Annotated in this window: 81 protein-coding genes (1 of these 81 only partly in view); 32 read left to right on the forward strand and 49 right to left on the reverse strand. The window is 71.2% G+C overall.

Going from position 1 to position 100,245, the window contains the following annotated elements; genetic code table 11:
• The 18 genes from VF584_23725 to VF584_23810 all read right to left on the reverse strand — a co-directional run.
• Positions 1 to 325 carry the 5' portion of a molybdenum cofactor biosynthesis protein MoaE gene (locus tag VF584_23725; protein ID HEX8213205.1) on the reverse strand. 113 nt of this gene lie to the left of the window's left edge, so only the first 325 of its 438 coding nucleotides appear in the window; its start codon is at positions 323 to 325; its stop codon lies beyond the left edge, outside the window.
• 1 nt (position 326) lies between these two features.
• On the reverse strand, positions 327 to 572 hold the full coding sequence (gene moaD / locus VF584_23730) for a molybdopterin converting factor subunit 1 (protein HEX8213206.1): 246 nt from the start codon (positions 570 to 572) through the stop codon (positions 327 to 329).
• 395 nt (positions 573 to 967) lie between these two features.
• Complete coding sequence (locus tag VF584_23735) at positions 968 to 1,273, reverse strand: hypothetical protein (protein HEX8213207.1); 306 nt, start codon at positions 1,271 to 1,273, stop codon at positions 968 to 970.
• Positions 1,274 to 1,330: 57 nt separating this feature from the next.
• On the reverse strand, positions 1,331 to 1,516 hold the full coding sequence (locus tag VF584_23740; protein ID HEX8213208.1) for a hypothetical protein: 186 nt from the start codon (positions 1,514 to 1,516) through the stop codon (positions 1,331 to 1,333).
• A gap of 180 nt (positions 1,517 to 1,696) precedes the next feature.
• Complete coding sequence (locus VF584_23745; protein ID HEX8213209.1) at positions 1,697 to 1,993, reverse strand: HU family DNA-binding protein; 297 nt, start codon at positions 1,991 to 1,993, stop codon at positions 1,697 to 1,699.
• Between the two features lie 317 nt (positions 1,994 to 2,310).
• Positions 2,311 to 3,435 carry a glutamine-hydrolyzing carbamoyl-phosphate synthase small subunit gene (carA, locus tag VF584_23750; protein ID HEX8213210.1) on the reverse strand — a complete coding sequence of 375 codons (1,125 nt, stop codon included), beginning with the start codon at positions 3,433 to 3,435 and terminating at the stop codon, positions 2,311 to 2,313.
• A gap of 232 nt (positions 3,436 to 3,667) precedes the next feature.
• Entirely contained in the window at positions 3,668 to 5,443 is a 1,776-nt protein-coding gene (locus VF584_23755; protein HEX8213211.1) for a methyl-accepting chemotaxis protein, read from the reverse strand.
• A 115-nt stretch (positions 5,444 to 5,558) separates the two neighbouring features.
• Positions 5,559 to 6,539 (reverse strand): glycosyltransferase family 2 protein, encoded by a 981-nt coding sequence (locus tag VF584_23760; GenBank protein HEX8213212.1) that lies wholly within the window; start codon positions 6,537 to 6,539, stop codon positions 5,559 to 5,561.
• A gap of 50 nt (positions 6,540 to 6,589) precedes the next feature.
• Positions 6,590 to 7,624 carry a sulfite oxidase gene (locus VF584_23765; GenBank protein HEX8213213.1) on the reverse strand — a complete coding sequence of 345 codons (1,035 nt, stop codon included), beginning with the start codon at positions 7,622 to 7,624 and terminating at the stop codon, positions 6,590 to 6,592.
• On the reverse strand, positions 7,614 to 9,494 hold the full coding sequence (gene cysC, locus VF584_23770) for an adenylyl-sulfate kinase (GenBank protein ID HEX8213214.1): 1,881 nt from the start codon (positions 9,492 to 9,494) through the stop codon (positions 7,614 to 7,616). Before cysC ends, VF584_23765 begins: the two co-directional genes overlap by 11 nt.
• 36 nt (positions 9,495 to 9,530) lie before the next feature.
• Positions 9,531 to 10,484 carry a sulfate adenylyltransferase subunit CysD gene (cysD, locus tag VF584_23775; protein ID HEX8213215.1) on the reverse strand — a complete coding sequence of 318 codons (954 nt, stop codon included), beginning with the start codon at positions 10,482 to 10,484 and terminating at the stop codon, positions 9,531 to 9,533.
• A gap of 118 nt (positions 10,485 to 10,602) precedes the next feature.
• The gene (locus tag VF584_23780) at positions 10,603 to 11,520 is read right to left on the reverse strand and encodes a putative capsular polysaccharide synthesis family protein (GenBank protein HEX8213216.1); all 918 of its coding nucleotides are present in this window, start codon (positions 11,518 to 11,520) and stop codon (positions 10,603 to 10,605) included.
• Between the two features lie 162 nt (positions 11,521 to 11,682).
• Positions 11,683 to 12,633, reverse strand: a complete 951-nt coding sequence (locus VF584_23785) for a putative capsular polysaccharide synthesis family protein (GenBank protein HEX8213217.1) — start codon at positions 12,631 to 12,633, stop codon at positions 11,683 to 11,685.
• A complete protein-coding gene (locus VF584_23790; GenBank protein ID HEX8213218.1) occupies positions 12,630 to 13,544 on the reverse strand; it encodes a putative capsular polysaccharide synthesis family protein in 915 nt (304 codons plus the stop codon). The genes VF584_23785 and VF584_23790 overlap by 4 nt, the downstream gene beginning before the upstream one ends.
• A 22-nt stretch (positions 13,545 to 13,566) precedes the next feature.
• Positions 13,567 to 14,925 (reverse strand): ABC transporter ATP-binding protein, encoded by a 1,359-nt coding sequence (locus VF584_23795; GenBank protein HEX8213219.1) that lies wholly within the window; start codon positions 14,923 to 14,925, stop codon positions 13,567 to 13,569.
• A gap of 12 nt (positions 14,926 to 14,937) precedes the next feature.
• Positions 14,938 to 15,768 carry an ABC transporter permease gene (locus VF584_23800; protein ID HEX8213220.1) on the reverse strand — a complete coding sequence of 277 codons (831 nt, stop codon included), beginning with the start codon at positions 15,766 to 15,768 and terminating at the stop codon, positions 14,938 to 14,940.
• Positions 15,752 to 17,176 carry a glycosyltransferase family 4 protein gene (locus VF584_23805; protein ID HEX8213221.1) on the reverse strand — a complete coding sequence of 475 codons (1,425 nt, stop codon included), beginning with the start codon at positions 17,174 to 17,176 and terminating at the stop codon, positions 15,752 to 15,754. Before VF584_23805 ends, VF584_23800 begins: the two co-directional genes overlap by 17 nt.
• Positions 17,177 to 17,348: 172 nt before the next feature.
• Positions 17,349 to 18,743 carry a glycosyltransferase gene (locus tag VF584_23810; GenBank protein ID HEX8213222.1) on the reverse strand — a complete coding sequence of 465 codons (1,395 nt, stop codon included), beginning with the start codon at positions 18,741 to 18,743 and terminating at the stop codon, positions 17,349 to 17,351.
• Between the two features lie 196 nt (positions 18,744 to 18,939).
• Here VF584_23810 and VF584_23815 point away from each other — a divergent pair, with 196 nt between their 5' ends.
• Positions 18,940 to 19,563, forward strand: a complete 624-nt coding sequence (locus VF584_23815) for a ribonuclease H (protein HEX8213223.1) — start codon at positions 18,940 to 18,942, stop codon at positions 19,561 to 19,563.
• A gap of 85 nt (positions 19,564 to 19,648) precedes the next feature.
• Here VF584_23815 and VF584_23820 read toward each other — a convergent pair whose 3' ends face one another.
• The 11 genes from VF584_23820 to VF584_23870 form a co-directional block, all read right to left on the reverse strand.
• Positions 19,649 to 19,843, reverse strand: coding sequence for a hypothetical protein (locus VF584_23820; GenBank protein ID HEX8213224.1), 195 nt, complete (start codon positions 19,841 to 19,843; stop codon positions 19,649 to 19,651).
• A 187-nt stretch (positions 19,844 to 20,030) separates the two neighbouring features.
• Positions 20,031 to 20,462 (reverse strand): type II toxin-antitoxin system VapC family toxin, encoded by a 432-nt coding sequence (locus VF584_23825; protein ID HEX8213225.1) that lies wholly within the window; start codon positions 20,460 to 20,462, stop codon positions 20,031 to 20,033.
• On the reverse strand, positions 20,459 to 20,707 hold the full coding sequence (locus VF584_23830; protein ID HEX8213226.1) for a hypothetical protein: 249 nt from the start codon (positions 20,705 to 20,707) through the stop codon (positions 20,459 to 20,461). The genes VF584_23825 and VF584_23830 overlap by 4 nt, the downstream gene beginning before the upstream one ends.
• Positions 20,708 to 20,828: 121 nt before the next feature.
• Entirely contained in the window at positions 20,829 to 21,506 is a 678-nt protein-coding gene (gene lipB / locus VF584_23835; protein HEX8213227.1) for a lipoyl(octanoyl) transferase LipB, read from the reverse strand.
• 228 nt (positions 21,507 to 21,734) lie between these two features.
• Entirely contained in the window at positions 21,735 to 22,427 is a 693-nt protein-coding gene (locus tag VF584_23840; protein ID HEX8213228.1) for a Bax inhibitor-1 family protein, read from the reverse strand.
• Positions 22,428 to 22,585: 158 nt separating this feature from the next.
• Positions 22,586 to 24,046, reverse strand: a complete 1,461-nt coding sequence (locus VF584_23845) for a dihydrolipoamide acetyltransferase family protein (protein HEX8213229.1) — start codon at positions 24,044 to 24,046, stop codon at positions 22,586 to 22,588.
• 107 nt (positions 24,047 to 24,153) lie between these two features.
• Positions 24,154 to 25,188 carry an alpha-ketoacid dehydrogenase subunit beta gene (locus VF584_23850; GenBank protein ID HEX8213230.1) on the reverse strand — a complete coding sequence of 345 codons (1,035 nt, stop codon included), beginning with the start codon at positions 25,186 to 25,188 and terminating at the stop codon, positions 24,154 to 24,156.
• Between the two features lie 8 nt (positions 25,189 to 25,196).
• Positions 25,197 to 26,273, reverse strand: a complete 1,077-nt coding sequence (locus VF584_23855; GenBank protein ID HEX8213231.1) for a thiamine pyrophosphate-dependent dehydrogenase E1 component subunit alpha — start codon at positions 26,271 to 26,273, stop codon at positions 25,197 to 25,199.
• A 237-nt stretch (positions 26,274 to 26,510) separates the two neighbouring features.
• Complete coding sequence (mrdA, locus tag VF584_23860) at positions 26,511 to 28,412, reverse strand: penicillin-binding protein 2 (protein ID HEX8213232.1); 1,902 nt, start codon at positions 28,410 to 28,412, stop codon at positions 26,511 to 26,513.
• Positions 28,409 to 29,281: a nucleotidyltransferase domain-containing protein gene (locus VF584_23865; protein HEX8213233.1), complete on the reverse strand. Its 873-nt coding sequence runs from the start codon at positions 29,279 to 29,281 to the stop codon at positions 28,409 to 28,411. The genes mrdA and VF584_23865 overlap by 4 nt, the downstream gene beginning before the upstream one ends.
• Before the next feature lie 443 nt (positions 29,282 to 29,724).
• Entirely contained in the window at positions 29,725 to 30,384 is a 660-nt protein-coding gene (locus tag VF584_23870; GenBank protein ID HEX8213234.1) for a hypothetical protein, read from the reverse strand.
• Positions 30,385 to 30,415: 31 nt separating this feature from the next.
• Here VF584_23870 and VF584_23875 point away from each other — a divergent pair, with 31 nt between their 5' ends.
• Positions 30,416 to 31,339, forward strand: coding sequence for an NAD-dependent protein deacetylase (locus tag VF584_23875; protein HEX8213235.1), 924 nt, complete (start codon positions 30,416 to 30,418; stop codon positions 31,337 to 31,339).
• A 23-nt stretch (positions 31,340 to 31,362) separates the two neighbouring features.
• Here VF584_23875 and VF584_23880 read toward each other — a convergent pair whose 3' ends face one another.
• The 5 genes from VF584_23880 to VF584_23900 all read right to left on the reverse strand — a co-directional run bounded on the left by VF584_23880 (position 31,363) and on the right by VF584_23900 (position 36,857).
• Positions 31,363 to 31,602 (reverse strand): hypothetical protein, encoded by a 240-nt coding sequence (locus VF584_23880; protein HEX8213236.1) that lies wholly within the window; start codon positions 31,600 to 31,602, stop codon positions 31,363 to 31,365.
• A gap of 73 nt (positions 31,603 to 31,675) precedes the next feature.
• On the reverse strand, positions 31,676 to 33,034 hold the full coding sequence (locus VF584_23885; GenBank protein ID HEX8213237.1) for a S8 family serine peptidase: 1,359 nt from the start codon (positions 33,032 to 33,034) through the stop codon (positions 31,676 to 31,678).
• Between the two features lie 411 nt (positions 33,035 to 33,445).
• Positions 33,446 to 34,891: an amidase family protein gene (locus VF584_23890; protein ID HEX8213238.1), complete on the reverse strand. Its 1,446-nt coding sequence runs from the start codon at positions 34,889 to 34,891 to the stop codon at positions 33,446 to 33,448.
• Positions 34,891 to 36,195 carry an AarF/ABC1/UbiB kinase family protein gene (locus VF584_23895; GenBank protein ID HEX8213239.1) on the reverse strand — a complete coding sequence of 435 codons (1,305 nt, stop codon included), beginning with the start codon at positions 36,193 to 36,195 and terminating at the stop codon, positions 34,891 to 34,893. The genes VF584_23890 and VF584_23895 overlap by 1 nt, the downstream gene beginning before the upstream one ends.
• Positions 36,195 to 36,857: a TetR family transcriptional regulator gene (locus VF584_23900; GenBank protein HEX8213240.1), complete on the reverse strand. Its 663-nt coding sequence runs from the start codon at positions 36,855 to 36,857 to the stop codon at positions 36,195 to 36,197. Before VF584_23900 ends, VF584_23895 begins: the two co-directional genes overlap by 1 nt.
• Positions 36,858 to 37,349: 492 nt before the next feature.
• Here VF584_23900 and VF584_23905 point away from each other — a divergent pair, with 492 nt between their 5' ends.
• From VF584_23905 to VF584_23915, 3 genes are all read left to right on the forward strand, one after another.
• Positions 37,350 to 38,009, forward strand: coding sequence for a YceH family protein (locus VF584_23905; GenBank protein HEX8213241.1), 660 nt, complete (start codon positions 37,350 to 37,352; stop codon positions 38,007 to 38,009).
• A gap of 241 nt (positions 38,010 to 38,250) precedes the next feature.
• Positions 38,251 to 39,057, forward strand: a complete 807-nt coding sequence (locus tag VF584_23910) for a hypothetical protein (GenBank protein ID HEX8213242.1) — start codon at positions 38,251 to 38,253, stop codon at positions 39,055 to 39,057.
• Entirely contained in the window at positions 38,963 to 41,341 is a 2,379-nt protein-coding gene (locus VF584_23915) for a CHAT domain-containing protein (protein HEX8213243.1), read from the forward strand. Before VF584_23910 ends, VF584_23915 begins: the two co-directional genes overlap by 95 nt.
• Positions 41,342 to 41,450: 109 nt before the next feature.
• Here VF584_23915 and VF584_23920 read toward each other — a convergent pair whose 3' ends face one another.
• Together VF584_23920 and VF584_23925 are read right to left on the reverse strand one after the other, a co-directional pair.
• A complete protein-coding gene (locus VF584_23920; GenBank protein HEX8213244.1) occupies positions 41,451 to 42,416 on the reverse strand; it encodes a hypothetical protein in 966 nt (321 codons plus the stop codon).
• A 46-nt stretch (positions 42,417 to 42,462) separates the two neighbouring features.
• On the reverse strand, positions 42,463 to 43,245 hold the full coding sequence (locus tag VF584_23925) for a sigma-70 family RNA polymerase sigma factor (protein ID HEX8213245.1): 783 nt from the start codon (positions 43,243 to 43,245) through the stop codon (positions 42,463 to 42,465).
• A gap of 155 nt (positions 43,246 to 43,400) precedes the next feature.
• Between VF584_23925 and VF584_23930 the strand changes: the two genes are divergently transcribed.
• From VF584_23930 to VF584_23985, 12 genes are all read left to right on the forward strand, one after another.
• Positions 43,401 to 44,294 carry a hypothetical protein gene (locus VF584_23930; protein HEX8213246.1) on the forward strand — a complete coding sequence of 298 codons (894 nt, stop codon included), beginning with the start codon at positions 43,401 to 43,403 and terminating at the stop codon, positions 44,292 to 44,294.
• Positions 44,295 to 44,357: 63 nt separating this feature from the next.
• Positions 44,358 to 45,215 (forward strand): caspase family protein, encoded by an 858-nt coding sequence (locus VF584_23935; GenBank protein ID HEX8213247.1) that lies wholly within the window; start codon positions 44,358 to 44,360, stop codon positions 45,213 to 45,215.
• A 23-nt stretch (positions 45,216 to 45,238) separates the two neighbouring features.
• Positions 45,239 to 45,898 carry a hypothetical protein gene (locus VF584_23940; GenBank protein HEX8213248.1) on the forward strand — a complete coding sequence of 220 codons (660 nt, stop codon included), beginning with the start codon at positions 45,239 to 45,241 and terminating at the stop codon, positions 45,896 to 45,898.
• Between the two features lie 296 nt (positions 45,899 to 46,194).
• The gene (locus VF584_23945; protein ID HEX8213249.1) at positions 46,195 to 47,481 is read left to right on the forward strand and encodes a hypothetical protein; all 1,287 of its coding nucleotides are present in this window, start codon (positions 46,195 to 46,197) and stop codon (positions 47,479 to 47,481) included.
• 55 nt (positions 47,482 to 47,536) lie between these two features.
• Positions 47,537 to 48,067: a hypothetical protein gene (locus VF584_23950; protein HEX8213250.1), complete on the forward strand. Its 531-nt coding sequence runs from the start codon at positions 47,537 to 47,539 to the stop codon at positions 48,065 to 48,067.
• Position 48,068: 1 nt separating this feature from the next.
• Complete coding sequence (locus tag VF584_23955) at positions 48,069 to 49,631, forward strand: hypothetical protein (GenBank protein HEX8213251.1); 1,563 nt, start codon at positions 48,069 to 48,071, stop codon at positions 49,629 to 49,631.
• 1 nt (position 49,632) lies between these two features.
• Positions 49,633 to 53,037: a hypothetical protein gene (locus VF584_23960; GenBank protein HEX8213252.1), complete on the forward strand. Its 3,405-nt coding sequence runs from the start codon at positions 49,633 to 49,635 to the stop codon at positions 53,035 to 53,037.
• On the forward strand, positions 53,034 to 53,843 hold the full coding sequence (locus VF584_23965) for a hypothetical protein (GenBank protein ID HEX8213253.1): 810 nt from the start codon (positions 53,034 to 53,036) through the stop codon (positions 53,841 to 53,843). Before VF584_23960 ends, VF584_23965 begins: the two co-directional genes overlap by 4 nt.
• Positions 53,840 to 55,630: a hypothetical protein gene (locus tag VF584_23970; GenBank protein HEX8213254.1), complete on the forward strand. Its 1,791-nt coding sequence runs from the start codon at positions 53,840 to 53,842 to the stop codon at positions 55,628 to 55,630. Before VF584_23965 ends, VF584_23970 begins: the two co-directional genes overlap by 4 nt.
• Positions 55,631 to 55,636: 6 nt before the next feature.
• Complete coding sequence (locus VF584_23975; protein HEX8213255.1) at positions 55,637 to 56,299, forward strand: OmpA family protein; 663 nt, start codon at positions 55,637 to 55,639, stop codon at positions 56,297 to 56,299.
• On the forward strand, positions 56,296 to 58,365 hold the full coding sequence (locus tag VF584_23980) for a hypothetical protein (protein ID HEX8213256.1): 2,070 nt from the start codon (positions 56,296 to 56,298) through the stop codon (positions 58,363 to 58,365). Before VF584_23975 ends, VF584_23980 begins: the two co-directional genes overlap by 4 nt.
• Positions 58,366 to 58,387: 22 nt before the next feature.
• Entirely contained in the window at positions 58,388 to 58,579 is a 192-nt protein-coding gene (locus tag VF584_23985) for a hypothetical protein (GenBank protein ID HEX8213257.1), read from the forward strand.
• Positions 58,580 to 58,678: 99 nt separating this feature from the next.
• Here VF584_23985 and VF584_23990 read toward each other — a convergent pair whose 3' ends face one another.
• The 4 genes from VF584_23990 to VF584_24005 are packed head-to-tail and all read right to left on the reverse strand — an operon-like array spanning position 58,679 to position 64,770.
• The gene (locus VF584_23990; protein ID HEX8213258.1) at positions 58,679 to 60,385 is read right to left on the reverse strand and encodes a methyltransferase; all 1,707 of its coding nucleotides are present in this window, start codon (positions 60,383 to 60,385) and stop codon (positions 58,679 to 58,681) included.
• Between the two features lie 43 nt (positions 60,386 to 60,428).
• Entirely contained in the window at positions 60,429 to 61,883 is a 1,455-nt protein-coding gene (locus VF584_23995; GenBank protein ID HEX8213259.1) for a tyrosine-protein phosphatase, read from the reverse strand.
• On the reverse strand, positions 61,880 to 62,422 hold the full coding sequence (locus VF584_24000; protein HEX8213260.1) for a hypothetical protein: 543 nt from the start codon (positions 62,420 to 62,422) through the stop codon (positions 61,880 to 61,882). Before VF584_24000 ends, VF584_23995 begins: the two co-directional genes overlap by 4 nt.
• Positions 62,419 to 64,770 carry a glycosyltransferase gene (locus tag VF584_24005; GenBank protein ID HEX8213261.1) on the reverse strand — a complete coding sequence of 784 codons (2,352 nt, stop codon included), beginning with the start codon at positions 64,768 to 64,770 and terminating at the stop codon, positions 62,419 to 62,421. The genes VF584_24000 and VF584_24005 overlap by 4 nt, the downstream gene beginning before the upstream one ends.
• An 80-nt stretch (positions 64,771 to 64,850) precedes the next feature.
• Here VF584_24005 and VF584_24010 point away from each other — a divergent pair, with 80 nt between their 5' ends.
• Together VF584_24010 and VF584_24015 are read left to right on the forward strand one after the other, a co-directional pair.
• Entirely contained in the window at positions 64,851 to 66,296 is a 1,446-nt protein-coding gene (locus VF584_24010) for an amino acid permease (protein ID HEX8213262.1), read from the forward strand.
• A complete protein-coding gene (locus tag VF584_24015) occupies positions 66,293 to 67,378 on the forward strand; it encodes a pyridoxal phosphate-dependent aminotransferase (protein ID HEX8213263.1) in 1,086 nt (361 codons plus the stop codon). The genes VF584_24010 and VF584_24015 overlap by 4 nt, the downstream gene beginning before the upstream one ends.
• A gap of 27 nt (positions 67,379 to 67,405) precedes the next feature.
• Here the strand turns inward: VF584_24015 and VF584_24020 are convergent, their stop codons facing one another.
• Entirely contained in the window at positions 67,406 to 67,804 is a 399-nt protein-coding gene (locus VF584_24020) for a type II toxin-antitoxin system VapC family toxin (protein HEX8213264.1), read from the reverse strand.
• The gene (locus tag VF584_24025; protein HEX8213265.1) at positions 67,804 to 68,037 is read right to left on the reverse strand and encodes an AbrB/MazE/SpoVT family DNA-binding domain-containing protein; all 234 of its coding nucleotides are present in this window, start codon (positions 68,035 to 68,037) and stop codon (positions 67,804 to 67,806) included. Before VF584_24025 ends, VF584_24020 begins: the two co-directional genes overlap by 1 nt.
• Positions 68,038 to 68,465: 428 nt before the next feature.
• On the opposite strand from VF584_24025, the gene VF584_24030 reads away from it, so the two are divergent.
• The 4 genes from VF584_24030 (at position 68,466) to VF584_24045 (ending at position 81,165) form a co-directional block, all read left to right on the forward strand.
• On the forward strand, positions 68,466 to 72,512 hold the full coding sequence (locus tag VF584_24030) for a hypothetical protein (protein HEX8213266.1): 4,047 nt from the start codon (positions 68,466 to 68,468) through the stop codon (positions 72,510 to 72,512).
• A gap of 189 nt (positions 72,513 to 72,701) precedes the next feature.
• The gene (locus VF584_24035; protein HEX8213267.1) at positions 72,702 to 78,443 is read left to right on the forward strand and encodes an MG2 domain-containing protein; all 5,742 of its coding nucleotides are present in this window, start codon (positions 72,702 to 72,704) and stop codon (positions 78,441 to 78,443) included.
• Positions 78,444 to 78,475: 32 nt separating this feature from the next.
• Positions 78,476 to 80,704 (forward strand): penicillin-binding protein 1C, encoded by a 2,229-nt coding sequence (gene pbpC, locus VF584_24040; protein HEX8213268.1) that lies wholly within the window; start codon positions 78,476 to 78,478, stop codon positions 80,702 to 80,704.
• Positions 80,701 to 81,165 (forward strand): hypothetical protein, encoded by a 465-nt coding sequence (locus tag VF584_24045; GenBank protein HEX8213269.1) that lies wholly within the window; start codon positions 80,701 to 80,703, stop codon positions 81,163 to 81,165. The genes pbpC and VF584_24045 overlap by 4 nt, the downstream gene beginning before the upstream one ends.
• Positions 81,166 to 81,424: 259 nt before the next feature.
• Here the strand turns inward: VF584_24045 and VF584_24050 are convergent, their stop codons facing one another.
• From VF584_24050 to VF584_24060, 3 genes are all read right to left on the reverse strand, one after another.
• Positions 81,425 to 82,540, reverse strand: coding sequence for a tryptophan 7-halogenase (locus VF584_24050; protein HEX8213270.1), 1,116 nt, complete (start codon positions 82,538 to 82,540; stop codon positions 81,425 to 81,427).
• Positions 82,537 to 84,618 carry a LodA/GoxA family CTQ-dependent oxidase gene (locus tag VF584_24055; protein HEX8213271.1) on the reverse strand — a complete coding sequence of 694 codons (2,082 nt, stop codon included), beginning with the start codon at positions 84,616 to 84,618 and terminating at the stop codon, positions 82,537 to 82,539. The genes VF584_24050 and VF584_24055 overlap by 4 nt, the downstream gene beginning before the upstream one ends.
• 342 nt (positions 84,619 to 84,960) lie before the next feature.
• A complete protein-coding gene (locus VF584_24060; protein ID HEX8213272.1) occupies positions 84,961 to 85,404 on the reverse strand; it encodes a hypothetical protein in 444 nt (147 codons plus the stop codon).
• An 865-nt stretch (positions 85,405 to 86,269) separates the two neighbouring features.
• On the opposite strand from VF584_24060, the gene VF584_24065 reads away from it, so the two are divergent.
• Together VF584_24065 and VF584_24070 are read left to right on the forward strand one after the other, a co-directional pair.
• Positions 86,270 to 87,238 carry a hypothetical protein gene (locus VF584_24065; protein ID HEX8213273.1) on the forward strand — a complete coding sequence of 323 codons (969 nt, stop codon included), beginning with the start codon at positions 86,270 to 86,272 and terminating at the stop codon, positions 87,236 to 87,238.
• A gap of 58 nt (positions 87,239 to 87,296) precedes the next feature.
• A complete protein-coding gene (locus VF584_24070) occupies positions 87,297 to 88,295 on the forward strand; it encodes a hypothetical protein (protein ID HEX8213274.1) in 999 nt (332 codons plus the stop codon).
• 60 nt (positions 88,296 to 88,355) lie between these two features.
• Here VF584_24070 and queG read toward each other — a convergent pair whose 3' ends face one another.
• The gene (gene queG / locus VF584_24075; protein HEX8213275.1) at positions 88,356 to 89,510 is read right to left on the reverse strand and encodes a tRNA epoxyqueuosine(34) reductase QueG; all 1,155 of its coding nucleotides are present in this window, start codon (positions 89,508 to 89,510) and stop codon (positions 88,356 to 88,358) included.
• A gap of 101 nt (positions 89,511 to 89,611) precedes the next feature.
• Here queG and VF584_24080 point away from each other — a divergent pair, with 101 nt between their 5' ends.
• From VF584_24080 to VF584_24110, 7 genes are all read left to right on the forward strand, one after another.
• Complete coding sequence (locus VF584_24080) at positions 89,612 to 90,010, forward strand: GxxExxY protein (protein HEX8213276.1); 399 nt, start codon at positions 89,612 to 89,614, stop codon at positions 90,008 to 90,010.
• Between the two features lie 111 nt (positions 90,011 to 90,121).
• Positions 90,122 to 91,267, forward strand: coding sequence for an aminotransferase class V-fold PLP-dependent enzyme (locus tag VF584_24085; protein ID HEX8213277.1), 1,146 nt, complete (start codon positions 90,122 to 90,124; stop codon positions 91,265 to 91,267).
• 215 nt (positions 91,268 to 91,482) lie between these two features.
• The gene (locus VF584_24090; GenBank protein HEX8213278.1) at positions 91,483 to 92,004 is read left to right on the forward strand and encodes a hypothetical protein; all 522 of its coding nucleotides are present in this window, start codon (positions 91,483 to 91,485) and stop codon (positions 92,002 to 92,004) included.
• Between the two features lie 32 nt (positions 92,005 to 92,036).
• Entirely contained in the window at positions 92,037 to 92,522 is a 486-nt protein-coding gene (locus tag VF584_24095) for a hypothetical protein (GenBank protein ID HEX8213279.1), read from the forward strand.
• 34 nt (positions 92,523 to 92,556) lie between these two features.
• Positions 92,557 to 93,408: a hypothetical protein gene (locus VF584_24100; GenBank protein HEX8213280.1), complete on the forward strand. Its 852-nt coding sequence runs from the start codon at positions 92,557 to 92,559 to the stop codon at positions 93,406 to 93,408.
• A complete protein-coding gene (locus VF584_24105) occupies positions 93,408 to 93,989 on the forward strand; it encodes a hypothetical protein (GenBank protein ID HEX8213281.1) in 582 nt (193 codons plus the stop codon). Before VF584_24100 ends, VF584_24105 begins: the two co-directional genes overlap by 1 nt.
• 16 nt (positions 93,990 to 94,005) lie before the next feature.
• Positions 94,006 to 96,579, forward strand: coding sequence for a hypothetical protein (locus tag VF584_24110; GenBank protein ID HEX8213282.1), 2,574 nt, complete (start codon positions 94,006 to 94,008; stop codon positions 96,577 to 96,579).
• Between the two features lie 343 nt (positions 96,580 to 96,922).
• On the opposite strand, the gene VF584_24115 is transcribed toward VF584_24110, so the two are convergent.
• From VF584_24115 to VF584_24125, 3 genes are all read right to left on the reverse strand, one after another.
• Positions 96,923 to 97,375, reverse strand: a complete 453-nt coding sequence (locus VF584_24115) for an MOSC domain-containing protein (GenBank protein ID HEX8213283.1) — start codon at positions 97,373 to 97,375, stop codon at positions 96,923 to 96,925.
• Positions 97,372 to 97,941, reverse strand: coding sequence for an HD domain-containing protein (locus VF584_24120; protein HEX8213284.1), 570 nt, complete (start codon positions 97,939 to 97,941; stop codon positions 97,372 to 97,374). Before VF584_24120 ends, VF584_24115 begins: the two co-directional genes overlap by 4 nt.
• A gap of 87 nt (positions 97,942 to 98,028) precedes the next feature.
• A complete protein-coding gene (locus tag VF584_24125; protein ID HEX8213285.1) occupies positions 98,029 to 99,960 on the reverse strand; it encodes a carboxypeptidase regulatory-like domain-containing protein in 1,932 nt (643 codons plus the stop codon).
• Between the last annotated feature and the right edge of the window lie 285 nt (positions 99,961 to 100,245).

Raw genomic sequence — 100,245 nt, forward strand, 5'->3', positions numbered from 1 at the left:
CCTCGTACGCCTCCCCCCGGTGCGGCGCCGCCACGGCGATGGCGATGCTCGCCTCCCCCACCTCCAGCAGCCCCACGCGGTGGACGACCCGGATGTCGCCCGTCCCCCACCGCTCGCGCGCCTCGTCGGCGATGCGGAGGAGCTCGCGCTCGGCCATCGCCTCGTAGGCGTGGTACTCGAGCTGGGTCACGGCGCGCCCGTCGTTCTCGTTGCGCACCACGCCCCAGAAGAGGAGCGCCGCCCCGTCCTCGGGGGAGAGCGTATCGGCGAGGATGCGTGCGGCGTCGAGCGGCTCGGCGACCACGGCGGCGTAGCTTGCCCCCACGTCAGCCCCCCGCCACCGGCGGAATGAGCGCCACCTCGTCGCCATCGCGGAGCGCAGTGGCGGCGGGCGCGTAGTCCATGTTCACGGCCACCACCGGCGATTCTGGGAGCGACGAGAGCGCGGTGCCCCCCGCGCGCAGCTGCCGCACCAGGTCCACGACGCGCGCGCCCGCCGGCAGCTCCACCGCGAGCTCGTCCGTCCCCGCGAGGTCGCGGTACGTGGCGAAGAAGAGGGTGCGAACGATCATCCAGGCTCCGCCGCGGGGAGGGTGCATGCGTGGGACGTACGGGGTACACCGCGGAGGCGGCGGAGTTCGGAAAGCCGGGAATGGGGAAATGGGGAATGGCGAATGGGGCGAGCTTCCCTCAGTCAATGTCATCCTGAGAAAGCCGCCGGACGGGTGTGGAGCGTCACACGCCGTACTCCTGCGGCGAGCGAGGGATCTAGCCGGATAGGCGAGAGGACCGCGGGTAACTACGAGCCTCTCGGAAAGCGCAGTAGATCCTTCGCCTCGCGCCATGGTTCACAGCCCGGGCGAGGACGGAGAAGCGCTTCGCTCAGGATGACAAATGGCTCGGCTCTCCGCCATTCCCCATTCCCCATTCCCCATTCCCCATTCCCCATTCCCCATTCCCCACCGGATTACCCGGCCCCGGACGCCCCTGGCCCGGGCACGTTCTGCCGGACCTCCTCGGGAGGGGCGATGGTGATGAGGAACTGCGAGACCTCGTGGTGCAGGCGCGAGGTGGAGGCGCGCACCATCGTGCGCCCCTCCTGTGTCCCTATGCCGACCGCCACGTCGCCCGCTTCGGTGTTGAAGGTGATGTGCGTGGGGCCCTCGTCGGCCGTGAAGCCGCCGTAGGGCGAGAAGCGCATGTTGAAGAACTCGCGCGCCCGGTCGATCACTTCCGCCGGGGAAAGGTCGGTCAGCACTTCCTGAATCAGCATACGATCTCCGGTCCGGGTTCAGCGGGCCGACCGGGCAGGAGGTGTGCCAGAGGCGTGCTACCGCTCGTCCCGCCCCCGCCCGCGCCACACCTCGTCCTCGTCGTGGCGCATGGGGCGCTCGGCCGGACCGTCCGCCTCGGTGTAGCCACGGCGGGTGTCGTAGGCGGTCTCGTACGGACCTAAAGAGCGCGCGGAGTGGGAGCGCGGGGCGCGTGCGTCGCGCGGGTCGAACGACTGCGGCATGGCGGGAAGCTCCAGTGGAGGACACCCGCCGGGGCACGCAAGAAAAACGCCCGCCCCGGGTCTCGGGGCGGGCGGTCGCACTGCGCCGGGCGATCAGGAAGTGCTAAGTGCTAAGTCCTAAGTCCTAAGTCCTAAGTCCTCGCAATTCAGCACTTAGCACTTGGCACTTAGCACTTCCGTTCAAACCTCCAGCACCTTCTCCTCCACCAGGGCGCGGAGCTCCTTCGACGGCTTGAACACCGGCACGGCGCGCGGCGGCACCTCCACCGGGTCGCCGGTGCGCGGGTTGCGCGCCAGACGGCTCTTGCGCTCACGGACCTTGAAGGTGCCGAACCCTCGGATCTCGATGTTCTGGTGATCCGCCATGGCGTCCTTGATGGAGTTCAGGAACGAATCCACCACCACCGCGCAGTCGCGCTTCGTGATGCCGGGGCCGATCGTGTCGGCGACCTTCTGTACCAGATCCGCCTTGGTCATGAAACTTCCTCCTGGGGGGGTTGATGCTGGGGCAGTGCCCCGGGTCGATGCGCGCGGCGCAACTCGAGGGATAGGAGCCGCGGGGCCCTCCTTCGGGATGGAGGAGCCTCCCGAAGAACTGCTTCGTGCACGCGACGGCCGGAAATGATTCGCACCGCTGATTCACCCGTTTTCAGGGCGAAAAAACCGGGTTAGGCAAACGTTGGATCGTTGCGGCCGGAGGGGGCGGAGCGGGCGCGTTGCGGGCGAAGACGGCCTAAGGGGGTGTGGGACGGCTATTTAGAACGACCGAAGGATAATCCGCCGCCCGCGTGCCGTCAAGCGTCTCCGGCCGCGAGGTTGCGCCGGCGCTCCATCTCATCCACAAAGCGGTCAAAGAGATAGACGGAGTCGTGCGGCCCCGGCGCCGCCTCCGGGTGGTACTGCACCGAGAAAACGGGCTGCTCCGTGTGCTCCACGCCCTCCACGGTGCCGTCGTTCAGGTTGACGTGGGTCACGCGCAGTCCCGGCGCGCCGGGAACCCCGCTCTCGTCCCCCTGCACCGCGAAGCCGTGGTTCTGCGAGGTGATCTCCACCGCCCCGTCGCTCACGCGGCGCACGGGGTGGTTGCCGCCCCTGTGGCCGTACAGGAGCTTGTAAGTAGTCGCCCCAAAGGCGCGAGAGATGAGCTGGTGCCCCAGGCAGATCCCGAACACCGGCGTGTCGCGCGCGCCCAGCTCGCGGATGGAGTCGAGGGCGTGGGGCACCGCCTCCGGGTCGCCGGGGCCGTTGGAGACGAAGAGCCCGTCCGCCCCGGCCGCCACGATCTCCTCCACCGGCGTGTGCGAGGGGATCACCGTCACCTCGCAGCCGCGCTCGGCCAGGAGCTGCAGGGAGTTGCTCTTGACCCCGAAGTCGTACGCCAGCACCCGGAAGCGCCGCTCCCCCGCGGGGGTCACGGTGTAGCGCTCGTGCGTGGAAACCTCGTCCGCCAGGTCCAATCCCTCCATGGAGGGCTGGGCGAGGATGCGCTCCAGCAGCGCGTCGCCCGCCCCGTCCGCGGGCGCGATGGCGGCGCGCATCGACCCGCGCGAGCGGATGTGGCGGGTGAGGGCGCGCGTGTCGACGCCCTGGATCGCCACCACGCCGCTGCGTTCGAGGTAGTCGTGGAGCGGCTCGGTCGCGCGCCAGTTGCTGTGCATCGGCGGCGCCTCGTGGAGGATGAAGCCGGCCACCTGCGGCCGCGCCGACTCCTCGTCCGCCGGGTTGACGCCGTAGTTGCCGATCAGCGGGTAGGTCATCGCCACCAGCTGGCCGGTGTACGACGGGTCGGTGAGGACCTCCTGGTACCCGGTCATGGAGGTGTTGAACACCACCTCGCCGAACGCCGTCCCCCCGGCTCCGTACGACTCGCCGGCGAATACGCGTCCATCCTCCAGCATGAGCACGGCAGGTGCGGCCAACGGGTCTCTCCGTCCAAGTGCAATGTAGAGCGGTAGATGCGGGGCGGGAATCTATGGGGGTGGGAGGGTGTGTCAAGGAGTGCGTTAGTGCGTTAGTGCGGAAAAGACGAACGGCGGTTTCACACAGAGACACAGAGGGTACGGAAAGAACGGCAGGAGGGGTTCTTCTGTGGCTTGCAGTTCCCTCCGTGTTCTCTGTGTGATGCTTTTTTCTTTTCAACCACTCACGCACTTAGAGGCGGTTCGTCACCTGGAAGTACCGCACGCGCTCCTGCAGAGCCTCCGCCTGGGCCGAGAGCTCCTGGGCGGTCGCGGCGAGTTCCTCGGTGGCCGCGGCGTTGGATTGAGCGACCTGGTCGACCTGCTCCATCGCGCGGTTGATCTGGCCCAGGCTCGCGGTCTGCTCGTCCGATGCGTCCGCGACTCTCTGCATCTGCTCCGTCGTGAGGCGGATGGTGGGCACCAGCGCCACGATCAGCCCGCTCGACCGTTCCACGGTCTGGATGCTGCCTGCCGCCAGTACCCTGATCTCCTGCGCGGATTGCTGAGCACGCACGGCAAGCTTCCTCACCTCGTCCGCCACGACCGCGAACCCACGCCCCTGCTCCCCCGCACGAGCAGCCTCGATGGCAGCGTTCAGGGCGAGCATGTTCGTCTGCTCGGCGATCTCCTCGACGATGCTTACCCGCTGTGTGATCTCGTGCATCGCCGCTACGGACTCCTGCACCGCCTGGCCGACTGCCGCCGCCTCTTCGGCTGCGCGCATGGCGTTGCGCTCCACCGCCCTGCTCTCCGCGGCGTTCCGGCTCACGGTGGCCCCGATCTCATCGAGGCTGGCCGTCGTCTCCTGCGCGGCCGCCGCCTGGTCGCCCGCGCCCTCGGCCAGCGATTGAGCCGTGAGAGTCATCTGGCCCGAGGCGCCCGAAAGCACTTCCGCCCCCGCCCGGACGTCGGCGATCACGGCCGCGAGCCGCTCCACCATCGAAGTGAGCGCGGCGCTGAGTGCATCCTCGCCGGACCGCCGCGGCACCGTCACCGTCAGGTCGCCCGCGGCGATCCGCTCCGCGATGCGCGCCATCTCGCGCTCGGACTCCACGACTTCGGCCAGCGCGGCGCTCAGCCGGTCCCGTGTGGACCGCGGCGTCACCCGAACCGACAGGTCCCCAGCGGCAACACGCGCCGCGACACGCGCGATCTCGCGCTCCGACTCCACCGTCGTCTGCATCGCGCTTGCGAGCCGGCCGATCTCGTCTCGCCGTTCGCGGTCCTGCCCCACGTCCACATCCAGATCGCCCCGCGCAAGCTGCTCGGCCACCCCGACGAGGCGCGTGATCGGTACGGTTACCTGGCGCTCCATCTCCCGCGCGATCGCGACGACCGCCATGCCGAGCAGGAGAAGGGAAGCGAGTGTCACCGCCCAGGAAACCCAGGCCGCGATCCGCGCACGGCGAGAGAGAGCTTGGGTATCCGACTCGTGCCTTTCCTCCAGGATGCCGAGCGGATCCCTGAGGCGCTCCAATCTCACGTCGAGCTCAGGAAGCCGTCCGGCAGCCGCGGCGAGCTGGCCCCCGCGTGCCAGGGCCGCGATGTCGTCGCCGGTGATCTGCAGCGAGTCCCGCGTCCGGCCGGCGATCTCCAGGAGCTCGCCACTCCCATCGAGCACCTGGGGGAGACCCCGGTACGTGTTCAGGCGCTCACGCGTCTGGGTGACGTTCTCGGCGTAAGTGGCCAGCCAGCGGCTACGCGCCGCCGCGTCGGGCGCCCCGACTGCCTTGTGCAGCGCGAGCACCACCTGATGCGCATCTCGGTCCACGTTGAGCACGAGACCGAGTCCAGGCAGCTCCTGACGAGAGACCCGCTGTGCGATCCCCCGCTCCGACGCGGCGCTCCACGTGACGGCAGCCAACGCGAGCGCAGCGACCGCACACAGCGCCGCGAGGCCGCTGACCAGCTTGCGGCGGAACGACCAGTGGCGAAGGCCCTCGGTGGAAGTACGGAGTACGGACATGATTCAAAGAGGGCCGGAAGCGGATGGACCCTACGGAGAACGGTCAGGGTGGAATCGGCCGGTGGGCATCGAAGGCCGAATTTCACAAATATATCGCGCTCACGCACTCACGCACTCAAAAGTACCCCAGCGCCACCATCAGCCTGTGCGCCACGTCGTCCACCAGGCGGTGGCGGTAGGTGGCGGGGCGGAGGGCGTAGCGGAGCCGGCGGACCGGGGTCCGGCGGCTGGCGAGGAAGCGGTCCAGGGCGGCAAGGCGCACCGCGTCCAGCGCGCCGCCGTAGAGGGCGCGGAACTCCTCCGCCTGCACAAAGAGCGGCGACATCCCGCGGCGCTTCTGGAAGGCGCGGACGCGCGACCAAAGGCCGCGCGGCATTCCCACCGTGTTGCGGGGGTGCTGGCGGTAGAGGAGGCTCGGCTCGGGGTCGAAGTGGATCGCGCCGAAGGCGGAGACCACCAGGTACGCCCAGTGGTCGTGCATCAGCGCACCCCGCGGCGTGCCCCGCGTGAGGAGCTCCCACGCCGCGTGGTTGAACATCATGGTGCACCCGGAGACCTGGTTCTCCACCAGGGCGTTGCGGAAATCCAGCGCCCGCACGGTCCTCCGCGGCTTGCTGATCGGCTCCAGGTGGACGTCCACCGGGGTGAGCGCGGAGCAGTAGAGCGCGGGGACCGCCGGGTCGGCGCGCGACAGGTACTCGACCGCCCTGGCCACCTTGCCCGGCAGCCACACGTCGTCCTGGTCGCAGTACGCAAAGAAGTCGGCGCCGGGCTCGGCGTCGTTGAGCGCGCGAAAGAAGCTCTCCGGCACCCCTAGGTGCGCCCCGCGCTCCACCGTGGCGGGCCGGCGGCGGGCGTACTCGTCCAGAATCGCCAGCGTGCCGTCGGTGGAGCCGTCGTCGCGCACGCGCAGGTGGAAGTCCTGCAGGCTCTGCGCGTCCAGGCTCTCCAGCAGCTCGGGGAGGAACTCCGCGCCGTTGTAGGTGGAGAGGAGGATCTGCACTCGCGCCTGCCGCGGCGGCGCGGCGGGGAGCGGCTCCGTCGCGGGAGTGCCGGCGGACGAGGGTGTGCGGACTGCGGTGGAGCGGTGATGCATCGGGACGGTCCCACTCCTGATTTCGCGAAAAGTGCAGCGTGTCTGGCAGATCAGCGCGCTTCGACGACGACCGGGCGTGCCCCGTTCGCGCCGTAACCCAGGCGGTTCCAGCGCGGGGCGTCCGGCTGCACGTTCCCCGCCGCGTCGTGGGCGCGGACGCGCAACGTGTGGCGCCCCGGCGCGCGGCTCGCCCACTCGTACTCCCACCGCTGCCACAGGTAGCCGCCGGAGGCCGGGTGCACCCGCGCATCCTCCCAGGCGTCGCCCCCGTCCACCGCCACCTGCACGCGGACGACCGGCCCCGTGCCTGACCAGGCCCAGCCGGCCACCGTCACCGGTCCCGTGCCGAGCACTTCCCCGCCCCGCGGCTCGGTGACGACGGCTTTCACCGCCATCTGCGCGACCGGCACGATGGGGTCGCCTGCGCCGTAGTCCATCACGTAGCGGTCGCGCTGGAACCAGCCGGCAAAGGGCTCGGTGAGCACGGAGATGCGCGACACCCACTTGACGCTCGCCATCCCGTACCAGCCGGGAACCACCAGCCGCAACGGCGCGCCGTGCTCGGGCGGCAGGGCTTCGCCGTTCATCTCCCAGGCCAGCAGCGTGTCCGCGTGCAGCGCCTTCTCCAGCGGCAGCGAGCGGGCGAAGCGGATCTGGTTGCCACCCGCGACTCCCTCGTCGGCCGCCTCCACCAGCACCTCCAGGGCCCCGGGCGCCATGCCGGCATGGGCGAGGACGTCCGCAAGGGAGACGCCGCCCCACTCCGCCGTCGCCACCGCGCCGCCGCCCCACAGCTCGCCCGCCGGGAGCGGCGCGAGGGTCAGGCGGTCGTTCCCCGCGCACTCGAGAGTCACGCCCACCGTACGGCGGGGGAGGCGGGCCAGCTCGTCCATCCCCAGATCGAGCGGCTCCCCCACGGCGCCGTCCACGCGGATGCGGTGGGTGCGCGCGTGCAGATCCGGAAAGGGGAAGTTGCTGCGGACGTAGTGCAGCCCCGCGGGGGTGATCTCCGCGGCGAGCGCGTCCAGGGGCGTCTCGGCGCAGAGCGGCGACGGCCGGACGACGACGCGCGGCTCACCGCCCATGGGTCTCTCCCAGGACGCCGCGCTCGCGCAGGAGCTGCAGCAGCCGCGCGGCCGATGCTTCGGCGCTCTCGCGGTCGGTGCGCAGGACCAGCTCGGGACTCTCCGGCGCCTCGTACGGCGACGACACCCCCGTCAGCTCGGGGATCTCGCCCCGCTCGGCGCGCGCGTAGAGGCCCTTGGGATCGCGGCGGCGGCACTCGTCCAGGTCGCACTCCACGTGCACCTCCAGGAACGACCCTTCGGGAAGCATGGCGCGCACCCGGTCGCGGTCGGCGCGAAAGGGGGAGACCAGCGAGCAGAGGACGATGGAGCCCTGCTGGAAGAAGAGGCTCGCCACCTCGCCCACGCGCCGCACGTTCTCGCGCCGGTCCTCGGCGCTGAAGCCGAGGTCGCCGGTGAGCCCGTGCCGGAGCTGGTCGCCGTCCAGGAGCATCGTGGAGCACCCCATGCCGAACAGGTCGCGCTCCAGCGCGCGGGCTGCGGTGGTCTTCCCCGCCCCGGGAAGGCCCGTCAGCCAGACCACCGCGGCGCGGTGCCCGTTGCGGCGCTCGCGCTCCGCGCGGGAGATGTTCCACCCCTCCCAGGCCACGTTGGGCGAAGCCTCCGTCCGCTCCTCTTCCGCCGAGCGCACCCCGGCGCGGATCATCCCCGCGCCCACGGTGGCGTGGGTGAAGGGGTCGATCAGGACGAAGCTTCCCGTCTCGCGGTTGATGCGGTACGGGTCGAAGCAGAGGGGCGACGCCGTGGTGATCTCCACCCGCCCGATGTCGTTGGTCCCCAGCGCGTCCACCCGCTCGCGGTGCAGCGTGTCCACGTCGATGCGGTAGACCAGCTTCGTGACGCGCGCGCGCACGGTGCGCGTGGTGTGGCGCAGAAGGTAGGGGACGGCGGTGTCCAGCGGGGCGTCGCCCATCCAGCAGATCGTGGCGTCGCACTCGGTGGCGACGGTGGGGTGGTTCATGCGCCGCACCAGCATGTCGCCGCGCCCGGCGTCGACCTCGTCCTCCAGCGTCACCACCACGGAGTCGCCCGCGCCGGCCTCGGCCACGGGCCCGTCAAAGGTGCCCACGGAGCGCACGCGGGAACGGGTGCCGGCGGGGAGGATGGATACCTCCTCGCCCGGCGAGATCGTGCCGGACGCCACGCGCCCCGCCAGCCCGCGGCCGCCGGAGCGCACCACGTACTGGATGGGGAAGCGGAAGTCGATCCGGTTCCGCCCCGCGCCCACGTGCGCGTTCTCCAGCTGGTGGAGGAGGGTGGGGCCGTCGTACCAGGGGGCGCGATCGCTGGGCACCGCCACGTTGTCGCCGTGCAGCGCGGACACCGGAACGAAGGAGAGGCTCCCGATCTCCAGCCGCTGCGCGAAGTCGCGGTACTCCGCCACGATCGCGTCGAACGTCCCCGCGTCCCAGTCCACCGTGTCCATCTTGTTGACGGCCACCACCACGTGCGGGATGCCCAGCAGCGACGCGATGAAGCCGTGCCGCCGCGACTGCGGCAGAACCCCGCGCCCCGCGTCCACCAGCACCACCGCCAGGTCCGCGGTGGAGGCGCCGGTGACCATGTTGCGGGTGTACTGCACGTGGCCGGGGGTGTCCGCGATGATGAACTTGCGGCGCGGCGTGGCGAAGTAGCGGTACGCGACGTCGATGGTGATCCCCTGCTCCCGCTCGGCGCGCAGGCCGTCGGTGAGGAGCGAGAGGTCCACTCCGCCGCCGCCGCGCCGCCGGGTGGCGCGCTCCACGGCCTCGAGCTGGTCTTCGGGCACCGACCCGGTGTCCAGCAGGAGCCGCCCGATTAGGGTGCTCTTGCCGTCGTCCACGCTCCCCGCCGTGGTCAGGCGCAGGAGCTCCGTCTCAGTATCGTTCATGGCCGGCCGGCAGCGCGGGGCGTATGGGTGCGGGACTCAGAAGTACCCCTGGCGCTTGCGGTCTTCGAGGGCCGCTTCGGAGCGGTGGTCGTCCGCGCGCCCGCCCCGCTCTCCCACGCGCAGCCCCGCGATCTCGGCGATCACCTCGTCCACGGTGGATGCGGCGGATTCCATGGCGCCGGTGCATGTGGCGTCCCCTACGGTGCGGAAGCGCACCTGCCGCTCCTCGAAGCGCTCCCCCGGCAGCAGCGGCACCCACGGCGTGCGCGCGAGAAGCTGCCCGCTGCGCGCCACCACCTCGCGCCGGTGGGCGAAGTAGAGCGAGGGAAGCTCGATCCGCTCGCGCGCAATGTACCGCCAGATGTCCATCTCGGTCCAGTTGCTGAGCGGAAAGACGCGGAAGTGCTCCCCCGGGTGCCGGTGCGCGTTGAACAGGCTCCAGATCTCCGGGCGCTGGTACTGCGGGTTCCACTGCCCGAAGCGGTCGCGGTGGGAGAAGAAGCGTTCCTTGGCCCGCGCCTTCTCCTCGTCGCGCCGCGCGCCGCCCAGCGCCGCGTCCGCCTTCAGCTCGGCGATGGCGTCCAGCAGCGTGACGCTCTGCAGCGAGTTGCGGCTGGCCCCCGGCCCCGTCTCGTCCACGCAGCGGCCGCGGTCGATGGAGTCCTGCACGGTGCGGACGATCAGCTCCACCCCCGTTTCGCGCGCCAGCAGGTCGCGGAACTCCAGCGCCTCCGGGAAGTTGTGACCCGTGTCCACGTGCAGGAGGGGGAACGGAATGGGGCCGGGCCAGAACGCCTTCCGCGCCAGCCGCACCAGAACCGTGGAGTCCTTGCCGCCGGAGAAGAGGAGGACGGGGCGCTCGAACTCGGCGGCCGCCTCGCGCAGCACGTAGACGGCCTCGGACTCCAGCGCGTCCAGGTGGCTGGGGCGGTGAAGGCGCGGCACGTCCGCGGCGGGCGCGAGCGCTTCGGCTTCCGGGGCGGGTGTCATGCGTCCTCTCGGCGGGGCGGGTGGGGAGCGGCGGGGTGCACTGCGCCCACGACCCAACGTCGCCAATCCGGGGGGCTGGAGCAACCCCCCGCGGCCGTTTCCCCGGCGCGGTGCGGCTTCACGGTGCAGGCTCGCTCCACCGCTCCTTGAAGCCGCGGATCTCGTCCGGCGAATAGAAGTGGCGCGTGTAGCGGGCCGAGTACACCGTGTCCAGCACCGGGGCCGGAACCCGGATCTTCGCCTTGGCCTCGCGGTAGCTGCCGCGATAGGCGTGCTGCTCGCCGGAGTTGGCGTGCGGGATGGCGGCGGCGCGCACGCGGAGCCCGTAGAAGGCGCTCATCGCCTCGGGAAGCCGGGCGAAGCTCTCCTGCCGGATCAGCAGGAGGCGCGCCTCTTCCCCCTCGTAGATCTGCCAGCCGCGCGCCTGGTCGAAAGGCTCGGCGAAGATGTCGATCCCCATGGTCGCCTTCACGTTCGCGTCGAACCAGGCGTCGAGCTCCCACCAGCGGGCGCCGCCCATCAGTCCGTCCCGGGTCGGTTTTTCCGCCAGGAGCCGCCCCAGCGCGCCCTCCATGCTGGTGGGCTCGGCGTTCTTGCGCGAGCGGAAGAATGCTCCCGACAGGCGCCGCCCCACCGGTTCGCGCGTGGACGAGATCACGTGGACTTTGCGGGGCGGAATGCAGCCGGCCGCGGGCGCGCTGCCCCGCAGGTGCCGGTACACCGCCCAGCGCTCGTTCACCTGCCCGCGCTCGAACGCGGCGGTGGCCAGAAAGCTGCGCGTTCTCCGGTCGCGGTCCCACGATTCCCTGGAGCGCTGCAGGCCGAGCTGGTGGTTCGTCCCGCGGATCTCCGCCCGCATCCCCAGGTTCTGGATGAACTCCAGCAGGGTGAAGGTGCCGGTCTTGGGGATGGTGTGCACCAGGTGCAGGTCGTCCAGAATCGGCTCCCTTCCAACCCGGTCCGCCAGCCGCTGCAGCCCTTCGGCCAGCGCGCCGCGAATGCCGGCTGCCGGCGTCCCGATCGGTTCGGTCATCATCTCATACCGTTCCTCACCAATCCGTGTGCATTCGAGGAAATGGTCTCACGCGAAGGCGCAAAGGCGCAAAGAAAGTGTTTCCGTGTCTTTCTTCGCGTCTTCGCGCCTTTGCGTGACATCTTGATCCTTTTGAGAATGCACAGAACTTCTGTCGAAATCGTATCAGGCACTGCGCCCGCTCCACCGTGCTTTGAACCCCGCGATCTCGGCGGGCGTGTAGAAGTGCCGCACCAGCTCCGTCGAATAGATGCGGTCCAGGAGCGGCTCGGGGAGCCGGATCTTGCCGCGGACGCCGAGGTACTGCTCGTGGTAGGGGAAGCTGCCGCTGTCGTTCTCCCGCACCGTCGGCACGCTGGCCGCGGGGAGCCCGTAGAACTCGCCGACGGCTTCCTGGATGCGCCCCATGCTTTCCTGACGGATGATCAGCAACCGCGCATCGCGTCCTTCGTAGACTTGCCAGCCCCGCTCCCGGTCGAAGGGAGTGCGAAACACGCTGAACCCCATACGGTCCCCCAGCTCGCGGTGGATCCACGCGTCGTGCTCCCACCACTCGCCGCCCTCCAGCCAGGGATAGACGATGTGAAGCTCGCCGGTGAGGTAGCGTGTCACCTTTTCCACCGTGAGCGAGGCGGGATCCAGCACCTCGGGGTAGCGTTGCGCGGAGTAGAAGAGCGCGGAGATCCACTGCGCCACCGGCTCGCGCACCGCGCTCATCACGCGGATCTTGCGCGGGGGCCTGCCTCCGGCGACGGCGGCGCGGGCCATGAGGCGGCGATGAAGCAGCACCCGCTCCCACGTCTTGCCGTCCGACTCGTTCATCCGCACCAGCTCCCACTTGGGGAAGGGGCACTCCTCCCACCCCGGCAGCTCGGGACCGCACACCGAGTGCGCCTTGTGGAACGCGCCTTCCACGGGGAGCTGCCGCAGAACGTTCCACAGGGTGTTGGAGCCCACCCGGTTCGGCGAGAGCACCAGGTGAAGGTCCTCGATCATCGGCGGCCGCGCCTCGTCTGGGCCGGAGAGAACGCGGATTCCGGCGCGCGCGGCGCGGAGGACCAGCCCCCGCGGCACCCGGCGCGCCCGGCGTGCGGCACGGCGCACAAGGCTCATCATCGCTCCTCCCAGCGGCGTCTGAACGCCTGCAATTCGGTATCGGAATAGAAGTGGCGCGCGTAGCGGGCCGAGTACACCGTGTCCAGGAGCGATGCCGGCACGCGCATCTTCTCCCGGGCCTCGCGGTAGCTGCCGCGATAGGCGTGATGCTCGCCGGCGTTGGCGTGCGGAATGGCGGCGGGCGCCGGGAGCCCGTAGAAGGCGCTCACCGCCTCCGGGAGGCTGGCGAAGCTCTCCTGCCGGATCAGCAGGAGCCGCGCGTCTTCGCCCTCGTAGATCTGCCACCCGCGCTCCCGGTCGAACGGCTCGGCGAAGACGTCGATCCCCAGCGTCTCCTTCACGTTCCGGTCGAACCAGGCGTCGAGCTCCCACCAGCGGGCGCCGCTCAGCCACCCCGACTCCAGCGGCTTCCGCTCCATGAGCCGCGCCAGAGCCGACCTTGCGTCCATGGGCTCCCGGTTCTCGCGCGCGCTGAAGAACGCTCCCGACAGGCGCTGGCTCACCGGCTCGCGCGTGGCGGAGATCACGTGGACCTTGCGGGGCGGAACGCAGCCGGCCGCGGGGGCCCTCCGCCGCAGGTGGTGGTGGATCGCCCAGCGCTCGTTCACCCGGCCGCGCTCCCACGCCGCGTTCACCATGAAGGCGCGCGCACGCGGGTCGCGCTCCCAGCTTTCCGCCGGGCGGCGCGAGCAGAGCTGGTGGTTTGTGCCGCGGACGTCCGCCGTCAGCCCCAGGCTCTGGACGAGCTCCAGCAGCGTGTAGGTGCCGGTCTTGGGGATGGTGAGGACCAGGTGCAGGTCCTCCAGCATCGGCTCGCCCCTCGCCAGCGCGGCCAGGCGCCGCAGCCGCTCTGCCAGGGCGCCGCGGACTCGGACCGTGGCGGGCCGCCGCGCGTCGCTCGATTCGATCATCTTCTCGGGTTCATCAGGGCAGTCACTCCCGCCCCGGGTACGCGGCAGCGCGCCCGTCCGGGGACGGGCGCTCGCCGGGTGTGGCCGCACTGGTCTCCGGCGGCTGGAAGCGGGTGGTCCACGGCACCGAGGGCCGCACTACGCCCGCCAGCGGCTCGGGGAAGCCGCCGGCGGGCACGGGCCCCTCCAGGACCTCGAAGCCCACCCCTTCGCTCGGGTGCAGCTCGACAATTCTTCCGGACTCCGGCCCCGCGCCGCCCGGGCGGGCCCACAAACGCGCGCCCACCCGCAGCCGTCCGGGTGCCAGGAGGTGGGGCGGGAGCCAGGCGGTGGAGCGGTACGTGCCGGATTGGCGCGTCCGGCCGCGCCAATCCGCGCCGTCTTCCGCCACGAAGAAGGCGGACGTCCCCGTATCGTCGTGGAACCAGAGCGCCGCCACCACCTCCGCGCCGCCCGCCGGCACGTCGTAGGTGATCTCGATGCCCACCGTGGAGCCCACCCCCGCCACCGCGGCCGTCCGCCCGTCCTCGCCGCACACGCGCAGCCCGCCGATCCGCACCGGTGCCGAGCCATCGATGCGTGGCGCCGAGCGGTGCGGGGTGCGCGGCTCCGGGGCACCCAGCCCGCGCCGGCCTCGTCCGCGGGCAGAAGAGGGATCGGGGCGGCGCAGGTGGTAGGCGTTGAGCGCCTCCTCCACCGTCCCCTCCGCCACCACGATGCCGCCGTCCAGGGTGATGGCGCGCTGGCAGCACGCCGCCACCGTGGAAGCGCGGTGCGAGACGAGCAGGAGCGCGGTCCCGCGGTCCCGGATGTCGGCGAGCCGGCGGCGGCACCGCTGCTGGAAATGGTGGTCCCCGCCAGCGAGCGCCTCGTCCACGATCAGGATCTCCGACTCCAGGTGGAGCACGGTGGACAGCGCCAGCCGCGTGCGCATCCCGCTGGAATAGCTCCGGATGGGGAGGTCGATCGAGTCCTCCAGCTCCGCGAAGGCGACGATCTCGTCGAAGCGGCGCCGGATCTCGGCCCGACCGGCACGCATGGTGGCACCCTTGCCGTAGACGTTCTCGCGCCCCGTCCACTCCGCGTTGAAACCGGCCTGCAGCTCCAGGAGCGCCGCGAGCCGCCCGCGGAGCTGGAAGCGTCCGGTGGTCGGCCGCGTCACGCGCGCCAGGATCTTGAGAAGGGTGCTCTTCCCCGCGCCGTTGTGCCCCAGGATCCCCAGCGACTCGCCGGGCATCACCGTGAAGCCGACGCCGCGCAGCGCCCAACGCGGCTCCGGGCGCGGCTGCGTCCCCGCGAGCCGGGCGATCCAGCCGCCGGGCGTCGCCGGGCTGGGGTACACCTTGCCCAGATCCTCCACCTGGATGGCCGGCTCAGACACGCTCGGCGCTCCTCACAGGCGGTCCGCGAACTCGTCTTCCATCCAGCGGAAGATCGAGAACCCCACCGTAAAGATCGCGACCGCGGCCAGCGCCGGGTAGGCGAGCTCGCCCAGGGCGGCCGGCTGGCCCAGCATCGCGGCGCGGAACGCCTCCAGTATCCCCACCATGGGGTTGAGTCGGTACCATCCCCGCCACTCCACCGGGACCAGCGAAGCCGGGTAGATGACGGGCGACAGGAACATCCAGAGCTGCATGACCGCGGGAACCCCCGCGCCCACCTGCCGGAAGCGCACGTTCGCGGCGGCCGCCGCCATCGCGAGCCCAGTCACCAGCACGAGCGCCACCGCGAGCGCGGGCACGGCCAGCCAGATCCCCCGCCCCGGCAGCCGGCCCGAGACGGCGAGCACCGCCAGCACCACGCCCAGCCCCAGCGCGAAATCGATCAGCCGCCCCGCGATCGCCGAAAGGGGAAGCAGGAGCCGCGGAAAGTACACCCGGGTCACCAGGCTGCTCTGCGCCACCACACTCCCGGCGCTCGCGGTGAGCGCGCCCCGCACAAAGATCCAGAACGTCAGCCCGACGAGGACGAAGAGGCGGTACGGCACCCCGTCTGCGCCGATGCGGCCGATGCGCCCGAAGACGGCCGCGAACACCACCATTCCGGCGAGCGGCTGCAGCACCAGCCACGCGAACGCCAGCACGCTGCGCCGGTAGCGCAGCCGCAGGTCGCGGCGCAGGAAGGTGAGCCACAGCCCGCGCCACTCCCACAGCTCGCGAATGCACGCCCGATCCGGCAGGGTGATCGCCGGGCGGGGCTGGGCCGCGTCAACCGAGACCAGCATGTGCCTCGCTCGTTTGGCCGGGGATCGCGGGCCCCTCTCGGGCCGCCGCCAGCTCGCCGTAGATCGCCTCCAGCCGTGAGACGTGCGCCGCCACGGAGAGCGGCGGCCGGGTGCGCGCGGCGAGGTTGCGCAGCAGCGTCCGGTTCTCCACCAGCCGCCGGATCGCCGAAGCCAGCCCCGAGCTGTTGCCGGGTGCGAAGAGGAGACCGTTGACCTCGTGCCGCACGATCTCGGCGATCCCCTCCACGTCCGAGCCGATCACCGGGCACCCCACCGCGAACGCCTCGTACACCACCAGCGGCGTGTTCTCCGGCCAGACCGAGGGCACCACCAGCGCGTCCATGGAGGCGAGCACGCGCCGCACCTCGCGGTTGGCGAACGGCGGGCAGAGCCGGATGCGCGGGTCGATCTCGGCCTGCGCCTGGATGCGCGCGTAGTAGGCCTGGGACGCCGCGTTCGACCCGGGCTCCCCGTGGATGCTCAGCTCCACCGGGAGCCCCGGCGGGAGCAGCCGGAGCGCATCCACCGCCACGTCCACACCCTTGTGCTCGGCCACGCTGCCGATGAAGCCCAGCCGCAGCACGCGCTCTCTTCCCCGCTCCGCCGGCTGCGCATCGCCGGCCACGTCGATCCCGTAGGGCAGATACGACACCCGCTCCGCGTCGATCCCGCCCTCCACCAGCTTCCTCTCCATCAGCCGCGATGGGGCGAGCACCCGGTCGATCCGGTTCAGCTCCCGCCGCAGAAAGGGCTGCCGCGCCACCAGCGCCCTCGTTTCCGCGACGAACCTCCGCCCCGCACCTAGGCGCGAGCTGGTGGCGGCCTTCACCCCCAGCCCGATCATCCAGTTCGGCGCCCGCGCCACGATGCCGGGCAGCGAAACGGGGTGGCTGTCGACGTTCGCCGCGACGTGCCGGATGCAGTTGATCCCCGACTCATCAGGCCCGGCGCACAGCTCGTTGCCGCCCAGCCGCAGCTGGCTATACGGGCACACCGGCCAGAAGTCCGTCGCCGTGAACACCGTGGGGATCCCGCGCTCCACGCACGGCCCGATCAGCGCCGCCGAGAGGCGCGCCATGTGGGCGAAGTGCACCACGTCCGGCTCCACCTCCTCCAGCAGCCGGTCGAAGGCGCGCGCGAAGAGGTGGTTGTCGTAGGCGAGCTCCGTCACCACGCTCTGGTCGCCCATGGGGTCCGGCGAGTGGCGGAAGCGCTCCACCCGCAGCCCGTCGTACGTGTAACGGTCGAAGCGCTCCTCGTCGCGCAGCGGGCGCGGATCGGGGTAGCCGGTCACCACCACCACCTCGTGGCCACGCCCCTGGAGCTCCCTGGCGATGCCGAGTGCGATTACCTCCGTGCCGGAAGAGTAGTCGGGGAGGAACTGGTGGACGGTGACGATGATCTTCATACGCGGGGACGGACGGGTCGGGCGCGGGCGCGGGAAAATCCGCGAAAACGCCCGTCTTGCGCAGGCATCATCGCAGGTCGGGGCCGTCCGTGTCAACCGCCGGACCAGCGCTCCTTCGACCCCTTTCCCGATCCTGCCCCGCGCCGCCGGTGTCGTTGACGATGGCCCGTCGTCAGGCAACCGCGGAGGCCTCACGCGCCGCGATCAGCTCCTGGTAGATCTCCAACAGACGCGAAACGTGCGCGGGCACCGAGAGCGGAGGCTTCGTGCGAGAGGCGAGGGTGCGCAGGAGGCCCCGGTTCTCCGCCAGCCGCCGGATCGCGGCCGCAAGCGCCGAGCTGTCCCCGGCGGCGAAGAGGAGCCCGTTGACCTCGTGCCCCACGATCTCGGCGATCCCCTCCACCTCGGAGCCGATCACCGGGCACCCCGCGGCAAAGGCCTCGTACACTACCAGCGGCGTGTTCTCGTGCCAGAGCGAGGGCACCACCAGGGCGTCCATCGTCGCGAGCACCCCCCGCACCTCGTGGTTCGGAAAGGCGGGGAGGAGCCGGATGCGCGGATCCCTTTTGGCCATCGCCTGGATGCGCGCGTAATAAGCCTGGTAGGCGGGGTGCGACCCGGGTGCGCCGTGGATGCTCAGCTCTACCGGCAGACCGGCGGGCAGCAGCCGCAGCGCCTTCATCGCCACCTCCACACCCTTGTGCTCGGCCACGCTGCCGATGAAGCCCAGCCGCAGCACGCGCTCCCTTCCCCGCTCCGCTCCGCGCTCGCCGCCCGCCGCGTCGATCCCGTACGGAAGGAACGACACCCGCCCGGCTTCGATCCCGCCCTCCACCAGCTTTCTCTCCATCAGCCGAGACGGGGCGAGCACCCGGTCGATCCGGTTCAGCTCGCGCCGCAGGAACTGCTGCCGCCCCACCAGCGCCCTCACCTCGGTAAAGAACTTCGGTGCCGCCACGGGGAGCCGCGGGCTCGTGGCGGCGCGCACGCCCAGCCCCACCAGCCAGTCCGGAGCGCGCGACACGGCGGCGGGGATGGAAACGGGGTGGGCGGTGAGATTCTCCGCGAAGTGGCGGATGCAGTTGAGGGCCGACTCGTCCGGCCCGGCGCACAACTCGTTGCCGCCCAGCCGCAGCTGGCTGTACGGGCACACGGACCAGAAGTCCGTCGCCGTGAACACCGTGGGGATGCCGCGCTCCACGCACGGCCCGATCAGCGCCGCGGAGAGGCGGGCCAGGTGGACGAAGTGCACCACGTCCGGCTCCACCTCGGCCAGCAGCCGGTCGAAGGCGCGCGCGAAGAGGTGGTTGTCGTAGGCGAGCTCCGTCACCACCTGCTGGTCGCCCATGGCGTCCGGCGAGTGGCGGAAGCGCTCCACCCGCAGGCCATCGTACGTGTAGCGGTCGAAGCGCTCCTCGTCGCGCAGAGGGCGCGGGTCGGGGTAGCCGGTGACCACCACCACCTCGTGGCCACGCCCCTGGAGCTCCCTGGCGATGCCGAGTGCGATTACCTCCGTGCCGGCGGAGTATTCCGGAAGGAACTGGTGGACGGTGACGATGATCTTCATGCGCCGAGACGACGGGTCGGACGCGGGGAAATCCGCGAAAACGCCCGTCTTGCACAGGGATCATCGCAGGTTGGGGGCGCCCGTGTCAATCTCCCGGAGCAGGAATCGCGGGTTGCGCGGGCGCGTGCGGCGCTGTCTTGTTAGGCAGACGTGCAGCCCCGCCGGGCTCCGCACCCGCACCCTCACCAGGCCCATCTTGAGCGTCCCCAGCCCCTCCCAGAGCCAGCCTCTGATCCACATCTACGCCGACGAATCGTGCCTGGGCAACCAGTTCAAGGACAGGGCACGCCCCGGCGGCGCCGCGGGGCTGGTGGAGTTCTTCCACCCCGAGCGCGGCTGGGTGCGGCGCGACTTCTGGCTTTCGGAGCCGGACACCACCAACAACCGGATGGCGATCCGCAGCGCGATCCTCCCGCTGGCGGCACTCAAGGCCGCGTCGCGCGTGGTGTTCACCACCGACAGCCGCTACCTGGTGGACGGGATGACGCAGTGGGTGCACGGGTGGGCCGCCCGCGGCTGGACGCGCAAGACGGGGGAGATCGAGAACCTTGAGCAGTGGAAGGAGCTGCTGCGCACGGCGGGGCGCCACAAGATCATGTGGCGATGGGTGAAGGGCCACGCCGGCCATCCGCAGAACGAGTACGCGAACGACCTCGCCATCCGCGCCGCCACCAAGCAGCTCAACAGCGGCGGCCTGGTGGAATCCGGCTTCGACGACTGGATCGCGAAGCAGCAGGAGCGCGACAAGTTCCTCGACTTCTTCGCCATCCCCCCCGACGAGGTCGGCTTCAAGCCCGCGCGCGCCTTGCCGCGGGGTTGACTGGATCAGATGGGTTGCAGACACACTGAGGGCACGGACGCGAGAACGCTCCGTGCCTGATGGTTCTATCCGTCTCCGTATTGCTCTACGACTCCGCCGCCTCACGCACCCGAACGTCGAGCTCTGCGCGAGTCTCCCGTTCGGAGCGGTCGAGCGACTCGTGCGCCCGGCGGTCCGTCTCGGGGATCTCGGCCCGCATCTCTCGCAGCGAGTCGAGCCACTCGCGCAACTTGGCGTCGCTTGCGCTCTCGTAGATAGGAGGGTCGAGCAACAGCGGCATCGTCAACTCTCCATCGAACGGCGTGGGCTGCGTGGCAACTCGCTCTCGTCGATCTCGCCCCGTGTTGATCCCTTCGTCGATTAATTGCGGAGTGAGTGGCTTGCCGTCGTGCCGCTTCACGAAATCACGGACGCGGTCGAGCTTGGAACTCTCGCTTCGCACAGAGTGCGTTGACAGCTTCGGATTGTCACCTTCCGTTCCAATGACCCGGGGCGGCTCTGTCATCTCGCGAACTCCTGAATGGACACCGCCAAACCCGGAAACGCCGCGAGCCCTTTTGGTCGTTGGTGACGAGCGGCACGCGCGCGGCCTGCGCGAGCACGACGAACTCGCAGTCGTAGGGCGAGCACCCCGATGTGATCGCGAGATCCAGCACCGCCCGGAAGTGCGGGCGCTGCGTAGTCCGGACGAGAGCCTCCGCCTTTACATATGCCTCGTCCGCCATGACAGCGGAAATCGCCGTCCTGCGCACCGAGAGCCACAGCACGTTCAGGAACTCACCCTGCCATTGGGGCGGCGCATACCAGTCCGCATCTCGTCCGAGAACGCGCTGCGCATCTTCGGTCAGAGGGCCCGCGATGAGTTGGTAGGCGATCAGGTTCGTGTCGGCTACGATCACCCGGCCCGCCCCGAGACGGCTTCCTCGATCAGCTCGTCGGTCAACGGTATCAGCGTGCCCTTTTCGCGGAACTCTCGAATTCGCTCGATGTAGCCTTCGATGTCCCCAAGGTGGGGGCGCTTGACCGAGAGGCGCCGGACGGTGGCGGTGAGCTCGAACGCCACCATCCGGCGCTCCTCGTCGGACAGGGAACGATACGTACAGCACAGCTCGTCAGGGACGTTCTCGATCAGCAGGGCGGCCATCTCTCCTCGTGGGTGCAGGTTGCCTGATGCACCCTAATCACCCTTGAGCATCCCGTCAAGCGGGACGGCCCCAAGTGCGCGCACTATGCGCCAGCGGCCGTCCCCACACGGACTTAGCGCGTCAGTCAGGGTGCGCTACCGCTCCGAAAATCCGCTCGAAGCTGCGCACTGCTGCGGCCTCGACCTCGGGCATTGAGACGGCGCGGCCGAGCTCGCCGGAGATGGAGCCGACGCCGTGCGCGCGGATGCCGCAGGGGACGATGGTGCCGAAGAAGGAGAGGTCCGTGCTGACGTTCAGGGCGAAGCCGTGGCTCGTGATCCAGCCGGAGGAGACGCGCACGCCGATGGCCGCCAGCTTCCGGTCCTCCACCCACACGCCCGTCAGCCCCTCCTTGCGCCCGCCCGTCAGACCGAACTCGGCGAGGACGCCGATCAGCGCCTCCTCCAGGTCGCGAAGGTAGCGGTGCAGGTCGCAGCGGTCCGGCTTCAGGTCCAGGATCGGATAGCCGACGAGCTGGCCGGGGCCGTGGTAGGTCACGTCCCCGCCCCGCCCCGTCTCGAACAACTCGATCCCCCGCTCCGCGCGCTCCTCCGGCGACACGAGAACGTGCTCGTCGTGCGAGCCGCTGCCGAGCGTGATGACGTGCGGATGCTCCAGCAGCAGGAGCGTGTCCGGAATCTCGCCCGCGCGCCGCTTTGCCACCAGCTCCGCCTGCAGGGCCAGCGCATCGGCGTACGAGACGGTGCCAAGGCGGCGTACTTCCAGCACGCGCACCGTGCCGGTCGTCAGATCCTGCATATGGAAAGTCACCTGTCAGAAAGGTCGGTGCAAAGCCCACAACGAGAAAAGCATCACACAGAGACGCAGAGGGAAAGGCAAGGGCACAGAGAACCCCCACGATTTGTTCTTTCAGTTTCCTCTGTGGCTCTGTGTGAGGCCCATCTGTTCTCCTTCTACGATAGAAGAAACGAAGAAGCGGGGCCCCGGGCAACCCCGGGGCCCCGCTCCATCGCGCCGAAAGCGCGCCTACCGCCGCGACATGAAGATGCGCAGCACGTACCAGAAGAGGAGCGCGACCGATGCGAAGAGCGCGAGCGCGGCGGACACGTAGCGGTCTTCCGGGTAGCTGTTCATCACCTTGGACGTCTCGTACAGGATGGCGAGGCCCGCGAAGACCACCATCGCCACCGAGAAGAAGGTGCCGAGCTCGAAGCCGAAGATCACGCCGCACACGATCAGCACCAGCGCCGACACACCCATCCAGCGCAGCGCGCTGCCCAGGAAGGTGAAGTCCTTGCCGCTGTACATGGCCACCAGCGTCAGCCCCGCGAAGCCCACGAGCGTCGCCACGACCGCGCTGCTGATGGCGCCCGGTGCGGAGACCTCGGCGAGCACCAGGAGCGGGACGAAGAAGACGGCTTCCGCCACCACGTAGCCGGCGAGCGCCGCGTACTGCCCCGCCTTCGACTCCGAGCGCGCGGCCATCCCGCTGAACAGCCACCCGGCCACCATCAGGCCGCCGATCACGAGCAGCCAGCTCACCCCGAGCATCGCCTGCGCCATCGGGTAGGCGAGGCCCATCTGGAAGAAGAACGTCTCCACCGCCGCGAAGCCGAGGATGGCGACGAGGAGGTGCTGGTAGGTGCGCGCGATGAAGGCGGAGCGCCGCGTGGCGTCGAGCCCGGATACCGCGGGGAACGGCGTGGTGAAATCGTTCATCTGGATGGATCTCTCACGGAAGGATCTCGGGAGCCGGGCTCCGGCGGGAGCCCGGCGGCGGGTGCCCAAGGATAAACGCGACCGGCGCGGCGCACAAGCGAAAAGGGAGGCCGGCGCACCCCGCGCCGGCCTCCCGCTCATCCATCCACGGGAGCCGCTCAGCCGTTCTCGCTGGCGCTCTCCATCAGCTCCTTGACGCGGGCGAGGAACTGGTCGCCGTCCGCGCCGTTGACCAGGCGGTGGTCGTAGCCCAGCGAGATGAAGCCGCGCTTGCGGGCCACGATGGCGTGGCTGCCGAACTCGTCCGTCACCACCGCCGGGCGCATCTCCACGCCGCCGACGCCCATGATGGCGACCTGCGGCTGGCTGATGATGGGGAAGCCGATGGTGGTGCCAAAGATCCCCGGGTTGGTGATGGTGAAGGTGCCGCCCTGGATCTCTTCCGGCTTGAGCTGGCGGTTGCGCGCGCGCGTCGCCAGGTCGTTGATGCGGCGCGCGAGCCCTACCAGCGACAGGTCGTCCGCGCCGCGCACCACGGGCACGATCAGCCCGTTTTCAATGGCCACCGCAATCCCCACGTTCACGTCGGCGCGGTAGATCACGTCCGTGCCGCTGATGGTGGCGTTGAGCTTGGGATGCTCGCGCAGCGCCTGCGCCACCGCCTTTGCGATGAAGTGCGTGTAGGTGACCTTGACCCCCGCCTCGGCCCAGGCGCGCTTGGACTTGGCGCGCACCTGGTCGATGCGCGAGTAGTCCACCTCGAAGTACGAGTGCACGTGCGGCGAGATGCGCCGCGAGAGCACCATGTTCTGCGCGATGATCTGCGTGATGCGGCTCATCGGCTCCACGCGGTCGTTGGGCCCCGCCGTGACGGCCGGGTGCTCCACGCGCGTGTAGAACTCGTCCCAGCCGAAGCCCTCGCCGTCCTGGCGCGGGGCGGCGGGGCGCTTGGCGGGCGGCTGCTGCGCGGCGCCCGCGGTGGCCGGCTGCGCACTGGGCACGGCGGCTGGGGCCGACGCCTTCTCCTCCACGTAGCGGAGGATGTCGTCCTTGGTGACGCGCCCCGCGCGGCCGGTGCCGGGGACGGCGCTGACCTCCACCCCATGCTCCGCGGCAATCTTACGGACGAGCGGCGTGCTCCTGCGGCGCAGGCGTTCCTCCGCCGTCTCAGGCCCGCCGTCGTGGGCGGGCGCCATCGGCGCCGGGTCCTCGGACGGCGAGCGGCCGTCCGCGGGAGCCCCCGCGCCGCCGCCCGTCTCCGGCTGACCCACGGATGACTCGGGGAGGGTGGTGGCCGTCTCACCCGGCACTGTGGCCGCCGGCTCGCCCGCCGCGGCGGGGGCGGGGGCCGAAGCGGCGGCGCCGGCGGCCGCGTTCACGTCCGTCTCGATGTACGCGACGATCGTCCCCACCTCCACCGTCTGGCCTTCCTGCACCACGACCTCGGTGAGGATGCCGGCGGCGGGGGACGGGATCTCGGCGTCCACCTTGTCGGTGGCGATCTCCATGATGGGCTCGTCGCGCTCCACCTTGTCGCCCACCTTCTTGAGCCACACCGACACGGTGCCCTCCGCGATGGATTCGCCCATCTGGGGCATCGGGACTTCGATACGGGCCATGGTATGCTTCCGTCTGCGGTGCAGGTTTGAAAGTGCTGAGTGCTTGAGTGCTAAGTGCTAAGTGCAGAAATGCATGTTACTTAGGACTTAGCACTTAGCACTTAGGACTAGTAGTTCGCCAGGTGCCGCGCCGCCTTCACGATGTCCTCCGTCTGCGGGAGGAAGTAGTCCTCCAGCGGCGGGGAGTACGGGATGGGGGCGTCGAGGGCGGTGACGCGCAGGATGGGCGCGTCGAGCCACTCGAAGGCCTTCTCGTTCACCCGCATCGCGATCTCGCCGGCGATGCCGCCGGTGCGGGTGTCCTCGTGCACCACCAGGAGCCGGTTCGTCTTCTTGACCGACTCCAGGATCGCGTCCTCGTCCAGCGGCAGGAGGGTGCGCAGGTCGATGATCTCCACCGACAGGCCGTCCTCCTTTTCCAGGATCTCGGCCGCTTCCTCGCTCTTGTGCACCATCGCCGCGTAGGTGACGATGGTGAGATCCTTGCCCTCGCGGTGCGTGCGCGCCTTGCCGATGGGGACGATGTAGTCCTCCGCCGGGAGCACCTCGCGAAGCTGCGGGCGCCGGTACAGCCACTTGTGCTCGAAGAAGAGCACCGGGTCGTCGTCGCGGATCGCGGCCTTGATGAGGCCCTTGGCGTCGCGCGCGGTCGACGGGTACACGATCTTGAGCCCGGGCGTGTGGAAGAACGCCGCTTCCGGGTTCTGCGAGTGGAACGGGCCCCCGCGCACGTATCCGCCGGACGGGCCGCGGATGACGATGGGCTGCGGGCCGGAGCCCCGGTAGCGCGACGTGGCCACGTAGTTGGTGATCATGTCGTACGCGCACGAGATGAAGTCGATGAACTGCATCTCGATCACCGGGCGCATCCCCATGTGCGCCGCGCCGGCCGCCGCCCCCGTGAAGCCGATCTCGGAGATGGGGGTGTCGATCACGCGCGGGGCGCCGAAGTACTGCTGCATCCCCTCGGTGACCTTGAAGGCGCCGCCGTACGCCCCGATGTCCTCGCCCATCAGGAAGACGCGCTCGTCGCGCTCCATCTCTTCCCAGATCCCCTCGCGGATCGCCTCCAGCAACGTGACGGGCTTGCCCTGCTCGGACATGCGAACCGCTTCCGGCTTCTCGTTGACCACGGTCGACATCGAAGTGCTCAGGCCTGGGTGGGGTCGGCGGGGGTGTGGCGCGTCCAGGGGGCACGCACCGGCCCATCCGCGTACACGTCGGTCAGCGCCTCCTCCGGCTCCGGGAGGGGCGACGTCTCGGCTTCGGCGATGGTGGCGTCCAGCTCCGCGTCGATCCGCTCGTCGATGGCGCGCAGCTCGTCGGCGGAGGCCCACTCATTCTCCTTCAGGGTGACGATGAAGCGGTCGATCGGGTCGTTGCTCGCCGCCCAGCGGTCGATCTCCGCCGGGTCCACGTAGCTCTGGTTGTCGTGCTGCGCGTGCCCCTTGCGGCGGTACGTCATCACCTCGATGAGCGTGACCCCCTCGCCGGCGCGGGCGCGGTCCACGGCGCGTTTCGCGGCGCCGTAGACGGCCAGCATGTCGTTGCCGTCCACCTTCTCCGCCGCCACGCCGTACCCGGGCGCCTTGTCCACGAACGACTTGGCGGCGGTCTGCAGGCGGGTGGGGGTGGTGTAGGCCCACTGGTTGTTCTCCACGATCACCACCAGCGGGCAGCGCTGCACGGCCGCGAAGTTGATCCCCTCGTGGAAGGCGCCGGTGGAGGTGGCGCCGTCGCCGATGTAGACCATCCCCACCCGGTCCTGGCCGCGCTGCTTGAAGGTGAGCGTAACCCCCGCCATTACCGGCACCAGGTCACCCAGCGGCGAGATCTGGCCGATGAAGCCGCGCTGGTAGTCGGTGAAGTGGATGTTCAGCTCCTTGCCGCGCGCCGGCGAGTCGCCCTTGGCCATGTACTGCCGCACCACCTCGGCCGGCGTGGCGCCCACCGTGATCATGGAGCCCAGGTTGCGGATCAGCGGCGACAGCATGTCGCCCGTGCCATCCGTGCGGCGCCGCAGCGCGTACGCGCTCGCCACCGACTCCCCCTCCTGCCCCAGCGAGCGGAAGAGCCCCCCCACCACCTTGCTCTGCCGGAAGAGGTTCTCGAGCTTCTCCTCCAACGAGCGGGTGAGCCTCACCAGCCGGTACATCTCCAAGAGCTGCTCGCGCGTGAGCCCGTGCGGGATCGCGGCGGCGGGAGGTGACTTGGTCTTGCTAGCCATGAATGCCGAAGTTCCAACAGCGCGTTTCACACAGACACCGCGGAGAAGAACGGAAAGCCGCAGAGAACCTCTCCTGCCGTTCTTCCTCTGTGTCTCTGTGTCTTTTGTGTGAGCCCGCTGTTCAAGAATGCAGGCCGAAGCACGACAACTTGGCGCGCGCCCCCCGGCCGCGTCAACCCAACGCGAAGCGGCGGAAGCCGGGGCCTCCGCCGCTCGTTTTGCCCGCGAGCGCCCCCGTCAGCCGGGAGTAGTCGTCGCGGTGGGCTGCGGCTTCGGGGTGCCCCCCGGAGGCGTCAGCGTGCGCCCGTTCGGATCAAACTTCCACACCCGCCCGGCGCGGATCCGCTCGCCCCAGGTGGGGATCGGGTCGAAGGGGTGGCCGTGCTTCCGGTCCAGGTAGAAGTTGGCCACCTTGGCCGCCAGCGGCGCCGCCGCGTCGCCGTGCAGGCCGAACTCCACGATGGTCGCCACCACGATCTCAGGCTCCTTTCCGGGCACGCCCGCGAAGCCCACGAACCAGCCGTGGTCCGGGTTCGGCTTGTTCTGCGCCGTCCCCGTCTTGCCGTACAGCTTGTAGCGCTCCAGCGAGCTCTGCACCGCCGTGCCATCCTCCTCCGTCACCAGCTGCAGCCCGCTCCAGATGGCCTCCAGCCCCTTGGTGTCCAGCCGCAGGTCGATGGACTGGCGCTTGGAGTTCTCCTCGTTGACCACCAGGTGCGGGGCGATCCCGGTGCCGTTCCCCGCCATCGCGGCGTAGAACTGCGCCATGTTGATGACCGTCTGCGAGTTGGCGCCCTGGCCGATGGCGAAGCTCATGATCTCCGACGGCGCCACGTGCCCCTGCCGCCTGCGCAGCGCGGCCACGTTGCGCGGGAAGATGGACCTCACCTCGGCCGGGATGTCGATCCCGGTCTTGCGGTTGAAGCCCATCCGCGTCCCCTCCGCCAGCAGCGTCTCCAGCCCCATGCGGATGCCGAGCTGGTAAAAGTAAACGTTGCAGCTCTTCTCGATGGCGTGCGCCAGGTCCAGGTTGCCGTGGCCGCGCGCGTAGTGGCAGCGCGCGTAGCGGCCCATGTACGCCATGCCGCCCGTGCACGAGATGGGCATGTGCGTCGTCCCCGTCACCAGCCCGCGCTGCACGCCCATGACCGCCGTCGCCAGCTTCCAGGTGGAGGCGGGCGGGTAGATGGCGGTGATGGCGCGGTTGAGGAGCGGCTTGCGCGGGTCGGTGTTCAGCTCCCGCCACAGCACCGGCGGAATGCGCCCGACGAAGGAGTTGGGGTCGAAGGTCGGGTTGCTGTACAGCGCCAGGATCTCGCCGGTGGAGGGCACCATCGCCACCACCGAGCCGTTCATGGTGTCCGGGAAGATCTCGTGCACGTACTGCTGCAGCGCCAGGTCGATGGTCAGCTTGAGCTGCCCGCCCGGCTTGGGCGCCAGCGCGCCGACGGACGAGGTCGGGTTGACGACGCGCCCCTTGGCGTCCACCTCCACGTAGCGCGCGCCGTCCTCGCCGGTAAGCTGAAGCTCGTACTGCTTCTCCATCCCCGCCTGGCCGATCAGCCTCCCCTGGCGGTAGCCGGCCTCCTTGTACTCGGGAAGCTCCAGCTGCTCCTTGGTGATCTCGGTCACGTAGCCGATCATGTGGCCGATGGCCGGGCCCGCCGGGTAGTAGCGCTGCGGCCGCTCCACAACCAGGAGGTTGGGGAACGCGGCGCGGCGCTCCTCGATGGCCGCGGCCTGCGAGTAGGTGGCGCGGTTGGTGATCTCCAGCAGGTCGTGCGGTCGCCCGTTGCGCTTCCGCATCATCTCCTCGACGTCCGCCTCCGCGAGCCCCAGAAAGGGCATCAGGTCGCGGAGCGTGGTGCGGATGACGCTGGAGTCGCCCGGGAGCACGGCTACGGAGTAGGCGGTCAGGCTGGTGGCCACCACCTCGCCGTTGCGGTCCACGATGGTGCCGCGCGGCGCGGGGATCACGATGGGCCGCAGCCGGTTCTCCTCCGCGCGGATGGCGAACTGCTTTCCGCTCACCACCTGCGTCTGGAAGAACGCGGTGAGCAGGACGCTCAGCACAAAGGTTACGGTGAACACGGCCGACAGCGTACGCTGCTGGCGCCCGTCCGTCTGGATGAGCTTCATGGTTGCACTCGGGGTGATCGAGGTGCCGTCTGCCCCGCTCCGGATGCTGCGCGGGAGGGGCGGTCCGGCGGGTGATACACCGGATGATTCCGCAAGCTTCGCGCCCGCTCCGCCAGCCTGCCGCGGCAGCGGATGACCTCGCCCCGCAGCCGCTCCACCGCCGCGAACGCCGCGCCGAAGCCACCCGGCGGCGGCGGCACGGGCGCGTCCTCCTCGTGCCCCGGCGGCCCCCACGCCTTCGCCGCCCAGCGCAGCACCGGATCGCGCGACGGAATGCGGCGCACCGCATCCCCGCGGCGCGGGCGCGTCTCGCCATGCAGGAGCAGCAGCGCGGTGCACAGCCGCACCACGTCGTCGCGCACCCGCCGCGCCGCGCCCTCCACGTCGCCGGCGCGCAGGAGCGCGGGGGCTTCGGCGCCGCCCTCGGCCACGCGGTCCAGGAGGCACGCGGTGCACCAGGCGGCGTCTTCGGGGGTGAACGGAAGGTGGAGCGGCGCGCCGCCTTCCGGCCAGAGCGGGATGCCGTCGTCCAGCGCATCCACCAGCATCGGCGTGCGGCGCCCGCGCTCCAGGTCCGGCAGCGACACGGACCACACCGTCACCGGCACCCCGCTCCGCTCCGCCACCTCCTCCGCGATGTCCTCCGCCTCGCCCGCCTGCGGCTCCCGGTCCGGCGGCAGCCGCCGGAAGACGAGCAGCAGATCGATGTCCGAATCCGGCCGCGCCTCCCTTCTCGCCCGCGACCCGAAGAGAAAGACGCGCCACAGCTCCGCATCCACCTCCGCCCGTACGCGCCGCACCACCTCCAGCGCCGCGGCCTGCTGGCGCGGCGTCAGGAATGCGCGGATGTCCGGGTAGGAGGGTGTCATTGCGGGGGTGGGTGGGGCAAGAGGTGGGCCTTTGAGACGGGGCCTGGTGGCGGCGAGTAAACTCGCGGCAACAACAGCACAAAGTCCGCCTTCGCGGACTCGGCGAGAAGATTGGTGGCGGGGGCGCGATTCATCGCGCCCGCCCTCTCCCCCACCTCGACCGCCGCCCTTCGCACCGCCACCCGTAGGGGCGGACCTGCGTGTCTGCCCTCCCCCGCCCCGCCTCGGCCCCGCCGGTCACCCCACGTTGGGGTGCGATTTCATCGCCTCCGGCGCGCCCCCCGCCGTTCGACCCGATCTGTAGGGGCGCGATTCATCGCGCCCGTGTCCGGCGTTGCTCCGTCGCAGATCAAACACGCCGAACCCTCGTAGGGGCAGCCCCACGTGGCTGCCCGTGTCCCGTGCTGCACCGCAATCCGCCATGGGAACCGATGACGGCTCGTTCACTCCGCGCCGGGCGCGGGTGCAGCGCGCCGTTTGGACAGCAGCCAGCGGTAGACGCGCTCCTCGCGGTAGGCGGAGGCGGCGGAGCCTACGTGGTCCTCGCCGCGGTCGGTGAAGTAGCGGTTGCCGTCGAGGACCGCGCCTGCTTCCTGAAGGGCGAGGCGGCGGAGGAAGCCCTGCTTTCCGTAGCGCCCTACCTCGCCAAAGGAGAGCCAGACCGGCAAGCCCGGGTCGGCGGGCGGAATGCGGGTGGGATCGACGGCCCAGAGCGCCGCCCAGAATTCGCGCTGCGCCAGCCCCAGATCGAATACCCCGTTCCCGCCGAAGCTGAAGCCGGTGAGGTAGCTCCGCTCCGGATCGCCGCCGTGGCGCTCGTGCACGTTGCGGACGATGCGCTGCACGGCGCCGGCGTGCCGGTGCCAGAGGTCGCCGCGCGCGGGGAGCTGCGGCGCGACGACCAGGAACTCGCCGACTACACCTGGAGCACCGTCCGGGCGGAGCGGACCGTGCGCCGTCACCCCCCGGCGGATGTCAGCCGGCGGGCCTTCGTCGTAGCCGTGCAGGAAGCAGAGCACGGGCCGAACTTCCGTCCCCGCGGGCGCGGAGAGCAGGTAGGGGAGCGGCGCGTCGCTCACGAGCTGCGAATCGGGTCGGGTCATCTCCTCTCGCTCCGGCGTTGGGGAACGCAGGATGGTACGCGGAACGGCGGCGCTCCGCGAGAGTACCGATGGCATCACCCTCACGCGCATCGCTGTGGAAGCTGAATCGATGATCGTCACCTCGCATATACCCGAGCTGGAACCCGTGCTCGGCCTGCTCCGCGGCCGGCGCGTCGTGGTGCTGGCGGGGGCGGGGTGCAGCACCGAGTCCGGCATCCCCGACTACCGCAGCCCGGAGAACATCCTGCGCACCCGCACCCCCATCCAGTACCAGGAGTTCGTGCGCAGCGAGGCGGCGCGCGTGCGCTACTGGGCGCGCAGCACGGCCGGCTGGGCACGCATCGCCTCAGCGCGGCCGAACGCGGCGCACCACGCGCTCGCGCGGCTGGAGGAGGGCGGCGTCGTGCGCGGGATCATCACCCAGAACGTCGACGGGCTCCACCAGGCGGCCGGCAGCCGGCGCGTCGTGGAACTGCACGGCTCGCTCGCGTGGGTGCGCTGCCTGGCGTGCGGCCGCACCACCCCGCGCGACGAGCACCAGGAGCGGCTTCGGTCGCTGAACGAGGAGTGGATGGACCGCCTGCGCGGCGTCGAGGTGGCGCCGGACGGCGACGCGGAGCTCCCCGCATCGGTGGTGGAGAGCTTCCAGGTGCCCGCCTGCGAAGGGTGCGACGGCGTGGTGAAGCCGGACGTCGTCTTCTTTGGCGAGAACGTCCCCGCGGAGCGCGTGCAGGACGCATGGAGCCTTTTCGAAGAGGCCGACGTCCTGCTGGTGGCGGGTTCGTCGCTCACCGTCTACTCCGGCCGGCGCTTCATCTACCGAGCCGAGAAGGAAGGCGTCCCCATCGCCATCATCAACATCGGCCCCACCCGCGCCGACGACCTCGCGGCAGCCAAGGTGGAGGGGCGGCTCGGGAGCGTTCTTCCCGGCATCGCGGCCGCGCTCACGCCCTGATCGCACCCTCTACACGCCAGTGGCTACCAGGTGAGGGACGCGCCCGGCGGGCCGACATCGGCCTGCGGAGTGCGGGAGACGTCGCTCACCCCAGGGAGGTGCTTCACGTTCTCCGCTACGTCGTCGCTCGCGGAGCCGACGATGGACTGGAACTCGGCGATGACTTCACCGACTTCAAAGCCGCGCTCTTTGAGCTCGTTCGCGATCTCCTCGATTGGGTGATCGCCGTGCGTGGTGACAGTCCACGACTTGCGCTGAGACATGGTAGCCTTTGAGACGAGGGACCGGCCGGGGTACGCTCTCCGGCCGGTCACCGTTGTTGCAAGAGTCAGGCTCCTAAGGCGCCTGCACCAGCCCCGCACCCACACGGGACGCCGGGAGGGGGAGACGCCGGGCGGTGTCCTGCAGCCTCTGCCACAGCGCCCTGCCGCGGAGGCTGGCGGAGCTCTGCGCCCACAGCGCGGCGCACCCGGCCACGTGAGGCGTGGCCATGCTGGTGCCGCTGATGGTACGGTACCGGGCCGGCCGCAGCCATGTCGAAAAGACATCCCCTCCCGGCCCCGCGATGTCGATCTTCCCGAAGTTGGAGAACGAGGAAGGGCGGAGGTTGGAGTCGAGGGATGCCACCGACATGATGGTAGGCGAGTTGGCCGGCGCGCCCGTCGCCTGCGATGCGTTCCCGGCCGCCGCGATGATCAGCAGCCCGTTGTTCAGCGCAGCCTGCCCGGCATTCGTGTACGACGGGTGAGGTCCGCCCTGCCCGCCCAGCGACATCGAGATCACCTCGCATCGGTTTGCGACCGCCCAACGCATCCCCAACAAAACGCTTCCGTCAACGCTCATACCCGCGTTGCTCAATACCTTGCCGATGGCGATGTTGGCTCGATAGGCGATGCCGTAACGGGGAGTGGTCCCTGCGGGAGCCTGCGGGCCGCACGCCGTCCCCGTGCAGTGCGTACCGTGACCGTTGAGGTCTTGGACCGGCTGCCCTACGAATTGCTCCGCCAGCACCGGACGTCCAGCGAAGTCCGGGTGGCCGAGGTCCAGGCCGGTGTCGAGCACCGCCACCCGGATCCCCGCTCCGTTGCGCGTGCTGGGCGGGACCTTGCAGGCGATCAGCCCCCAGGTCGCACCCACCACGAGCGCATCCTCCTCCGGGAATTCGGCGCGCCGCGCCCTGACTTCTCCGAGGTCTGCGGCGATCGTCTCGGCCGCGCGCAGAAACCCGCGGAGGTACTCGTTCGGCGAGGCGCTCTCGAGGCCCGCGAAGCCGCGCAGGTACTCGGCCGGGGTGTTCGCCGCGAATACGAAGTGCTCGGGGTCGATTGACTCGACCGGACTGTCGACCGGCGTCTCTGCCATGACGGCCTGCATCCCCATCTGCCGTTCCACCGCCCCCTCCCCACCCATGATCGCGACGCCGATCTCCGGCAGGACGACGGTGTCCGCGTCGCCCGCGGCCTCGAGTGTGTCATCGTCACCGAAGTCGCGTGCGTCGGCGACACGCATGCCCTGCGCACCGAAAGACCGGATGCCTTCCTCGACTGCACCCTCCTTGAAGGTCACCAGGTATCGGCCCGTCTCCATGCTGTCGTCGCCGCGCTCCAACGCCGCGAGCAACATCGCTTCTACCGGAGAAGAAACGCCCTGCACCGAACCGACGTTGGTGGAACGGCTCCTGGGTCTCTGTACCATGATTGCCTCCCGTGCGGAGAGATGACGGTGATGTGTGCGGGTTGACGGGCCTGCGGGTGCGGCACTGCGGCCCAGTCAGACTAGATGGACATTGGCCGCAGTTTTTCCCCCGCGACGCACTCTCGCAGTACGCCGACGACCTCGCCGTGGCCAAGGTGGAGGGGAGGCTCGGAAGCGTACTTCCCGGCATCGCGGCCGCACTGGTTCCGTAGCGCCTGGGAGGTTTTCGATCGCGCTTCCCCTGGATCGCCCGGCCTGGCGGCGATGCTCACCGCGGCGCAGGACTTCTGATCAAAATGTCACGCAAAGACGCGAAGGAAAGACACGGTACCCCTTTTTTTGCGCCTTCGCGTCTTCGCGTGAAACCATTTTCTCCAATGCACGCGGATTCGTGAGAAAAGGGGTCATGCGCTAGAGCGTGGATGGGGCTCGGAAGCCGCCGAGTGCCCGTTCCACATCCGCGGCAGCATCGAGAAGCCCCATGTCGTGCCAGCGGCGGCCGACCATTTGGAAACCCACCGGCATCCCCTCTTCGTCCAGGCCGGCGGGGATGGAGACGACGGGCGCGCCCAGCACCCCGATGGCGCAGCAGTGCGCGCCGTTCGCGATGGAGTACGCAACCCTGCGCCCGTTGACGCGGATCGGTGCGCCGATGCGGCGGTGGGTGAACGCGGCGGTCGCGGCGGCGGGAAAGAGCCACCCGTCGTACGACGAGAGGAACGCCTCCGCGGCGCCGATCAGGCGGTCGCGCCGCTCCAGCGCCTTCGCATATCCGCGCATCCCGCCGCCGAGCCCGGCGACGTAGCCGCGGCTCCACGCGCTCCGGCCGTAGCGCGGCCCGAGCACGGCGCGCCACAGCATCCGGAGCGGCGCGGGCATGGCGCCGCCGACCTCCGCACCCAGGATGCGGCCCCACACGTCCAGCGCCTCCGCGAAGTCGAAGCCCGGCGGGTCGCGCTCGTCCAGCGTGTGCCCCGCCTCGCGCAGCCGTGCGGCGGCGCGTTCGATGACGCGCCGCGCGCCGTCGTCGAGCGGGAACGGGCCGAAGCTCAGCGCGAACCGCCGCGGCGCTCCATCCACGACCGGAGGCGGAGGCGGCGGAGGGGGTACCTCCCAGTCATGCCCATCCGGGCCTTCGATCAGCGGCAGCACGAGCCGCAGGTCGGCGACGCAGCGGGCGATCGGGCCGTAGCAGACGATGCGGCGAAAGGGGCGCAGCATCCCGGGAATCCCGGAGTGCCCCGTCTCCGGCACGCGGTTCTCCGTCGGCTTGAGCGCGAACACGCCGCAGAAGTGGGCGGGTACGCGGATCGACCCCGCTGCGTCGCTCCCGACGTCGAGCGGCGAGAGGCCCGCCGCCACCGCCGCCGCCGCGCCGCCGGAGCTGCCGCCCGGGGTGCGCGCGAGGTCCCACGGGTTGGAGGTGCGGCCGAAGAAAGGGCTGACGCATTGCCAGTCGTGCGCGCCCTCGGGGACGTTGGTGTGCCCCAGCACGATGGCGCCCGCCGCGACGAGGCGCTCGACCACGGCGGCGTTGCGCGCCGGCACGTTCCGCCCGCTCAGGCGGTGGCCGTAGGTGGTGCGCAGGCCGGCGACGTCGAAGGTGTCCTTGATGGTGACCGGCAGGCCGTGGAGCGCCCCCCACGATTCGCCACGGCCGAGCGCGGCATCCGCTTCGCGCGCACGAAGCCGCGCCCGCTCCGCGTCGAGCGAGACCACCGCGTTCAGCCGCCCGTTGAGTCGCGCGATCCGCTCCAGGTGCGCGGCGATGGCGACCCGCGAGCTGAGCTTGCCGGCCGCGATCTCCGCCGCGAGCCGGTGCGCGGGGAGGAGGCAGAGATCCTCGGGCGCCTCCATCAGCCGTCGAGGTAGCGGCGGACGATGCGGCTGGTGTGGACTCGCGCGCCCAGCCGGTGCAGCGTCTGGTACAGCCCGGCCTCCGCGCGCGCCAGGAAGATGTACTCCGGGAGCGCGCCCTTCGCCCGTGTCAGGCGCAGCGAGTGGGTCGTGTAGTCGCGCAGGAAGCCGGGATCGGAGAAGTCGAACGGCTCGTCGTCCCGCTCGATCTGCGGCGGGTACACGCGGCCGTAGAAGCGCTCCGCGAACTGCACCAGCGCCCGCGTGGTCGCCGCGCCGATGCGCTTGCCGTACAGCGAGTAGCGCTCGTCCAGGAGGCGGCGGAAGTCCTCGGAATCGCGCGGGCCGGGATACAAGAAGATCTTGCGGAGGTTCTCCACGAACTTCGGCGGGACGTACTTGACGCACCCGAAGTCGACCAGCCCGATCGATCCGTCGGCGCGGAAGAGGTAGTTTCCCCAGTGCGGATCGGCGTGGAAGGCCTGCATGTGGAGGAGTTGGAAGTAGTACAGCTCCAGCAGGCTGGCGCCGATGCGGTCGCGCAGCTCCTGGGGCGGATCCCTGGCCAGGAGGTCGTCAAGGTGCTCGCCGTCGAGGCGCGACATCGTCAGCACGCGCCCGCTGGAATACTCGCGGTGCACCACCGGCACGCCCACGAAGCCGAGCGGCTCCAGCCCGGTCCGAAAGAAGCCGATGTTCTCCGCCTCGCGCACGTAATCCGTCTCGGCGACGATCTGCGTCTGCAGCTCGTCCAGCAGCTCCCGGGTGACGTACCGCGAAAGCTGGGCGGGGAGTGCGATGGTGCGCAGCAGCTTGAAGTCGCTGGCGATGGCGTCGGCGATCCCCGGGTACTGGATCTTGACGGCCACGTCGTCGCCTTCCAGCGTGACCGCGCGGTGCACCTGGCCGAGCGACGCGGCCGCAAAGGGTTTCGGGTCGAACTTCGCGAACAGCTGCTCCGGGTTGCTTCCCATGCTGGTGCGGAACTGCGCCCGCACCAGCGAGGGGTGCATCCCGGGCGCCTCCATCTGCAGCCGGCCCAGCTCCTCGATCATCTCCTCGGGGAGCAGGTCCGTCTGCAGGCTCAGCATCTGGCCCAGCTTCATCGCCGGCCCGCGCAGCGCCAGGAGCCCGCCGGTCACCTGCCGCGCCGCCTGCGCATGGGTCGCGCGCAGCTTGTCGTTGCGCGCCTCCTCGCCCAGAAAGAGCCGCTGCACCATGTAGCCGATGTAGCTGCCGCTCACCCCTGCGCTCATCGCGGCCATGCGCAGCGCCCGTTTGGCCGCGCCGTCGTCGGTGGGCATCAGAGCCCGCCTTCGCGCAGGAACGTGGTTCCGAATCGCAGCGAGCGGTCCAGGAAGGCGAGGGTGTTCTGCTTGCCGGCGGAGGCGTCGTGGAGCCAGTAGAGGAGGACGCCCAGGTAGAAGATCCAGAACGCCTGCGGCGCGATCCAGCTCAGCTCGCGCGCGCGGCGCTTGGGGAGCGACTCCTCGATCAGGTCCTGCACGAAGTCCAGGTAGCGCGCCCGCAGCTCCAGCGCGCGCGGGCTCAGCGCCAGCCTGGACGACGGCCGCAGCGCGCGCACGAACGCCGCGCCGATGAAGCCTTCGTATGGCGCCAGGAACTCGATCTGGCTGTGGATCAGCGCAAAAAGCTTCTCCTCCAGCTTCGCGCCTCGGAGCGACTCGTCGGCGCGTACGGCGGCGATGGCGTGGTCCACTTCCGCTTCGAAGAAGTGGAGCGCGATGTCGTCCTTGGTCTCGAAGTAGTTGAACACCGTCCCCTCAGCGACTCCGGCGCGCGTGGCGATCTCGCGCGTCGTCGTCGCCTCGAAGCCCTTGCTCTCGAAGAGCTGCAGCGCCGCAGTCACGATGCTCTCGCGAGTCGCCTCCTTGTTGCGCGCGCGCCGACCAGGTGTCCTGGGCGCGGCCTTCTTCTTCGCCGCGGGAGTGCGGGGTTCCGCCATCGTGCCCGTCCTGTTGCGGGAGACGCGCACAAAATATGAGTGCGCTCACAAATGATTATGAGTGCACTCATGTTTTGTCAAGGAAGCTCGACTGGAGGCGGTCGTCGGCCGTTGTTGCGAAAGCGGAATTCGTGTGGGGCGGCGGCCTCGTGCGGTTTGGGATGATGGGTTCGGCGAGCGGGCAGGACACGGGCAGCCACGTGGGGCGGCCCCTACGGGTTGGGGTGCGGCGGGCGGGGGTTGGGGTGGGGCGAGGGCGGGCAGCCACGCGGGGCGGCCCCTACGGATTTGGGTGCGGCGGGCGGGGGTTGGGGTGGGGGCGAGGGAGGGCGCGATGAATCGCGCCCCTACAAAGGATTTGGAGGCGCATCCGGATGGCGGTCCGAGGGTGGTAGAGGCGCGGTGTAGTACATGCGTGGCTGCTCCAGCGAGGGGAGCGGCGACGATTGCGCCCGTGGTCCCCGACGATCTTTCGGATACAGGAGCCCGATCGTGCAGCCCCCGCTCACCGACGTCGAAGTGCGTATCCTCGGGTCGCTCCTGGAGAAGGAGGTCACGACGCCGGACAACTATCCGTTGTCGCTGAACGCGCTGCTGGCGGCGTGCAACCAGACGACCAGCCGTGAGCCGATCATGCGGCTCGACGAGGACGCGGTGGTTCCGGCGACGGTGGCGCTCCGGCGGCGCGGGCTGCTGCGGCAGATCCAGCCGGCGGGCTCGCGGGTGACCAAGTACGAGCACCTGCTGCGGGAGGAGATGGAGCTCGGCAGGCGGGAGCTGGCGGTGCTGGGCGTGCTCATCCTCCGCGGGGCGCAGACGCCGGGCGAGCTGTACGCGCGCACCGCACGGCTGGAGCCGTTCGCGGACCTCGCCGACCTGGAGGGGGTGCTGGAGTCGCTGATCGCCCGCGAGCCGGAGCCGCTCGCCGCCCGGCTCCCCCGGCGCGCGGGGCAGAAGGAGGTCCGCTTTGCGCACCTGCTGAGCGGCGACCCGCCGGCCGACACGACCCCCGACGAGCCGCCCGTTCCCACCCGGCGCGCCGCCGTGGAGGACGACCGGGTGGCGGCGCTGGAGCGGACGGTGGAGGAGCTGCGGGCGGAGGTCGCGGAGCTGCGCGCTCAGCTCGAAGCGTTCCGCGCACAGTTCCAGTAGCCGGGCTCCGCCAGGCGCGCATCTCACTCCCACATTCCCATAACTGACGCAATACGATGGCGTACGGGAGCTTACGCAGCGCCGCTGTTGACTACGCTGGCGTAGTGTGAGACAATTCCCGGCTGGCCGGCGGGCGCGAACCCGCCGTTCCCCACCTCTCGTCCATCGCCAGGCCGTCGTTTACCGGATCGGTGACGTACAGATGCCTCAGTCCCTAACGCGCCTACTGTCGAACGTACGGTTGAAGCGCTGGCACCTTGTGGTGCTGGGCGTCACGGTCGTCCTTGGGGCGGTGGTGGTGGAGGCTCGTGGAGGGCTCTCGCGCGGCCCAGTGCTGGGCGAGCTCGCGGCCGCCCGGCCCGCACGCGCCAGCTCGCCGCTCTTTTCCATCCCGGTCGAATACCGCCCTTGCTCCGTGCTGCGGGCGGAAGCGGGCGAAACGGTGCCCCGCGAGTCGTGCGGGGCGGACGCGGGCCGGCTGGGCGGCTTCGAGGCGATGGCCGTCGCGGGGGAAAGCTCCGATCCGGACTCGCTCCAGGCCTCGGCGCTCCTGGCCCTCATCGGTGAAGACGAGACGGAGCAGGCGGCCGACGCGGCGATCACCCGGCTGGCGAAGGCGCTGCGGCTCACCAGCCGGAGGGTGTCGGTGCTGGTCGACCTCTCGGGCGCGCACCTCGTCCGCGCGCAGCGCACCCAGAACCCGCGCGACCTGCTGGAAGGGCTGAACTATGCCCTGGAGGCCGTCGAGGCCGAGCCCCGGAACCGCGCCGCGCGCTTCAACGCCGCGCTCGCGCTGCAGACGCTCGGGCTGGACGAGCAGGCCGAGATCGCCTGGACGGAGTACCTGCGCATCGACGAAGGGCCGATGGGCGGACGAGGCGCGGGAGCGGCGCGGCTCCCTCGAACACCGTCCGATTCCCGAGGCGCCGCGCCCCGGCGCTCCCGAGGCGGAGGTGCGCGCGTTCGCCGCTGCGCACCCGCAGGAGGCGCGCCTTTACGGGTGGGACTCGGTGCTGGGCGACTGGGGCCGCGCGTACGAATCCAGTGACGCGGCGCGCGCCGCGCGGCTTCTAGAGCTGGCGGAGCGGCTGGGGAAGGCGCTGGAGGCGCGCCGTGGAGACGCCTCGCTCGACCACGCCGTGCGCGCGATCCGCGCGACCGGCGGAGACCCCGCAGCCACGCGCGCACTCGCCCGCGCACACCGGGCGTACGCGGCGGGGCAGCGCCTGTATCAGGGCGCCGAGCACGCCGCCGCGCGAGACTCGTTCGCCAGTATCGTGAACGCGCGGCCGCCGTCGCCCGTGCTCGCGCTCTCCGCGGAGGTGTTCCGGGGCGCCGGAGAGGTGTACGCGCGCAGATACGGCAGGGCCGATTCCGTGTTCACGGAGATCCTCCCCCGCATAGATCCCGTCCGGTATCCCGCCCTGGCCGCGCGCGCACTGTGGATGCGCGCGACGGGACTGCTCCGCGGTGGCCATCCAACCCGCGCGCGTGCCCCCTTTCAGGCCTCCGCCCGGCTGTTCGAGAGCGCGGGAGAAAGGGAGTTCATGGGAGCGATGTGGGCGATGGAAGGCGAAGCCGCCTACCGCAATCGCGACACGCTCGCCGCCTACGGCTCCATGCACCGGGGGCTGGCGGCCCTGCGCGGCTACCGCTCGTCCGTGTGGCTGCACAACGCGCTGTTCACGCTGGCGAACTGCGCCGCCACAGACCAGCTGCACCGCGCCGCGTCCGTCATCCAGGACGAGGACTTCGCCGTGGCCATGCGGGACCGCCGCCGGCCGGCGGTCGTGGAGGCCCTCCTCGGACGGGCCCGCATCCGCTCGGTACAGCGACGGTCGCCGGAGGCGGCACGCGACCTGGAGCTCGCCGCGTCTTTCGTCGCGGAGCTCCCCGCCGGGGCGGCGCGCATGTGGCTCGCGGGAACGGTGCACTTCTCCCGCCCGCTGGTGACGCCCGGCACGGCCTCGATGGCGGAGATGGACTCCGCGGTGGCGTTCTTCAGGCAGGGGAGCAACACGGCATGGTTCCTCCCCGCCCTCTTTCAGCGAGCCGACGCGCGGCTCGCGCGGGGAGAGCTGGCGGGCGCCACGGACGATCTGCGCGCGGCCACGGCCCACATCCGCGGCCTCTCGCAGAGCCTGGACGCTCCGCTGCGTGCCGCGGCGATGGAGCAGGCGCGCAGCCGGTTCGACCAGCTGGCGATGCTGCAGCTGCGCGCGGGCGACACCATCGCCGCGCTGCAGGCGGTGGAGCGCGGGCGCGTCTCGTTCGCGCCGGGCTACGCGGCATCCGCGGTGGGGGACGGCCCTCCCGCGGCCCCGCGAGGGCATGTGGCGGTGGAGTACGCCCTGATCGGCGACACGCTGCTCACCTGGACGGTGCGCGGAAGCGACGTGCGCCTGCTGCGCCAGACGGTCCGGCGCAGCCACGTCCTCGCCACCATCGAGCGGAGCGTAGGCGCGCTGGAGTCGCCCGCGCGAGCGGCGCTCGCCCGGCCGGACCTTGCGCGTCTTTACCAGCTGCTGGTGCGGCCCGTGGAGGAACGACTCCAGCCGGCCGGGACGCCGCTCGTGATCGTGGTGGACGGCGAGATCGCGGGCGTCCCCTTCAGCGCACTCGTGGACGAAAGGCGCAACCGCTACCTGGTGCAGGACTATCCGACGCGCTTCGCGGGTACCCTGGCCGAAGCGGCGCGGCCCGCACCGCCCTCCAACCGATCGGCACCCGCGCTGCTCGTGGCCGACCCCGCCTTCGACGCAGCGCAGTACCCCACGTTCGACAGGCTTCACGGCGCCCGTGCGGAGGCGGACTCGCTCCGCGCGCTGTACCGGGCCAACGTGGTGCTGCAGGGCCCGGCCGCAACGCGCGACGCCCTGCGCGACCGCGCGCCGGGGGCAGGCGTCATCCACTACGCCGGCCACGCGGTGTTCGACGACGCGCGGCCTGAGCGGTCGGCGCTGGTGCTGGCGGGGGCGGACACTACCGGGCGCCTGACCGCGGAGGCCGTGAACGCGCTCCAGCTCCGCGGTGTGCGCCTGGTGGTGCTGGCGGCGTGCCGCACGGTTCGCGCGCGTGAGGGGCGCTCGGGCGGGCTGGCGGGATTCTCAGGCGCGCTGATGGCGGCGGGCGCGGGCGGCGTGGTGGGGAGCCTGTGGGACGCGAACGACCGGCTGACGCAGCCGCTGATGCTGGCCTTCCATCGCGCGTACCGCCGCTCGGGCGATCCGGCCGCGGCGCTGCGCGAGGCCCAGCTCGAGATGCTCCGCTCGCCCGATCCCGAGCGGCGCTCCCCCGCGGCCTGGGCGGGGTTCCGGTACATCGGCGGCTGAGGCACGAAAAAGCATCACACAGAGACGCAGAGGGGCAAGGAGAGAACGGAAGAGGGGGTTTCCGTGGCTCTCCGTTGCCTCCGTGTTCTCTGTGTGATGCTTTTCGGTGTTACTCGGTCGCGAGCTCGCGGGCCAGCGCGTCGAGCGCGGGGGCGAGTGCCTCCCAGCGCGGCGGATTGGCGGAGAGCTGAAGGCGCACCTGCTTCAGCGCCGCGTCGGCCGAGGGATCCGCCTGGGTGAGGCGGCCGGCCCGGTCGAGCATCCGCCGTGTAGAGCGGTCGCGGAAGAAGGCGGCGTCCTGGCGCGCGGCGGCGAGGCCGGCGGCCTCGGTCCAGGCGCCCAGCCGCAGCGCGTCCCGGTCCAGCCGCTTCTCGATCCGCTTCGTGGCCTCACCAATTAGCGGACGCAGGTGCTCGGGGCTCCCTCCAGCGCTGTCGGCGATCTCGAGGAGCGCACCGGCGCGTCCTCCCTGCGGATCGAAGCGGGCGCCGAGCTGGGCGGCGAGCACGCGCGTGGCGGCGGCGTCACGCGCCTGCACCGCCACCGAGAGGTCCACCAGCATCGCGCCGGCACGCGCGGAGGCCGCCCGTCGCGCGCCGGGCGTAAGTGCGCGGCCCGGGTCGTCTCCGCGCGCGGAGGTCCACGGGCGCCGCTCGGTCCACCCCGCGGGGAGGCCCTGACCGCCATGCTCCAGGCGCGCGGCCAGGCGCACCGGCTCGCCGGCGGCGCGGTTCTGCAGCGCGCGGCCGCTGAACAGCGCGATCCCCGCCAGCACCGCCGCCATCGCCAGCCACTGCAGGACGGGCGCGCGCCGGCGGACTTCGCGATTGGGCTCGGAGCGGCGCGCGTCCAGCGGAATCACCGCCGGCTCGTGAACGCCCTGGACCTCCGCGGATGCAGCCGCGGCGGCGTCCTCCTCTTCCAGCTGGCGCAGGATGGCCGCAGCGCCTACGGCGACCGCGCGGTCCTCGTCGCTCTCGGCGAGGTGGACCAGCATCTCTTCCCGGCGGCGCGCGTCCATACGTCCGTCCAGGAAGGCGGCTACCCGCTTGTTCTCGCTCTCGTGATCGCTCACCGGCAACCTCCTGCCAGGGGCTCTCGACGCCCGCGGTTTCGCGTGCTCATGATTCGTCATCGTCATTAAGGAGGCCACGCACATCGTCCTGGCGCAACCCGGCGCTCTCCAGGAGCTCGAGAAGACGGGCGAGCAGGCGCGGTGCGCGACGGTACAGCGGTTTCTGATCCAGGCGCAGGGTACGCGCCACGTCTGCCAGGGTGTTCCCATCGGCGTAGCGCAGCTTCACGATCATCCGCTCTTCCGGATCGAGCTGCCGCATGGCCGCGTCCAGAGCACCCACGATCTCCGCGCGCCGGCTGTCGACTTCGGCGTCCATCACCCGGTCGTCCGCCCGCGAGTCATCCTTCCCTTCCAGCCCGGTCGCCGGCTCCTGAACCTCGGGACGCAACGGCGCGCGTACTGGTAACTGGCCGAAAAGGCGCGCAAGCTCGGCATCGGAAAGCGTGGTGCGCCCCTCCGTGCGCAGCTTCTCCCCCGCCTGCAGCAGCGTGAACCCTTCCCGGTGCACGAGCCTCTCCAGCTCGTCCGCGGGCGGCCCTAGCCGCTGGGCAGCCACCGAACCGCGCCAGCGTCCCCCCAGCTCGCGCTGGAAGTTGACCAGAAGGCGCATGATCACGGTCGAAAGGTATGTCTTGAACTCGGAGCCTCCGTCGAAGCGGCGCACGATACCATAGTCGTCCTCGATCAGCGCCATTCTCACCCGGGCGGCGAAGTCTTCGGCATCGGCGCCGTGGATGCCCTTTTTGACGCAGGCGATCGCGGCGGCCCTGTCGATGAAGGGCAGATGCTCCAGGAAGAGCGCCTCGGCGGCCTCGCGGTCAAGCATCTGCGGCCTTTTCTGCGCTGGAGCGCGGGCCGCCGGCGAAGCGGCGGGTGGGAATCGCGGGGGGCGCGTCCGACGAATGGGTGGCACCCGGAAGACAGCCGGGGCCCGTGGCAGGCGGAACGGAACGACCACCCACAGACGGGGCCGCAACGACGATGGCGTTCACTCTACGAATCACCTTCTCGGGACTCTGCCTCTTCGTGCCCGAGCGCGCCGCAGGCGGAAGCGCCGGGCGCATGCACGTGCTGATGCCCGGCATGTCCGGCCACGGCCACCACGGCGAGGACCGGCACGTGGCGGCGCTGGCGTACGACACCGGGCACCTGGCGCCCGGCGGCACCCCCACCGGCCTCACCGCCATGGCCCCGCTCACCGGCCGGCAGCTGATTCCCGTGGCCGGCGAGACGGCCAACCTGGCGCTGTGCGGCCACATCCCGGACCTGGGCGAGATCACCGGGCAGCAGGTAGATCCCGACCACCTGGGCGCCGACACGTCGAACAAGCTGGCGGCGCGCGTCACGCTGGGCGCGGGGCAGATCACGCGGGTATCGCCCGGTGTGTGCTGGGAGTGGCGCCCGGGCGAGCTCCGCCCGATCGCGAACCGCGTGGAGTGGGAGATCGCCGACGTGGAGGGAGAGCAGCTCACGCTGGTGTCGGAGCTCATCGGCGGAGGGAGCGGGCAGAAGGCGCTGGGGACCTTGTTCCCCATGAACGGCCGGGTGAATCTGATCGTGTATCACGAGCCCCCGCAAGACCTGCCGCCCGAGCCGCTCCCCGTGGAGCACCAGCCGGTGCCCCCGCGCGGCTTCACGCCGCCGCACTTCGCCGCCTTCTACGGCCTCTTCAGCGGCCCGGTGCCCACCCTGCTCCCGAGGTACCGGGGACCGGCGAGCGAGGCGCCGCCGCTCGCCAACGCGTGCGCGACCATTCCCCCCGAGATGGGCGGGCTTCCGTTCACCTGCCTGGTCGCCGGCTCGGGCGGCGGCGACGGCGGCGGGGGCGACGATGGCGCGGGGGGCGGAGGCACCGGGGGCAGCGGGGGGGACTGATTCGCACGACAACATGGCGCCGCCGCACCCGCGGCGGCGCCCGTACCCACGCCGGAGACAGGCATGGCACGTGGCATAGCGATCCACATCGGAGTGAACCAGCCAGCCTCGAACCGCCAGTGCCGGCTGTCGCAGAGCGAAGACAACGCGTGGAAGATGGCGGAGCTCTCGCATCAGGCGGGGTATCGCGCCATCCACCTGCTGTGCGGCGAGGAAGCCACCCGCGAGGCCGTCCACGGCCTCCTCTCGGCGGCCGCCAATGCGCTGAAGCCCGACGACACCCTCTTCGTCTCCTTCTCCGGCCACGGCTCGCAGGTGGGCGACGCGAACCGCGATGAGCGGGACGGATTGGACGAGACGTGGTGCCTGTACGACGCCGACCTCGTCGACGACGAGCTCATGGACGTATGGAGGGCGGCGAAGGCCGGAAGGCGCGTACTGGTGGTGAGCGAGAGCTGCTTCGCGGGCGGGATGCGCTACGCCGACGGCGCGGTGGCCGAGCATTCCGCGCCATCACGCCCTCCTGTATACCGCTCCGGCGGCCCGGTGATGCGGGGGGTGAAGCAGTACGCGCAGGAGGTGCCGTCGTCGTGCATCTCGCGGGCGCCGCTCGACGCGGAAGGCATTGAGGCCAGCGTGCTGTTGATGGCCGGCGCCGGCGAAGGGCAGAGGGCGCGCGAGGGGCTCTACCTCCGCCACCTGCTGAAGCTCTGGAACGGTGGAGCGTTCCGCGGAAGCTTCTGCGAGCTGCACCGGCAGCTTTGCGAGACCGTGCGCCACGAGAACCCCGCGCAGGAGCCGCAGATCATCATGCTGGGCAACGCCGACCCCGACTTCCCGCTGCAGACGGCGTTTCACCTGGACGTCCCGGCGATGCGCACCGGCGGAGCCCCGGTGATGCGGGGCGGGACGCGCGGCTGATACGGTTCACCGGGAAGACACCGATGCAAGAAAACGTCGAAGCGCTGTTCCTGGCGTCGGACCCGTTCCGCGAGGGCGCGTCGCTGCGGCTCCACACGGAGGTGCGCGGGGTCGAGCGCGCCATCCGCAGGGGCCGCGCGCGCGACCGGGTGAAGCTGGTGCCCTGCTTCGCGCCGCGCACCCGCGACCTCCAGGAGGCGCTGCTGCTGCACGACCCCCGGATCGTGCACTTCGCCGGACCTGGCGACGGGCGCGGCGTCATCTACCTGGCCGACGCGTACGGGCGGCGGGGCGTCGTGGAGAAGGAGGCGCTGGCGAAGCTGTTCGGAATATTGAGCGAGTGGATCAAGGTCGTGATCCTGAACGGATACCCCACGCTTCCCGTCGTCGAGGCCCTCAGCGACGTCGTGGACTACGCCATCGGGATGGACCAGCCCCTCAGCGACGCATCCGCGATCGTCTTCGCCGAGGCGTTCTACGGCGCGTTGGGGATGGGAAAGACGGTGCAGGCGTCGTTCGAGCTCGCCGCCAGCCGGCTGGAGAGCGAGGCGCACGCCGCGTCCGCGATCCCCGTGCTGCGCATCCGCACCGGCGTGGACCCGACGGTGCCGCTCGTCGCGCTCGCCGGCTCCCCTGCCTCGCCGGAGACCGCAAGGCGATGGAGCCGCCCGGCGGCACGCTGAACGTCCCCGCATCCGTCTCTCTCTGAACGCCCGCCCCCCCCACATACACAACGACTTGAATCGGCAGCAGAGCACCGGCAGGCCGCGTGATTCTGCTGCCGCTGTTCTGCACGTCCGGCACTCACGATCTCGAGCGATTCGTCTTACGCCACTCCGAACGATCCATGGTGCGGGGAAAACGCGGAGACGGTGCCGACAAAGGATCTCGGCGGGGCGCAGCGAAACGCCGCATCACGCCGGATTATCCCAGGTATCGCTCTACACGTGGCGTAATGGTGAACGTGCTTTCGCTGAGAATGCAATCCAGCTCGCGCCTGACTCACGCGCTCCTCGTCTCGGTGGTGGGGCTGGGCGCGTGCGAACCTCCGGCCGATCGCGAGGCGGTCACGCAGGAAGTGGTTCGCGGCTGGGTGGAGGCGCAGGACAGCGCCGCGTGGGGAATGGGTGCGCTGGCGCATCCCGTGGCCGTCTACGCGGACCGCAGCCGCAGCATGCGCGGCTTCCTCGATCCGGCGTACCCCACGCGCGTCGACTACCGCTCGGTGATCGACGGGCTGCAGGCACGCCTGGGCCCTCGCCGCGTGTACGGGTTCGGGAGCAGCGTCCGCCTGGAGCCGAACGCGGGGATCGACGTGCTCGGAAACCGCGACTTCTACGGCGATCGCGACACCGAGATGGAGGATGCGCTGGACAGCATCGCCCGCGACACGCTGCTCGCCTGGAGCCACGTGGTGATCGGCGACGCGCGGCGCAGCAATCCCGATTTTGCCCACCGCCAGTTCGTGAGGATGCGCGAGCTCGCGCTGCGGTGGGGCCAGGCGCGCGGGACCTTTTTCGTGGCGGTGTCGCGCGCGCCGTTCCGTCCCGTGCAGGGAGACCCGTCCGGCTGCCACGCGGCCTCGGCGGGCGGGCAGGGCCGGTCCGCGCACCAGTGCCCGCTCTACGCCTTCGTCTTCGCGGCGCCGGGGGATGGAGTCCGGATCGCGGCCGCGCTTGCCGGCCTATTCGAGCACGTGTGGGGCCATCCGCTCCCCACCGCTCCGCTCGCCGCGGTCGAGCTGCTCCCGGACGGGGCAGCTCGGGAGGAGGGCGTGGAATACGATGCCGCCTGGCTCTCCGGCGCCGCGACCGTCCCCAAGCTCGAAGCGGCGTCACCCGCCACCCGCCCCTTCCGCGCGAAGCTGGTGCCGGCCGACGGTGCCGCTCCGGCGGGGAGGCTGCTCGACCGCCTCCTCGCCGGGGCGCGCCTGGAGCTGTTCGCCCGGCCGGTGACGGCGGATTCCGCCGCCTCGCCGTGGAGGCGCCAGGGCGGCACGGGTGCCGTGCGCGCCACAGCGGGAGGGATCGACGTGTTCAGCCCGGGCGGCGACGACTGCGTCTCCGCCGGCGAGGGCGAGCCCTGCGGCACCCTGTACCGCATCGAAGCGCGCGCACCCGGCGCCCCCCCGTGGCTCGCCGACTTCGAGGCGCGCGAGGCGGCCGACGCGGAACGCACCTTCGGACTGGGGCGGCTGTTCGAGCCGTTTCTCCCGCTCGCGGCCACCGCGCCGCCGCTGGCCAGGAGCTACCTGCTCGTCCGTTGACCGAGGCCGCCGCACCGTGCGGGCCGGCATCCACTTTCATCCGCCATGAGATCCCATGCTGCTCTGGCTCCTTCACCTCTGGGCACTGCCGCCGGTGGGCGCGCGCCTCGACTGCCCGCCGCCACGCGCGGGCGATCCGGCCGACCCAGGCGGGCTCTACAACGCGGCCGAGATCGCGGCGCGCTGGCAGCTGATGGCGGCCGTCTCCATCGCGCTGCTCGTGGCGCTCCTGCTGGGCTGCTACCTGATCCCGCGCGCGAGCCTCAACCGCGGCTTCGTGCTGCGCTGGTGGGGGGGCTGCGGCCTCGCGGGCGTGCTGTGCCTCTTCGTGCCGCTCGTGGTGGGGCGGTTCGCGCCCGTGCACGCGCGCGCCGGCAGCTGCAGCACGCGCCCCGCGGGGTTCCCGGTCGAGATCCCGTTCGATCTGCTCTTCCCCCGCATGGTGGCGGGGCTGTTCTGGGGTGCACTCGCCTTCGCCGCCGTCTCGCTGCTCGCCACGCGGCTCCTGGGCCGCTGGCCGGGCACGGGCGGCTTCTTTCACTACCGCGGCTGCCCGTGGCCGCGGTGGAACCCGGGACAGAGGTAAGATGAGCGCAAACCTTCTCTCCCCCGAATACCGCCAGCGGACGCTGGTGTACCTGGCGCTGGGCGGCAGCGGCGCCCGCGCGCTGGAGCCGCTGCTGCACCTCTGCGCGCTTGGGCTGGGGCCGGCGCAGCTCCGGGTTCTGCTGGTGGACCCCGACCAGGGGAACGCCGCCATCACCCGCGTGGGCCGCGTGCTGGACCAGTACCGCGAGGCGCGCGAGCGGCTGGCCGACGCCGGCGCCGCGACCGGCTTCTTTCGCACCGAGGTGGTGGACGCGCTCCCCGAGTCGCGCGTCTGGTCGCCCATCGCGGACGACGGCTACATGCCGGACACCCGCTTCGCCGCGGGAGTCGACCGGCAGGTGATGGACGCCGACGCGCCCGAGCTGGGCGTGCTGTTCGACCTGCTCAACTCCCGCCGCGTGCGGGAGATGGACCTGTCGATGGGGTTCCGCGGCGTGCCCTCGGTGGGAACCGTGTTCATGAACCGCCTGCGCGATCAGGCCTTCTTCGCGCAGCTCCTGTCGCAGTACCACGGAGCCGCGGGCGCCACCGTGTTCTTTGCGGCGGGCTCCGTGTTCGGCGGCACCGGCGCGGCGGCGCTCCCCGTCGTGGGCCGCGCGCTGCGCGACGGGGTGCAGCAGCGGCCCGGCGCGTCGGCCATCCGCGGCGCGGCGCGCGCCAGGCTGGGCGCGGCGCTCCTCCTCCCCTACTTCACTCTCCCCACCCCGGGCGGCGCCCCGGCCGACGGCGGGCCGCGGCCGGAGAACGCGCTCTTTGCGCACAACGCGGCGGGCGCGCTCCCCACGTACCTGGACCGCGCGCGCGACCCCGGCTACGGCGCCTACTACCTGGTGGGCGACGGCGTCCCGCGCGAGCAGTCGCGCAATGAGCTGGGCGGCGAGGCGCAGGCCAACGCGCCACACTACGTGGAGCTGTTCGCCGCGCTGGCCGCGCTCGACTTCACCGCGCGCGGAGGCGAGGAGCGTGAGGACCGGCTCCCTATCTACCGCGCGACGGGCGTGGGGAGCGAAGAGCCCGGCTGGGGCGACCTCCCGGTGGACCGCGGGACGCGGCGCGCGCTCAAGGGGGCGCTGGTAGCCCTGCACACCTATCTCACCTTCTTTCGCCCCGACGGCGGCTCGCCGCCCGACCTGGCGGCGCAGCTTCACGGCGTGACCTGGGCGGAGCTCCTGCGCCTGCCGCCCGCCACCTGGTCCGATCGCTCGGACGCGCTGGACGCCGTGGGGCAGAGCTGGATCAGCACCTGGGAGTGGCTCCGCGAGCTGCGGCGCTCCACCCCGGCGCTGCGCCTGGCCGCCGCCACCGAGGACCAGCCCAGCCGGGTCCCTACCCACGCACTGATCGAGGGCTTCGGCCGCGGCGGCGAGCGGGGGCGGCGCTCCGATGACGTGTTCAACGTCTTCCGCGCCTGGAACACCGAGGCCGCGCGCCGCAGGAACGGCGGGTTCGGCGCCTTCATGGAGGTGCTGCGCGCCGGAAGCGAGCGTTTTTCCGAAGACCGTTTCCCCGAAGCCGAACAGCCCGGCCAGGAGGAGGACTGAGATGGCCACACCTTCACGCGCCCGCCGGCTTCTGCCGCGATTCCGCCCGCAGACCAACGTTCCCGACCTTCCGCCCGGCCGCTGGAGCGTGGTGGAAGGTCCCGCCGAGCTGGGCAAGCTGGAGGTGCCCCGCGACGACGACGGCGGCGCCTTCCGCACGCGCGTCCAGTCCGTCCCCAGCCCGTGGGCGCGGCTCTACCTCTTTCGCGACGCCATGCTCGACCCCCACCACCCGGCCCGCGCGCTGGTGGAGAACGAGCTGCTGGACGCGCTGCAGCTGGCATGGGCCTGCGGGCCCCAGATGCTGGGGCTGGAGACGACCCGGGTGCGCGTACCGGAGCTGGTGGAGAGCGACGTGACGGCGCGGGTGCGCGACTACGCGTCGGCGCTGGTGGACCTGGCGCCGCGCACGGCGCAGCACGAGACGCGCGAGGCAAGCGCGCTCCCCGTGATCACCCTCGCCACGGTGGCGGGCCGGCCGGTATTCGCGTCGTCGCCCTACACCGTGCTGTTCACGGCCGAAGACGCCGCCCACGAAGACTATCCCGACCTCTTCCGCTACGCGGCGGGGACGCCGGCCCGCCCCCTGCGCGACCGCGAGTTCTCGTTCCAGCGCTACGTGGCCACGGTGGTGCTCCCCCAGCTCCGGAACCTCCGCCCCGCCCCCTCGGAGCACGTGGACGAGGACGCCGTCCGCCGCGGGGTGGCCAAGTGGCTGGCCGACGCGGTGGACGACGCGCGGCGGGCCGCCGGGCACCGGCAGGGTGAGCTGGCCGCCCCACAGGAGCTCGACGCGCAGCTCCGCAAGCTGTCGCTGCGCCATGCCGGCGAGCACGCCTTCGCCGGAGTCACCCTTTACACCGCGACGCCGGACAACCTCCCGAGCCGCTGGACCCTGCGCGCCACCACCGGCCCCGAGCCGCGCCCCCTGGTACTGGTTCCCGGCACCTTTGACGGCATCTACGGCGAAGGGGTGGGCCGGGTGGATCTCCCCTCCGGGCTGGAGCGGACCCGCGACCGCGAGATCCTTCCCGGCACGTCGCGCCGGCAGCGCTGGGTGCTTCCCGAGACGGACTGGCTGGCCGACGCGCTGGTGATCCTCAGCTATCCGCTGGACTCGCAGGGCGCGTACGGGCACGAGTGCTACCACGCCGACCCCTCGGTGGCCCAGGGGCCGTTCGCGCAGCCGCAGATCGCCCTTCCGCTCAAGCCCGACTTCTTCCGCTGGTTCCAGCCCGCGGAGGTGGAGCGCTGGCTGCGCATCGACGTGCCGCGCCCCGGCGAGGTGCGCGTGACGCTCACCATCCCCGTGGGGAGCGAGCACCCGGAGGAGATCCGGATCACCCGGCGCTACACCGGCGCCCAGATCCGCGAGGAACAGGGAGCGCCGCAGGTGGTGGTGTGGCCCGCCTTCAAGGCCGACGACTGGCCGCACTACGCGGTGTTCCGCCTGGACCCCGCCGCGGGGCCGATCCACCCTTCGGCCACGCTGCGGCTGACGGCGTTCGCGGACGGCGCGGAGCTCCCCGCCGCGGGGCACGTGCAGCGGTCCGGCGAGGCATCCACCTACGCCTTCGAACGCGCCCCCACCGTGCTGGCCTTCGAGGCAGACCGCGGGCCGGGCCTACCGCCGCAGGGGCTGGGCGTGCTCCTTCCCCGCTACCGGGCGGCCACCGCGCCCTCCGCCGACCGCTGGACGGTGGGGGTGGACTTCGGCACCTCCAACACGGTACTGGCCATACGCAAGGACGGCGTGCCGGACCCGGCGGTGCTCCACCACGACAAGCTCCTCCTGGCCGTCACGCGGGCGGAGGGCGATCTGCCCTTCTACGCCGACTCGTTCTTCTTCCCGGAAAAGATCGCGCCCGAGCCGTTCAACAGCGCGGTTGTGCACGTGACCGGGATCCCGTCGTACACCGACGCGGGCCGCGAGCCGGTGGCGCTGCGGGTGAACGTACCCTTCGCCGGGTGGGTGAAGGACGACGGGCGCAACCGCGTGGCCGACGACCTGAAGTGGTCCACCAGCGAGCGGGAGGAGTTCCTGGCCTCCGTGTTCCTCCGCAACGTGGCGGCGCTTGCCCTGGCCAGCGCCCGCGAGGCGGGGGTGAGGCCGGAGAACGTCACCTTTTCGTACGCCTACCCGCGCGCCTTCGAGGCCGACCGGCTGAGCGACCTGCAGGCCCGCTGGCGCGGGGTGCTGGGCGCCTCCGGCGACGGCGAGGCGGACGCACCCGGCCGCCCCCGGCTGGCCCGCGCCGTGGACGAAGGGCAGAGCGCCCTGCAGTACTTCGTGGGCCGCGGGGCCGTGACGGTGGCCGGCGACGCGTCCGTGATCATGGACGTGGGCGGGGGCACCACGGACCTGGCCGTGTACGCGCGCGGAACGGCGCTGGTGCTCGACTCGCTGCGCTGGGGCGGGCGCGACCTGGTGAGCTCGCGCGTGCGCCACGGCGACGCCACGGGCTTCACCAACCCCTTCGTGCGCGCGTTCGCCGCCTGGGCCAAGGCGAACGGGCTTCCCGAGTCGCAGCTGGAACCGCTGCGCAAGTTCGAGAACGAGGGGCACGACGCCCTGGCGCTGGGCTACCTGCTGCGCACCCCCTGGTACCGCGCCGACGGCGCGCTCCGCTTCCGCGAGACTCCCGCGTACGGCGCCTTCCGCGGCGCGGTGCTCTACTTCTTCGCGGCCGCCTTCCACCACACCGGGCTGCTGCTGCGCGCCCTCGACGCCACGCACCCCGACCTGCGGCTGGACGCCGTGGTGCTGGCGGGGAACGGGAGCCGCTTCCTGGAGTGGCTGCAGCGCGAGTGGGGCGACACCGTGTCCAACCCCTTTCGCGAGGTGCTGCTGTCGGTGCTGGCCTCCGCGCGCGGGGTGCCGCAGTCGAAGGCGCCGCGCGTGGTGCCGAGCCGCGCGCCCAAGCACGAGGTTGCGCTGGGGCTGGTGGCGGGAGTCGACGCCACGAAGCTCACGCTGGCCGCCGAGGCTCAGCGCTCCGTGGTGGGCGAGTCCGTGACCATCGAGCGTGCCGGCGGCGACGCGGTGCGCTACGCCGCCACGTCGCGCATCGCGCCGCACCTCAAGGCCACCGGCGACACCATCAGCGGCATACGTTGGGAGAGCGGCCCCATGGAGATCGACCGCTTTCACGCCACGCTCGCGGCGGCCGCGCGGGAGCGGCTGGTGGGGGTGGGCGGACCCTGGGCCGCCTTCCCCGATCACCTGGAGGAGGCGCTGCTGGGGATGGGTGCCGAGGGGATTCAGCAGGCCGCGCGGGCGCGGCTGGATAAGCTGCTGCGAGAGACGCACGGCCTTCCCGGCTCGCTGTTCATGGTGGAGGCCGGGGCGGTGCTGGAGCATCTGATGGACGCGTTCGTCGCCGCCTACGCGCGAGGTGAGGGATGAGCACTCTCCTCTGGATCGTGGCGGGCGTGGCCGTCCTCGCGGGGGCGCTGCTGCTGGCTCGTGCGTGGGTCATGCGGGGCGGTTCGCGCGCCGTCGAGCACGTGCCGCCGCCGAGCCCCGCAATGCGGATGGTGAACCGCGCGGGTGCGACGGACGCGGTCACCGTGCGCTTGGACCGCGACGACCTCAGGTCGATCCGCGAAGAAATCCGCGAGCTGCACGTGATCCGCGACGACATTCAGCGAGTCGCGGACCTGCTCCAGCAGGGCCTTTCCGGAGCGCTCGCGGCCGAGCAGCCGCGCGTGAGCCCGCCACGCCCGGAGGCGACGGGCGGACCGGCGCGCGACGCATACCGTAACCCGGTCCGGGACGCCGGGCGGGACCCGTCGCCCGTCTACGGCGCCGAATGGCAGGATGATGCGCGCCACCTGGGTCTGCGCGCCGGGCGCGATGAGCTCACCTGGGGGAACGATCCCGCCCCCACTTCCTTCGATTCCGGCGTGACCGCGCCGGCCGCCGCGCCCCCCTATGAGCCCTCGTCCGCGGCGGTGCCTGTGGAGGCCAAGAACGACGCGGTAACTTCCAGCGAACGCTACCCGCCCGAAGCGTGGCTGGAGCGCAGGGCCGGAGTGGTCGAAGTGTGGTTGAACCCACGGGTGCCGCTCAGCGACGCCGCGCTGCAGCGCTGGAGCACCTTTTTCGACTGGGAGCGCCGTGATCCGGCTGCCAGGTACCAGGCCACGCGCCCGGCGACGGTGACGTCGTCCGGCAGCCTGGTGAGCAAGGGCGCCGCGAGGCCGCTATGACCGAGACGATCTCCGCCCCGCCTCCCGACACCACCGCCGCGCCACCGCTCCCCGCCGCGCCCAAGACGCTCGGGCGGCTGGCCCTGCCACCGCGCGGGAACCAGTCGGCCGCGGTGTACGCGCGGCTCGGCGCCATCTTCTACGTCGTCGCCAGCGCGACCCTCTTTCGCGCGCTGCTCGCGAGCGACGAGGGGTCCAGGATGGCGGCGGTGCTCGAGCTGCTGGGTCTCGGCAAGGAGCCCAACTACGCCCTCACCGGCATGATCCTCCTGAGCTTCCTGCTGGTGCTGGCCGCCTGGCGGAGCGTGCGCCAGGACCGGGCCGAGATGGCCCACGAGGAAGAGGACGTGGAGTGGGTCAACCTGCACGGGCGCGAGGGGCTTGGGCTGGTGTTCGCCCCCGCGGCGCGGCGCGAATCGCTCTTCCGCGGCGGCGAGCGCGAGTACACCGCCGAGGCGGGCGGACAGGTGGAGACGCTGATCGACGACCGCGTGCGGCGCATCCTGGAAAAGGCCCGCGACCCGTACCTCCGCGTCTCGCCCGACGAGCTGCGCGGGATCGCGGAGACGCGCACGGCACGGTATGGCGTGTTCGCCCGCTATGCCTCGTCGCTCCTCCTCCTCCTGGCCGTGCTGGGCACATTCGCCGGCGTCAAGACGGCGCTCCCCGGGCTGATCGACGCGGTGTCGCAGACGGGCGGGGCGCAGCCGGGCGGCGCCGACATCGCCGCGCCGCTGCGCGCGGTGGCCGACGCCTTCGGCGGCAACGCCCTGGCGCTGGTGGGCGCCATCGCGGTGGGGCTGATGGCGCAGGGGCTGGCCACCGGGCGGCGGAACCTGCTGGAGCGGCTTGAGCTGGTGTCCACCGAGTTCCTGTACGGTGGCCTGCACGGCGGCGGGTCGGTCGATCCGCTCACCGAAGCCGTGCGCGAGCTGCGCGAGACCGCGTCATCCGTCCGCGATACGGGGCGCGCCATAGAGGGGCTCGAATCGGGGATGAACGGGCTGTCGGAGAGCTTCTACGAAGCGTTCGAGCGGCTGAACGAGCGGCTGGTGGAGCTGACCGCGCAGCAGGACGAGGCGCTGCACGAGAAGACCGGGAGCGAGCTGCGCGAGCTGCAGCGCCGCGTAGGCGACCTCGCCGGGACGGTGGAAGGTGTCGCCCGGGCCTACCACGGGATCGTGGACACGGTGGAGGAGCGCTCGCGCGCCTCGGAGCACGGCATCGAGTTGATGCGGCAGAGCGCCGTCACGCTGCACGAGGCGCTCGGCTCGCTGGGCGGGTACCAGGCCGGCGCCGAGCGCACGGCCGCCGGGGTCCAGCAGACGATCGCGGCGCTGCGGGACGGCAGCGAAGCCGTGGTCGCGCGCATGGAGGCCGTCGCCGAAGCGGTGGGCCGCGCGCAGCCCGCCATCGACACTGTCGAGCAGGTGCTGCAGCAGGTGGCCGAACGCGTCACCGGCGTGGACGAGCGCGCCGCCGCCTCGTGGGCCCAGGCGGCGGAGAGCGTCAACGGCCGCCTCTCCGCGGCCGCCGAAGCGCTGCGGGAGGCCGCCGCCCGCGCCGCGGAGCCCGCCCCGGTCGCGGCGTACCAGGGCGGCCAGCGCGACCCCGAGGTGAGCGCCCTGCTGCGCCGCATCGCCGCGGCCATGGAGGCGGAGCGGGGGCCCTCGCGGCAACACCTCGTGGCCGCGCAGGCCGCCGGCACCCTTGCCGCGCTGGCGCTGGGATATGGGCTGTACGTGGGCGTCCCGGCCCTGCTCCCGCTCCTCATCTTCTGGAGGTAGTGGACGATGCGCTACGGCATGGGAGACGAGGAGGGCGACGGCGGCCCTTGGCCGGCGTTCGCGGACCTGCTGGCCGCCACCACCCTCCTCTTCCTGATCCTCTTTGCCGCGCTCGCGGTGCCGGCCATCCAGCGCGCGGGCCAGGCCGATGCACAGGCGTCGAACCTGGCGCGCATCGAAGCGGCGCTCGCCGGGGCCGCGGACCGGCGCGTTGCCGTGCAGCGCGTGGGAGACTACGTGCTGGTGCGCATCGCCGAGGAGGCCACCTTCCCCCGCAATGAGTACGCGCTCGCCCGCCTCAAGCCCGAGGGACGGGCGATCCTGCACGACTTCGGGCGCTTCCTGCACGGCGGGCTGGTGAACGAGATCGACCAGGTGCAGGTGGTCGGCCACACCAGCAGCGAGGGGAGCGACGAGCGGAACTGGGAGCTGAGCGCGGCGCGCGCGGCGACCGTGGCGCTCTTTCTGATCGACAGCGCCGGCGTCCCCGCCTGCCGCGTGTCGGCGCTGGGGCGCAGCCACTACTACCCGGTGCGCCCCGACCGCGCCCGCGCCGGCGCCGACGCAGACCCCGCGGACCGCCGAATCGAGCTGGAGATCCGCCCGCAGCTTCCCGGCGACAGCGTGCAGCGCCGCCGTCGCGACGCCTGTGTGGAGATCCGCCGGTGACCACCGCCGCTGCCCTGCGCGGCCGCCTCGACGTGTCCGACGAGGCACGCCGGCACCTGGTCCGCGTGGAGACCGAGGCCCGCGAGCTCCTGGCCGTGCTCGGCGCGCGCAGCGGCGAGGACCCTGCCCTCGCCGCATCCGCCGCTGGCCTCACGGACTTCCTCGACGGCGCCAGGAGCCCCCTGCGGCGCGCCCTCACGCGGCGGGGCACCGAGCTCGCCGCGGGCGGGCTGGCGCGCAGGTCGCTCGACCACACCTGGAACGCGGTCCGTGGCCGCGCCGCCCGCGCCATCGAGCGCCACGACTCGGCGGCGGAGCTCGACCGCGTGCTGCGCCGCCTGCGCGAGCGGTTCGCCGAGCGCCTTCCATGGCACCTGGCGCGCGCGCTGGAAGCGGCCGGCGTGGATCAGGGCGGACTCCGCAACCGCGAAACCGCGTGGCTGCGGGCTCGCCAGGCGCGGCTGGAGCGGGTGGAACAGGACCTCGCCGCGGCCGAGCGCCGGCTTCCCACGCACGTGAACGAGCCGCTGGAGGTGAAGCGCTGGCCCGAAGCCGTGTCGCGCGCGGAGCTCGCTGCCGCGGTGGAGGAGGCCGGCCGTGCGGCATCACAGGGTTGGCCCGAGACGCTGCGCACCCTTTCCGCGCGGCACCTGGAGCGCCTGCGCGGCCACTCGGGAGCGGGACGCCCGGCCCCCGCGCTCGACGAGATGGCCGCGCGCGAGTCGGTGGCCCTGGTGGACGCGGGCCTCGCGCCGGACGCCGCCGACCTCGACGCGTGGGGCGTCCTGCTCCGCCACGCATCGCGCAACCGGGCTCCCTCCCCCGCCCCGCCGCCGCCGACGGAGACTCGCAACGCGGCGCCCGCATCCACCCTGTACGTCGTGCCGCTCTTCGGCCCCTACGTCCTCATCCGCATGGGCGACGGGTGGCCCGTGCAGGTGCGGGGGCGCGGCGTGCGCTGCGGCGGGCGGGCCGAATGCGTGGCCGCCATCCCTCCCGGCGCCGATGCGGTGACCCTGCACCCCGATGCCTGGGCGGGCCCTCTCTTCGACCTGCCCGCCGGCGCGGGGGGTCACTGGCTGGAAACCACCACCCCGGCCGTCGTCGTCCCCTTCGCCCGCATCGCCGCCGACCGCTGGGTGGCCGAAGTGGTGTTACGCGGCGCCCTGCGTGTGGGAACCTCTCCCGCCTGGGAACGCCTGCCGCGCCACAAGCGGGCCTCGCTCCGCATCCTCGCCCCCGCCGCCACCGCCGCATCCGACGCGGTGCTCGCGGCCGGAAAGCCGGTCCGCACCGACAAGGCCTTCGGCTGGGAGACGCGGGTCGTTCCGCTCCCCCTGAGCGACCTGACGCACGGCTGGCTGCGCACCGCCTCCACCGAAGCCGGAGAGAGCGCCGTGCGGCACGAGCACGCCTTCTTCCGCGCGCTGGAAACCCGCACCACGGGCCGTTCGCCGCGCTGCCTCGGTCGCCCCGCGAAAGGCTCGGGCTATCTCTACGCGCCGCCGACAGCCCTCCCCCTCGCGTCCTCCGCCCCGCTTCGGGCCTGGCGCGACCAGCATCCCCGCGCGCTGGTGGCCGCAGCCGCGCGGCTCTGGCGCGATCTCTCGGCGTTCGATCTCGGCCTGGGTCTGTACCACCCCGCCACCATCGGCTATCGCGTGGCCGAACCCGGCGCGCTGCACGCGGTCGCGCTGGCCGCCCCCCTGGGCACGCTGCTCGGAAGGCCGTACCGCGTCGCGCCGCCCAACATCCTCCCTCTGGACCGCCTGGGCCGCGTCCCGCCGCATCCGTCCCACACCTCTGAAACGCCCGCCTACCGCGAAACCGAGGCGGCACTGTTCGCGGTGTACGCCCTGGACCTGCTCGCCGAGGGGCCGATGCAAGGCGCGCCGCAGGAGTGGGACGACTTCGTCGCCTGGCTCGCGGCCCCGCAGCGGAACTTTCGGGAGCCGGAGATAGCAGCCGGACTCGTCCAGGGACTCGCCGAGGGATCGGCGGACAACCTGGTGTTGCGGGTCGGGGCGCTGGCCGAGGAGAGTGCAGTTCAGGCCGAACCCGGGTAGGTCAGGAGGAGCTTGGCGCTTAATGATGATTCGCAAGAACCTGGCGGCCATCGCGTCGTGCGCCGCGTGGCGATCCTCTACCCCCGGCCCGGCCGTGCGCTACGCCGGCGGGATCGAGGCGATCTCCGCCGTCCCCGGTGGCGACGCGGCGCTCCAGGCCAGGCTGCGCGCCATCCTGTGCCGGGCGCTGCGAAGCAGGCCTTCCTGCGCGTAGCACAGCCACCGTGCTGCCGGATGAGGCGAACGGCGGCGGCGTGTCACCTCGGATGCGCATCAGGGGGCTCGGTCCCCTGGATGCGTGCTTCCGCGCGGGTCAGCCAGCCACGTCCCCTGCCGGGTGGCAGACGAGGAGCTGGCAGAGCCCCGGCGCGTCCCCCGGGACATCGGCCCGCAGCCCGGCGCTCGCAAAGAGTGCGGTGAACTCCGCGAAGGTCCGTTCCCTCCCCCCGGTGACCGCCAGGAGGTGGAGCCCGCACAGCCCGCCGTAGTGCGTGTCATTGTCGCGCAGCATCTCGACCACGACGATCCGGCCGCCGGGACGCAGCGCCGCCCGGCCCCGCTCCAGGATCTTCGCCGCCGCCCCGTCGTCCCAGTCGTGAAGCACCCGCGCGAGCACCACCACGTCGGCCCGCACCGGCCAGGGTTCCCACAGGTCCGCGCCGACCGCGGCCATGCGAGAGCCTCGCGGCACCTGCCGGACCACCAGGGGCAGGTCGAGGGCCACCACGCGTGCATCGGGCCAGTGGGCGGCGATCAGCTCCGCCAGCGCGCCCGAGCCGCCCCCCGCGTCGAGCACGACCTCACCGGGGCGGATCGGCAGCCGTCCCACGAGCGGCGCGTAGTCGTGCAGAGCGTAGCTCCGCAGCATCCGGTGGTGCGACACGCGCCGCTCCGCATCCGCGGCTACCTCACGAAACACGTCTGGCGGGCGCCACCGCTCTTCCCGCAGTGCAACCGGCAGCGCGCTCCACCGCTCCCGCAGCGGTCCGGCGTACTCCAACGCGGCGCATGCCAGCGAGAGGGGATGGTCCGTGCGCAGTAGCTCCCCGCGCGCGGTCGCTTCCCACCGCCCGTTGTCCGCAAGGCGCACTACGCCCATCTCACCCAGCGCATGCAGCAGCCGCCGCGCGCCCTCGACGGAAAGGCCTCGCGCGGCGCCGAGCTCCTCGGCCGTGGCGGGAAGGCTGTCGGGAACCTGAAGCTGCACCGCCGCCGCAAGCGTCTCCGTCCGCCAGAACCCGACCAGGTCGGAGGAGAGCGCCTGGAACTCGCTGCGAAAAGGCGCGCGCAGCTCCATGGCCGTCCGTCCTGCCTCGTCGATCACCTCCAGCGCCCCGTCGCGCCGCTCCACCCGCGCCTGCCCGTTGTAGAACGGCTCCGCCGCCGCGAACCGGCGCTCGTACAAGGGAACGCCGCACCGGTCCACGTGGGTCCAACCCGCCCGATCGCGCGCGGGGGCGACGCCCTTGTGGAAGACGCCGAGATCCAGGAACCACACGTCGTGAAGCGGGTTGCCGTCGCGGTCCACGTGCGTGGAGCGGCCGTCATCCCCCTGCACCACGGCGGCGCTCTCGCGGAAGTCGCCCGCGTACCGCCAGCGCCGCGCGTATGCCGGCCGTCCAGCCGGGTCCAGGTGGAAATATCGCCCGCCCACCTCGCGCACGGTGCAGCGCTCTCCCTGGAAGTTGCCGCACCAGGCGTATCGCTCGGGATAGAGCGGCGTGCCATCCACGCGCACGTGGTGCCAGCCACCGGCCGCGACGACAGCCGCCCGCGCTTCGTAGAACCCGAAGGTGCGCAGAAAGCGGGGCGCGTACGCCGGCGCTCCGCCGGGCGTGATGTGCCACGCCACCCCCTGGCGCCGCACCGGGGCGAGTCCAGGGTCGTGGAACGGCAGCACCTCGTCAAAGCGGTCCGCGTAGCACGGGGCACCGCCACACAGGTGGTGGGTGCCTTCCACCGCCACGCGCGTGGCACGCCAGTCCACGACGGCGGACCGGGTATGCGAGGCGTTTCTCATCTTATCTCCAACCTGGAAACGTTCCGCACTCCCGAGGCAGCCCTCACTGTTCGGCAGGGGATGTGGACGGGATGAGCCGGGCGCGCAGCGACTGCATCTCCGGCGCGGTCACGCCCATCTCCCGCAGCAGCGCGCCTGCGCCGCCTGCCCTGTCCAGCTCGGATAGCAGCGCTTCCATCACCACCGCGCGAGTTCCCATTCGCGAGGCGAGATAGTCGCGGACGATCGCTTCGCGAGGGAGATCCAGCGCCGCCTGCAGAAGGGCGCAAACCCAGCCGGTCCGATCCCTACCCACGTGGCAATGGACCACGACGGCACCGTGCGCCGAACCCACGATTTCCACGATCCGCCGCACCTCCGCCGCGGATTCACGAATGCGCTCCACGAACGCGGCGTTCGGCAGCTCGTCCGCGGAAGGAGCGGGAACAGGGGCGTGATGCACCTGCACCCGGCCGCGATCGCCGTCAGTGTACGGCATCCGCTCGCATTCGTCCGCGTTGCGCAGATCGATCACGTCAGTCACGCCCCCGTCGCCAAACCAGCGGCCCAGCTCGTCGCGGCCGCTCCACCGGGCCAGCGCGGACGCACGGATCAGGCGTCCCGGAACCACGCGCCCGGGAAATGAGAGCGCGACGTCACGGACGTTGAAGAACAGGTCGCGCCGCTGCACGCTCTCCAGGAGCTCCCGCAGGGTCGCGGCGTCGCGGTGTACGTCCAGCGTCTCGCGAGCCTCCTTCACCGCGGCCAGAAAGCGATCCGCCAGCGCCGTTTTCCGGTTCAGCGCCTCGGGCAGATAGAGCGTGCCCGCCAGGGCGCGGTACTCCAGCTGCTCGGCCACCGGCATGAGCCCGGCCATCAGGTTGCGGGGGAGGTAGAGGTGCCGGACTCCGCCACGTGTCAGCTGCACCACGCGCATCAGCCGGCCCAGGGCGAGGTTGTAGTGGAAGTAGAAGGCATACGCATCGCTGCGGGCGTGCGCGGACGAGCACTGGTCGAACGCCACCACGAACTTGTCGATTTCACGTTCGGCGCGTGCTCGCCGGGCAGCGGCATCCAGCGGGTCGTGCTCGGCGGCCGCCCGCAGGAGCAGCGACCGCACCTCCTCGTCGTCCTCGTTAAGCGGCCAGGCGGCGGTGAGCCGTGGCGCGGGGACGTCCACCGCGTCCGCCAGCCACGCCAGCTCCGCCGGCTGGTGGCCGAACACGACGTCGATGCGCGTGGGAGCCGCGCCGGTCCAGACCGCGATCCGGCGTTCGTCGGGGAGAAGGCAGCCGTGCCGCGGCGCGTGTCCAGCCGCCTCCAGCGCCCCCGTCAGCGCTTCCGCGAGAGCCGCCGGATCGCAGTCGGGTTCCAGGAGCAGCGCCAGGTCGAGGTCGCTTTCCGGCCACACCTGGCCATTTCCGAACCCGCCGTACCAGAATCCCGCTTGGATGCCCGAATGCGCGGACGCCCACTCCACGATGGTGCGGGCGACGGAATGCAGGTGTGTGGCCGTCATGGAATCGTTTCGCGCGCAAGCCAATTGTGTAACTCCGCCACGGCCCGGGCCGTGGAGAGAGCCGGGTCACTCTGCCCGTCCACCACGCACAGCGGAGCCGGCCAGGCGGTCCCCACCGTCCGGTTCAGCTCCCGCTCCACATGCATGACGACCTCCTCGAGGGGGACGCCGAAGTCCGGGTACGGGACGTCCAGCCCACGAACCAGGGCGCGGCGAAGGCACTCCCGGGCGGGCGTTTGAACGAGTAGAACAGCCCACGGCACCCCGGAACGACGCAGGGAGTGGCGAAGGAGATGGGTGAACGGCCCGCCGCCCGTGCACTCCAGGACGGCTGGACGGCGCTCCTCCGCCCGTGCCAGGAAATGTGCCCAGGCCCGAGCCTCGCCCGCCGCGCTTCCGTCACCGAACTGTCGGCGCGCGTCGTCGATGCCGGCCGCGGGCCACCCCGTCTTACCGGCCACGGCCCGCACCAGACCCGATTTTCCGCTGGCGATGTTTCCCAGCACCAGCAGCTTGCCGAAGCGCCGCACCGGCGTCACGCCTCCGCGCCAGCGGGCCGGCGCATGGTGCACCCGCGGCAGAGGCTCCGGTTGCGGTAGCCGCGGACCAATCCCTGGTACGCCTCGGCGCTCCATATGTCGCCCAGCGATTGGCTGTTCAGGTCACCGAACTCGCCGAGCGTGCGGCGTTGCGCGTCGGGTGCGCAGCACGGGTTGAAGCGCCCCTCCGCGCTGACCCACGCCTCACGGCCAAGGAACGGGCACGCCCCGTCCGCGGCCGACGCAGGGGCGCCGGACTCATCGAGCGTGAAGAAGTTCTCGAGCAGCACGCGCTCGCCGTTCGGAAGCCGGGCCTCCGCGGCGGCCGCCCGTGCCTCCGCGACGGCCTGGTTCCACCGGCTTCGCGCGCCCGAGTCGCGGCGCATGGAAAGCGGCTCGATCTCGCGGAAGTGAGCCCACAGGTGGTGTCCCTTCACGCGGTCCACGCCCAGCTCCGCGGCCAGGCGGACGATGCCGGCCAGCTCGCGCACGTTGCTCTCCAGAAAGGTGAGCTGAAACGTGACGCGGCAGCGGTTTCCACCGGCCGCCGCGTGCGCGTCACGCACCTCCACGAGCGTGCGGACGTTCTCCAGTACGCGCTCCCACCGCGTTCCCAGCATCACCAACTCGTGCGTCTCGCGGGTGGCGCCGTTCCACGAGACCTTGACGTCGGAGGTGACGGGGACGATGCACTCCGCCCACGCACGCGCCCCACGCCCTGGGAAGGTGCCGTTGGTGGTCAGGTTCAGGCTGACCCCGTACTCGCGGCAGAGCTCCACGATCTCGTCGAAGTGCTCGTACAGGAGCGGCTCGCCCATGGTGGACGGGATCACCTCCCGCAGGCCCTGCCCAGCGGCCTCGGAGATGACGCGGCGCACCGTTTCGAGCGGCATCACACGGCGGGGACGCCCGGCCGCACGCCGCTCCCGCTGGAGCGTGCTGTGCGGCGAGTGCTCCTCGCACATTATGCAGCGCAGGTTGCAGGTATCCGGGTTGGTATCCAGCGTGATGCGCCACGGCCCCGGCAGCGGGGTCACCCGCGCGGCGTCGCGCCGCTCGATCGCCCGCGCATACAGCCCCTCGATCCGCTCCGCGTGTTCGCGCACGCTGACCACGTCTCCCGCTGACGATCTCAGGTGGCCGCGCGCGCCGAGGCGAGCGGCCAGGGCGGGATCGTCCGCGAAGCGCTGCATGGCGTCGGCGAGCGCCGCTACGTCTCGATGCGGAAACACCAGCCCGTTTACCCCGTCGTGGACCAGCTCGGCCATGCCGCCCGCGGCGGCGGTGATCACCGGCACCCGCGCCTGCTGCGCCTCGTGGATCACGAGCGGCGAGTTTTCCGCCCAGATCGATGGAACGACGATGGCGTCCACCCGGTCGAACACGTCCGGTACGATGGCCTGGTTCCGGTATTCCCCCATCCACTGCACCCGCTGAGCGGCGCCCGCCGGAAGCCGCCGCGCCAGCTTCCTGAGCGACTCCGTCTCCTGCCCCCGGGGGCGCCCCCAGATGCGCAGGAAGGCGTCTCCCCGCACCTGGCCGAAAGCCTCGATCAGGTGGTGGACGCCCTTGGCGGGGATGTGCGTGCCGATGTACCCAAAGGTGAACGGCTCGCCCGGCGCGCGCCGCCGCCCTCGCAGCCGGGAAAGGTCGAAGCCGTAGTCCAGGTGCACCAGCTTCCCCTCGTCCATGCCCGCCTCGTCACGAAAGCGCTGGAGGAGGGAGTGCGAAGGAGCGATGAAGAGGTCCACGTGCTCCATCATCTCGCGCACGTGCTGCATCCGCCGCCGCACCCACCCGGTCCAGTACGCGGCATCCTCCTCCCGCTCCTCTGGCGCGCCGGAGAAGGAGCGCGTATAGCAGCGCTCCGCGCATCTGCGATCCTCCTGCCCGTCGCAAACGGCCCATAGGTCGGCGGGGTCGTCCGGGTGCGTCTGGATGAACTGCCCGCGGGGACACATCAGCCAGAAGTCGTGGAGCGTGAAGACCACCGGGATCTCGCGCGCGGCCGCCACACTCACCAGCGAGGTGGAGAGGTGGCTCAGGTGCCCCACGTGCACCACCTGCGGCTGCACCTGGTCCAGGACTTCCGCGAAGCACCGGTCCACGCCCGTATGCCGGTAGCGGTCGCGGCCGTGCGGCACGTTCACGACGTGCAGCATGACGCGGGGATCATCCCGGTCGGCTTCCCGGCGAAGCGCGCACTCCGGTGCGAACGGATCCTCCTCGCGTGTAAAGACGTGCACCTCGTGCCGGTCGGCTAGCGCGTGGCAGAGCGTCTGAGTGTAGACCTCGGAGCCAGCGTTGTAGCGAGGGGGATAGCCGTGGATGACGTGAAGGATTTTCATGAGGCGTGATGGACCGTGCGCACCGGCAAGGAATGACCGAAGGAGATTGACCAAGCGCAGATTACACGTGGCCGGCGCGAATGTCGAGCAAGTTCTTTCCGCGGCCGGATACGGCCCTTGCCGCGCACGCCGATCCCATCGACCTTGTGCGCGTCCCGCTGCTCCTCTCCCCCTCCGCCATTCCGCGCCCCGTGGATTCCACACCTCACGCAGGTACCGCGCAGCCCGCGCTGGCGCGCAGGCTGGGGCTGTTCGACGCCACGATGATCGTGATGGGCGGCATCGTGGGAAGCGGCATCTTCGTGACGCCGTACGTGGTCGCGCGGCAGGTGCACACGCCCGCGCTCATCGTGGGCGCGTGGCTGGCGGGCGGGCTGGTCGCGCTGGCGGGCGCCTTCGTCTACGCGGAGCTCGCGGCGCGGCGGCCGCACGTGGGCGGGCAGTACGCGTATCTGCGCGATGCCTTTCATCCCGCCGTGGCCTTCGTCTACGGGTGGGCGCTGCTGCTGGTGATCCAGACGGGCGGGATGGCGGCCGTCGCCGTGACCTTTGCGCGCTACTTCCGCGAGGTCACGCACCTGCCGCTGGCGGAGCCCGTCGTGGCGGCGCTGGGGATCGCGCTGCTGGTGGCCGTCAACTGCATGGGCGTGCGCTCCGGCAGCACCGTACAGAACGGGCTGATGATCCTCAAGATCGTGGCGATCGTGGGGCTGATCGCGGCCGGCTTGGTCTTCGTGGCGCCGGACGCGGGCGCCGCACCGGCCCCGGCGCCCGCGCCTTCGGGGAGCCTGTTGCTGGCCTTCGGCGCGGCGATGACGCCCGTGATGTTCTCGTACGGCGGGTGGCAGACGGCGAGCTTCGTGGCCGGCGAGATGCGCGACCCGCGGCGGGACCTCGCGCGCGGGCTGCTGATCGGCGTTGCGGGGGTGATCGCGCTGTACGTGGGGGTTACGCTGGCGTGTGTCCATGCGCTCGGCGCGAGCGGTCTGGCGGCGACCACCACGCCGGCTTCCAGCGTGATGCGGCTGGCGTTCGGCGAGCGCGGCGCGGCGCTGATCGCGGCGGGCATCGCCATCAGCACGCTCGGGTTCCTGAGCCAGGGGATGCTCACGGCCCCGCGCGTGTACTTCGCCATGGCGGCGGACGGGGTTTTCTTCCGTTCCGTGGCGCGGGTGTCGCAGCGCACGCGGGCACCGGTGGTGGCCGTGGCGCTGCAGGGCGTGCTCTCGCTGCTCATCGCCCTCACCGGGACGTTCGAGCAGATCCTGGGCTACGTGGTGGCGGTGGACTGGGTCTTCTTTGCGCTCACGGGCGCCGCGCTCTTCGTCTTCCGCCGCCGCGAGGGTGAGGCGGACGGCGGCGCGCGCGTGCCCGGACACCCGGTGACGACGGCGCTCTTCGTGGCCGCGGCGGCGCTCATCGTGGTCAGCACCGTGCTGGACGCGCCGGTGAACAGCGCGGTCGGGCTCGGGATCATGCTCGCCGGCCTCCCCGTGTACGCGCTCTGGCGCCGGCGCGCGGGATGACGGGCTCCGAGTACCTCCGCTGGGCCAAGACGCGCCCGCCGGCCCGATTCGACCTCACCTCCAGCGGCGTGCCGTACCTCCCGCTCCACGAGCTCGCCGTCTCCATCGACGACCTGGAGATCAGCGGCACGGGCGCGTACGGCTACGCGCCGCTCCAGCAGGCCATCGCGGCGCGCTACCGGGTGGACGTGTCGTGCGTCGCATCGGCGATGGGCGCGTCGATGGCCAACCTCCTCGCGCTCGCGGCTGTCGTCCGGCCGGGAGATGAGGTGCTCATCGAACATCCGACGTACGAGCCGCTGATCGCCGCGGCGCGCTGGCTGGGCGCGGAGGTGCGCTCCTTCGCGCGTCGTGCCGATGACGGCTTCCGCCTAGACCCGGCGGAGGTGGAGCGGCGGATGACGGACCGCACGCGCGCCGTCGTCGTCACCAACCTCCACAACCCCAGCAGCGCACTCGCGGAAGACGACACGCTGCGCCAGATCGGCGAGATCGCGGCGCGGACCGGCGCGCGCGTCATCATGGACGAGGTCTACCTCGACGCGCTCTGGGAGCCCGCGCCGCGTACGTCCTTTCATCTGGGCGAGACGTTCATCGCCACGAACAGCCTCACCAAGGTCTACGGCCTCAACGGCCTGCGCTGCGGCTGGATCCTCGCCGCGCCGGAGATCGTGGAGCGCGCCTGGCGTCAGACGGAGCTGTTCAACAACATCGGCGTCCACGCGGCGGAGCGGCTGAGCCTGGCCGCCTTCCAGAAGCTGGACGCCATCGCCCTCCGCTCGCGCGCGCTGCTGGACGCCAACGCCGCCGTCCTCAACGAGTTCTACGCCGCGCACGCCGGCCACCTGGTCGTCTCGCCCCACGCGCACGGCACCGTCTCCTTCCCCCGCCTCCGCACCGGCGACGCGGACGCGCTCTGCGATTTGCTCGCGGCGCGGTACGATACGGCCGTGGTGCCCGGGCGCTTCTTTGGAGTGTCGGACCACCTGCGCATCGGCCTTGGCGTGGAACCGGCGACGTTCCGCGAGGGGCTGGAGCGGGTGGGGAACGCGCTGAACGGGCGATCACATCGCGCTGGCTGAGCGCGCTCCCGCAGTTGGCAGCTGCGTTTATCTCAGCCAGTTCTCCACATACAGCTCCGCGATCCGGGCGAACTCCCGCTCGTTGTCGGTAACGAGGGTATAGCCGAGCGCCACGGTCTGCGCTGCGATGAGCAAGTCATTGCCGCCGATTGGCTGACCCATCCTTTCAAGGCGCGTGCGGAGGACCCCGTACACCGCGTCCGCAGGGGGCTCCAGGGGCAGGACGTCGAGAACTCCGAGCACCGCTTCTACCTGTTCAGTTAGGCGTGCCGAACCTTTCTTCTCGGCGCCGAACCGGAGCTCAGCCGCCACGACGATGCTCGTGCAGACCCCCGCCTCACCGACCTGGCGAATGCGCTTCGTAACGGGCCCCTGTGGCCGGCGCACGAGATCCGAGACGATGTTGGTGTCCAGCAGGTAGCGCATCAGAGATCCACCGAGTCCATCGGCAGCTCCGGGATGGGCGGGAAGTCCTCGTCGAGCGGTTCCAATGATGCTAACAGCGCAAGCAACGACTGCGGCGGCGCGGGTTCGATGATCAGCCGCTCGCCCTCCTTCCGCAGGATGGCATCCTCGCCAGCCAACTCGAACTCGCGAGGAATTCGTATCGCCTGGTTCCGCCCGTTCCTAAACAACTTGACGCGACGCTGTGCGCTCACGAGTCACCTCCGGGTTGACATATGCCAAAGCATATGCCACCGCGGAGCGGAAGTCAATATCCGCCGAACATCCGCTCCGCGGGTCCGGCGTCTGGCCCGGGGAGAGCGCAGTAGCGCGACTCTCCTCATCGATAGGAGCCGAGCATGCTCGGCACCACGCAAGCCTCACGGAGCGGTGCGGAAGGTATTAGCTAAGTCACGAGCAAAAGGCATGGCTTTGAGCGTGCTTCGCCGACCTTAAACTGAGTCCATCCCTACGTCGGTGTTCAATGTCGAATTCAGGAGCAAAGGCTGCTCTGCAGGGTTATCGCCGGCAGGCACTGTACACCCTAGCCCGTGTCCTTCGGGGAGGGCCCGACCTCGTTTTTCATCCGGAGGGAAACGAGGATCTAGCCGTCTATGGGGCCGACGGATCACTGCTGGAAGCCGTGCAGGTCAAATCGTACGCCGAGCCGCTGGCCCTCTCCGACTTTGGGCCGCGCAAGGAGGGCTCGTTCTTCCGGCGCGCTGCGGACCTAGCCAGCAGGCCGGGGGTCGCGGTTCGCGTAGCCAGCTTCGGTCCCGTCGGTCCGGAGCTGCGAGGCGCCTGGGCGGGCGTCGGACAGCCCCGGAACGAGATCACGCGCAAGCTCCGTGAGGCCGGTCTGCACTCGGACGCACCGGCGCGGCTATATGATCGTGTGGAGTGGGAGGAAGTAAGTGAGGAGGAGCTGAGGCGGGAAGTCTTCGACTTCCTCCGCGACAGCGCCGCCGGTGGAGAGCCAGTCAGCGCTTTCGACCTCCTGGTGTCCTGGCTCTACGTGGCCGCGGAGACCCAGCAGCGTATTACGTACGGCGTGCTGATCGAGAAGATCAACGCCATCGGCCGCTACCTTGCCGAGCGGGCCGCGCACCACCAGGAGTGGTTCACCACCATTCACCCCCTTCTGGACGAGCTTCCGGACGGCGTCGACCGCGCGATCTTGGAGGAGGAGTTCTACCGCGGGATCTCCGCTCGGTACCTGGACATCGTGGCCGGGAACGACGTAGAGCGCCCGGAGAAGCTCGCCGAAATCCAAGACGCGTTCTCGTCCGGCGCGCGCGCGGTTATCGTGCACGGCGCGTCCGGTCAGGGCAAATCGACGCTGGCGTACCGCTACCTCCACAATTTTGTGCCTGAGGTGTGGCGCTTCACGGTCCTCGCGGTGGAGAGCCGAACCCACGCCCTCCAGGTGGCCACGGCCCTCTCGGGTCACCTGCGGTCAATCGACGCGCCGATGTACGTGCACGTGGATGTGACTCCGCGTGATCTCGACTGGCCCGAGCTGGTCCGCTCCCTCGTCCAGCACGAGAACGTGCGCGTGCTGGTGACGATCCGTGAGGAGGACTTCGCGCGGCTCGGGATGGCCAACGCCGAGCTCCGCTTCCCCCGTACCATCCCGCTGCTGCTTGATCAGGACGAGGCCCGCGGGATCTACACTCGTTTGGCGGCACGCCAGCCCGACGAGCGCTTTCTCACCTTCGACGAGGCCTGGCGGCGGTTTGGGGGCGAAGGCCCTCTCCTGGAGTTCGTCCATCTCGTGGCTCAGAGCGAGTCGCTCCGGGACCGGCTCGCGGCGCAAGTGCGACGTCTGAAGGACGAGGTGCGCGCGCGACACATGGCACCGGAGGATCTCCGGTTCCTGCACCATGTGAGCGTGGCCAACGCGTATGAGGCCCGCGTGGATGTCGTCGGGCTCGCGCACGAGTTGCGGCTTGCTGACCCCGTCTCAACTCTGGATCTGCTGGAGCGCGAGTACCTGCTCCGCCGCTCCGCCGACGGGCGGCATGCGGAAGGGCTGCACCCCATCCGCTCTGCGGTGCTGGCGGAGGAGCTGTCGGACCCCGCGTTTCACCCGTGGGTTGCGACTGCGGTCCATGTGCTGCCGTACGTTCCGGAGGAAGACCTGGAGCCGTTCCTCCTCTACGCCTTCTCCCGCCATCCCGAGGGCGTGGAGGCCCTCGTTCAGCGCGTCTCCTCCCTTACCTTCACCACTTGGAGCGGGCTGGGCGGAGTCGCGCGGGCGCTCCTCTGGCTGAGCGTGCGGGAGTACATTGAAGAGAACGACCCCCTTATCCGTGAGATTGCGGACCTGGCCGGAGATGGCTGGTGGGGGGCGCTCAATTTCGACATCGCGCGGGTGGATCTCATCTCTGGCTCACTGCTAGCGAACATGGGTGCGTCTCTGGGCAATGCGACCGCCGTGGAAGCCTCACGGGCGTACATGGCCCGGCAGACGGACACCGCGCGGGCGTTCGCGCGCCTGGAGGCGTGGATGCGCGGCCTGGAACAGTCGCAACCCGATGCGCCCGCATCAGTGGCCGATTGGGCTGCGCTGGCGGAGAGCTACTTCTGGTCCGCGCACCTCGACGTCGATTCCGCACTGCGCGCTTGGGCAGACGACGTGGACCTTGCCCCCGCCGTCGAGGACATCCCGCTCGCCGTGCTCGCGGAAGTGGTACTCGCGTTCTCGTACGGCCCTACCGCCACCTTTGAAGCTCAGGTGGCGCCGTACCGTGACCAAATCCGTGATCGGTACCAGCGCGAGACCAACACGCTGTTCATCGAGGATCGCGGAGACACTCTCCGCGCGCACTTCATCTTTCCGTTCGAGCTGCTGAACGGCTCCGACGCCACCACCGGCGGTCAGCAGGAGAAGAATCCATTCCACTCCGCCGCAATCCGCCGGATCGAACTCCTGCGTAGTCTCTTCCCCGGCTGGAATCGGTACGGCTCGCAGGCCTACGGGCACCAGATGGGAGCGATGGTACTCCCCATCGACGAGACGAATCAGCCCGGAGTTCAGGTGCAGTCCCTCCCGCCACGCTGGCTGCCGCGGACGAACGCCACTTTCCGCCTGCTGGCGGATTGGGTTCGTCGGCCAGCGACATGGCGAGACCACGCCCAAACCCTGATCGACCTACGCAAGTCAGTCATCGGAGGCTTGAAAGGGCTACGCGTTTTCCTGCTCGGCTATATGCGTGGACAGGGATCCACACAACCCTGGAAGAAGATCGATCCCGACGTCTGGGAGCGCGCCAAAACGCGGGTCCAGCGCCTGCCTCCGCTGCCGCAGTCGGCAGTTGATGAATGGGGGTTCTCCAACGAATCAATGAGCGCCATGCGCTCAGACGAGGGGACGACCTCGCAACGATCCGATCCCGCGCGAGCGAGCCAGGCACGGGTGGGTGACGTTTACGCCGACTACCTCAAGGCGTCGCGCGAGTACACTTGGGGGCTCTATAACTTCTTCGACCAGGCTACCTCCGTGCTCACGGTGAATAGCCTCGTGGGTCGTGCCGCGACACGCGAGCAGGCGGAGCGCCAGCGTCAGTCCGCTGCCCGTCTTGGGGTCAGGACCGACCTCGGATTTCTGTCCACGCACAATCTCGGTGAGGCTCTCAAGCATCTCGCAGCCTTCCAGCTCCAGTTCCGGAAGCGCGTGGGACACCTTGTCGACCCACGAGAGATCGCCCGGATCGAAGCCGACGAGCAAAACATTCTCCCGCAGGTCTGGACGCTCTGGTACCAGTTCGCGCATGCGCCCGAGCAGCGCCTGAGGGATCCGCAGCGCCATGCCGACGGTGCCGTTCGCGAAGCTCTTGATGGCCTGCGGCGGGATATTGTCGATCGCTTAAACCCCCTTTTGGAGGAGGGGATCGAGGCCGCCATTCTGTCTGAAAGCTTGGAATACGACGGACGACCAGCGCTGTGGGTGAAGTTCGAAGTATCCAACCCGCTGGAGATCTACTCGGGGTTCCAGCTTGTCTTTGACGCGGTACAGGCGGTGCTAAGGCGGGTTCGATACCGAACTCTGGAGGTCTTCGCCGTGGATTTTGCCTGGCCGAGTGTGTTGATCGTGCCGGTCGTGGGGGGCCAAAATCTCGAGGGTCTCATGTGGAGGTTCTACACGAATCAGTTCTTTCAGGATGGCGAGATTACTCCCGACCGCTGGTGGAACTTCGTTCCGGTACCGCTGCCGGAGGGGTTCGAGGAGGCCAGCGGGATCGGCATCCTGCGCCATCCCCGCGCGGAAACGATCCGGCAGTTCCGTGAAGCCCTCGTGGTTGCATCCGTGCGCGCCGCGCACGTGGCCGATCTCGACCGTCTCCTGGAGAACGTCTCAGGCACCGGCGAGGAGCTCGCTCGGGCGTACATCGAGCGCCAGGGGGAGCAACTCAGCCCGGAAATCCAACGTGTGCTCGACCTCTTCGTCGTCGCGCTGGAAGATCGGCCTGGAGACGAGGAACTCGCGACGCGTCCTTACCTTGAAGAAGCGGTCGTAAGGCTGGCGGAGGTAGGACGACTCGTAATCCCCCGCGATCAGGAGGAGGGGATGTGGGCCGTTCCGGTGGCGGAGATGCCGGAATGGGTGGAACGGCTGGATAGTTCACTACGGGATCTTGAAGTCGTGCGGCTCCTGTGGACAGCGGACGCGTTGCAGCGCGAGAGGTAACACCTAACCCGATCACCTTCGGTTCGTCCACCAGGGCCGAGCGCATCGCGGCTCGTTGGCAGCCCGGTGCCGTGCGCGCTCCGGCGCGAGGGTGGGCTTCTCCTCTCGCGATGAACCTGTTCTCCGCACCGGAAATCCGTATCTTGCACGCAGGCAGCTTCCCTCCCCGCCATTCCACACCCTCCCCGCGTGCGACGGTCTACTCTCCTGCTGATCGTGTTCCTGGGCCTCTCCGGGACCCTTGCGCTGGGCTCTTCGCGCGCCAGCCAGCTTCCCGGCCGCGTGCTGGGGGTGCTGCGCACCTCGCCCGAAGGCGGCGCCGCGCCGATGGACGTCATCACCGTCACATTCGACCGGCCGGTGGCGGGCGGGCTGGACGAGACGGTGGACCCCAAGGCCATCTTCAGCATCGAGCCCTCCGTGGCGGGGCGGGTGGAGTGGCGAGACCCCGTCACGCTGCGCTTCACGCCCGCGGCGCCGCTGCCGCCCGGCGCCGACTTCCGCGTGCGGATCGCTGACAACTTCGCCGCCATGGACGGCGCGCGGCTGCCGAAGCCGTACGAGTTCACCTTTCACGTGGAGCGCGCGCGGGTGCTCGCGGGCGACCCCGTGGGGCCGGACGAGAACCCGCAATACCTGCCGCCGGTCCCCCTCTTCCGCGTGCTGATGAGCAGCGAGACGGACGCGCAGGCGCTGGCCGCGGCCTCGCGCGTGGAGCCCGCCGCCGGGTGCCGCGCCCCGCCGGTGCCGCTGAAGCTCCTCGCCCAGCGACCGCGAAACGGCGACGATCCCGACTGGTTCCGCTACATGGGCGCCACGGGCAACGACACCACCCACGATCTGCGCCGCGTGGTGGAGCTCGCGCCCGTGCGCCCCCTGCCGGCCGGGTGCGACGCCGCGCTGGTGATTCCCGCCAGCATGGACAGCGTGCGGGGAACGCCCGTGCGCTGGCCCTTTGCCACGTACGGACCGTTCCGCATCGTGCACGCCGGCTGCCCGCTCACGGGCAGCTGCCACTACGGACCGGCGACGGTCATCTTCTCCACCCCCGTCAAGGGCGCCGACGTGCTGCGCCACGTGCGCCTAACGCGGAGCGGGGGGGCGAACCGCGCGTTCGCCATCCGCGACACCGCGGAGTATTCCGACCAGTGGCGGCTGGAGGGGCGCCTGGTGCCGCGGCAGAGCTACACGATCACGATCGATCCGGCGCTGACGGATCAGTTCGGCCAGCGCCTTCCCGGCGCGGGCACGAGCACCTTTGCCACGCCGGGCGTGCCGCCGTCGGTGGTCTATCCGCACGGCAAGATGATCGTGGAGCGCGAGGGCTTCCGCACGCTCGCGGTGCAGCACGTGAACGTCGATACGCTGCGCGTGGCCGTGGCCGAGGTGCCACGGTCGATGGAGAAGGCCTTTCTGAGCCAGGGATGGGGCCGCTGGGCCGAGGCATGGAGCAGGCTGGCGCCCACCGCCGCGCGCAGCAGCGTGCCCACCCGCGCCGCGCGCGACGTGAGCTCCATCACCGGCGTCCGGTTGCCTGCGCCCGATGCGCGCACGCCGCGCCGGGGGACGCTGCTGGCCGTGCGCGTGCGCGGGCGTGGCGTGGACACCATGGATGCCATCGGCGCGCCCGTGGCGTTGGTGCAGGTCACCGACCTGGCCGTGCACGCCCGCGTCGGCGTAGACCAGGCGGTCGTCTGGGTGACGGGGGTGAGCGACGGCAAGCCCCGCCCCGGCGTGAGCGTGATGCTCCACGACACCGCGGGCGCCGTGCGCGCCACGGGTGCAACCGACGCGCGAGGGATCGCGACGCTGGCGGGCTTCCGCCGTCCCACGGTGCGCGCCGGGCGGGCGTGCACGGACGAGTGCGACGGGTCGTTCGAGGGCTACGTATCCGCCCAGGCGGCCGACGACCGCGCGCTGGTGGGGGTGAGTGAGTACGATCCCGACCTGTCGCCGTGGCAGTTCGGCGTGTACGCCGCGTGGGGCGAGGGGCGGGCGCCGGCCGCGGGCGCGGTGTTCACCGAGCGCGGCATCTACCGTCCCGGCGAGCCGGTGTACGCCAAGGCCATCGTGCGCCGGGGGCCGCTGGGCGGGCTGGCGCCGCCCGCGCGCGGCGACTCGCTGCGCTGGACGTTCGACGACCGCGAGGGGAAGCCCATGCGGCAGGCCACGGCCGCCCTGAGCGCCTTCGGCACGGCGCACCAGACGATGCGCCTCCCCGCCGAGCTGCCGCTGGGGAGCTATGCGGTGCGCATCGAGTTGAGACGCGAGGGCGAGTGGCGCGAGGTGGGCGCCACGCACTACCAGGTGGCCGAGTATCGCCCTCCCGAGTTCCTGGTGAGCGTGACCACGGACAGCACGCCGCGCTTCGCCGGGCAGACGGTGACGGCCACGGTGGGCGCGCGCTACCTTTTCGGCGCGCCCATGGCCCGCGCCCCCGTGCGCTGGACGGCGCGGCAGACGTCTCTCTCACCGTGGGAGATCACCATCCCCGGCACGGAAGGATACCAGATCGGCGAGGAGTCCAGCGGGCTGGAGGAGGACGGGGAGAACGACGATGAGGTGGTGGGGAGCGGCGTGGACACGCTGGACGCGCGCGGATACCGCGACCTGCGCGTAAAGGCGCAGCCGCAGCCGGACGGGCGTCCGGCGCGCCTCACCATCCAGGCGGAGGTGGTGGACGCCAACCGGCAGTCGGTGGTGGACGTCGCGTCGGCCGTGCTGCACCCGGCGGACTTCTACCTGGGCGCAAAGGTGCAGGGCGGTGGGTGGTTCTGGACGGCGGGGGCGCCGGTGCGGGTGGACGTGATCGCGGTGCGGCCGGACGGGCGCGGGGTGGGCGGCGTGGCCGTGCGGGGCGCCGTCGTACGCCGCGAGTGGCACCGCGTGCGGCGCGAGCGCAACGGAGTGGTTGACGAGGTGGGGCAGTGGGTGAGCGACACCGTGTCCACGTGCAATCTCACCACCGGCCGTGGCCCGCAGCCCTGCGCGTTCACCCCCCGCGAGGGCGGCGAGTACACCGTCCACTTCGCGGCGGCCGACGCGCAGGGCCGCGAGGTGCGCACCAGCTTCTCGCGGTGGGTGGTGGGCGGCGGATGGGTGCCGTGGAACGACGAGGGCAAGTTCAAGATGGACATCGTCGCGGACAAGCAGCGCTACTCCGTGGGCGACACGGCCACCATCCTGCTCGCCGCCCCCTTCACCGATGCGGAGGCGTGGATCACGGTGGAGCGCGAGCGCGTGCTGGAGCAGCGCCGCATCCGCGTGACCTCGGGGACGCAGACGATTCGCATCCCCATCACCGAGGAGCTGGCGCCCAACGCGTACGTGTCCGTGATCCTGGTCCGCGGGCGCACCTCGCGGCCGGGGACGGTGGACGACCCCGGCCGCCCCACTCTGCGCGTGGGCTACGCCGAGCTGACCGTGACGCCCGAGTCCAAGCGCCTGGACGTGCAGGTGCAGCCGCTCCAGGCCGAGTACCGCCCGGGCGACACGGCCCGCGTGCGGGTGCGCGTGCGCGATGCGGCCGGGCGCCCGCAGGCTTCGGAGGTGACGCTCTGGGCCGTGGACGAAGGCGTGCTCTCGCTCACCCGCTACACGACGCCGGACCCCATCGGCCTCATCTACCAGCCGCGCGGCCTCGGCATGAGGCTGGGGAGCAACCTTGTGTCCGTGGCGCCGCAGGTGCCGGAAGGGCCCAAGGGCTCGCGCAGCCCCGGCGGCGGCGGCGGGCAGGACCTCGCCGGCGTCCTCCGCTCGCGCTTCCGGCCCACGGCTTTCTTCTTGGGCTCCGTGCTCACCGATGCGAACGGCGAGGCCGTCGCCCAAGCGCACCTTCCCGACAATGCCACCACCTTTCGCGTGATGGCCGTGGCGGTGACGGCGGGTGACCGCTATGGCGCCGGCGACACGTCGCTCGTCGCCACGAAGCCGCTGCTGGCGCGCCCCGCCCTCCCCCGCTTTATCCGCGAGGGCGACGACTTCCTCGCCGGCACGGTGGTGAACCAGCGTTCCGGCGCCCCGCAACGGGTGATGGTGATGGCGGATGCCACCTCGGTCACGCTCGAGGCGCCGCGGCAAGTTATCGAGCTCGCCCCCGGCCGAGGTGCCGAGGCGCGCTTCCACTTCACCGCGCCGGTGGGCGACAGCGCCACCTTCCGCTTCCGCGTGGAGGGCGGCGGCGAGACGGACGCCGTGCAGGTGACCATCCCCATCCGCCCCGCCAACCGCCCCGTCTTCCACACCGCGTCCGGCATGCTGCGCGACACGGCGACAGTGGAGATGGTGCTCCCAGAGGAGACCGACCCCGTCCGCTCGCGGCTGGAGCTGGGCTTCGGCACATCGCCGCTGACACTCGTGCAGGCCTACGCCCGCGCGCTGGCTTCGTATCCCTACGACTGCACGGAGCAGCTCGCCAGCGAAGCCATCTCGCTCATCGCCCTGTACCGGGCGCAGCGTGCGGGCGCTCCGGATGTCGCCCCGGCGGACACGCGGCAGCGGATCGAGAGGCTGGTGCGCGCGGTCGGCGCCCGGCAGCGCGAGGACGGCGGCATCGGGCTGTGGGATGCGAGGGGGTGGACGTCGCCCTGGCTGACGGCGTACGTGGGCCGGACGCTGCTGGAGGCACGCGGCGCCGGCATTCCGGTGAGCGACAGCGTGCTGGCGCGGGCGGGGCGCTACGTATCGCGCGCGCTGCACGACCCCTCTCAGCTCGCGCCCGTGCTGGGCGACCGCGCCCGCGAGACGAGCTGGCTCCTGGCCGAGCGGGTGGCCGCGGCCGATTTCCTGAGCCGCCTTGGCCGCCCCGACGTGCCCGCCGAAAACCAGCTCCTGGGCCAGGCCGCGCGCATGGCCTGGGAAGACCGCCTGGCGCTCGCCGAGATGCTGGCCCGGCGCGGCGCGCGCGAGCCGGCGGGCCGCCTCCTGGACGCGGCGTGGGCCTCGGTCACCATCCGCGGCGCGCGTGCCGTGCTCCCCGCGACGGCGTACCGCGAACGGTTCTACTTCGCCTCCCGCGTGCGCCCCGCGGCGCGGCTGCTCTCGGCCACCCTCGCACTCCAGCCGTCCAACCCCGGGATGGGCGCGCTGGTCGAGTCGATCGTGCAGCAGAGCCGCGCCGAGAGCGGATACGTTTGGACCACGCAGGACTACGCCTGGGCCGTCCTCGCCCTCACCCGCTACCAGCAGCTCGTGCCGCACGGGGCGCAGGACCGCACCGTGAGGATCGTGCACAACGGGCGCGTGGTGGCGGAGCGCCGAGCGCGCCAGACGGACGGCGGGCTCGACTCCGTGCGCTCCCTCGAAGGGCTGGTCACCACCCGGCCGGATGGGAAGAAGGTGCTGCGCGTCTCGCTGCAGGGCGTGGGTGCCGGGGGCGCCGTGTTCTACCACCTGGGCGTGCGCGAAAGGGCGGCACAGCCGTCGTTCACGCCGCGCGACCGGGGGATCGCGGTGGAGCGCTGGTACGAGTCGGTGGATACGCGCCGCCCGTTGACCAGCGTGGCCGAGGGCCAGGTCATCCGCGTGCGCCTGCGCATCCGGGTGCCCGATGAGCGGGTGATGGTGGTGCTGGACGATCCCCTCCCCGCCGGGCTGGAGGCGGTGGACCTGAGCCTGCGCACGGTGAGCCCCTTTGCGCCCGACGTGCTGGAGCCGGAGCCGGAGCCGGGCACGGGCACCGGGAACTGGCTCTTTGGAAGCTGGGATGCGGGGATGTGGTCGCCGTTCGACCATACCGAGATCCGCGACGACCGAGTGGTCTACTTCGCCCGCACGCTATGGCGCGGCAGCTACAACGCCACCTACCTGGCGCGGGCGACCACGGCCGGCCGCTTCACCATGGCACCCGCCCACGCGGAGGAGATGTACAACCCCGGCGTGCACGGCCGCAGCGGCGGCGGCACCTTTGTCGTCACCACGGCCGCGCCATGAGGTATAACCGCCCTACGATCACGCGGCCCCGCGTGACGCGCTGGATCGTCCGCGCACTGGGCGGGACGACGGCGCTCGCCGCCTGCGCGGCGGCGTGGATCGCCCTGCCGCTGCCCGCGGAGGTGGCGTCCCCGAAGCCCGTGACGCGCCTGGTGATGGAGGACCGCGCCGGACTCCCCCTCCGAGCCACGCGCGCGGCCGACGGCAGCCGCGGCGGATGGACGCCGCTCGCCGAGGTCGATCCGCGCCTGGTGCAGGCGTTCGTGGCGGCGGAGGACCACCGCTACTTCGCCCACCACGGCGTGGACGTGCGCTCCGTGGGCCGCGCGCTCCGCGACAACGTGGCGGGGGGGCGCCGGGCGGGCGCATCGACGCTCAGCATGCAGACGGCCCGGCTGCTGGTGCCCACCGGGCGCACCGTGCGGGGCAAGCTGCGCCAGGCGCTCTGGGCGCTCCGGCTGGAGGCCCACCTCCCCAAGCGCGCAATCCTGGAGCAGTACGTCAACCGCGTTCCGCTCGGCCGCGCGTCGGTGGGCGTCTCGGCGGCGGCGGAGCTCTACTTCGGCGCGTCGGCGCGCGAGCTCAGCCTGGGGCAGGCGGCGCTGATCGCCGGCATCGCCCGCTCCCCCGCGCGCGACAACCCGTTCGCCTCTCCCGCCCGCGCCCGCGCCCGCCGCGACGTGGTGCTGGCGCGCATGCGGCAGCTCGGGCTCGCGACGGCCGAAGAGGTCGCCCGCGCCCGCACCGAGCCCGTGCTCCCGCCGCGGCCCCGGTCGGCGTTCCTCGCCCCGCACTTCACCGCCCGCCTGCTCCAGGAGGCGGATGCGGGCCATCTTCCGAGCGACGGCACACTCCGCACCTCGCTCGACCTGGAGCTGCAGGCGCTGATCGAGGGGGAGGTGAGGCACACGGTGCGCACGCTGGGCGACCGGGGCGCCCGCCACGCCGCCGCGGTCGTGCTCGACAACGCCACGGGCGAGGTGCTGGCGTGGGTGGGCTCCCCCGACTTCTGGGAGCGCGAAGTGGGCCAGGTGGACATGGTCACCTCGCCCCGCCAGCCCGGCTCGGCGCTGAAGCCGTTCCTCTACGGCCTGGCCTTCGACCGGGGGCACACCGCCGCGACCGTCCTCCCCGACGTGCCGCGCAGCTTCGCGAGCTCGATGGGGCCGTATCGGCCGCAGAACTACGACCGGCGCTTCCACGGCCCCGTCCGCGCGCGCGAGGCGCTGGCGAGCTCGTACAACCTTCCCGCCGTGGAGCTGGCCGACCGCGTGGGCGTGGAGGCGTTCCTGGAGACGCTGCACCGCGCGGGCTTCGCATCGCTCAGGCAGGGCGCATCGCACTACGGCCTGGGCCTGGCGCTGGGCACGGGCGACGTCACCCTGCTGGAGCTCGCCTCCGCCTACCGCGCCCTCGCCAACGGCGGCGAGTGGATGCCCGCGCGCTTCACCCCCACCACCCCCGGCCAGGGCCCCGCCCGCCGCGAGCGTGTGATGTCGCGCGAGGCGGCCACGCTGGTGCTCGGCATCCTGGGCGACGCCGATGCGCGCGCACCCGGCTTCGGCACCGCGACGCCGTTCGACTTCCCCTTCCCCACCGCCGCCAAGACGGGCACCAGCCGGCACTTCACCGACAACTGGGCCGTGGGAGTGACGAAGGGGTTCACGGTGGCCGTGTGGGTGGGCAACTTCACCGGCCGGCCGATGGAGGGCGTGAGCGGCATCACCGGCGCCGGTCCCCTGCTCTACCGCTCCATGCTCGCCGCGGCGTCACGCCGGCCTCCCGGCGCGCTCCCGGCGCCAGAGGAGGCGGGGCTCGTGCCCGTGCGCGTCTGCCGCCTCTCGGGGATGCGCGCCGCGGGCGGGTGCGAGTCGCTGGTGGAGTGGTTCATCCCCGGCACCGAGCCGGCAAAGGATGACGACTGGGAGCGCGGCGGCCGCCTGTCGCTCCCGGCGGAGTACGCGGAGTGGGCCGCGGGCCAGGGCGGGCGCTGGGCCGCCGCGGCGGGCGCCGGCGAGGACCGCTTCCGCATCGTCACCCCCCGCGGCGGCGACCACTACTCCGTGCCGCTGGGCGTGGCGGCCCGCTACGCCACCCTCTCGCTGCGCGCATCCGGCCGCACCGGCCCCGTCCGCTGGTCCGTGGACGGCCGCGAGGTGCCGGACGCGCGCTGGTCCCTCGCGCCCGGCCCCCACACCATCCGCGCCCAGGCCCCCACCGGCGAGGCCGACGAGGTGCGCATCACCGTCGGCGGCGAGTGACGGCCGCCATCACGCCGGAGGACGGCGCCGTCGTCGTCCTCGAGTCCGTGTGGTGGAAGAACCCGTTCCTCTGGATGGCCCTCGGGATCGGCATCCCCTCCACGAGCATGATGATGGAGGACGGCGTCGAGCACCTCGCGCCTGGGTCCGGAGTGGCGACCCTCGTGCTGGCCGTGCTCGCCCACCTATCCCTGCGCGCCCGCCTGGAGATCCGCCCGGACGGCTTTCGCGAGAAGCTCGCCTTCTGGCGCACCATCGAGCACCGCTGGGCCCACGTCGGAGGGTTCTCCATATTCAAGCAAGATGAAGCGGAGGACGCGGTCGCCTTCTGGGTCCTGGAGAACGGGAGGAATACAGGAAAGTTCGATATCCTCATGGGCGCGTACGGCGAGAACGTGAAGGCGCTCACGGATCGCATGAACGCCGCGCGCGCGAAAGCGCTCGGGGCCGCCGCGACGTGATACCAGTTACAGGACACCGAACAGCAAAAGGAGTTCTCGGTGGCTTGCAGTTCCCTCTGTGTCCTCCGTGTGAGGCTTTTCTCCCGCTGTTCTCCCGTCCTGCGTCTCTGAGCCTCTCTGTGAGGGTAGCGGTTCGGGAGTTTGCACAAACGTTCTGAACAGATGGTGTGACACGTCGAGTGACGATTTGATCTCGGAGATCACTCATTCGTCCTCTTCGATGGGTGCCGCTCGACAGCGTCCAGCAGATCGGAAAGGATCAGGATCGCCAGGGCAGCGCCAGGGAAGCGGAATCCGGCATTCCGTGCCGCCGCGACCAGAACGGACGATCGGCCCAGCGCCGCTCGGATCCGTAGTACGCCCGCAGGTGCCCAAGATATGCCGCGTAGATCGCGGCGACGTGCTCCGCGTACGACGTCACGGCTTCCCGGTCTCCCGAAAGCCGCGCGTGGACGGCGGCGGCGGCGCGCGTCCCCGTGTGCAGCGCGTTCAGGATTCCGTGGGACGAGAGCGGGTCGAACGAGAGCGCCGCGTCGCCCGCCGCGATCCACCCCTCACCCGCGGGCGTGGCGAGCCGCGCGCTCCCGGCGTCCGCGCCGCGCGGGGCGGACGCGGGCGCGTACCCGTGGAGCGCGGCGCACACGTGCGTGGTCCGCGCGAGCGCCGCCTGAAAGCGGGACGGATCACGGAGCGCGCGGGCGGACGGATCGTCCACGTCGGCCAGGAAGGCCGCCACGCGCTCGCCGGCGGGGAGGCGCGCGGTGTACCACCATCCGTCCGCACCCGCCTCCACCAGCGTCCGCCCGTCGCGGTCCGCGCCGTCCCGCGGGCGAAAGCGCGCGTGGAAGGCCACCAGCCGGTCGTGCCGGACGCGGGCGCCGCCCAGCCGCCGCGCGACGGCCGCGCTTCGCCCGGTGGCGTCCACCATCCACGCGCACTCCGCCTCGCGGCCACGATCGATGCGAACGCGCCACCCATCCCCCGCCCGCTCCGCGCCGACGATGCGGGCGGGCGTGACGATCTCCGCGCCCGCATCGGCCGCGGCGGCGAGGAGGCCGGCGTCGAAGCGGGCGCGGTCCAGGTGCCAGCCGTGGCCGTGCAGGCCGAAGATGAAGTCGTGCGTGGCCAGCATCCCGCTCCCCCAGGCGGACGCGTTGCCGGGCGTGGGCGCGTGCCCCTGGCGCAGAAAGCCGTCGAGCAGCCCCAGCTCGCCCAGCAGCGCGCGACCCACCGGCGGCAGCGCCTCGCCCACGGCCGCGGCGGCCGGCGCGGCATCCACCAGCAGCACGCGGCGGCCGGCGCGGGCCAGCGCCAGGGCCGCCGCGGCGCCGGCCGGGCCGCCCCCGGCGACCACGGCCGCGTACCGCTCGGTCATTCCTTGCCCGGCCGCTGCACCGGCGTGGGCGCGTCCTCGGCCTCTTCGAACGAGCGCCACCCGGCCCGGCGGAGGATGGAGAGCCGCAGCGCCTCGTCGGACGACAACGCGGGCTCCGCGGCGGGCGCCATCGCCCCGGTGACCGCATCGGCCACTTCCGTGACCACCTCCGCCACGCCCGCGGCCGCCGCGAACAGTACCGAGGGGGCCGCCTTCGCCCCGGGCTGCGGGCGCGGCAGGGCGCCGCCCAGCGCCTCCACCCCGATCATCGGCGGGAAGACCGGATCGCTCGCCACGCCTTCGCGCAGCTCCACCACGCCGAACGATCCGAAGAGCTCCACCATCTGCTCCATCTGCGCCGCGGTGTCCGGCCCGTCGAGCCAGCGCGTCCACGACGCACGGCCGGTGAAGGCTTCGAGCCGCTCCTGGCGCGGCCTGCTGGCGTCGCGCACCACCTCGTACGCCTCCTGCGTGAGCACCTGATTGGGCACGCGCGCCGGCCAGAAGGTGGGGATGAACGGGTCGTACGTATACGTCTTGGTGCCGTAGCCCGAGCGGCAGAACGCCGTGTCGGCCTGCCATGGCAGTCCCATCCACCGCGTGAGGTCGCCCGGCCCCTGCGCGTGCAGCGGGCCCGTTGCCGAGAGCGCGATCTCGGGGGTGAGCACGGGGCCGTAGTCGGGCTCGGGCTGGTCCGGCGAGCGGTGGATGATCCGGAACGGCGACGAGAACAGGGTCACATGGCGAACCGGCCAGGTCACCTCGCATCCCGGGTGGAATGCGTCGGCCAGGCAGAAGTGCAGCGCGGCCCTGTCCAGCATCGCCGGCTGGTCCTGCAGCGGCACCTGCTCGATGAACCGCGGCGGATCGTACGGCCGCTCCCAGTCGTCCACGAACTGCCCCGCCGCCCAGGCTTTCAGCACCCGGTACTGGGTGGGCGACACCGAGGCGTTCTGGCGCGGCGACGGGCTCGGCGGATTGTCCATGTCGTCGCCGTAGATCCACGGCCACGGGAGCGGGCTGTTGCTGGTGGGCTCGGGCTCGCGAAACGAGTTGAAGATCTGCAGCCTCGCCTCCCCGTACACGTCCACGCCGCTGGAGGGGAGCCACGACAGGGTGCGGACGTACGCCGGGTCCTCGAAGTCGTGCGGGCCGCCGCGCCCGAACTGCGCCGCGAAGCCGGCGTTCACCCACTGCAGGCTGCTGAGCCGCTGGAGGATCGGGTACACGTCGTGGCGGAACGACACCGGCGAGGGCGGCTTCATCCATCCCGCCTCGACGTAGCAGTCCACCAGCAGGTCGTACAGCGTGCGCACGCCGATCGCCTCGGGCGCGTAGTTGGGCGGCGCGGTCACCACCCATGCAGGGTCGACGGGGATCGGCCGCCCGCCGATGGAGACCTCGGCCGTCACCGGGCCGTCGGAGGCGTCGTCGTACCACCCGTTCGCGTTGATGAACGGGTTCGGCTGCGACTCGTCGAAGATCGGCGAGCCCGAGGGAGAGGCCGACACGCCGCGGCCGCCCAGGAACAGGAGGCGCCCCGCCTCGTCGGTCCGCACCTCCCCCAGGTTCACGGGCGTGCCCTGGAACGCGCCGTTCAGCTCGTACGCGGGCCCGCCCTCCCACGCCCCGGCGATCGAGCGCGGGCCGGGGTCGATCTCCAGGCTGGCGCGGTCGCCGACGGTGGCGTTGCGCAGCGGCAACGTCTTCCCCGCGGCCTCGGGGATGTCGAGGGCGATCGCCCACTGGTACCACGATGCCTTTCGGTTGGCCACGTGCACCGTCCAGCGAAGGTCGGCGTCGTGCGTGGTCAGCTCACGAACCACGTTGCCGGCGGCGTCGTAGCCGTACACGCGGAAGCGTGCCGCCTGCCGCTTGAGCGCGCCGGCCGCGTCGTGCATGCGCCCGGGCGGCTGCGGCAGCGGCTCGGTCACCTCGGGACCCACGTAGAAGTCGTGGTGGCTGTTCCCCATCCGGGCGACGCCGATGGCGGGGTGGATCGCCGCGCGGACGATGGCGGCGTCCGCGCCCGGCGCGTGGAGCTGGTGCGTGCTCGGGAAAGCGTCTGAAGGGGTCATCGAACGGCTCGCTGGGAAACGGTGGGCCATCAACGAACGCGCGGGGTGGACCGGCACGTGAGGAGAATCAACTCTGGACGCGAACGATACAGTGGGGCCGGCGTCCGTGCAATTGTGTCGCGATGGGGTCGCCCGGCCCGGAGGCGTTCGCCTTCACCTTCGGCTGATATCAGCTCTCCAGAAACGAAAAAACCAGGAACCTGGTCTCACACGGAGTCAGCACAGGAATCTGGATTCCCTGAGGCCGAAATGCCCTACTTTGCCGCCTGACCTGTTCCACAACAGTTATCCCACTCCCACGCCTTCCGCACTCCCGGCCCGGCGTGATAGACAGCGTAGAGCTCACAGCAGGAAGTCGCCTCCGGGATCGGGAAGCCCGTCGAGTGCGGCGGTGACCTGTCTCATGATATCCCTAGCGCTGTCGCCCGCTACATAGTCGATCGTGGCAAAGGTCTCCGTGTCCGCGCGGAGCCGATTGGCCTTCTTGAATGTCTCTGCGCCGTCGTGACGGTATCGCTCGGCCCCGGGAAAGGCTCCCGACACCAGTTGCAGCAGACCCGCCGGCCGAAACTGCTTGATCAGCTTGACCGTGGTAAAGTAGCGGGTCGCCCACTCCCGTTCCCAGGCGCCGCCCCTCGGGGGGTTGATGATGTGCTGGATGCGCGCACCCTTTGCATCGTTACTGGTGCCATTGAGAGCATCGCCGAAGTCCGACATGGCGTACGCCGCACCGACGAGACCCTCGCCGGACCGCAGCCCCAGCTTGTGCTTGTGGATCTTCTTCAACTGAAGTGAGCTCGGCATGAAGCACCCCGCGGGATCAGAGTGATGATGCAGGACGCACCGCGATGTGCGGCACGGATATAAAATGTGGCACAGCCCGGCACGGATACCACCGAACGGCGCCTCCGCTGAATACTACCGCGGAATCTCGGAAGAACAAGGCGGAATACCGCGCCTTAGCGGCGGCGCCTCTGCCCATGCCCCAATGCAGCTTGTAATTACTTGATGTTCCGGACGAGCCTACCGGATTCATGAGCCAGATGCGGAGTTACTTACGGGGATGCGGAGAGCCGCGCGACACGCGAGCACGGGTGTCGGTGGTAGATGACGGCGAGTCCGTGCGGGAGTCGCTGCCGGACCTGCGGACGGTGTGCGGATACCAACCGCCCGCCGCGACGACGCCGACCGTCCGAGGCTGCGTGAAGTGTAAACGACGGTAACGGACCTGTCACGAACGAGTTGAGCCCTCAGGCGCGAGCGCCGCCGCGATCTCCTCCCGCACCCACGCGTCCTCCTCCACCTCTTCCCCCGCAGCGCCTGCCGCGCCGCATCCGTGCCGATGCGCCCCAGCGCCCACGCCGCGTGCCCACGCACCGGTGCCTCCTCCTCCTGGCGAAATTCATCTTGACGCAGGGGCGGTCACGCGCCTACCCTGGAATTCGGCGATGCCCCGCCGACCTACTGCGGGCAACTACGGACAATTCGCGTATTCCCACCATGCCGCTCGCGTCTTTCTCGGCCGTTTGTCTATGGACAAGCCTTAAGGCGAAGCGTCCCCTGACGCGGCTTCGGCGGGCCAACGTGACGACGCAGCTTTCCACCCTTCTGCACCACCCGAGCCAGCAGAACCCGCGGCAGGAGATCCAGGGTGGCTGAGGCCCCAGCGATGAGCATCACCGTCAGGGACGACAGGGTCCAGGTGGGCGAGCGGTTCGCGTTCACCTTGCAGCGGACGCTCCGCATTCCCGATGACGGCGGAACGTATCCACTTCCCCCAGGCTTCGGGCCTCTCCCCGTCCACCGCGTGGAGAGCTATGCCGGCCGCGTCCCGGCAGCGTGGCGCAGAACGGGGGGCTTCTTCGTCCCGGTGTACCAGCGCGAGGCGCTCTGGCTCCAGTTCGAGGCGGCGTGGTGGAAGCCCAACGCAGTGATGGTGGCGGTGGGGGGCGTGAACGCCGTCTCGGGCGGCGACTGGCGCGAAAGCATGAACGCCGAGCCGCAGAACTACCTCGTGTGTCCCGACCAGCCCTGGCTCGACGGGATCAACGCCGGAGACGGCATGATCCGCCAATTCGTGGCCGTGCCTCTCGGGGGCGGCGACACGGTCGAGGAGCAGCTGACCGGGACCGCGGAGGTAGGCGGCATCCAGATCCGCATAATCGAGCCCAGGCCCGGCAGGTTTCGAGACGAGCCCCCACCCGGCGGCGACGTTCGCTTCGACGCGTTCGACGCGATCCCCACCGAGATGGGCGTCGCCGCCGGTGGCCGCATACGCCAGAAAATTTACCCCGACAGGTACGGGCTCGACACGTGGGACGAAGGAAATCGCGCAGACATCTTCGTTCACCTGGTCAACAGCGAGCAGTACCGCTCCGTCACCGGCCGCCCCCCCCCGCCCTCACCGATCAGCGCGAAGCTGTACACCGACATGGGTCTGCCCTGGTACGACCTGTACGATGAAGCGCACCGCGACGTGGGCGCAGCCCGGCGGCTCCAGGAGGTGAAGAGCCTGAGGGAGCGCGACGCGGGGAGAGGCGCTCCCCCGGATCCCGGTGACGAGCCCCTCCGCGTGGACCCCTCGCAGGTGATCGGTCTGAACCCACCCGAAAAGGATTGACGCGAGCCCGGCCGCGTGTGGCACGGGACTGATGTTCCACCCCGAGACGGAGGCTACGATGAACACCGACTACGTTTTCGAGATCTACCCGGACGAGATCCAGGCCCGCCTTGAGGCGCGCGACCGGTTCGCCCGCTCCCTTCCCACCGACGTGGGAGGGCGGGGGCTGGAGTTCGTGATCGAAACGCTGAAGCGGTGGGAGCCCGGGCAAACCCTCACGGTCGCGTTCAAGGGAGGGACGACGGCGCTGCACCAGCGCATCGCCGACGTGGCGGCCGAGTGGACCAGACACGGTAACCTCCACTTCGATTTCGGGTTCGACGCCCAGGGGGACGGACAGTTTCGCCGCTGGTCCTCTTCAGACCAGGCCTACGCGGCGCACATCCGTATCTCGTTCGACCAGGCCGGGCGCTGGTCGCTCGTCGGCACGGACAGCGTCAGCCCGCAGATCGTGGATCCCGGGCAGGCATCCATGAACTTCGGCGGGTGGGACCAGGCCCTCCCGGGCGACGCCGACGCGACGATTCTTCACGAGTTCGGGCATGCGCTCGGCTTTCAGCATGAGCACCAGCACCCGGCCGGCGGCTGCGACCTGGACTTTCGCTGGGAAGATGATCCCGGCTACACCCCCACCACGGACAACTCCGGCCAGTTCGTCGTGGACAGCCAGGGGAGACGTCCGGGCATCTACACGGTCCTGGGAGGCGCGCCCAACCGCTGGCCGAAGGCGAAAGTCGACCACAACCTGCGTCAGCTCGGAAACTCACACGCGTTCATGATCAGCGCGTTCGATCCGCATTCGATCATGAAGTACTTCTTCGGGGAGTGGATGTTTCGCGACGGCGCAAAGAGCCATTGCTTCAGCCAGCGCAACGCCACGCTTTCCGAAACTGACAGGCTCGGCATGCGCTCCGCGTATCCGGACGGTCAGGACCAGGTAAACGAGGCGCTTGCGCAGAGAAGGTCCTTTCTGGATTCGCTGATCAACGTGGAGACCATTCAGCCGGGTCTGAAGCGGACGCTGGAGATTCAGCGCGAGGGACTCGACCAACGTTGATCCCAGGTGCATCCCCGCCGCCTCGGGGGCCATTGGAGAGGCGCGCGGGGAGACCGCCTGTCAAGCCGTGGGTGCGAGAGCGATCTCCTCCCGCACCCACGCATCCTCCTCCACCTCAGCCCGTCCGGCCAGCGCCTGCCGCGCCGCCTCGGTGCCGATGCGCCCCAGCGCCCACGCCGCGTGCCCGCGCACCAGTGCCTCATCATCGTTCAGCGCGACCGCGAGCGCGGGGACGGCCTCAGGCGAGCCCCAGTTCCCCAGCGCGACCGCCACGTTGCGCAGCAGCCCGCGCCGCTTCGTCCGCTTCACGGCGGAGCCCTTGAAGCGGCGCGAGAACTGCTCCTGGCTCATCCCCATCCACTCGATCAGCGACGGCCCATCCATCCCATCGCGCGGGATGAAGGCGGGATCGTGCGCGGGCTCGGCGAAGCTGTTCCAGGGGCAGACCTCCTGGCAGATGTCGCAGCCGTAGATGCGGTTGCCGATGAGGGGGCGGAGATCGCGGGGGATGGGGCCGCGCAGCTCGATGGTGAGGTACGAGATGCAGCGACGCGCGTCCATGCGCGGGGCGCCCGTCTCGTCGCGCCCCAGCAGCGCTCCCGTCGGGCAGGCGCTCAGGCAGCGCGAGCACGATCCGCAGTGGTCGCGCGCAAACGGCTCGTCGTACGCCAACTCCACGTCCAGCAGCAGCACGCCGAGGAAGTAGTACGACCCGCGGCGGGGCTGGATGAGCATGGTGTTGCGCCCGAACCACCCGAGTCCCGCGCGCGACGCGAGCTCGCGCTCCAGCACGGGCCCGGCGTCGACGTACGCGCGCCCGCCCAGCGGCGTGAGCTCGGCGTTCGCCCATTCCTGGAGGGCGATGAGGCGGTCCTTGAGAAGATCGTGGTAGTCGTCGTTGCGTGCGTAGCGCGCCACGATCCCCCGCGACGGATCCGCCTCTCCATCATCCTCCCCGTGGTACCCGATCGCCACGACCACCGCCGATCGCGCGCCGGGCACGAGCACGGCGGGATCGGCGCGCCTGGCGACGGCGTCTTCGTGGGCCAGGTACGCCATTTCGCCGTGCATCCCCTCCCCCACCCACCTCCCATATGCCTCCGCGTGCCCCGACGGCTGCACGGGCGCGACGCCCACCGCCTCGAAACCCAGCTCCAGGGCGCGGGCGCGGATGCGGTCGGTCAGCTCGGCGGGGGGAAGGCGCGTCGAAAGCATGCGCCTGCTACACCCGTGCGTCGTGCGCGTGCCGGGGTATTTAACTGCAGGTGTCACGCGAAGGCGCAAAGACGCGAAGAAAAGACACGAGGAGAGGAGTCGTGGAGATTGAGGAGATCATGAAGGAGATTGTCGATGCCGCGTACAAGATCCACACGCGGATCGGCCCTGGGCTGTTGGAGAGCGTGTATGAAGTGGTGCTCGCGACGGCATTGGAGCATCGTGGCCTCGCGGTACGCAGGCAGGTGCCGGTTGCGATCAGGTATGAGGGTATCCACATCGACGAAGGTTTTAGAGTGGATCTTCTCGTGGAGAACAGAGTGGTCGTGGAACTCAAGTCGGTGGAGAAGATGGCACCGGTGCATTCAAAGCAGCTGCTGACCTATTTGCGGCTGATGGATCTACGCCTGGGTCTGCTGATCAATTTCGGAGCGCCAACCCTGAAGGAGGGAACCCGTCGAATCGCGAATGCCTACGCCCCATCGCGGGGTTCCCTTTAGCTCTTTCTTCGCGCCTTTGCGCCTTCGCGTGAGCCCAGCAGTTCCCGGTCTTGACGCCGCTCCGGTGCATGCCGCACCTTCCGCGCTCCTCGACACCTGGAGCACCGGACGATGCCAGACCAAACCGCCCCGCACCCCGAGCTCGCCACCCGCTGGCGCGGCGAGTTTCCGATCCTGCAGACCCACACCTACATGAACTCGTGCTCCCTCGGCGCGCTCTCCCGGCGCTCGATGGGGTACCTTGGCGAATACCAGGCGCTCTGGAACTCCATGGGCGCCTCCGCGTGGTACGAGCTGTGGCTGGGAAGGATCGCCGAGCTGCGCGGCCACGTCGCGCGCATGTGGAACGCGCGGGAGAACGAGATCGCGCTCACCCCCAGCGTCTCGGCCGCGCTCTCGTCGGTGGCGTCCACCATCGACTACACGAAGCGCAACCGCGTGGTGGTGTCGGACCTGGACTTCCCCACCCTCGTCTACCAGTGGCTCGCGCGGCCCAACGTCGAAGTGGTGCGCGTTCCCAGCGACGACGGCATCGGCGTGCCCCCCGAGCGCTGGGCCGAGTACATCGACGAGCGCACCGCCATCGTCGCCACCAGCCACGTCTTCTACGGCACCGGATACGTGCAGGAGCTGGAGCCGATCGCGCGGGCGGCGCGCGGGGCGGGCGCACTCTTTCTGGTGGATGGCTACCAGGCCGTGGGCCAGATCCCCGTGGACGCGCGCGCCAGCGGGGCGGACGTGTACGTGGCCGGACCCCTCAAGTGGCTCCTGGGCGGCCCCGGGCTGGCGTATCTCTGGGTCCGCGAGGAGTGCATCGCCGAGATGCGCCCCACCGTCACCTCCTGGTTCGGCGCGCGCGACCAGTTCTCCTTCCGCGTGGATGAGTACGAGCCGCGCGAGGACGCCGGCCGCTTCTCCCTCGGCACCCCCGCCGTACCCACGGTGTACACGGCGCTCGGGGGGATGGAGATCTTCAGAGAAGCCGGGGAGCGCGCCGTCTACGAGCGCATCGCGGGGCTCACGGAGCACCTTGTGGCGCTGCTCCACGACGCCGGCTTCGCGCTGCGCATCGCGGACGAGGCGCACCGCTCCGGGATCGTGCTGCTGAAGCACGACGACGCGGCCGGCGCCGTCGCCCGGTTGGCGAAGCAGGGGATCGTCGTGGACCACCGCGCAGGCTACGTGCGCGTCTCGCCCCACTTCTACAACACCGAAGCGGAGAACGAGCTCACCGTCCGCGCGCTCCTGGATGGGTGACGTTCCCGGACGGGAACGGGGCATGTTCCGAAACGGGAACACATTCCCGATTGACGACGTGCCCCGCCGCGTGTAAGTTATTGCACCAACACAGTTTGCACTGCCCGCCGGGGATGGCATATCGGTTGCCCTAGTCGCTGTCGGAACACGGAGCCGGCCGCGAATCGCGGAGCCCGCCCGATCCTGCGCCACCCCAAACCCCTCCTGGAGACCACATGAAGAAGTTCGCGATCGTTCTCGGTGCCGCTGCCCTGCTTGCCCTTCCGTCGCTCGCCGCCGCGCAGAGCACCGCCACCGGCTCCATCGCCGCCACGGCCACCGTCGCCACGGTGCTCGACTTCGGCACCTCGTCCGGGATGAACTTCGGTATCGTGACGCCGGGCACCACGTCGAGCAGCGTCAGCGGCTACATCCCGTTCACCCGCAACGTCGGGGTGAGCTTCACCCTTCCGGACGGGGCGACCACGGGACGCCTGACCCGCGCGGGCGGCACCGAGACCCTGCAGCCCGCGTTCAGCGCCTGCGGCGTCGGCACCACCAACAGCGCCATCACCAGCGCCTTCTCGGCGTGCGGCGGCGCGGGCCTCACCTCGGCGAGCGTGGTCGGCACCCTGACGGCGCCCACCGCCGGCCCCACCAGCGAGTTCGTGATCTTCACCGGCACCGTGGCGGTTCCGACCGCGGCCGTTCCGGGGACGTACACGGGCACCATCAAGATCACGGCGACGGCCAACTGAGCCGCACCGGACCGGCGCGAGACGAGAGGGGGATGCGGGCGTCCGTGCGGACGGCGCTCCTCCTCGCGCTCGCGGGGTGTTTAAGCGGGGGCGGGGCGTACGCCCAGGCCCCCGCGAGTGTCGGGGTGGATGCGGTTCCGGTGCAGGGGCTGTCGTTTGGGCCGCTGATCCCGGGAGTCTCGGAAGCGATCCCGGTGACGGATGCCGGGCGCCGGGCGGAGATCGTGCTGAACGGGCACGGCACGCTGGACGTGACGCTGGTGCTCCCCACGGCGATGGTCTCGCCCGCGGGCGCGCGGCTCCCGCTCCTCTTCACCGCGCGCGATGGGGCGCTGATGAGGAACGTATCGGCCTCGCTCCTCCCCATCGACCCGCTGAGCACGGTGCGGGTGAGGCTGGATGCGTCGCAGGGCCCCGCCCGCCTCCTGCTTGGAGGCACCGCGCTCCCCTCGCGGGAGCAGACGGCGGGAAGCTACACCGCCACCATCCTGGTGGTGATCACCAATCCTGGAACGTGATGTGCGCTCCGGGAGCAGAACCGCGGGAGATGCGATGACGATGCCCAAGATCCCCTCCTTCGCCGCCCGAGTGGCGCTCCTGCTGCTGGCGCTGGCCGCCGGCACGGCGAGCCGCGCCGCGGCGGTGACGGTGAGCCCCACGGCCCTCTTCATCGACTCGCGCAGCCCCACGGCCATGCTGGTGCTCTTCAACGCCGGCACCGCGCCCGAGGAGATCGAGATCGGCTTCGCCTTCGGCTATCCCACGACGGACGCGCAGGGGCGGACCAACACGATCCTCACCGACTCCGCGCCGGCGGGCGATCCTTCCATCCTCCCCTACGTGCGCGCCTTTCCGCGGCGCCTGACGCTCGCGCCCGGGCAGCGGCAGACGGTTCGGGTGCTGGTGCAGGCACCGGCGGGTATGGCCGAGGGCGAATACTGGGGCCGCGTGGTGGTGCGCTCGCGCGGGGGCACGCCCCCCATCGAGCAGAACAACGGCGACGTGCGCATGCAGCTCAACGTGGAGACCGCGGTCGCCACGGCGGTCCTCTTCCGCAAGGGCACGGTCACCACCGGCCTGGCGGTGAACGGCAGCGTGGCGCGGCTGAGCCCGGCCGGCGCGGTGGAGGCCGAGTTCGACGTGCGCCGCACCGGCACCGCCGTCTTCCTGGGCCACCTGCGCGCCGAAGTCGTCACCGCGGACGGGCGGGTGGTGGGGCAGATCGAAGACGAGATGGCCGTCTACCGGGCCCTGCGCCTGCGCTACACGATCCCGCTGGCGCCCGGCGCGCCGCGCACGGGGCTCACGGTGAGGTACACCTTCGACACCGAGCGCCCCGACCTTCCCTCGCCCGGCGCCGTCAAGGCCGCGCCGGTCTCGGGCACCGCAACCGTACAGGGCTGATGATCCGCATCCGCTTCTTCCTGCCGTTCGCCATAGGGGCCGCGCTCTGCGCCGCCCCCGTGCGCGCACAGGAGAAGCCGATGGCCGCATCCGGCATCGCCGCGGTGGCGGAGGTGCCGTACCCGCCGCTCACGGCAACGGGAATGCGCCCGGTGCAGTTCGGCAACGTCACCCCCGGCACGCCGGAGACGGTTCTTCCCGGCTACCTGGCGGGCAGCATGTCTGGCGAGTGGCGGATGACGGGCGTGGCGCGCGCGCGTACGATCGACATCTCCTTCGTCCTCCCGGCGACGCTGAACGCCGCGGGCGGCCGGACGATGCCCATCTCGTTCAACGGCAACTACGCCGCCCTGTGCGAGATCGACGACGCGGCGCAGACGTGCGTGGCGGCGTCGTGGGTCACCTGGAATCCGGTGACCACGCCCAGCTTCCGCGACACCCCGCAGCGCTACAAGCCGGGGCGCCCCAAGTACGAGTACGACCACTACTCGGTGTACATGGGCGGCCGGGTCGCTCCCCCCGTGAGCCAGCCCGCGGGCAACTACTCGGGGACGATCACCATCCAGCTGGTGATCAACTGAGCCGGGGTCCCGCTCCGTGAGCGCCCTCCGCGCGCTGCTCTGCGCCCTTGCCGCCGTCCTCGCGGGTGCCCCGCTCGCCGCGCAGGACACCCCGCCCGGCTACGAGCAGGGGATCTACGACCTCCGCGTCGGCACCCTGAACCCACTCAGCGTCCCCGTGCTCCTCGATGAGCGCGGGGCCGTCCTCGTTCCGCTCCGGCCCCTGCTGGAGCTGTCGGGCGCCCCCTTTCGCGTGGTGCCGGACAGCGGGCTCGCCGTGGTCTCGCGGCCGCGCGGGGCCGGGCAGGCGGTGCTGGACGTGCGCGCCGGCACGCTCGCCGCCGCCACGCGCGTGACGCTCGCCCCCGGCGACGCGCTGGTGTGGGCGAGCGACGTCTACGCCACGGTTCCGCGTGCCGCGCAGCTGCTGGAGGCCGAGGCCGCCGCGGACGCCGCGGAGCTGACGGTGCGCTTCACCCGGGCCATTCCCTTTCCGGCACAGGAGCGCGGCGAGGCGGATGCACGGCGCCAGTTCGAGAGCGGGCTGGGGCGCGAGGGGCCCGCCGTGGACCCACGCTCCGTCCCCTTTCAGCCGCGTACCGGGGGCGCGGTGCTGGAGTGGGGCGTGTCGACCTCCACCCCCGATCTCGGGGTGCCCGACGCCGGGTCGGCCATCGTGGGACTGGGCGTGTACGGCGGGATGCTGCAGGTAGGCGCGTCCGTCTCCAATCCCGGCGGCGGCCAGCCCCTGCGCACCGATCCCACGGCGCGCTTCCGCCGCGTCTTTCCGCTCAGCCGCTGGATGCGTCAGGTGCAGGTGGGCGACGTGGCGACGGAGAACCTGCGCGTGCGGGCCGTGCGCGGCGTCACCATCACCAACGCGCCCTTCATCCGCGATCCGCTCTTCGGCTCCGTGCAGTACGACCCGTCCCTTCCCGCCGGGTGGGACTACGAGGTCTACCAGGACGGCCGCCTCCTGGGCTTCTCGCACGGCGCCGAGCGGGCGCCCGTCTCCATCCCGCTGGGCTACGGCAGCACGCCGGTGCGGGTGCGGCTGTACGGCCCGGCCGGCGAGAAGGTGGAGTCCGAGCTGGTGTACCTCGTACCCGTGACGCAGCTCCCCGCCGGGCGCTGGCAGTACGCCGTGGGCGGCGGCGCGTGCGTGCGCGACCCCGACTGCCGCCAGATGGGATACGTGGACGTGCGCCACGGCCTTTCCCGCGCGCTCACCCTCTTCGCCGGGGCCGACGCGCTGGCGGGCGACGAGTCGCGCGTGCGGCCGTACGGCGGCGCCAGCCTCGCGGGTGGCTCCGCGTGGGCGGCGCAGGTGGAGGCGATGGCGGGCGCCTTCGTGCAGGGTGCGCTTCAGAACTTCGGCAGCGGGCCCGTGTCGGGCACGCTGAGCGGCGGGGTGACCTTTCCCGGGCTGCAGGGGCGCTCGCTGGCGGGACCGCGGGGCGCGGCGCCCATTCCGGGGAGCGGCACCCGCTGGAACGTGGACGCCACCGCGGGGATCAGAACGCCGGGCGCCGGGCGGCGCATCGGGGTCACCGGGCGCGTGGAGGGCGGCAGCGGCACGGGGCTGGACCACGCGCGCGGATCGGTGCTGGGCACGGTTCGCGGGGTGATCCTGGAGGCCGCGGTGGAACACGTCGCCTCGCCGGTCCTGGGGACGTCGGACGTCGGCTCGCTGCGCGGCACCTTTCCGCTGCACGCCCTCAGTGGGCGCCTCCCGCGCGGCACGCTGGTCACCGCGGAGGCGGGCGCCGGGGCGGGCGGGGTGCGGCGCGCCGAGCTGGGCGTGTACGCGCAGGTGAGGTCGCTGGTGGTGAACGCGGTGGGCCGCTGGGACGCGCGCATCTCGTCGCCCTCGCTGGTGATCGGGACGTCGCTGCGCTTCGGCTACGGGCGCGCGCAGGCGAGGCTCGGATCGCAGGGAGGGCAGCTGACGGGCGGCACCACGGTGAGCGGCGCGCTGGCGTTCTCGGGCGGCGCCGGCATCGCTCCCCTGCCCTACGGCGGGATGGGGCAGTCCGGTCTGCACGGCGTCGTCTTCCACGATCTCGACGGCAACGGCGCCCTCGATCCGGGTGACGAGCCGGTGCCGGACGCGCGCGTCTTCGTGGGCGGTTCCCTGGTGAAGACGGACGCCGCCGGCCGCTACGCCACCTGGTCAGTGCTCCCGTACGAGATCGCCAGCGTGCGCGTGGATACGATCGGCCTCAACGATCCGTCGTGGGTCCCCGTGCGCGACATCGTGCTCCTGCGCCCCTCGCCGCACCTGTTCACGCGCGTGGACCTCGCCCTGGCGCCCACGCGCGAGCTGGCGGGCGCGCTGGTGCCGGAGCGCGGCGTCGCCACGGCGAGCGGCATCACGGTGGAGATCCTGGGGGCGGACGGGGCGGTGTCGCAGCGCGTCCTGACCTTCAGCGACGGCAGCTTTTACATTGGCCGCATCCGTCCGGGCCAGTACCAGGCGCGCGTCTCGGAGTCGTCGCTCCGCGCCCTCGGCGCCCGCGCCGCCCCCGCCATCATCACCTTCACCGTCCCCTCCGCCGGCAGCGACCCCCTGGTGGAGATCCCCGCGATCCGGCTGGTGCGGGCGCAGTAGGGCGGGCGAGTGAACTCGCTGCAACAACAGCACAAAGTCCGCCTTCGCGGACTCGGGGGCGAGATCCGCCCGTGCCTCAGACCCCGCACCGCACCTGTAGGGGCGCGATTCATCGCGCCCCGACGCCGCACCGCCGCCCGTCTCGTCACACCAGCGCATCGTAGGAGCAGACCCACGTGTCTGCCCGCCCTCTCCACCGCATCCAATCCCTGCCGTTCGCACCGGGGAAGCCGCGCGGCCCTCGAAGCGCCGCACGGATGCACGCGTGCGCCCCTCCCCCAGGTTGTTTTGGGGGAGGGGCAGCGAGGTGACGAGCGGGGGAGGGGGCATGCGGCCCGCGCCCCTACACCTCCACCACCGCATCCCCCACGCGGATCTCGCCGCCCTCCACGATCGTCGCGCGAAGCCCGCCACGGTCCGCCAAGTCGCGCATGACGCCGCGGTAGTTCAAGCGCTGGAGGCGGATGCACGGATCGCAGCGCTCCACGCCGCGCAGAACCACGTTCCCGATCCGGAACGTGCACCCTACGAGCGCGTTCAGATCCACCCCGCGCGTGACGACGTTGCGCCGCGTGTCGGCACCGGAGAAGTCGCGGCCAGTGGCGCGCACACCCTCCACCGCCTCCGCCTCCACCAGCGTGACCTCGCACACGGCGGCGAAACGGGTAGGCGGCGCCCCCAGGTAGCGATCACCCAGCAGCCCCTGCCCCGCCACCGCCGTCGCGACCTCGACCGGCGTGCGGGGCTCGCCGCGCGCGGTCGCCAGGAAGATCTCCTCGACCACGCCTGCCGTCACTCGCTCCCCGCCAGCCCCAGCTCGGGGGCGACGCCGCGCATCGCCTCGATGACGAAGGCGACGTGCTCGGGGAGGTCGACGCCGAGCAGCCCGGCGGCGTGGCGCACGTCCTCGCGGTCCACGCCGGCGGCGAAGCCCTTGTCCTTCATCTTCTTGAGCACCGACTTCGCCTCCAGATCCATCACCGACCTGGAGGGGCGCACGAGCGCGGCGGCGGTCACCAGGCCGGTGATCTCGTCGCAGGCGTAGAGGGTGCGATCCAGGAGGGACTCCGGCTGCACGCCGGTGCGCGGGGCGTAGTGCGCGAGTACCGCGTGCACCATCTCCTCCGGGTAGCCGCGCTCGCGCAGGATCTCGGTTCCGGGGAGCGGGTGCTGGTCCGGAAAGCGTTCGTAGTCGAAGTCGTGCAGGAGGCCCGTGAGCCCGAACAGCTCCTCGTCCTCGCCGAAGCGGCGGGCGTAGGCGCGGCACGCCGCCTCCACCGAGTACATGTGGCGGCGCAGGCTTTCGCTCTGCACGTACTCGTGCATCAGCGCCAGGGCTTCATCGCGGGCGGGAAGCGGCATCGGCTTGGTTGCGGATCGGGAAATGGAAACGGCTGCGCGGCCCAATGTAGAGGCCGCGCAGCCGTCGCGAAACGCCCGCCGCGCCGGTCAGGGGGCGGGGCGGGCGATCTCAAATGTGACGTGGACCTCGCCACCGCCCACCGCGATCCAGCGCGTCTGCATCCCGTACCGCGGATGCTCGATCTCCACCCGGTGGGTGCCCTGCCTCACGCGTCCGGTGACGAACATCCCCCGGCGGTTGGTGGCCCGCGGGGCGGTGCCTTCCAGGCGCACCGTCACTCCCTGCACAGGATCGCCGCTGACTGCGTCCACGATCAGACCGTGCACTGCGAGGTCCGGCGAGCCGGTCGCCCGCAGCGTCACGCCCTCCACGTGAACGATCTGCGCGAACACGACCACTGCGAGGTCGCGCAGCACCGGTGCGGTGCCGTCCAGGGTGAGGGTGACGGGGTCGCCGTGCTTGCCGTGCAAAGAGGCACGCGCGGTGATCGGCACCCCCACCGGCGCGGCGCAGAACCGGTAGTTCCCCTCCGAGTCCGACCGCACCTCGCCGCGCACGGCGCCGGCGGGGCCGGTCCACCATACCGTGACCGCCGCGTCCGGGATGGGGACCCGGCTCCCCCTGTTCCTCACCGCGCCGGCCAGCACCCCCGCGCCGGCCGCGAGCGAGTCGCACCCCGCGGCGATCACGGTGGCCAGCGAGGGGGAGAGGAGGCGTACGCTCGAGGCCGCACCGGTCCGCACCGCCACGTCCGTGGCCGGCACGCGGTAGCGGAGCGAGTCTGTGCGCGGATGGGTGAAAGTGACGGAGTAGCGCCCCTCACCGAGCCCGGCGATGCGGAAGCGGCCCTCGCTGTCGGTCATCGCCGTCCGTTCGGTCCCCACCAGGGCGACCCGGGCTGCCGACAGGGGGGTCTCCGTCACGGCGTCCACCACCACCCCTTCCAGCGTCCCGGACTCCGCCGCGAACACCCGCTCCCCGGCCGCCGTCGACACGTCCTGGACGTAGCCGCCGGTCTCGCGCAGCGCCTTGAGGACCACGTTGCTGCCGCGCCACGCCGTGGTGTTCCACGCCCTCGCGACCAGCTGCGGCATCCGCAGGCGCCAGCGGCGGACGATCCAGGCGCCCCCCGCCAGCCGCGCGAACTCCACGCGCCCGCCCACGCCCTCGTGCTCCTCCTCCCGCGGCAGGCCGGTGAAGCGGAAGTCGAGGTGGCGAAGCTCCGAGGTGGCCCGATCCAGCCAGAGCACGCCGCTCACGTCGGTCACGCCGCGGCGCCGCGACGGCTGGAAGGTGAGCCCCACCAGGCCCGCGGCCGGCCCTTCCCCCGGCTTCACGCCGAAGCAGTGCGTGTCCTGGAACTCGTCCGAAAGGAGGAGCGCGGCGTCCGGCGCGAAGAAGTAGATCCCGTCGTCGCGCTCCTCGCGGTACCCCACGCGAGTGAGCTCCGACGCGTCGCGGCTCCGCCAAACCGAGCGCCCGCTGGAGTTGAGCCGCCGCGACGTCTCGGTCATGATGCGCTCCGTCTCCGCCTCGATGTCGCGCACGTACTCGGTGAAGCCGAAGCGAAGCGTACCCGCCGTCCACGTGGTGGCGTCGATCGCCTTGCGCGCCTCCTCCCACAGCAGCGCCGCGGCGCGGCCGTCCGCGCGACGCACGTCGCAGCTCGTGCGGCCCTGCGCCACCAGCCCCTCCAGCGCCACCGGCGCGCCGGCGCTCACCAGCCGCAGCTCGCGCGACTCGCCCGCCGCCAGCGCCAGCGCGGGCGAGTTCGTCGCGCCGAACCCGATCCGCTCCGCGCGCACGCGGTAGCTCCCGGCCGCCCCGCCCCGCACGGTGAAGCGCCCGTCTGCGCCCGTCAGGGCACGCGCCACCACCGCGCCTCCCTCGCCGCGCAGGCTGATGAAGGCGCCGGAGACCGGCTTGCCGGCCGCATCCACCAGCACCCCCCGCACCTGCTGCGCGGCCGCGGGGCTCGCGGCGAGAATGGCGAGCATTGCGAGACGGACGATGCGCATGCGAGCTCCGGGTGCTGCGAGAGAGGCGGGGGCGACGGTGGAACGTTTGGAGCGGGCAGTTTCTGCCGGAAGGAAAAGCATCACACAGAGATCACAGAGGGAACCGCAGGCCGCAGAGAACCCCTTCTGCTGTTCTTTCCGTACCCTCTGTGTCTCTGTGTAGGCGTTCGACAGTGAAAGCTACACGCGAGAGACGGAATTGGCGCCATTGCTGGACTTTCGTATCCAAAATCGTTGGATTCACCGAAAACATGTTGTACATGGATTTCTACTCCGCCTTGACTT

The organism is Longimicrobium sp. (genome assembly GCA_036389135.1).
GTDB lineage: Bacteria > Gemmatimonadota > Gemmatimonadetes > Longimicrobiales > Longimicrobiaceae > Longimicrobium.

Coding starts and splice junctions, on each gene's coding strand:
- moaD (HEX8213206.1), bottom strand. CDS start 572: ATGATCGTTCGCACCCTCTTCTTCGCCACGTACCGCGACCTCGCGGGG.
- VF584_23735 (HEX8213207.1), bottom strand. CDS start 1,273: ATGCTGATTCAGGAAGTGCTGACCGACCTTTCCCCGGCGGAAGTGATC.
- VF584_23740 (HEX8213208.1), bottom strand. CDS start 1,516: ATGCCGCAGTCGTTCGACCCGCGCGACGCACGCGCCCCGCGCTCCCAC.
- VF584_23745 (HEX8213209.1), bottom strand. CDS start 1,993: ATGACCAAGGCGGATCTGGTACAGAAGGTCGCCGACACGATCGGCCCC.
- VF584_23755 (HEX8213211.1), bottom strand. CDS start 5,443: ATGTCCGTACTCCGTACTTCCACCGAGGGCCTTCGCCACTGGTCGTTC.
- VF584_23760 (HEX8213212.1), bottom strand. CDS start 6,539: ATGCATCACCGCTCCACCGCAGTCCGCACACCCTCGTCCGCCGGCACT.
- VF584_23765 (HEX8213213.1), bottom strand. CDS start 7,624: ATGGGCGGTGAGCCGCGCGTCGTCGTCCGGCCGTCGCCGCTCTGCGCC.
- cysC (HEX8213214.1), bottom strand. CDS start 9,494: ATGAACGATACTGAGACGGAGCTCCTGCGCCTGACCACGGCGGGGAGC.
- cysD (HEX8213215.1), bottom strand. CDS start 10,484: ATGACACCCGCCCCGGAAGCCGAAGCGCTCGCGCCCGCCGCGGACGTG.
- VF584_23780 (HEX8213216.1), bottom strand. CDS start 11,520: ATGATGACCGAACCGATCGGGACGCCGGCAGCCGGCATTCGCGGCGCG.
- VF584_23785 (HEX8213217.1), bottom strand. CDS start 12,633: ATGATGAGCCTTGTGCGCCGTGCCGCACGCCGGGCGCGCCGGGTGCCG.
- VF584_23790 (HEX8213218.1), bottom strand. CDS start 13,544: ATGATCGAATCGAGCGACGCGCGGCGGCCCGCCACGGTCCGAGTCCGC.
- VF584_23800 (HEX8213220.1), bottom strand. CDS start 15,768: ATGCTGGTCTCGGTTGACGCGGCCCAGCCCCGCCCGGCGATCACCCTG.
- VF584_23805 (HEX8213221.1), bottom strand. CDS start 17,176: ATGAAGATCATCGTCACCGTCCACCAGTTCCTCCCCGACTACTCTTCC.
- VF584_23810 (HEX8213222.1), bottom strand. CDS start 18,743: ATGAAGATCATCGTCACCGTCCACCAGTTCCTTCCGGAATACTCCGCC.
- VF584_23820 (HEX8213224.1), bottom strand. CDS start 19,843: ATGCCGCTGTTGCTCGACCCTCCTATCTACGAGAGCGCAAGCGACGCC.
- VF584_23830 (HEX8213226.1), bottom strand. CDS start 20,707: ATGGCCGCCCTGCTGATCGAGAACGTCCCTGACGAGCTGTGCTGTACG.
- lipB (HEX8213227.1), bottom strand. CDS start 21,506: ATGCAGGATCTGACGACCGGCACGGTGCGCGTGCTGGAAGTACGCCGC.
- VF584_23840 (HEX8213228.1), bottom strand. CDS start 22,427: ATGAACGATTTCACCACGCCGTTCCCCGCGGTATCCGGGCTCGACGCC.
- VF584_23845 (HEX8213229.1), bottom strand. CDS start 24,046: ATGGCCCGTATCGAAGTCCCGATGCCCCAGATGGGCGAATCCATCGCG.
- VF584_23850 (HEX8213230.1), bottom strand. CDS start 25,188: ATGTCGACCGTGGTCAACGAGAAGCCGGAAGCGGTTCGCATGTCCGAG.
- VF584_23855 (HEX8213231.1), bottom strand. CDS start 26,273: ATGGCTAGCAAGACCAAGTCACCTCCCGCCGCCGCGATCCCGCACGGG.
- mrdA (HEX8213232.1), bottom strand. CDS start 28,412: ATGAAGCTCATCCAGACGGACGGGCGCCAGCAGCGTACGCTGTCGGCC.
- VF584_23865 (HEX8213233.1), bottom strand. CDS start 29,281: ATGACACCCTCCTACCCGGACATCCGCGCATTCCTGACGCCGCGCCAG.
- VF584_23870 (HEX8213234.1), bottom strand. CDS start 30,384: ATGACCCGACCCGATTCGCAGCTCGTGAGCGACGCGCCGCTCCCCTAC.
- VF584_23875 (HEX8213235.1), top strand. CDS start 30,416: ATGGTACGCGGAACGGCGGCGCTCCGCGAGAGTACCGATGGCATCACC.
- VF584_23880 (HEX8213236.1), bottom strand. CDS start 31,602: ATGTCTCAGCGCAAGTCGTGGACTGTCACCACGCACGGCGATCACCCA.
- VF584_23885 (HEX8213237.1), bottom strand. CDS start 33,034: ATGGTACAGAGACCCAGGAGCCGTTCCACCAACGTCGGTTCGGTGCAG.
- VF584_23890 (HEX8213238.1), bottom strand. CDS start 34,891: ATGGAGGCGCCCGAGGATCTCTGCCTCCTCCCCGCGCACCGGCTCGCG.
- VF584_23895 (HEX8213239.1), bottom strand. CDS start 36,195: ATGCCCACCGACGACGGCGCGGCCAAACGGGCGCTGCGCATGGCCGCG.
- VF584_23900 (HEX8213240.1), bottom strand. CDS start 36,857: ATGGCGGAACCCCGCACTCCCGCGGCGAAGAAGAAGGCCGCGCCCAGG.
- VF584_23925 (HEX8213245.1), bottom strand. CDS start 43,245: ATGCTTGACCGCGAGGCCGCCGAGGCGCTCTTCCTGGAGCATCTGCCC.
- VF584_23930 (HEX8213246.1), top strand. CDS start 43,401: ATGGCGTTCACTCTACGAATCACCTTCTCGGGACTCTGCCTCTTCGTG.
- VF584_23935 (HEX8213247.1), top strand. CDS start 44,358: ATGGCACGTGGCATAGCGATCCACATCGGAGTGAACCAGCCAGCCTCG.
- VF584_23940 (HEX8213248.1), top strand. CDS start 45,239: ATGCAAGAAAACGTCGAAGCGCTGTTCCTGGCGTCGGACCCGTTCCGC.
- VF584_23945 (HEX8213249.1), top strand. CDS start 46,195: ATGCAATCCAGCTCGCGCCTGACTCACGCGCTCCTCGTCTCGGTGGTG.
- VF584_23950 (HEX8213250.1), top strand. CDS start 47,537: ATGCTGCTCTGGCTCCTTCACCTCTGGGCACTGCCGCCGGTGGGCGCG.
- VF584_23955 (HEX8213251.1), top strand. CDS start 48,069: ATGAGCGCAAACCTTCTCTCCCCCGAATACCGCCAGCGGACGCTGGTG.
- VF584_23960 (HEX8213252.1), top strand. CDS start 49,633: ATGGCCACACCTTCACGCGCCCGCCGGCTTCTGCCGCGATTCCGCCCG.
- VF584_23965 (HEX8213253.1), top strand. CDS start 53,034: ATGAGCACTCTCCTCTGGATCGTGGCGGGCGTGGCCGTCCTCGCGGGG.
- VF584_23970 (HEX8213254.1), top strand. CDS start 53,840: ATGACCGAGACGATCTCCGCCCCGCCTCCCGACACCACCGCCGCGCCA.
- VF584_23975 (HEX8213255.1), top strand. CDS start 55,637: ATGCGCTACGGCATGGGAGACGAGGAGGGCGACGGCGGCCCTTGGCCG.
- VF584_23985 (HEX8213257.1), top strand. CDS start 58,388: ATGATGATTCGCAAGAACCTGGCGGCCATCGCGTCGTGCGCCGCGTGG.
- VF584_23990 (HEX8213258.1), bottom strand. CDS start 60,385: ATGAGAAACGCCTCGCATACCCGGTCCGCCGTCGTGGACTGGCGTGCC.
- VF584_23995 (HEX8213259.1), bottom strand. CDS start 61,883: ATGACGGCCACACACCTGCATTCCGTCGCCCGCACCATCGTGGAGTGG.
- VF584_24005 (HEX8213261.1), bottom strand. CDS start 64,770: ATGAAAATCCTTCACGTCATCCACGGCTATCCCCCTCGCTACAACGCT.
- VF584_24010 (HEX8213262.1), top strand. CDS start 64,851: ATGTCGAGCAAGTTCTTTCCGCGGCCGGATACGGCCCTTGCCGCGCAC.
- VF584_24015 (HEX8213263.1), top strand. CDS start 66,293: ATGACGGGCTCCGAGTACCTCCGCTGGGCCAAGACGCGCCCGCCGGCC.
- VF584_24020 (HEX8213264.1), bottom strand. CDS start 67,804: ATGCGCTACCTGCTGGACACCAACATCGTCTCGGATCTCGTGCGCCGG.
- VF584_24050 (HEX8213270.1), bottom strand. CDS start 82,540: ATGACCGAGCGGTACGCGGCCGTGGTCGCCGGGGGCGGCCCGGCCGGC.
- VF584_24055 (HEX8213271.1), bottom strand. CDS start 84,618: ATGACCCCTTCAGACGCTTTCCCGAGCACGCACCAGCTCCACGCGCCG.
- VF584_24070 (HEX8213274.1), top strand. CDS start 87,297: ATGAACACCGACTACGTTTTCGAGATCTACCCGGACGAGATCCAGGCC.
- queG (HEX8213275.1), bottom strand. CDS start 89,510: ATGCTTTCGACGCGCCTTCCCCCCGCCGAGCTGACCGACCGCATCCGC.
- VF584_24085 (HEX8213277.1), top strand. CDS start 90,122: ATGCCAGACCAAACCGCCCCGCACCCCGAGCTCGCCACCCGCTGGCGC.
- VF584_24090 (HEX8213278.1), top strand. CDS start 91,483: ATGAAGAAGTTCGCGATCGTTCTCGGTGCCGCTGCCCTGCTTGCCCTT.
- VF584_24095 (HEX8213279.1), top strand. CDS start 92,037: ATGCGGGCGTCCGTGCGGACGGCGCTCCTCCTCGCGCTCGCGGGGTGT.
- VF584_24100 (HEX8213280.1), top strand. CDS start 92,557: ATGACGATGCCCAAGATCCCCTCCTTCGCCGCCCGAGTGGCGCTCCTG.
- VF584_24105 (HEX8213281.1), top strand. CDS start 93,408: ATGATCCGCATCCGCTTCTTCCTGCCGTTCGCCATAGGGGCCGCGCTC.
- VF584_24120 (HEX8213284.1), bottom strand. CDS start 97,941: ATGCCGCTTCCCGCCCGCGATGAAGCCCTGGCGCTGATGCACGAGTAC.
- VF584_24125 (HEX8213285.1), bottom strand. CDS start 99,960: ATGCGCATCGTCCGTCTCGCAATGCTCGCCATTCTCGCCGCGAGCCCC.